Origin of the sequence: Xanthobacter sediminis, from assembly GCF_043195015.1 — a bacterium.
GTDB lineage: Bacteria > Pseudomonadota > Alphaproteobacteria > Rhizobiales > Xanthobacteraceae > Xanthobacter.
Genome location: NZ_JBAFWH010000008.1, coordinates 1 through 110,958, shown reverse-complemented (window position 1 = coordinate 110,958; position 110,958 = coordinate 1). Strand labels below are relative to the sequence as shown.

The window sequence follows — 110,958 nt, the reverse complement described above, 5'->3', positions numbered from 1 at the left end:
CTCGGGCGGGGCGGCGGCGGAGGCCACCAGCTTCACGTTGGCGTCATAGAGGGTGTCGATCAGCGAGATGAAGCGCTTGGCCTCGTTGCGCTGGTCCGGCCCCATCACCGGAATGTGCTCCACCACCAGCGTGTGGAACATGCGCGCGAGGCTCAGGTAATCCGGGTTCGGGCCCAGCGGCGCCTCGCACAGATTGGCGAAGGAGAAGCGCGCCGCCCCGTGCGCCATGGCCGGCACCACGAGATGGCGCCCCTTCAGCTCGATCGCCCCCGGCACCCCGCCCGAAGGCCCCGCCAGACGCGCCCATGCGGCGTCGATGGCGGCGTCCGCCTCCCGCCCGAGCGGCGTGTACCAGGTGGAGAGGCCCTCCAGCTTCTCCATGCGGTAATCGGTGCGCGATTCGAGGGAGAGCACGGTCATGCGCGCCTCGATCATGTCGATGAACGGCAGGAACAGCGCGCGGTTGAGCCCGTTGGAATAGAGGTTTCGCGGCGCCACGTTGGAGGTGGCCACCACCACCACGCCGTCCGCAAACAGCTTCTCGAACAGGCGGCCGAGGATCATGGCGTCGGCGATGTCGGTGACGTGGAACTCGTCGAAGCACAGCACCTTGGCCTCGGCGGCGAGGGCCGCCGCCACGGGGGCGATGGGGTCGGCGGTCTTGCGCTCGCCGTTCTTCTGGGCCTGGCGCTCCCTGAAGATGCGCTCGTGCACGTCTCCCATGAAGGCATGGAAATGGGCGCGGCGCTTGTCCCTGGGCGGCAGGGCCTCGAAGAAGAGGTCCATCAGCATGCTCTTGCCGCGGCCCACCTCGCCGTAGATGTAGAGCCCCTTGGGCGCGGAGACCGGCGCGCGGCGCTGGAACAGCCAGCCAAGGGAGGAGGACTTCTGCGCCAGCGCCTTCTGGCGCAGCTCCAGCTCCAGGCTGGCGAACGCCTTCACCACCTCGGCCTGGGCGGGGTCCGCCTCGATGTCGCCGGCGGCGAGCCGTGCCGCATAAAGCTCCGCCACCCGCGCCGTCGTCTCAGTCGCCATGGAACGTCCCCTGCGCGCGGGCGAGCCGGCGCCGCTTCACCATTGTCGTTGGGGGAAGGTGGCCCGGTGCCCCCTCCGTTGGGGCCTGCTTTAAAGCATTTGCCCGCCGCCTGGATACCGGTGCGCACGAAGAAAATGAGCCGGCCGGGGGCCGGCTCATCCCACGCGCGGCGGCAGGGGGTGGCCGGGCATCAGCTCATAGGGGTGCACCCAGCCGGGCAGCGCGGCGATGCGCTCGGCCCAGCGCGCGATATTGGGGAACTGGTCGAGTTCCACCCCCGCCCGCTCGGGATAATAGACGTAGCCGGCCAGCGAGACGTCGGCATAGGTGGGCAGCGCGCCCACCATGAAGTCGCTCCGGGCAAGGTGGGCGTCCACGATGCCGTAGGCCGCGAGCGCGCGCAGCCGCAGGAAGGCGGTCACCTCCCCCTCCATGTGGCCGGACAGGCCCACCATGAAGCGCAGGGTGGCGAAATAGCTGGTGAACTTGTGGTTGTCGAACAGGAGCCAGCGCAGCGCCTCGCGCCGCTCCGTCTCGCCCTCGGGCAGGAAGCGGCCGGTCTTGTAGGCGAGGTAGTCGAGAATCACGCCCGACTGGGAGAGCTTCAGGTCGCCGTCCACCAGCACGGGCACCTCGCCCATCTCGTTCACGGTGGTGCGAAACAGGTCGGTGCGGGTCTCGCCGCCGAAATAATCGACGAACACCGGCTCCCACGGCAGGTCGCACAATTGCAGCATGAGCGCGGCGCGATAGGCGTTGCCGGACTGGGCGAAACAATAAAGCTTCAGGGGATGCACGGCGGGCCTCCTTCGCGAACCCGGCGAGCTTACCCCCTCGGGCGACCCGCCGCACTGGACAGCGCGCCCCGACCCGTGAAATTTGACCCCCGCCGCACGCCGGCCCCCGCGCGGGCCCGGACCAACGCGAAGGAGCCCGAGTGAACGCGAAGGACCCCGTGAGCGCGCCGCCCCCCGCCCGCGAGCCCAGGCCGCTCCTCGGCCGCATCGGCATCTGGCTGGCCGATCATGACCCCGGCGGCGTGGACAGCACACGGGCGCTGCACCTCGGCGTCGCGCTGGTGATCGTGATCCTGCTCGCGGTCGCCACCGTGCATGCGTTCGCGCTCGGCATGGGCATCACCTTCCCGCTGATGGCCGGCACCGGCGCGCTCATCATGATCTCCTTCACCCCGGCCGCCAGCCGCCGCACCGAGGCGCGGACCATGGCGCGGCTGTTCCTGGTGGCGGCCGCCTTCCTGGCGCTGCTCACGGCGGTGGGGCCCGGCGAGGGGCCCGGGAACGCCACCCTGCAGAAGCTGCTGCTGATCCCCCTCTCGTTCTGCGCGCTGATCCCGCGGCGCTACGGCATGGACGGCCAGCGCCTCGGCCTCGCGCTGATCGTGGTGGCGACGGTGGGCACCATCCTTTCCCCCACGCGGGTGGAGGCGGCGCTGCTGCTGGCCGCCTTCTGCCAGGGCGCGGCGGTGGCGGCGCTGCTGCGGCTCTCGCCGTGGCGGCCCTCGGCGGTGGCGGCCTATGTGCAGTCCACCCACGACGTGCAGGCCGCTGTGGCCGCCTATCTGCGCGAGATGTCGGAGGCGGTGCGCGCCGGCGTCCCCTTCACCGACGACGGCGCGCAGAGCATCGAGCGGCTGCGCGCCCGCGTGTGGAACGCCCTCGGCAACGCGCTGGCGGAAGACCCCGGCGCCCGCGCCGATTTCGAGGCCCTGCGCGCCAAGTTCTACCGGCTGCGGGTGGCGGTGCAGCTGCTGGCCGGCTGCATCCCCCAGGACGCGCCCGACACGCCCGACTGGCGCAGCCCCTTCGCCGCCGCCGCCGACCACATCGCCCGGCGGCTGGAGAGCATCGGCGTGCGCGACGTGCACGCGCAGGAGCGCTTCGAGCGCGCCATCGCGCAATTGCGCGAGCGGGCCTTCTCCCGCGATCTGCCGCCGGAGGCGCGCTTCGCGCTGATGCGCGCGCTCACCGCCTTCGACCGGCTCGGCCTCGTCGCCGACGGCATCGAACGCGTGGAGACGGAGCCCTTCCCCCCGCCCCACCCTGCCGAAGACGATACTCCGCCCGCGCCGAAGCCCACGCCCTTCCTGGAGCGGGCGGCCGACGGCACCCGCCACCTCTCGGCGCCGCTCAAGGTGGCCTGCCAGGGGGTGGTGGCCACCTCCATCACCACCGCGCTCGACGCGGGGTTCCACCTCAGCCACGCCTATTGGGCGACCATGACGGTGATGTTCGTCATCGGCAACAGCGTGGGCGAGACCTATGTGCGGGTGCGCTACCGGGTGGTGGGCACGCTGATCGGCGTGCTCATCGGCATCCTCGTGTTCTTCCTGCTGGGCGACACGGTGTGGCTGCTCGCCATCCTCTGCATGCTGGCGCAGCTCGTCTCCATCGTCACCCAGAAGGACCGCTACGATGTGGCCTCGGCGGCGGTGGGCTTCTCAGTGGTGCTGGGCCTGCACATCCTCGACGGCCTCGGCACCTCCGGCATGCTGGCGCGTATCTACGAGACCGCCATCGGCGCGCTGGTGGCGCTCGCGGTGTCCTACGTGGTGCTGCCGGTCTACGTCACCGAGCAGTTCCGGCCGGAAGTGCTGGGCGTGCTGCGCCGCTGCCGCGAGGCGCTGGCCTCCTGGTGGCCGCACGCGGAGGCGCGCGCCTCGGTGGCGCCGCAGGCGCTGGCGGTGCGCCAGCTCGGCACCCGCCTGCCGCAGCTCGGCGCCGAGCAGGCGTTCGGCCACTCCGCCGGCGACACCGCCAACGTGGTCTCCACCCTCGACGTGCTGGTGACCTACCTCGCCCTCATCGAGGACATCTCCGCCCACCTCGAAGGCGTGGAGGCCCCGGCCGAGATGGTGGCGGTGGTGGAGGCGGCGCGCTCGCGCAGCCTCACCGCCTTCGCCGTTGTGCTGGGCGAAGGCGGGGCCGAGAGCCTCGCTGCCGCCGCGCCCGCGGTGGAGGCCGCGGTGTCGAGCGCCCTTCAGCTCGCCGACGAGCCGTCGGCCAAGGACGTGTTGCCGCTCGCCGCCGACTACATCGCCTATTCGGATGCCCTGCTGCGCCCGCTGCGCGAGATCCGCGCCGCCTTGCAGGACACCACCCCCTGGCAGAAGGAACGCACCCTCGCCGCCAGCCAGCGCCCCATGCGCGCCAGTTAGGGCGCGCCGCGCAGGCTAATCCCCCGTGAACGGGCGGAAGTGCTTGGAGAGCTTCAGCCCCTGGCCCTGGTAGTGAGAACGCATGTCGGCGCCGTAGAGGGTGCCGGGGCGGGCGGCCATGCGCTCGTAGACGAGCCGGCCCACGGTCTGCCCATGCTCCAGGATGAAGGGCACCTCGCGCGAGCGCACCTCCAGCACCGCGCGGGCGCCGCGCCCACCGGCGGCGGCGCTGCCGAAGCCGGGATCGAAGAAGCCGGCGTAGTGCACCCGGAACTCGCCCACCAGCGGATCGAACGGCACCATCTCGGCCGCATAGTCCGGCGGCACGTGCACCGCCTCGCGGGAGGCGAGGATGTAGAAGGCATCCGGATCCAGCACCAGGGCGCGCCCGTCACCGCGCACGCGGATGGGCTCCCAGAAGTCCTCCACGTCGAGCGCGCCGGACTGGTCCACGTCGATGACGCCGGTGTGCTTCTTGGCACGGAAGCCCTGGAGCCCGGCGAGGGCATCGCCCGCGAGGTCCACGCCGAGGGCGATGCCGCCGGCCGCCACATCCGGATGGGGCGCGTCCACCAGGCATTCCGCCGCCTGCAGGTTCAAGAGCTCCAGGTCGGACAGGCGCGCCACGCCGCGCCGGAACCGCACCTGCGACAGGCGCGAGCCGGTGCGCACCAGGATGGGGAAGGTGCGCGGCGAAATTTCCAGGTAGAGCGGCCCCTTGTAGCCCGCGGGGATGGTGTCGAACGCCCGCGCCCCGTCGGTGATGACGCGCACGAACACGTCGAGCCGGCCGGTAGAGCTCTTAGGGTTGGCGGCGGCGGCGAGGTCCGCCGGCAGCTTCATGCGCTCGAACAGCTCCACCAGATAGACGCAGCCCGTCTCCAGCACCGCGCCGTGGGAGAGGTCGAGCTTGTGCAGCGCCAGCGCGTCGAGCCGCTCCTGGACGCTGACGCCGGCGCCGGGCAGGAAGCTCGCCCGCACCCGCCAGGCGCTGCGGCCGAGCCTCAGGTCCAGGCTCGCCGGCTGGATCTGGTCGACATCGAGCGCATGGCGGCAGGCGATGGCGCCCTTGGCCTTGAGCTCCGAAATGGCTTCTGCGGGCAGGATTCCCGGCTTCAGTACATCGGCCACGCGCATCCCCACATCCGCTTCGCCATCCGTGCCGTTCGATTTAACGAACGAAATCCTTGACGCCAAGGGGACGGCGGCATTAGTGATCCGTTCGTGGGCAATTTGAGCCGGCCGGCTTGCAGCCACGTTAAACGCACTTGCTAAAAGGCCGGGGATGAGCGGATCGACGCCGGGCATGTGCCGCGAACGCGCGCACAATGCAAGCGCGCATTCCGCAAAAGCTCCTCGGCCTTGGAGACAGCCATGTCCTCGGCCTCCCGTCCCGCCCTCGATACGCGCGCCCTGCACCCCGAAACGCGCCTCGTGCACGCCGGCACCACCCGCTCGCCGTTCGGCGAGACCTCGGAGGCGCTGTTCCTCACCCAGGGCTTCGTCTACGACAACGCCGCCGCCTGCGAAGCGCGCTTCAAGGGCGAGGATCCCGGCTTCGTCTATTCGCGCTACGCCAACCCCACCACCGCCATGTTCGAGGAGCGCATGGCGCTCATCGAGGGCGCCGAGGTGGCGCGCGCCACCGCCTCCGGCATGGCGGCGGTGCACGCGGCGCTGCTGTGCCAGGTGAAGGCCGGCGACCATGTGCTGGCCGCTCGCGCCCTGTTCGGCTCCAGCCGCTGGATCCTGGAGGAGCTGCTGCCGCGCTTCGGCGTGGAGGTGACGCTGGTGGACGGCACCGACCTTTCCGCATGGCGTGCCGGCATCCGCCCCAACACCCGCGTGTGCCTGCTGGAAAGCCCCACCAACCCGACGCTGGACATCATCGACATCGCGGCGGTGGCCGAGATCGCCCATGCGGTGGGCGCGCGGCTGGTGGTGGACAATGTGTTCGCCACCCCGCTGCTCCAGCATCCGCTGGAGCTGGGCGCCGACGTGGTGGTCTATTCCACCACCAAGCACGTGGATGGCCAGGGCCGCTGCCTGGGCGGGATGGTGCTGTGCTCGCGCCAGTTCCTGGACGAGGAGCTGCAGGTGTTCCTGCGCCAGACCGGCCCCTCCATCTCCCCCTTCAACGCCTGGGTGATGCTGAAGGGCCTGGAGACCCTGGCCCTGCGCGTGGACCGCATGCAGGCGAGCGCGGCGCGGATCGCCGATTTCCTCGCCGGGGCCAAGGGCATCGAGAAGGCCGTCTATCCCTTCCGTCCCGACCATCCGCAGGCCGAACTCGCGCGCCGGCAGATGAGCGGCGGCGGCACCCTCGTCACCTTCGTGGTGGACGGCGGCAAGGACGGCGCGTTCCGCTTCATGGACGCACTGCGGGTCATCCGCATTTCCAACAATCTGGGCGACGCCAAGAGCCTCATTACCCACCCGGCCACCACCACCCACCAGCGCTTCACGCCCGAGGCGCGGGCCGAGATGGGCATCAGCGATGGCCTGCTCCGCCTCTCCGTGGGCCTGGAGCATCCCGACGACCTCGAGGCAGACATCGCCGAGGCCCTGAAGGCGGTCTGAAAGGCGGCCTGGCCGGCAACCGCCGCGCCCCTTGGGGGGGCGCGGCTCGGGGGCGCGGCACGCCTCAGGCCGCGCGCGGCCTCACACCACGCCCATCTTGGCGAGATAGCCCTCGATCAGCGGCACGTCTGAGGGGTTGTTCAGCTCCCAGAAGGCGGCGCCGCGGCTTTCCACCTCCACCGCGGCGATGGGCACGCCGTGTTCCAGGAAGCGCAGCTGCTCCAGCCCCTCCAGCGCCTCCAGCACGCCCGGCTCCATGCCGGCATAGGCATCGAGCGCGCCGCGCCGGTAGGCATAGAGCCCCACGTGGTGGAACACCGGCACCACCCCCTCCACCCTGGCCTTGCCATTGGTGAAGGGAATGACCTCCTTCGAGAAATAGAGCGCGTTGCCGGCCCGGTCGAACACCACCGTGGTGGCGCCCACGCGGCCGGCGCGGCGGTCGGCCAGGAAATGCTCCAGGCTTTCCTCGTCACAGCGCAGCACCGGCGTCGCCACCTGGCGCGCGGGCACATCGCGCATGGCCTTCACCAGGGCGGTGACGAAATGGGGCGGGGTGAGCGGCGCATCGCCCTGCAGGTTCACGATGATCTCGGCGTCGATGCCGGCCCGCGCCACTGCCTGCGCCACCCGCTCCGTGCCGTTGCGGCAGGCGGGATCGGTCATGATGACCGGGGTGGAGAGGCGCTCCGCCTCGGCCGCGATTCGCGCATCATCCGTCGCCACATAGACCGGCGCACCCGCCGCCCCCGCGCGGGCAGCCAGGATGGAGCGCTCCACCAGGGTGCGGGCGATGCCGGTCGCGCCCTTCAAGGTCGCCAGCGGCTTGCCGGGATAACGGCTCGACGCGTAGCGCGCCGGGATGATGATCGCCACGTCACTCATGCTGCACCTGTCGGGAAAGGAAGCGCGCGCCCGGGGGCTGGCCCGGCGGGGCGCGACAGCTTCAGAAGGCGGCGGAAAGCGCCCGGTTCTTGGCGATGGCGTCGAGCGCCGTCAGGTCGCGCAGCAGCGGGCCGATCCATTCGAGCGGCAGCATGTTGGGGCCGTCGGAGGGCGCGTGGTCGGGGTCGTCGTGGGCTTCGGCGAACACCGCGCCCACACCCACCGCCAGCGCGGCGCGGGCCAAAGCCGGCGCGAAGGCGCGCTTGCCGCCGGAAGAGCCACCCCGCCCGCCCGGCTCCTGCACCGAGTGGGTGGCGTCGAACACCACCGGATAGCCGGTCTCGGCCATGATGGGCAGGCCGCGGAAATCGCTGACGAGGGCATTGTAGCCGAACGACGTGCCGCGATCGCACAGCAGGATGCGCCCGTTGCCGGTGGAGGCGATCTTCTCGGCCACGTTCGCCATGTCCCACGGCGCCAGGAACTGGCCTTTCTTCACGTTCACCACAGCGCCGGTCTCGCCCGCCGCCAGCAGCAGGTCGGTCTGACGGCAGAGGAAGGCCGGGATCTGGATGATGTCCACCACCTTGCCGGCGGTGCGCGCCTGCTCGATGTCGTGGATGTCGGTGAGCACCGGGCAGCCGAACTCGGCGCGCACCTCGGCGAGGATTTTGAGCCCCTCGTCGATGCCGATGCCGCGCCGGCCCGTCAGGGAGGTGCGATTCGCCTTGTCGTAGGAGGACTTGAAGATGAAGGGCACGCCCGCCTTCTCCGCCTCCGCCTTCAGGAAGGCGGCCATGCGGAAGGTGTGGTCCCGGCTCTCGATCTGGCACGGACCCGAGATGAACACGAACGGCAGGTCATTGCCGAACGTCACGTCGCCCACGGTCACATGCTTTGCCGGTTCGCTCATCCTGCCCTCGTCGATGGGCGCCGTCGCGGCGCCGCGCTGTCGGTGGGTGTCCCCTGGCGGCGCCGAGGCCGCGCGCGGACCATGCGCCACCGCCGCCGACCGCTCAAGGGCTTTCGGCGGGACGCGAAAAGCGCTCGCCACCGGGCTGAAGGCCCGACCGGCAATCGCATCATGTGATGGAAACATTCCCCTTCCGGAGGACTGGTGGAGCCAGGCGGAATCGAACCGCCGACCTCTTGAATGCCATTCAAGCGCTCTCCCAACTGAGCTATGGCCCCCAGGGGAGGCGGCTAATTGCCATAACCCCCGGCCGATGGCAAGGGCCCCACGGGCACCCCATCGCCAAAGCAGGGGATAACTTTCCGCCGGCAACAGACCCGTCGACAGATCCAGCGGGAACCGGCGCCTTCTTCCGCCCAGTTTCCCCGGAACCAAGAGCCGGATCTGAAGGCCTGCCTCCCCTCAGGCCGGATCGCTGTGCAAGAAGCGGAATTCGCCATGTCGCCCGCAAAGGCGCCACCCCTTCTACGGCAAGCGCGGGAACGCCGCGCACGCCAGCAGGCCGCGCTTCCCCTCGATTCGGAAACCGGGACGGCGGCATGTCGACGAAGGAAGGACGCCAGCCTCACCGCATGACATTGCCGCGCGCCCGGTGCGAAGGGCCGCCCGATGCCACAGGCAGGACCGCCCTGCGGCGCAGGCCAGCGACAGCGCTCTCCGCTCGATTCGGAAACCACCACTGCGGAATTTCGACGAAGGAAGGACGCCAGACGGCGAGGCCTCGCCGCATGCCACTGCCGCGCGCCCGCGCGAAGGGCCGCCCGATGCCACAGGCAGAACCGCCCTGCGGCGCAGGCCGGCGACAGCGCTCTCCGCTCGATTCGGAAACCACCACTGCGGAATTTCGACGAAGGAAGGAGTTCAGCGGCAAAGCCATGCCGCATGCCATGCGCACGTCCTGGCGGTCCGCATGGCCTGCAGCAGTCGCGGCCTGGTGTCGCCAGAAGGTGGGATTATGAATTTGGTGGAGCCAGGCGGAATCGAACCGCCGACCTCTTGAATGCCATTCAAGCGCTCTCCCAACTGAGCTATGGCCCCACCGGGCCGCGGGTGCATGCGATATGAGTACCACCCTAAGGTCCAGTACCCTACCACCTGCCGGGAAGCCCCGCGGCGGGAGCCCGGCGAGTCATGTCCGCCGGGCGAGAGCGGCCTTTAAGCACAGGCCGCGTTCGACTTCAAGTCCCTTTTTAGGGCTCTTCGTCGTCCTCGCGACCTTCGCCGATGAGGCCGGTCACGTCGTTGCCGTCATCCTCGTCCTCCTCGAGGAACGCATCCTCGTCGGTGGCCTCGATGTCGTCGTCCTCGTCCACATCCGGAGAGGCAGCACCCGCCTTGCTGGGCGTGCCGGCGGCCTCCTCGTCGGCCTCCTCCAGGCTGATGACCTCGGCGGCGGTATCCTCGCCGTCATGGTCCTCACCCGGATCCTCGACGCGGGCGGGGCCGCGGGCGGCGGGCTCGAAATAGGAACGCGGATAAGATTCGCCCGTGAAGGGAGAAACCACCGGGTCCTTGTTCAGGTCGTAGAATTTGCGCCCCGTAACAGGACAGATGCGCTTGGTGCCGAGTTCTGGCTTCGCCACGGCAAAGTTCCTCGGTAGGGCTGTAACAGAGCGTGCTCCATTGGCGCCTCGCACGATTGGTGTCAAGGCACAATCTCACCGGCAACGCACCGCCATCCCCTTCCGCGCCGCGTGGCACAGCCGGAAGGCCTGTGTTAAACGACCGGCGCACCCGATGAGACCGAACGTGGCGCGGCGCCCCACGCGGGCCGCGCACCCCGCCCGAGGCCCGATCGACCATGTCCAGCGCCCCCGCCAGCCCTTCCGCGCCCGAGGCCCGCCCCCACGGCAGCGGCGCGGCCGAGCCCGCCACCGCGCGCCGCTCGCCCGCGCTCCACGGCACCGTGCGCGTCCCCGGCGACAAGTCCGTCTCCCACCGGGCGCTCATCTTCGGCCTGTTCGCAGAAGGCCGCACCCGCATCACCGGCCTGCTGGAAGGCGAGGACGTGCTGAACACCGCCGCCGCCTGCCGCGCCCTGGGCGCGAAGGTGGAGCGGCTCGGCCCCGGCGAATGGCAGGTGGACGGCGTGGGCGCGCGCGGCCTCACGCCCCCCGCGGCCCCGCTCGATTTCGGCAATTCCGGCACCGGCGTGCGGCTGATGATGGGCGCGGTGGCCGGCCAGGACATCTCCGCCACCTTCGACGGCGACGCCAGCCTGCGCCGCCGGCCCATGAAGCGCGTGCTCGATCCCCTGGTTGCCATGGGCGCGCAGGTGACGGCCTCCGCGGAGGGCGGGCGCCTGCCGCTCACGCTCAAGGGCTCGGACCGCCTCGCCGCCGTCACCTACGAGACCCCCGTGCCCTCGGCCCAGGTGAAGTCCGCCGTGCTGCTCGCCGGCCTCGGCGCTGATGGCGAGACGGTGGTGGTGGAGCGCGAGGCGACGCGCGACCACACCGAGCGCATGCTCGCCCATTTCGGCGCCGAAGTGCGGGTGGAGCCCTTCGGCGCCGCCGGCCGCCGCATCACCCTGAAGGGCCACCCCCACCTCAAGGCCGCGCCCGTGGACGTACCGGCCGACCCCTCCTCGGCCGCCTTCCCGCTGGTGGCGGCGCTGCTGGTGCCCGGCTCCGAGGTGGTGCTGACGGATCTCATGCTGAACCCGCTGCGCACCGGCCTCATCACCACGCTGAAGGAGATGGGCGCCGACATCGCCGTGCTCGATGCCCGCGAGGAAGGCGGGGAAACGGTGGCGAACCTCAGGGTCCGCCACTCCCGCCTCATGGGCGTGGAGGTGCCGCCCGAGCGGGCGCCGGCCATGATCGACGAATACCCCATCCTCGCCGTCGCCGCCGCCTTCGCCGAGGGCGAGACGGTGATGCGCGGGCTCGCGGAGCTGCGCGTGAAGGAGAGCGACCGCCTGGCGGCGGTGGCGGACGGCCTTGCCGCCTGCGGCATCGCGCACCGGGTGGAGGGGGATGATCTCATCGTCTCCGGGCGCGCCGCAGTCATGGGCGGCGGGCCGGTGAAGACGCACATGGACCACCGCATCGCCATGTCGTTCCTGGTGCTGGGACTTGCCAGCGATGCCGGCGTCAGCGTCGATGACGTGTCCTTCATCGCCACCTCCTTCCCCGCCTTCCTGCCCATGATGCGCGCGCTCGGCGCGCAGATCGACTGAGCCTGCGCATGATCGTCGCCATCGACGGGCCGGCGGCCTCGGGCAAGGGCACCCTCGCCCGGCGCCTCGCGGCCCATTACGGCCTGCCTCATCTCGATACCGGCCTTCTCTATCGCGCCGTGGGCGCCGCCTGCCGCGCGGCGGGGGGGCTGGGCGACGACGGGGCGGCCGCGGCCATCGCCCGCGAGCTCGACACCGCCGCCCTCGACGCCGAGGCCCTGCGCTCGGCCGAAATTGGCGAGGCGGCCTCGGTGGTGGCGGCGGTGCCGGAGGTGCGCGCCGCCCTGCTGGAGCTGCAGCGCCGCTTTGCCGCGCGGCCCGGCGGCGCCGTGCTCGACGGGCGGGACATCGGCACCGTGATCTGTCCGGATGCGCAGGCCAAGCTGTTCGTTACGGCGAGCCCCGAGGTGCGCGCCGAACGCCGCCACCGGGAGCTGACGGGACGCGGCGAGGCGATCAGCTACGAGGACGTGCTCGCCGACATCCGCAAGCGCGACGCCCGCGATTCGGGCCGCGCCGCCGCGCCGCTGGCGCAGGCGCGGGACGCCATGCTGCTCGACACCACCGCTCTCGGGATCGAAGCGGCCTATGCGGCCGCGCTGGCCTTGGTGGAGAGCCGGCACCGCTGAGGCGACGTTTCGAAGCATCCGCCCCCCGGAACGGGGACACTGAAAGCTGCGCGCCGCCGAAAGCCCCCTGCGTGAGGCGCATGCGATCCCCTGCAGACTGTTCCGGCTCTGAAGCCCGCGCTCGAATCGGCAGGCGAATCAGGCGCCCACAGCCCGGCCGTCGTTCCGCGCGGGAGAAACCGGGCGAGCCCAAAGCACTGGGTATCCAGGGCGCAGCCACGGCCGGATTGAGCGCTTTTGCCGTGCGCCTGAATGCGCGAGGGGGCGAGCATCGCCCATCGAGCACCCCAACCGCCGCAAACCACCTTTGGACATGGGCACACAATGGCGGCGCGCGCGCTCGATAGGGTATTCACGGAGCATGGGAAACCCCTCGCTCCGCCCGCACACACCGGAAAGCCTGCGGAGGGGACGGCCGGGTCATGGGATCGAGGGCGGCATCGCGTACCCGTCGCCCCCTCCCCGCCCCTGGCGCAAAGCGCTCCGCTGCCGACGCATGATCCCGCCGCGCTCAGTGCGCAGCGGGCGCCTGCGCTTCGTCATCGGCCGCATCGCGCCCCGGCGCGCCTCTCCGGGGCGGCGCATTGCGCCGCCGGGTGCGCCACGGCAGCACGATGAAAGCGAGATCGTCCAGCATATCGAGGAGCTTGCCGGCCTGGGTCAGCTCGTGGTCGAGCTTCGCCATGGTGCGCGAAAGGCCGGGGTCCTCATCGTCGAGCCAGACCTCGACGACGCGCGCGAACAGCAGTGCCAGCCCCTTCGCGCGCACCGCGCCCTGAAGCCCGGTGCAGCCGACGCCCGCCGCAGCCAGCATCCAGCGCTGGGAGCGCGCGGAGAGGCGCAGCAAGGCCAGGGCGAGCAGCGGGTCGCGCCGTGCGCCCTTCACCAGGGCGCGCACGGCCGCGCGGTGGGGCTCCAGCGCATCGAGGCGGCGCATGAGCACCTCGAACAGGCGCTCGCGCGGACCCTCCCCCGCGAAATCCTCCGCATCGGGCCCGCCTTCCGCGAGCACATGGCGGTCGGTGGCGCGGAAGAAGGCCGCGAGGAGGTCGTCCACTGACCCGTAGGCCGTCCGCATCTCCGAGAGGGCGACCCCGCTCGCGGCGGCCACCTCCGCCAAATCGATGCGCATGGGCGAGCACCCCTCGGGGTGCCCCGACAGAAGATCGAGGAAAGCGCGCAGGCACGCCTCGCGCGCGGTCTCCGACGTCATGGCTCGCTCCCTTCCACCCGCCCCCTCAAACCCGATTCTCGCGCCCGCGCGGGCGGCGGCGCGAGAGGGCCGACACCTCGCCCGGCATGTCAGCCGGCAAGCTCGCGGCCGCGACGGGTGGCGGCGGCCACCGCCTCCTCCATCAGCGGGCGGAAGCCCCGCGTCTCGTGCATGAGCACCGCCAGGGCGGCGGCGGTGGTGCCGCCCGGCGAAGTGACATTCTGGCGCAGGGTCGCGGCCGGCAGGTCGGACGCCTCCAGCAGCGCGCCGGAGCCGGAGACGGTGGCGCGGGCGATTCGGGCGGAGAGGTCCGCCGGCAGGCCCGCCGCGCGCCCGGCCTCGGCCAGCACCTCGGCCAGCAGGAACACATAGGCCGGGCCGGAACCGGAGACGGCGGTGGCCGCGTCCATCAGATCCTCTTCGTCCACCCATTCCACGATGCCGATGGCGCCGAGCAGGGCGCTCGCCAGCGCGCGCTCGGCGGCGGTGACGCTCGCGCTCGGCACGGCAACGCTGACCCCGCGGCCGATGGCAGCCGGCGTGTTGGGAATGGCCCGCACCAGCGGCGTGCCCTCCGGGAAATGGGACGACAGAAAGGAAAGGGTGCGCCCGGCCATGATGGAGACCACCAGCGTGCCGGAACGCACCAGGGGCGCCACCTGGGGCACGGCCTCGGGCGCCACCTGGGGCTTCACCGCCAGCAGCAGCACCGCGGGCGCCGCCACCTGATCGAGCGGCGGATTAACGCTGACGCCCTGCGCCGCAAGCGCGGCGGCGGCGGCTTCAGGCAAATGGGGATCGATGACCACGGCGAGGTGGGACGGCAGGCCCAGCTTCAGCCAGCCTTCCAGCATGGCCCCGCCCATCTTGCCCGCGCCCAGCAGCACCACCGGACCGGACAGGCTCCTCAACACCACGTCGCTCATGATCGCCTCGCATCGCGGCCGGCGGCTCGTGGCGCCGCGCCGCCTTTTCGAGGCCCAGGTTTAAGCCAGCCCGGCGCGCGGGAAAACCCCGCGCCGGGCTACCAGAGCGCGGCTCAGGCCTCGCCCACGGTGTCGAACAGGGCGGTGTCCATGGCCTCGCGGGCGGTCTTGCCGGCCCATACCACGAACTGGAAGGCCGGATAGTACCGCTCCACCGCATCGATCGCGGCGTCGACGATGGCCTCGCACTGGCGGTCGGAGGCGGTGGCGCCGCCCGCCAGCACCAGCGCATGGCGGAACATGACGACCCCTTCCTGGGACCACATGTCGAAATGGCCGAGCCACATCTGCTCGTTGACCATGGCGAGCAGCTTCAGCACTTCCCCGCGGCGGCCGTCCGGCACCTTGAAATCGAAGGCGCAGGCGACATGCAGCGCCTCCAGCTCGTCCATCCACTGGAACGACACGTGGCAATCGGTCCAGCGGCTGGCCAGCGAGAGGGTGATCTCGTCTTCGTCGGAGCGCTCGAAAGACCAGTCGTGAACAGCGGCGAGCTGCTCCACCAGATCCACGGGATTGGCCGGCGCTTCGGCTTCAATGTCGATGAGAGACATGCCTCGACCTCGCGGTGGGAAGGACGCGGAGACGGCCGGTGACGGCAGGGGCACGACGACGCTCGGGCAACGAGGCCAAAGGCATGCGTAGGAACCCGCGTGCCATGCAACGACCTCCTTAAAGACGAACCACTTCAGACATGGCGCGTGAGGGTGCAGCACCGCGACGGCGAGCCGAAAGCCATGCGGCGGCGGCCCTGCACCGGACATGCGCGTGTCAGGCGAGCCTACGCCCCGTCGTATACCCGCGATACGACGAACCGGCTCCGAATCGCCACGAAAATCAGTATATCGCGGGTAAAGATGGCGTCGCTACGACAGATTGTGTACATCCCATGGGCGTGCACACAAATGCGCCGACTCAGGATCGGCTGCCGCCGAAACTCTCGTCATAGGGCTGCGCCGGAGTTTCGCCGGATGCGACGCCCAGCTTCGCCTCCAGGGCGGCGATGCGGGCTTCCAGGCGCTCGTTCTCCTCGCGGGCGGCAGCGGCCATGTCCTTCACCGCCTCGAACTCCTCGCGCTTCACGAGGTCCATGTCCCGCAGGAGGCGCTCCACCTGGGTGCGCATCACCGTCTCGGCCTCGCGCCGCACCCCCTGGGCCACGCCCGCGGCGTCGTTCACGAGGCGGGCCATCTCGTCGAAAAAGCGGCCGGTGGTCTGGGTCATGGTCGTCTCCTGGCGGCGGCCCGTATGCCGACGGCATCCCGCCGCATCAATCGGCGTGAACATGGCGACACCGCGCGCGGCGCGCAAGGGTCGCGCGGCTGCGGCACACCGGCGCCCGCCGCCGCCGCGCTTCCGGCCCGGCATCCTTGACGGCGGCACCCGCCCCGCGCCAGATGCGCCCGGCCTTCCGGCCCCGGCGCGCCCGTTTCCAGGAATCCTCGCAGAATGCTCGCCCTGCCCTTTCCCGCCATCGATCCGGTCCTCGTGAGCGTGGGCCCGCTCTCCATCCGCTGGTACGCCCTCGCCTACATCGCCGGGCTGGTGCTCGGCTGGCTCCTGGGGCGCAGGCTGGTGGCCATGCCGCGCCTGTGGGGCGGCACCTCGCCCATGCGGCCGCAGGACCTCGACGACGCCCTGTTCTGGGCGACGCTGGGCGTCATCCTGGGCGGGCGCCTGGGCTATGTCCTCTTCTATAATTTACCCCATTTCGCCGCCCACCCGGCGGACATCGTCGCCGTGTGGAAGGGGGGCATGTCGTTCCACGGCGGGCTCACGGGCACCATCGTGGCGCTGGTGCTGTTCGCCCGCGCGCGCGGCATCCGCATCCTCTCCCTGCTGGACGTGGCGGGCGTGGTGGCGCCGCTCGGCCTGCTGTTCGGCCGCATCGCCAACTTCATCAATTCCGAGCTGTGGGGCCGCCCCGCCGACGTGCCCTGGGCGGTCATCTTCCCCAACGGCGGCGGCGTGCCGCGCCATCCGAGCCAGCTCTATGAGGCGGGGCTGGAAGGGGTGCTGCTGTTCATCATCATGCTGGTGGTCGTGCGCGCCGGGGCGCTCAGGCGGCCGGGGCTCGCGGCCGGCATCTTCGGCATGGGCTACGGCTGCGGGCGCATCGTCGGTGAGTTCTTCCGCGAGCCGGACGTGCAGCTCGGCTACCTCGCCTTCGGCACCACCATGGGCATGTGGCTCTCGGTGCCGGTCGTGCTGGCCGGGGCCGGCCTCGTCGCGTTCGCGCTGAAGCGCAGGGCGGTGGCGTGACGAACCCGCTCGCGCAGGAGATCCGCGCCCTCATCGCCGCCGAGGGGCCCCTGCCGGTGAGCCGCTACATGGCGCTCTGCCTCAGCCATCCCCGCTACGGCTACTATATCACGCGCGATCCCCTCGGCGCGGCCGGTGACTTCACCACCGCGCCCGAGATCAGCCAGATGTTCGGCGAGCTTTTGGGGCTATGGGCGGTGGCCGCGTGGCGGCAGATGGGCGCCCCCGCCCCGTTTCTGCTGGTGGAGCTCGGCCCCGGCCGCGGCACGCTGATGGCCGATGCCCTGCGGGCGGCCCGCATCGCCCCCGATTTCATCGCCGCGGCGCGGGTGCATCTGGTGGAAACGAGCCCGGTGCTGCGGCAGGCCCAGCACCGCACCCTCGCCGGCATCGAGGTCTTCTGGCACGACCGGGTCGAGGCGCTTCCCCCCGGCCCGGCGCTCGTGCTCGCCAACGAATTTTTCGACGCCCTGCCGATCGACCAATATGTGCGCGCCGGCGGCGGCTGGCACGAGCGGCGCGTGGGGCTCGATGCCGAGGGCGGGCTCGCCTTCGGGCTCGATCCCGCGCCTTCCGCCATCGCCGCGGCCTTCGCGCCGCGCGGCCCGGCGCCCGAGGGGGCGGTGCTGGAGCGCATGGAGAGCGGACCGGCGCTCGCCCTCGCCCGCCGCCTCGCAAGCGATGGCGGCGCCGCTCTGGTGGTGGACTACGGCCACGCCGGCGGCTTCGGCGACACGCTGCAGGCCCTCGCCCGCCACGCCTTCGCCGATCCGCTGGCGGAGCCGGGGGAAGCGGACCTCACCGCGCACGTGGATTTCACCGCCCTCGCCCGCATGGCGCAAAGCCAGGGCGCGCGCGCCTTCGGGCCGCTGCCCCAGGGCGAGTTCCTGCTGCGGCTGGGCCTCGCCCAGCGGGCGGAACGGCTGATGGCCGAGGCCGGCCCCGACGGCGAGGACGCCATTGCCACCGCCGCCCTGCGCCTCGCGGGAACCGAGGAGGGCCAGATGGGCGCCCTCTTCAAGGTGCTCGCCCTCGCGGCACCCGGACTCGGCACCCCGCCCGCCTTCGCGCCGGACGAGGCGTTCCGGGGCTGACCCCGAAAGCCTGTCAGCAAGACCAGTGGGCAAGACCATGGGCTTGAGGTCGAGCCCGCGCAGCGCCTGAGCGAACCCACCTGGCACACCCGCCCGGCACGCCTGCTTGGTACCGGTCGAACATCGAGGCCGATGGCATGAGCCGGCGGCTCAGCCCTCTAGTTCCTCCTTGAGGATCTCGAGCCGCAACCATTCCTCTTCCGCCGCGTCAAGCGCGCCCTGCGCCTTGGCGAGGGCCGCGGAGGTCTTCTCGAAGGCGGAGGGGTCACGGACGTAGAGGCTGGGGTCGGCGATGGCGGCGGCGTGCTTCTCGATTTCGGCGCGCAGCTTGTCCATGGTCGCCGGCAGCGTCTTCAGGGCGTGCTGCTCATGGAAGGAAAGGCGCTTCTTCTCCTTGCTCTCCCTGGGCGCAACCTCCGCCTTGGGGGCGGCCGAAACGGCGGCCTGGCCCTTTGGTGCCGCCTTCTCCTTCGCCTCCACCCCGCGCCCGCGCTGGGCCAGCATGTCGGCATAACCGCCCGCATATTCGTGGAACACGCCGTGGCCCTCGGCCATGATGACGCTGGTCACGGTCCGGTCGAGGAAGTCACGGTCATGGCTCACCAGGATGACGGTGCCCGTATAGTCGGCCACCATCTCCTGCAGCAGGTCGAGGGTTTCGAGGTCGAGATCGTTGGTGGGCTCGTCGAGCACCAGCAGGTTCGAAGGCAGGGCCAGCGCCCGCGCCAGCATGAGGCGCCCGCGCTCGCCGCCGGAGAGCACGGAAAGCGGGGTGTTGGCCTGCTCGGGCGTGAACAGGAAGTCCTTCAGGTAGCCCATCACGTGCTTCGGCTGCCCGCCCACCATCACGCTGTCGGAGCCGCCGCCCGTGAGGGCGTCGCGCAGGGTGGTGGTGGGCGCGAGGGCCGCGCGCTTCTGGTCGAGGGAGGCGACCTCCAGATTGGTGCCCAGCTTCACCTTGCCCGAATCAGGCGCGATCTCGCCGGTGAGCAGCTTGATGAGGGTGGTCTTGCCCGCCCCGTTTGGCCCGACGATGCCGATGCGGTCGCCGCGCTGGATGCGGGTGGAGAAATCCTTCACCACCTCCTGGTCGCCATAGGCCTTGCAGATGGACTTGGCCTCAATGACCAGCTTGCCGGAGGTCTCGCCCTCGGTCACCTGCAGCTTCACATTGCCCTGGGCGCGGCGCTCCTCGCGGCGATCCTTGCGCATGGAATGCAGCAGGCCCAGGCGCCGCACATTGCGCTTGCGCCGGGCCGTGACGCCGTAGCGCAGCCAGTCCAGCTCGGCGACGATCTTGCGGTCCAGCTTGTGGCGCTCGGTCTCCTCCTGCTCCAGAACGCCGTCGCGCCACGCCTCGAAGGCGGAGAAGCCCTGCTCCAGCCGGCGCGTCTGGCCGCGGTCGAGCCACACGGTGGCGCGGGAGAGGGTTTCGAGGAAGCGCCGGTCATGGCTGATGAGCACGATGGCGGATCGCAGCGATCTCAGCTCGCTTTCCAGCCATTCGATGGCGGGCAGGTCGAGATGGTTGGTGGGCTCGTCCAGCAGCAGCACGTCGGGCTCAGGCGCGATGACGCGCGCCAGCGCCGCCCGCCGCGCCTCCCCGCCGGAGAGATGGGCGGGGTCCTCCTGGCCCGTGAGGCCAAGCTGCTCCAGGAGATATTGGGCGCGGTAGGCATCGTCGCCGGGTCCGAGGCCAGCCTCGACATAGGCGAGCGTGCTCGCGAAGCCGCCGAAGTCGGGCTCCTGCGGTAGATAGCGCACGGTGGCGCCGGGCTGGAAGAATCGCGTCCCGTCATCGGGCGCGATCAGGCCCGCCGCCACCTTGAGCAGCGTCGACTTGCCCGAGCCGTTGCGCCCGACCAAGCACACGCGATCGCCGGCGGAGACGGAAAGTTCCGCCCCGTCGAGCAGGGGAGTGGCGCCGAAGCGCAGGTGGATGTCTTGAAGCAGGATCAGCGGTGGGGCCATGATGCCCGATTAAAGCCACCGGCGCCGGAACGCAAAGGGTCTGCGCTCCGCCTGGGCACGAATGCCCCGCCGTTGGCCCGGCCGCGATCCGTCTCCCGCCGCCGGGCAGGCCCGACGTCGGCGACATCCTCGATCAGATTGTCAATGGAGGGTGGATGGCCCGCCGAGGCGGTTCATTTCGTCCTTGAGAACGAGCTTCCTGCGCTTGAGTTCCGCCACGCGGACCGAGTCCTTGGCGGGGGAGGCGAGTTCGCGGGCGAGCTCCGTATCGAGAGCCGCGTGGCGACGCTTCAACTCCATAAGGTGCGACTGGATGGACATACTGAGCCACTCCCTGTCTGCATCACGCTTTGGAGTGTGTCATGGGTTTGATACTGAGTCGACCACCTTTCTGATAGGCATCGCCGGAAGATGTCTTGCAGTGCAAAAAGCCCGTGCCATAGTCGGTTGGCGCGCCCTGCGCGCGCGGACGCTCCGGGTGTGCGGGCGCCCGCTGCCGGAAACGTGATCGAAGGCCCGGAGGCGCCGCCGAAGGGATGGGCCGCTCGGGCCCAGGTGGGGGAAAGCCCGGTCGCCGCGCGCGGCGGGGCGCGGGTTGCGACGGATGGGTGCATGACCAGTGACGAGGAACGGGATCTGAAGATCCTCTTGGAGCGCCTGCGGCAGGAACATCGCGACCTCGACGTCGCCATCGAGGCCCTCACCGAGGTGACGGGCTCCGACGTGCTCCAGGTGCAGCGGCTGAAAAAGCGCAAGCTTCAGCTCAAGGACCGCATCACCCACCTTGAGGACCAGCTTTTCCCCGATATCATCGCCTGAGGCGGGCGGCGGAGCGGGCGCGGCCTCGGCGCCGGCGTCCGTCCGCCGCGTCCAAGCCCTCAGAGCAGCGCGAGAATGGTCTCGGCGGTGGAAAGCTCGGCCTTACCGGGGCTGTCCTCCACCTGCAGCGTCTTCACCACGCCGTCCTCCACCACCATGGCGTAGCGACGGGACCGCACGCCGAGGCCGGCGCCGGAGGCATCGAAGCTGAGGCCCAGCGCCGTGGCGAAGCTCGCGTCCGCATCGGACAGGAACAGCACCTTGCCGGCGGCGCCGGAGGCGTTCTCCCACGCGCCCATCACGAACGGGTCGTTCACGGCCACCACGGCGATGGTGTCCACGCCCTTCGCCTTGATGGCATCGGCATGGGCCACGTAGCCCGGCAGGTGGTTGCGATGGCAGGTGGGGGTGAAGGCGCCGGGCACCGCGAACAGCACCACGCGCTTGCCCTTGAAGACCTCATCCGTGCTCTTCTGCACCGGGCCGTCGGCGGTCATCACGCGAAAGGTGGCGGGGGGCAGGCGGTCGCCGACCGAGATGGACATGGCTCTCTCCACGGAAAGCGGCCGGGAACGGCCGCCCGGCGACAATACGTAGTTTTCCGGAGGAGGAAAGGCCGGCGCCCGCCCCGCGCTCAGGGCTGAGGCACCGCCTCTGCGGTCACCGATCGCGCCGTATCGGAGAGGGTAAAGGTGAGGCGCGCGCTGTGCGCGTCGGCATCGGCCGGCACCCCTTCCAGCGGCAGCGTGAAGCGGGCAAGCCCGCCAGGCAACGCGGTCTTCTGCGGCAGCGGCAGCGCCCAGCGGGCATCCGGCCCCTCCACGAACAGGTCGGCCATGGGGGTCGCGGTCCGCGCCTCCACCACGAGGCGCGGCGGGGTCGCGGCGGCATCGATGCGGGCCGAGAGAATGGCCGGCGTGCCCTCGGCGCCGAGAGGCTGTGTCTGCGGCACCCTGGCGGACGCCTCGGCGATGCGCCGGGCCACGGCCGAATCCGCGGCCCCTCCGAGTTCCAGCGCGAGGCGGGCTGTGGCCGGCATGCACAGGGCCTCGCACACCGCGAAGTCCATCACGAGATCGAGCCGCGCGGGGCGCGCCGGGTCCTTCAGCGTCACCTTGAGCGGAAACAGCACGCTCGACTTGTACCCGATGGCATAGCCCCCCCCGCCATCCGCGAAGCGCCGCGGCGCCGGCCAGCCCACCTCCACGCCTGCCACGTTCTGCGAGCTCTCGAAGGAGATGGCTGGCGGCACGCCGCTGTCGCCGGGGTAGCGCCAGTAGGTCTTGAACCCCGGCTGCAGGCGGATGTCGATGCCCGCCTCACGCACGGCGCCGGAGCCGCCGGCCTCCACCAGCCGCACCTCGGCGCCGGGCACGCTCACGGCATCGGTCTCCGCCCCGCGGGCGGCCGCGCCGACGCCAACGGCCAGGGCACAGGCAAAGCCGCTCGCGAGGAGGCTGCGGGGGCGGCGGGCGGGCCGGCGAAATGCGATCTGTGTCATGCCTCCCGCGGTAGCCGCTCCCGCCCGCGCCGCAAAGACGCCCGATCGCACAAGGCTGTGAGCGAAGGCAGCCGCCCCGCCCGCGGACGCGCATTCCCAAAACGCCGCGAGCGCGGTACGCTTCTCCCATGACCGCGACCGACACCCCGAACACCCCGGCTGGGGATCCGCGCTTCCTGGACGGGCAGATGCTGATCGCCATGCCCACAATGCGCGACGAGCAGTTCGCGCGGACGCTGGTCTATGTGTGCGCCCACTCCTCGGAGGGGGCGATGGGCATTGTGGTGAACCAGCCCGCCAGCCACATCGATTTCGGCGATCTCCTGGTGCAGCTCGACGTGGTGCCCGCCTCCGGCCGCATCCTGCTGCCCGAGAGCACCGGGGCCATCAAGGTGCTGAAGGGCGGGCCGGTGGAGACGGGGCGCGGCTTCGTGCTGCATTCGGCCGACTATTTCATCGAGAACTCCACCCTGCCCATCGACGACGGCATCTGCCTCACCGCCACGCTGGACATTCTGAAGGCGATCGCCGGCGGCACCGGGCCGCGCAGCGCAGTGCTGGCGCTCGGCTATGCCGGCTGGGCGCCGGGGCAGCTCGAGGCGGAGATCCAGGCCAACGGCTGGCTCAACTGCCCCGCCGACCCCGACCTCATCTTCCGCCGGAGCATCGAGACCCGGTACGACGCGGCCCTGCGCAAGCTCGGCATCGACCCCGGCATGCTCTCCAGCGAAGCCGGGCACGCCTGAGACCTGCGGCCCGCTGGCGTGACTCAGCCGCCTTCGGCCAAGCCCGCGCGGCGTTCGAGCAAAACCCGCGCGGCACCGGTCAAAGGCCGGGAGCGATAGCGGCGCCCGCCCCTCATGGCAGGGACGCGAGCAGTGCCTCCATGTCCGCACGCGAGGGGAGGACAATCCGCGGCCCGTTGAAAGCCTCGAACAAGGTGGCGTGGCCGGCGCGGGAGCTGGTGTCGGTCCTCAGGTCATAGTCGCCGGCCCAGCCGATGAGCGCATCGAGCGCCGCCGTGTCGGCGCCGCGCCGGAGGCCACGGCAGCGCAGGTTGCCTGTGCATTCCTCCACCGGAGGGCGCACCCAGATCATCGCCGTCGCGCGCGGAATGGCCACGGCGGCAAGCCAGCCGTAGACCCCTTCGATGATCCAGCCGTCCCCTGCCGCCGCCGCGCGGACCTCCGCGCGCGCGGCGTCGCGCTCGCGCGCCCGGCCGTAGGCGCCGGGCTCCCAGTGGATGAGGTCGAGGTCGAGCGCCGGCAGGTCCAGCCGCGCGGCGAGGTGCGCGGCCAACCAGCTCTTGCCCGCCCCGCTGTTGCCCAGGATCAGGATGCGGGAAAGCGCCCGCGGTTCGAGGCGCGGCGCGTCCCCGGCGGGCGCGGGCGGGTGGCCGGGGGGTGCGGTGGGGGAAGGATCGCCCATGGGAGAGCCTCCGGGGAGCCGTCCGCGCCGCTCACTCGGCTGCGGCGCGCTTCTTCTTGGCCTCGACGGGCGCGGGCTCGATGAGGGCGCGGCAGTCCTCCGCCGTCAGCGGCTCGCCGAACACGACGCCCTGCGCATATTCGCAGCCGTAGCGGGCCATCTGCACCGCCTCGCTCTCGCGCTCAAGCCCCTCGGCGATCACGTCCATGCCCAGCTCGTGCGCCAGCTCCACCAGGGAGTTGACGATGATAGGCCGCGCCGCGCGCGCCGGTCCCTTGGCGGTGTCGCGCACGAAGTGCTGGTCGATCTTGATGGCGTCGAAGGGGAAGCGCTGGAGATAGGAGAGCGAGGAATAGCCCGTGCCGAAGTCGTCCAGCACCAGCCCCGAGCCCAGCTCCTTCAGGCGGTTCAGCAGCACGGCGGCGTATTCGGGGTTCTCCATCACCAGCGTCTCGGTGATCTCCAGCTTCAGCGAGCCGGGCGCCACGTGGTTGCGGGCGAGGACCGACTTCAGGTCCTGCACCAGATCGTGCCGCAGGAGCTGGCGGGAGGACACGTTGACGTGGACGAACAGCGGCGGGTCCACCCGCAGCATGCTCTGCCAGATGGCGAGCTGCCCGGCTGCCTTCTCCAGCACGAACAGGCCGAGATCAAGGATGAGCCCGCTCTCCTCCGCCAGCGACAGGAACTCTGAGGCCGCCAGCTCCCCGAGGCGCGGGTGGTTCCAGCGCATGTAGGCCTCGAACCCGCCGATGGCCCGGTCACCCAGGCGCACGATGGGCTGGTAGCGCACGAAGATCTCACCATTCTCCAGCGCCTCGGCCAGCTCCGCCTCCAGCGCCACGCGGTCGATCTTCTGCTGGCGCATGGCGGGGCGGAACACCTCGATGCGATCACCACCGATGCGCTTGCCGTAGTACATGGCCAGCTCCGCGTCCTTCAGCACCTCGTCGCGCTTGCCCACCTCGGGCCCGGACAGCACGAGGCCGATGGAAGCGGTGACGAACACCTCCTTCTCCGCGAAGGTGATGGGCGCGCGCAGGGAGCGGCGCAGGGTATCGGCGAAGGTGGTGATGCGCTCGGGGTCGCGCTCCGACATCAGGATGAGGCCGAACTGGTCGCCGGAGATGCGGGCCAGGGTGTCCTGCGGGCGCAGCAGGCGCATAAGGCGGCGGGAAACCGTGAGCAGGATGGAATCGGCCACCGCCATGCCCACCTGCACGTTCACCTGCTTGAAGCGATCGAGGTCGATCACCATCACCGTCGGCTTCACCTTGTGGTCGAGCCGCGCGAGGGTGAGGGCCTGCTCCAGCCGGTCGAGGAACAATTCGCGGTTGGGAAGGCCGGTAAGGTTGTCGCGCACCGCGTCATGGAGCAGGCGCTCGGCGGCGATGCGCTCGCCGGTGACGTCGAACAGGGTGCCCACGCAGCGCACCACCTCGCCGTCGGCGCCCACCACGGGGCGGGCCTTCAGGTTGAAGGTGAGGTAGTGGCCGTCGATGGCCTTGAGGCGGAAGTCCTGGTCGATGCGGCCGCGCCGCTGGTCGATGATGCCGTCGAGGGTGGCGCGGAAGCGGTCGCGGTCGGCGGGGTGCAGCACCTCCAGCCAGCCGGCGGCCTCGGTCTCCAGAGAATGGCGCTTGAGGCCCAGGGCCTCCTCCGCCTCGGGAGAGGTGTAGATCCGGTCCGTGTCCACGTCCCAGTCCCACACGATGAGGCCGGAGCCCGCGAGCGCCAGCGCCCGCCGCTCCAGCTCCGAGGTGGAGCCCTGGATGCCGCCGATGCCGGCGAAGGCGTGCTGCATGACGGTGAAGCCGATGAGCATCACGATCAGCACCAGGCCGCCGGAAAGCGCGGGGGCCGCGAGATCGTTGCTGATGATCCCCGCCACGGTGAGCCCGGCCATGATGACCCACACCAGCAGCAGCGACCAGGTGGGAATGATGAGCACCGCACGGTCGTAGCCGTGCTGGGAGAGCCACAGCACGATGCCGAAGCCGGCCACCGCCACCGCCAGCAGCGACAGGCGCGCCACGCCGGCCGCCACCGGCGCGTCGAGCAGCGCCACCACCACCAGCGCCGCCAGGAAGGTGAGCCAGCCGGCGGCCACGTGCACATAGCGCACATGCCAGCGGTTGAGGTTGAGATAGGCGAACAGGAACACCAGGAGGGTGGCGGTGAGGAACGCCTCGCCCGCCGCCCGCCAGAATTGCTCGGCCACGGGCGAGAGGCCGAACACCTTGGACCAGAACGCGAAATCGAGACCGATATAGCCCAGCACCGCCCACGCGAGGGCCGCCGCCGCCGGGAACATCACCGAGCCCTTCACCACGAACAGGATGGTGAGGAACAGCGCCAGCAGGCCGGCGATGCCGATGACGATGCCGTGGTAGAGCGTGAAGGCGTTGACCCGCTCCTTATAGGCATCCGGCTCCCACATGTAGAGCTGCGGCACGGTGGAGGAGCCGAGCTCGGCCACGAAGGTGACCGTGGAGCCGGGATCAAGCGTGACCAGGAACACGTCCGCGTCGGGAGAATTCTGGCGCTCGGGCTTGAAGCCCTGGCTGGGGGTGAGGGAGACGATGCGCCGGTTGCCGAGATCCGGCCAGAACAGGCCCGAGCCCACCATGCGGTAGTGAGGGGCGACGATGAGCCGGTCCACCTGCTCGTCGGTGTTGTTGGCAAGCGCGAAAGCGATCCAGTCCACGTGCTGGCGCCCGTCGGCGCTCTGCACTTCGATGCGGCGTACGACGCCTTCCGAATCCGGCGCGGTGGAGATCTGGAAGCGGCCGTTGTCGGTGGCCTCGCGCTCCACGGCGGGGGCGAGGTCCGTCACCTTGGCGTCAAGCCTGATGGCGACCGGCTCCAGCGCCCGCGCGGGCGCGCTCCCCACGGCGGCGAGGGCGACAGCCAGGACAAAGGCGATGGTCGCGGCGATGAATGAACGCAACGGCAGGTCTCCGCGGGCAGGTCTCCGCGCCCCGGCATGATCGGGCGGCGATTCGTCACTAACGAAGGCATACGGCCGGAGCAAGGCGGCTCCCGCCGTAGCATGATACTGCTACGCACGGTGTCACACCTACCCGGGCCAGGAGCCACACAGGGCCGCGCCGTCCGGGCAGGCGATCAGTCTAGGGCATTTCCGCGTTCAGGAAATCGCGAAATGCCTCCGCTTTCATGCGGGGCGCGGGCAGCGCACCCCGAAACAGCTTCGTCCCTTCCCCTATAGCGAGGCAAAGGACGAATGGGAATCCCCTGCCCCAGAGGCACCCGCCTGCGGCCGGCAGGCCCTAAGACGAATTTGAGCCAGATCAAAAACGGCGCGCTTCTTGCTGCGCCGCACGTTCGCATGCCGCGGATGCCGGAACCCGTCGCTTTTGTCGGAGGCCGGACATCACGCCCGACATCGAGCCCGACATCGCTTGGGACTATGAGGTGATCGATGAAGCTCATCGTCGAACGTCCGGTCGTCGTTGCCCTGGTGGACGCCTTTCCAGACCACGCCCACCTGCTCGCCCAGCCGCGCTTCTCCAACCGGGTGGAGGTGGGCCTCGACACGCTGAGGCCGGAGGAACTCACCCACCTGCACGACCTCGTGCAGAAGAACGGCGGCACCCCCATCCGCGGCCAGGACGAGCAGCTCGCCAACCTGGTGCGGGTGTTCCAGTACGAGGGGCAGGCGTTCGGGCCCGACGACCTTGAGGACCTCGCGGGCGCGCTGGCCCTGTTCCTGGTGGACACCTGCATCCGCGGCTGGCTGTTCCGCATGAGTCCCGGCGGCAAGCCCGAGCCCTATCTCATCACCCGGCTCGACTACACCCCCGCCGGCGAGGAAGAGGCCGGCCGCGTCATCATCGAGCTGAAGGCCAACAGCCGCGGCCGCACCCAGATGGAAAACCTGCTGATCCGCTCCAAGGATCTGCGCGGCCTCACCATTCCCGGCACCCTGGCGGCCAAGGGCTGGCTGCTGGAGGACCCCGGCCTGCTCCAGTCGTTCGACGACGAGACGGCACGCTATTTCGACTGGCGCGGGCGTTACGGCCAGCAATTCTCCGCCACCGGCACCGGCATCTTCGCCGAGGACCCCACCTCCAACCGCCGCGACACCGACTGGGCGCGCAAATCCACCATCGTGCTCTCCTCCTCCGGCTCGCCCACGCGCCTCGTCAATGACGAGGAACTGCTGGGCGAGCGCACCCTGGGAGCGGAGACCTCCGGCTTCTTCCTCGACAAGCTGGTGAAGAAAGCGGAGAAGCAGAACTGCTTCGACATGGCGGTGGACGAGGCGCTGCGGAAGGCAAAGGACAGCATTCCGAAGGGGGCTTTCACCGATATGCCGGTGCACCCCCTGATCCTGATGTTCCATCTCGAGCTTCACCACCACGTGTGGGTGCACGTGGATAATCTGAAGCCCTACGAATACCATCCGGAGCTCAAGCAGAAGCTGGTCCTGCCCCCTGAGCAGACCGACCTCATCGACATTCTGACCGCCGAGATGAATACGCTGATGGCGGACATCGTCGAAGGCAAGTCAGGCGGCACCACGGTGCTGTGCGCCGGCCCGCCCGGTGTCGGCAAGACGCTCACCGCCGAGGTCTATTCGGAGATCATCCAGCGCCCGCTCTACCGTGTGCACTCCGGCCAGCTCGGGCTCGACGTCGCCACCATGGAGAGCCAGCTGAAGGACGCGCTCACCCGCGCCCAGCGCTGGGGCGCGGTAATGCTGATCGACGAGGCCGACGTCTACATCAAGCGCCGGCAGGACAACCTCACCATGAACGCGGTGGTGGGCGTGTTCCTGCGTGTGCTCGAATATTTCAACGGCCTGCTCTTCCTCACCACCAACCGCGTGGACGACATCGACGAGGCCATCGTCTCGCGCTGCATCGCCCTTATCAAGTATCACGCGCCAGGGCCGGACGACCGGCGCAAGATCTGGCGGGTGATGGCGGACCAGTTCGCCCTGCCCCTCTCGGACGAGCTCATCGACCTGCTGGTGCGGCAGTTCCCGGAAACCTCGGGCCGCGACATCAAGGGCCTCGCCAAGCTGGTGGCCAAGTTCTGCACGCAGAAGCAGACGACGCCATCCATCGAGATCTTCCGGCGCTGCGCCATCTTCCGCGCCCTCGACGTGCCGCCCATGTGACGAAGGATATGTGAGGCGGCACGCCTCTTCCGGCCCATGAAGGCGCCGCCGCTCGCAGCGACGCCTTCATGCTATATTCCATGCGACATAGCTTCGCAGATCCGCCTCGCGCGGCGCCTGCGCTCCGTGCATTTTTCGCGCATAACGGGAAAACAAGCATGTTTTTCGCATATTGTTTCCCCATTTCCAGCCGTCTAACTAAGTGCCTGGAGACGCCATTTTCTCGTCTTCGCCAAGCTCATTCATGGCGTAACTTGATATCGCCTGGCAGATACCAAGGAGAACGAAGATGAAGGTCTCCGCGCGAAACGCTCTTTCCGGCACGATCGTCGCCTTAAAGAAAGGCACGACCACCTCTCATGTGGTGATCGACGTGAACGGCCTGAAGGTCACCGCCTCCATTACCAATGAATCGGCAGAAGACCTCGGCCTCAAGGTGGGCGGCACCGCGACCGCCATCATCAAGTCCTCGGACGTCATCATCGCCGTGGCGTGAGCCGGCGCGCCGCCTTGACTTCGCCGCAAGTGCCGTAAGCTTGCGGGGCGTCTGCTCCATTGAGCAACGGGAGAAAAGGCAATGAAGGTTTCCGCGCGCAACGCCCTTCCCGGCAAGATCGTCGACATCAAGAAGGGCGCCACCACCGCCCATGTGGTGATCGACGTGAACGGCCTGAAGGTCACCGCCTCCATCACCAACGAGTCGGTGGACGAGCTTGGCCTCAAGGTGGGCGGCGAGGCCACCGCCATCGTGAAGTCCTCCGACGTCATCATCGCCGTGGCGTGACGCATCCGGCCGCAAGGTCATCCCACCCCGAACGAACGGGAGAAGACCATGAAGGTTTCCGCACGCAACGCTTTCCCCGGCAAGATCGTCGAGATCAAGAAGGGCGCCACCACCGCCCATGTGGTGCTCGACGTGAACGGCCTGACGGTCACCGCCTCCATCACCAACGAGGCGGTCGATGACCTTGGCCTCAAGGTGGGCGGCGACGCCACCGCCATTGTGAAGTCCTCCGAGGTGATCATCGCCGTGGATTGACCGGGAAGGCCGGAGCCGCCCCCCGGCCTCTGCCCTGACCCCGGGCAGGGTGGCTCCGGTCCGGGCCGCTTCCGTTGCGCAAGCTGCGGAAGCGGCCTTTCGCCGAAGAGGCGTGGCCTCAGCGGCCGTTGAAATGCACCGTTCCGAAACCGGAAAGATCATAGCCGCCGAGCGCCTCCGCCCGCGCCGCCAGCGCCGGGCCGCGGCAGAAGGCCACCAACTTCTGGAACGGCGGATCGAAATAGGCTTTGCGCCAGACCAGCAGATCGAAGCGCTCCTCCACCATCGGCAGGAAATCCAGGTTGAACTGGCGCGCTGCCGCCTCGATCCCGAGGCCCACATCCGCCCGCCCGCCGGCGATGGCCATGGCGAGATCGGTTTCCGAACGCTCGATGGTGTCCACCGGCATCAGGTCCGCCCGCCCCATCTTCTCGGCCTTCAGCAGGCGGTCCAGCACCAGTTCGCTGCCCGCCTCGGGCTGGCGGCGCTGAAAGCGCAGACCGCGCGCATCCCGCAGGCAGGAGGGCGTGCGCGGCAGGTCGGGCCGGGACATCAGCCCGCGCGTGCGCCGCGCCCACTCCAGCAGCACCCAGGGCTCCTGGCCGAAGCGCTCCGCCGCCAGGGACACATTCCACCCCTCGCCATCGGGTATGTGGAGCCCTGCCGCGATGCAGTCACCCGCCGCGGCCCGCTCCACTCCGTCGAGGGTACCGTCGAAGAAAGCGGCGATACCCGAGCGCGATTCGCGCAGCGCCCATTCGAGCAACGGATCGTGGCCGCCGGCAAACACCAGGGGACGCGGGGCATCCGCCGCCGGCACCGCCGCCTCGCCCTCCGCCACAGCGGTCTCGGCGCCCAGCCAGACTTCGATTTCCTTGCGGGGAAACAGCAGCTTGCCCGTCACCTTCCGAAACGGAAGTGTACCCGCTGCCACCAGATCGTAGACCTTCCGCTCCTTCACCCTCAGCAGGCTGGCCAGCTCGCGCGTGGTGAGAAAGTCCGACATGGGCAAATCCCGAAAAAACGCAGGCGGTCCGGAAGGAACGACACGAAAAAGCTATATCTGCATAGATACGCCGTCACCGAAGCGACGCAAGAAAAACCCGCGGCCGGCCTTCGGCCCCGCCCCGCTCGCCCAGCGGAGGACCAGGGCACCGCGCCGCCTTGCCCGCGGCCGCCCGGCGGCCTACAGCGTGCGGGAAGGCGCGGGCGCCGCCCGCCCACCTCCGGCAGCAGGAGCACCCATGGCCCGCATCGGCATCGTGACCATTTCCGACCGCGCCAGCCAAGGCACCTACGAGGACAAGAGCGGGCCGGCCATCGAGGCCTGGCTGCGGCGCGCCGTCACCAGCCCCCTCGCCTTCGATTATCGCATCATCCCCGATGGTTTCGAGAGCGTGCGCGACACGCTGATCGACATGTGCGACCGCGAGGCGCTCGACCTCGTGTGCACCACCGGCGGCACCGGTCCCGCCCCGCGCGACCTGACGCCCGAGGCCATGGCGGCGGTGATCGAAAAGCCCCTGCCCGGCTTCGGCGAGCAGATGCGCCGCATCTCCCTCAACGAGGTGCCGACCGCCATCCTCTCGCGGCAGGAAGCGGGCGTCCGCGGCAAGACGCTGATCGTGAACCTGCCGGGCAAGCCGGCGTCCATCGGCGTGTGCCTTGGCGCGGTATTCCCGGCCATTCCCTATTGCCTGGACCTGATCGGCGCCGCGCGCATCGAGACCGACCCGGAGGTTGTGGTGGCCTTCCGGCCCAAGGGCGCCTGAACACAGCGGCGCCCCAGCCGGCGGGCGCCTTCAGATCACGACGACACCGTGGTGCTGGGCCTCGGCCTCCGGCTCCACATGGATGGTGAGGCTGGCGTCCTTCATCTCGTCGGCAAAGGCGGTCTCGATACGGTCGCAGATGGCGTGGGCGGCGGCCACCGTCATGTCGTCGGGAACCACCATGTGGAACTGGATGAAGGTCATGCGCCCGGCGTGCCGGGTGCGCAGGTCGTGCACCTCAAGTGCGCCTTCCGCATGGGCGGAGACCAGCGCGCGGATGTGCGCCACCACCTCGGGCCCCGGCGCCTCATCCATGAGCCCGGCCACGGATTCACGCATCAGACCCCAGCCCATCCACAGCACGTTGAGCGCCACCAGGCCGGCGATGAGCGGGTCGAGCTGCGGCCAGCCGGTGATGGGCACCAGCACAAAGCCCACCAGCACCCCCACCGAGGTGACGACATCCGAAAGCAGGTGCTTGGCGTCGGCGACGAGGGCCGGCGAGCGGTGCGCCTTGCCCACGCGCATCAGCACCCAGCACCACGCGCCGTTCAGCACCGTGGCGGCCCCGTTGAACAGCATGCCCAGCAGGGGCTGCTCCGGCAGCCGCGGGTCCATGAACCCGTTGTAGGCCTCGCGCAGGATGGTGATGGCCGCGAGCGTCACCAGCACGCCCTCCACCACCGCCGAGAGATACTCGGCCTTGTAGTGGCCGAACTGGTGGTTGGCATCGGCCGGGCGCGAGGAGATGTGGAGCGCGATCAGGGCACCAAGGGAGGCGGCCACGTTTATGATGCTTTCCAGCGCATCGGAGAGCAGCGCCACCGAGCCGGTCACCCACCACGCCACGGTCTTCAGGCCGAGCACGATGATGCCGACGAGCACGCTCGCCGCCGCGACCCAGAGCGCGTTGCGGGTCATCCGGGATCTCCTGTCCTCGCCTCGGCCTCAGGCCGGCGCCCGATGGCGGCGCGCCCTGTTCATACCCACCATATGCGACGGCGGGCTTTCATCGCGCCGAGAGCCCCTTCGCGGCCCGTCGGCGCGGCCAGTTTTTAGCGATTCTAATCTGGTGCCGCAACATGAAGACGGCATCATGAGGCCACACCTTAGCGCAGCATCTGCGCCAGCGCGCCCTTCATTGCCGTATCGGGCACGCGGATGATGCCATCGAACGGGCTGCTCATTTCCAGGATCAGGAACAGCGCGCCGGCGAGGGAGACGGCGCACAGCAGAAACACCACCAGCGACACGACGTTCACCGGCGAGAACAGCCCGAAGCTCACGAAGATGAGGCAGAGCCACACGATCAGCACCGCCGTGAAGACCGGTGGCACCGCCGTCACGCTTTCGGCCACCACCGTCCAGCGCAGGGTTGCGGCCGCCTTGTAGCGGTCGAGCGCCTCGGCGCGCAGCTCGGCCTCCACCGGGGTTGCCGACGCGAGCATGCGAATGGCATAGCCGACCGCCTCCAGCCTGGTCTTCGACGTGACGCCATCCACCCTCACCCGCCCTTCCGGGCGTTCGGGCCAGGTCTCTGCCAGGGCGTGGCGGGTATAGGCGGTGAGCAGCCTGCGGGCGTCGTCCGCTCCCGGCCCATAGGCCCGCAGCGAAGTGTCGAGCGTGATGAGATCGGTGGTGAACTGCTGCACGTCCCGCCCGGTGGTATCGAAATTGCCCTTCACCGAGGCGGTCATCAAGCCGAGAATAAGGGACGACATGGCCGCCACCATGCCCACGCCCAGCTTCACCGCATCCTCGGTGCTTTTGGAGAGATGCTCCTCCTTCAGCCGGCGCGCGCCCCACATGCCCGCGCACACGCCGCCAAAAAGGCCGACGAACGCGATGGCCGCCACCGCCAGTGCCTGCATGGCCCCTCTCCCGCGCGCCGGCCGCGCCGATGTCGTTGTCGCGTCACCCGCCCCGTAAAGCAGCGCCCGCGCATTGAGCACGGGCGCCTCAGGGATCATGAATCCTGCGGGATTTCAACAGTGGCCCGGCGCCCCGTGGCCACGCAGGCCCGGCCGCGTGCCAGCGGGGCCCACCGGCTGGAGAGACGACATCTCGCAAAGCCGAAGGGGGTGCCCCGGCCTACTCCGCGGCTGCGGACGGAGTCTCGGCGGCCAGCTTGGCCTCCGCGTCCTCCTGGGTCTTCAGCACGTCCGGGTGCGGCATGGAGATGATGTTATAGCCCGAATCCACGAAATGAACCTCGCCGGTGACGCCGGTGGACAGGTCCGACAGGAGATAGAGCGCGGAACCGCCCACCTCCTCGATGGTCACCGTGCGGCGCAGGGGCGCGTGGCGCTTCTGGTAGTTGAACATCAGGCGCGCATCGGCGATGCCCGCCCCCGCAAGCGTGCGTACCGGGCCGGCGGAGATGGCGTTCACCCGGATGCCCTGCGCGCCGTAGTCGGCCGCGAGATAACGCACGGAGGCCTCCAGCGCCGCCTTGGCCACGCCCATCACGTTATAGTTGGGCATCACCCGCGTGGAACCGCCATAGGTGAGGGTAATGAGCGCGCCGCCCTTGGGCATCAGCGCAGCGGCACGCTTGGCGATCTCCGTGAAGGAGAAGCAGGAGATGACCATGGTGCGCGAGAAATTCTCGCGGCTGGTGTCGGCATAGCGCCCCTTCAGCTCCGACTTGTCGGAAAAGGCCACCGCGTGCACCAGGAAATCGATGCCGCCCCACTTTTCCTTGAGGGTCTCGAACACCGCGTCGACGCTCTTCAGGTCCTCCACGTCGCACGGCATCAGGAAGCTGGAGCCCAGGCTTTCCGCCAGCGGGCGCACGCGCTTTGCCATGCCCTCGCCCTGGTAGGTAAAGGCGACCTCCGCCCCTTGCCCCGCGAGCGCCTTGGCGATGCCCCAGGCGATGGAGTGGTCATTGGCGACGCCCATCACGAGGCCGCGCTTGCCTTTCATCAGGTCCTGCATCACCCACCCTTTGAACGCCGTCGCGCGACGTGGAAGCCCGGCCGCGCGAGGAAAACACTTCAATTCGAGAAACCCGGGCCCTGCCCCGCGAGACGGCGCGCCTCTTTGCGAAGCCGGCACGCAAGGCCCGCGCCCGGCGCCGCCGTGACGCGGCGACAAACCCGCACATCATTCGCCGATAGCAGACCCGGACGACCCGCGCCACGCCCTCGGCGTCACCTCTTCCGACCGATCTTTACAATGCGTGTACGCAGCCGCGCCTCAGGCATCGAGATGCTTGAGGACGAGGCTCGCGTTGGTGCCGCCGAAGCCGAAGCCGTTGGAGAGCACATGCCCGAGCTTCGCGTTGTCCACCCGCTGGCGCACGATGGGCATGTCAGCGAAGGCCGGATCCAGCTCCTCGATGTTCGCGCTCTCGCAGATGAAGCCGTTCTGCATCATCAGGATGGAATAGATGGCCTCGTGCACGCCGGTGGCGCCCTGGGAATGGCCCGTGAGCGACTTGGTGGCCGAGATGGGCGGGCACTTGGCGCCGAACACCGCGCGGATGGCCTCGATCTCCTTCAGGTCGCCGATGGGGGTCGAGGTGGCGTGCGGGTTGATATAGTCGATCGGCGCCTTGATGGCGCTCATGGCGAGCTTCATGGCACGCTCGGCGCCCTCGCCCGAGGGGGCCACCATGTCCACGCCGTCGGAGGTGGCGCCGTAGCCGGCGATCTCGGCATAGATGCGGGCGCCGCGCGCCTTGGCGTGCTCCAGCTCCTCCAGCACCAGCACGCCGGCGCCGCCGGAGATGACGAAGCCGTCGCGGTTCGCGTCATAGGCGCGGGAGGCCACCTGCGGGCGGCCGTTATAGGCGGAGGACATGGCGCCCATGCCGTCGAACAGCACGGACAGCGTCCAGTGCAGGTCCTCGCAGCCGCCGGCGAAGATGATGTCCTGCTTGCCGTACTGGATCAGCTCGTAGGCGTTGCCGATGCAGATGTTGGTGGTGGCGCAGGCGGCCGAGATGGAATAGCTCAGCCCCTTGATCTTGAACCAGGTGGAGAGCGTGGCCGAGGCGGTGGAGGCCATGGCCTTGGGCACCGCGAACGGCCCCACGCGCTTCGGCCCCTTCTCACGGGTGATGTCGGCGGCATCCACGATGGTCTTGGTGGACGAGCCGCCCGAACCCATGACCAAGCCGGTGCGGATGTTGGAGATCTCGTTCGGCTCCAGCCCCGAGTCGCGGATGGCCTGGTCCATGGCCACGTGATTCCAGGCGGTGCCGCCGCCGTGGAAGCGCATGGCGCGGCGGTCCACCACCTCTTCCGCGTTCAGGGTCGGGGCGCCGTGCACCTGGGAGCGGAAGCCGAGCTTGGCATAGTCCTCGGCGAAGGTGATGCCGCTCTTGGCCTCGCGCAGGCTGGCGAGAACCTCCTGCGTGGTGTTGCCGATGGACGAGACGATGCCCATCCCGGTGACGACGACGCGGCGCATGTCAAATCCCCATTGGAACGCACGGTACGGGCGCTCGGCTCCGTTCAGGAGCGGCGCCGAGAAGGTCTAGGCTCGATCGCCGCGCGGGTTTGCCGAAGGTCCGGCTCTGCCCGACCCCGCAAGGCCCGTCGAGACGGCCCCTCGGCTGCGGGCATGATGGCTGCGGATCGTGGCAGCGCCTTGTCAGGCGCTGGCCGCTGCCGCAGGCTCGGCCTGGAACAGGCCGACCTTGAGATCGTGGGCGCGATAGATGACGGTGCCGTCGGCCTCGAGCCAGCCGTCGGCGATCCCGAGCACCAGCTTGGAGCGCATCACGCGCTTGAAGTCCACGCCATACACCACCTTCTTCACGGAAGGCAGCACCTGTCCCGAGAACTTCAGTTCCCCAAGGCCCAGCGCCCGCCCGCGGCCGGGCGAGCCCAGCCAGCCGAGGAAGAAGCCCACCAGCTGCCACATGGCGTCGAGCCCGAGGCAGCCGGGCATCACGGGATCACCCTTGAAGTGGCAGCCGAAGAACCAAAGGTCCGGGTTCACGTCGAGCTCGGCCCGCACCATGCCCTTGCCGAATTCGCCGCCGGTCTCCGAAATCTCGGAGATGCGGTCGAACATGAGCATGGGCGGCAGCGGCAACTGCGCGTTGCCCGGCCCGAACAGCTCGCCACGTCCACATGCGAGGAGATCCTCATACCCGAAGCTGGTCTGCCGTTCCGCCATTTGTGAGCTAAATCGCCTTGCTGCCCAAGAGCGTGTTTCCCCGAAACAGGGTCATTCGCCCAAGAGGGTCGTTTCCACCGGGCCCCTCGGCCCGCCCCCGTGGATCGTGCTCCAACCCCGGCGGCGGGCACTCCCTAACATAGGGACGGGCGCGCTCAAAGTCATGAAAGCGTCACGGCCTCGAAAGAACCGCCGCCACCGCGCCCGAAGGCGCCGATGGTGGCGGGGTATACCCGAGCCGGCTTGCCGCAGCGGACACGATCAGGTGAGATGGGACATGAACCACGCGGCGCGGCGCCGCACACGGAACAGGGAGAGGCAGCATGGCGATATTGAAGGAATTCCAGGAATTTGCCATGAAGGGCAACGTGATGGATCTCGCCATCGGCGTGATCATCGGCGCGGCCTTCGGCAACATCGTGACCTCGCTGGTGGGCGACATCTTCATGCCCGTCATCGGCGCCATCACCGGCGGCCTCGACTTCTCGAACTATTTCGTCCCGCTGGCGAAATCGGTGACGGCCGAGAACCTGGCCGACGCCAAGAAGCAGGGCGCGGTGCTCGCCTACGGCTCCTTCATCACCATCGCCATCAATTTTCTCATCGTCGCCGCGGTGCTGTTCCTGCTGGTGCGCGGGATCAACATCCTGCGCCGCAAGCAGGCCGCGGTACCTGCCGCCCCCACCCGCACCGAGGTGCTGCTGGAAGAGATTCGCGACCTCGTCGCCAAGGACGCGGCGGCGCGCAAGGCGACGGGCGCCTGATCGCCCCGCAGATCCGCCCGCGCCGGCCGGCGCGGGCGTCAATGCACGTCTGCGCCCACCGCATCGCTGATGGAGCGAAAGCCGTCGGCCTTGAGTCGGGCCGCGAGATCCGCCTTGATCCGGCCCACGAGGCCGGGTCCGTGGAACACCAGCGCGGAATAGAGCTGCACCAAGCTCGCGCCGGCGCGGATCTTGGCATAGGCGTCCGCCCCCGAGGCGACGCCGCCGGCGCCGATCAGCGGCAGCCTGCCCTCCACCAGCCGGGAGAGCGCCTTGAGCCGCTCCGTGGAGAGCGCCATCAGCGGCTTGCCGGAAAGGCCTCCCGTCTCGCCCTTGTGGCCACTGCGCAGCGAGGCGGGCCGCGAGAGGGTGGTGTTGCCCATGATGAGGCCGTCCACCCCCGTGGAGAGCGCCACCTCGGCCACGTCCGCCAGGGCGGCGTCGTCGAGGTCCGGCGCCACCTTCACCAGCAACGGGGGACGGCCGACGGGATCGGGGATAGAGCCATTGCGTACCGCCAGCACCTGGGTCAGCAGCGCGGAGAGTTCCGAGCGCGCCTGCAGCGAGCGCAGGCCCGGCGTATTGGGCGAGGAGATGTTGCAGACGATATAGTCCGCCAGCCGGCAGGTGGCCGAGACGCCGAGCACATAATCCTCGACCGCGTCCTCGCTCTCCTTGTTCTTCCCTACGTTGGCGCCGACGACGCCCTTCGCCCCCGCCGCCCGGCGCTGGCCCAGCTGCGAGACGAACGGCGCCAGCCCCTGGCTGTTGAAGCCGAAGCGGTTGATGACGCCCTCGTCCTCATCCAGGCGGAACAGCCGGGGCTTGGGGTTGCCGGGCTGCGGGCGGGGCGTGACCGTGCCCGCCTCCACGAAGCCGAAGCCCAGCTTCAGCACCGCATCCACCACCTCGGCGTCCTTGTCGAAGCCGGCGGCGAGGCCGATGGGATTGGGAAAGTCGATGCCCCACACCCGACTCGCGAGCACGGGGTCGTCCGGCGCCGCGAAGCTCGGCGCGAGCCCACGGCGCAGCGCCTTGATGGCAAGCCCGTGCGCCCGCTCCGGCGAGATGAAGCGCAGCAGCGGCCGCGCGAGGACATAAAGATCCATGGCGGTCACTCGCCGGTGACGGCGGTGCCTCCGTGTGCCTTCGACCAGCTGTGGGGATCGTGCAGGAAGGACTCAATCTGCGTGATCTGCGCGCTCTCGAAGCGGTTGGACTTCTTCACTTCCGCCAGCACGTCCCACCAGGTGGCGAGGCGGTGCAGGGTGAGGCCGGCGTCCTTCAGGATGCCATCGGCCTCGGGGAAGATGTCATAGTAAAAGAAGACGAAGCAGTGGCCGCACTCGGCGCCGGCGGTGCGCAGGGCGTTCACGAAGTTCACCTTGCTGCGGCCGTCGGAGGTGAGGTCCTCCACCAGCAGCACCCGCTGGCCGGGGGCGAGGTGGCCCTCGATCTGCGCGTTGCGGCCGAAGCCCTTGGGCTTCTTGCGCACATACTGCATGGGCAGCATCATCCGGTCCGCCACCCAGGCGGCGAAGGGAATGCCCGCGGTCTCGCCGCCGGCCACCGAATCCACCTGCTCGTAGCCGACCTCGCGGTAGATGGTGGAAATGCCGAAATCCACCAGGGTCTGGCGCACGCGGGGGAAGGAGATCAGCCGCCGGCAGTCGATATAGACCGGGCTCGCCCAGCCGGAGGTGAAGATGAAGGGCTCGCCCGACGAGAAGCGCACCGCCTCCACCTCCAGGAGCATCCGCGCGGTCTGCTCGGCGATGGTCGCCTGATCGGCAAAAGCTGTGACATTGGCCATGTTCGGCGCGCCTTTCGGTCCGGGTCAAGGAAGCGGGGCGGGCAAGGCCGGCCCAAAGGCGGGCATATATCAGAGCGCGAGCGCGGCGCCACCCCGGCTGCGACAAAACGGAGCCGGGGAAGTCACAGGAACCCTCCAGGGCCCCCTCCCCGGCCCGTCTCTTTCAGGCCGCGCGGGCGAGGCGCGCCGCATGCTCCAAGGCCATCTCCAGCCGGTCGTTGCCCCAGAACAGCTCGCCGTCGGCGGTGACGAAGCTCGGCGCGCCGAACACGCCGCGCGCCTTGGCCTCCTCGGTCTGGGCGCGCAGGCGGTCCTTGTTGGCGGGCCGCTCGGCCTCGGCGACGATGTCGCCACAGAAATGGCCGAGCCCCGCCAGCACCTGGCGCACGGTCTCCCGGTCGCCGATGTCGCGGCCGCCGGCGAACTCCGCCTGGAACAGCGCGCGGCTGAAGGAGGGCCGGCTGGCGTCGTCCAGGAACATCGCGACGCGGGCGGCGAGCAGGCTGTGGGCGGGGAACTCCTTCGGCCGCGTCACCGGCGGGAGGCCGTCATGCGCGGCAAGGCGCGCCATGTCCACCCACATGTGCTCGCCCTTCATGGGAAAGGCGTTGAAGGGCGAGGTGGCGAGCCCCTGGTCGGCGAAGATGGGCCCGAGCAGGAACGGCTTCCAATGCACCCGCACCCCCGCCTTCTCGGCCAGGGCCGTGATGCGCATGGCGGAAAGATAGGAATACGGAGAGGCCAACTCATAATAGAAATCGAGCGTGGCGCTGGTCATCGGGCCCTCCTCCCTGTAGATGCCCTGGCGAACTGCTCGTGAATGTGCGTCGGCGTGGGGCGCTTCGGCAAGGCCGGGGAGTCCCGTATTGTGGAACCGGCCCATTGGTGCGCAATCGCGGGAAGCGGCCGGGTGGCCGCGCCCGCCCAGGGGGTGAAGGTGACGCCTTGAAGTGGGTGCTGTTCTTCGCGCTGGTGATCGGCGCCGCGGTGGCCATCCTGTTCACCGTGTTCCCGCAATGGGACCTCGCCATCACCAGCCTGTTCTGGGATGCCTCGCACCGCCATTTCACCCTGGCCGGGGCGCGCTGGGCGCAGGCGGCGCGCGCGCTCGGAAACTACATTCCCTGGGCCATCGCCGCGCCGGCCTTCGCGGCCATCGTGCTGAAGCTCCTGTTCCCCCGCCGACCCATGTTCATGCCCGCGCGCGCGGCGGTGCTGCTCGCGCTCACCATGGCGCTGGGGCCGGGGCTCGTGGTCAACGGCATCCTCAAGCAGGAATGGGGCCGGCCTCGCCCCGTGCACGTGGACGACTTCGGCGGCGGGGCCGCGTTCAAGTCCTGGTACGAGACCGATGGCACCTGCCCCGGCAACTGCTCCTTCGTTTCGGGCGAGGGGGCGCTCGGCTTCTGGCTGGTGGCGCCGGCGAGCCTGCTGCCCCCCGGCCCGGCGCGGGCGGCGGGCCTGGTGGCGGCGGTGGCCTTCGGCGCGGCGGCGGGCGGCCTGCGCATCGCCTTCGGCGGCCACTTCTTCACCGATGTGGTGTTCGCCGGCGTGCTGGTGGTGCTGATCGTGATGCTCACCCGTCTGTGGCTCTACGACCGGGCCCGCGCCCCCTCCGACGCGGTGGTGGAGCTCGCCATCGGCCGGACCGGGCTCAAGCTCCAGAAGGGCGCGCGGGCGCTGTGGCGGCGTGGCGCGGCGGCCGCGCGGCGGGCGACCGCCCGTCTGCGACTATAGGCGCGGCACCGGCCGGCGCCTGACACCCGGAAATATGCGCTGCGCCCATGCGGTGACTTGCCAGCGCGGCGCGCGGGCCTATAGTCCGCGCCGGCTTTCCTTAAATCCTCACATGCTTCGAGAGACCTGATGGCGCGTGACGTGAAGAAGGTGGTGCTGGCCTATTCCGGCGGGCTCGACACCTCCGTGATCCTGAAATGGCTCCAGACCACCTACAATTGCGAGGTGATCACCTTCACCGCCGACCTCGGCCAGGGCGAGGAGCTGGAGCCCGCGCGCAAGAAGGCGGAGCTGCTGGGCATCAAGCCGCAGAACATCTTCATCGAGGACGTGCGCGAGGAATTCGTGCGCGAGTACGTGTTCCCCATGTTCCGCGCCAATGCGGTCTATGAGGGGCTGTACCTGCTCGGCACTTCCATCGCCCGCCCGCTGATCGCGAAGAAGCAGATCGAGATCGCCCGCAAGATGGGCGCGGACGCCGTTTCCCACGGCGCCACCGGCAAGGGCAACGATCAGGTGCGCTTCGAGCTGGCCTATTACGCGCTCGAGCCGGAAATCACCGTCATCGCCCCCTGGCGCGAATGGGACCTCGCCTCCCGCACCCGGCTGCTGGAGTTCGCAGAGCAGCACCAGATCCCGATCGCCAAGGACAAGCGCGGCGAGGCGCCCTTCTCGGTGGACGCGAACCTGCTGCACTCCTCCTCCGAGGGCAAGGTGCTGGAAGACCCGGCCGAGGACCCGCCGGAATATGTCTACCAGCGCACCATCTCGCCCGAGGCCGCCCCCGACGAGGCCACCGTCATCACCATCGCCTTCGAGAAGGGCGACGCGGTGGCCATCGACGGCGAGGCGCTCTCGCCCGCCACCCTGCTCACCCGCCTCAACGCGCTGGGCAAGGCCAACGGCATCGGCCGCCTCGACCTGGTCGAGAACCGCTTCGTGGGCATGAAGTCGCGCGGCGTCTACGAGACCCCCGGCGGCACCATCCTGCTCGCCGCCCACCGCGGCATCGAGAGCATCACCCTGGACCGCGGCGCCGCCCACCTGAAGGATGAGCTGATGCCGCGCTATGCGGAGCTCATCTACAACGGCTTCTGGTTCTCCCCCGAGCGGGAGATGCTGCAGGCCGCCATCGACCACTCGCAGGCCTATGTGACCGGCGAGGTGACGGTGAAGCTCTACAAGGGCAATGCCACCGTCATCGGCCGCAAGAGCCCCTATTCGCTCTACAATCAGGAGCTGGTGACCTTCGAGGAAGGCGCGGTGGCCTACGACCATCGCGATGCCGCGGGCTTCATCAAGCTCAACGCCCTGCGCCTGCGCACCCTCGGCAGCCGGGCGCGCAAGATCTCCGAGTGAGGCTCCGCGCTTCAGGGAACAGGCCGGTGCGCACCCGCGCACCGGCCTTTTTGTGCCCGGCGGAGTGGCCGCGTTGCCCGCGCACCGCTGCGGCAGTTCAGACACTGGCGGTCAGCGCAGCTTATCCTAGACTGCGACATTGCAAGCCGTTTGCAGCTTGCTCCGGCCGACCTATCTTATATTTTAGAATTATTCTAATATCGGAGATCCCGCCGATGATGTCGTTCTTCCCCGGCCGCCGCCGCTTCTCCGACCTTTCGGAACAGGAAGTTCTCGCCCTCGCCATCTCCTCCGAGGAGGACGACGCGCGGGTCTATGCCGATTATGCCGACTATCTGCGCAAGGACTATCCGGACACCGCCAGGGTGTTCGAGGCCATGTCGAAGCAGGAGAGCGGCCACCAGCGCAATCTCACCCGCGAGTTCGAGCGCCGCTTCGGCCCCCATGTGCCGCTGATCCGCCGCGAGACCATCGCCGGCTACTATGCGCGCCGGCCGGTCTGGTACGTGTGCAACCTGGGTATTGCGCGCATCCGTCAGGAAGTGGGCCTGATGGAGGACGAATCGGCCAACTTCTACCGCCACGCCCAGGAGCGGGCCACCGACCCCGGCACCCGCGACCTGCTGGAGCGCCTCTACGCCGAGGAGCTCCAGCACGAGGAAATCGCCGGCGAGCTGGCGGAGCGCTACCTGCCGGTGGACAAGAAGGAGGAGGAGAACGAGAAGGCCCGCCGCCAGTTCGTTCTCACCTGGGTGCAGCCGGGCCTCGCCGGGCTGATGGACGGCTCGGTCTCCACCCTCGCGCCCATCTTCGCCACCGCCTTCGCCACCCAGAACTCCCACACCACGCTGCTGGTGGGCCTCGCCGCCGCCGTGGGCGCGGGCATCTCCATGGGCTTCACCGAGGCGGTGCACGACGACGGCGTCATCTCCGGCCGCGGCTCACCCATCAAGCGCGGCATCGCCTCCGGCTCCATGACCGCCCTGGGGGGCCTGGGCCATGCCCTGCCCTATCTCATCCCGGATTTCTGGACCGCGACGGCGATCGCCATCGCTGTCGTGTTCGTGGAATTGTGGGCCATCGCCTTCATCCAGAACCGCTACATGGAAACGCCGTTCTGGCGCTCGGTGATGCAGGTGGTGCTGGGCGGCGCGCTGGTGCTGGCGGCCGGCATCTTCATCGGCGGAAGCTGAGCGGCGGCGCCGGGGCCGCCCTGCGCGAGATCATGGCCCCGCGCGCGCCCATCCGCGCTACCATCGCCGCCGACACGCACGCCACCAAGTGGCGCGACACGAAGGAGGCCGCCATGTTCGCCATGGTTCTCAACCGCACCGGGGAAAGGCTTGTGGGCGAGACGCGGCCCGATCCCGTCCCCGGCGCCGGAGAGGTGCTCATCACCGTCACCGCCTGCGGCGTGTGCCGCACCGACCTGCACGTGGTGGACGGCGAACTGCCGCAGACCCGCCTGCCCATCGTGCCAGGCCACGAGATCGTCGGGCGCGTGGCGGCGCTCGGCGCCGGGGTGTCCCACCTCCGGCTCGGGGAGCGGGTGGGGGTGGGCTGGCTCGGCCATGCCTGCGGCACCTGCCCCTATTGCGCCGCGCAGGAGGAGAACCTGTGCGACACGCCTGAATTCACCGGCTGCACCCGCAACGGCGGCTTCGCCACCCACGCCCTCGCCGACACCTCCTTCACCTATCCGCTGGGCGAGGCGGGGGAAGACGTCGCCCTCGCCCCCCTGCTGTGCGCGGGGCTGATCGGCTGGCGCACGCTGAAGATGGCGGGCGATGGCCGGCGCATCGGCATCTACGGCTTCGGCGCGGCGGCCCATATCATCACCCAGGTGGCGCGCTGGCAGGGGCGGGAGATCTACGCCTTCACCCGCCCCGGAGATGCCAAAGCCCAGGACTTCGCGCGGAGCCTCGGCGCCGTCTACGCCGGCCCCTCAGACGCGCCGGCCCCCGAACCGCTGGATGCCGCCCTCATCTTCGCCCCGGCGGGCGAGCTGGTGCCCCAGGCCCTGAAGGCGGTGCGCAAGGGCGGGCGCGTGGTGTGCGGCGGCATCCACATGAGCGACATCCCCGCCTTCCCCTACCGCTGGCTGTGGGAGGAGCGAAAGATCATGTCGGTCGCGAACCTCACCCGCGCCGATGCCCACGAGTTCCTTGCCCTGGCGCCGAAGGCGGGCGTGACCACCCATGTCACGCCCTACCCGCTGACCCAGGCGAACGAGGCCCTCGACGACCTGCGCTCAGGCCACCTCACCGGCGCCGCCGTGCTGGTGCCGGGGCACTGAGGAGCGCCCTCAGCGCTCCATCACATAAGTGCCGGGCGCCGGACAGACGGGCGCATAGCCCGGCCCGCCGAGGGTGGGCAGGCCGAAGGTGCCGGGAGACGAATGGCCGGTGAGCCACTCCTCCCACGCGGGCCACCAGGAACCGTCCTGCGCCGGGTTGGCCTCCACCCACTGGTCGGGCCCCAGGTGCAGCTCGCCGAGCTTGGTCTCGTGGATGCGATAGTGCCGGCGTTTGTGCCCCGGCTCGCTGACAATGCCCGCATTGTGCCCGCCGGAGGCGAGCACGAAGGTCACGTCGGTGTCGGTGAGCTGGTGGATCTTGTAGACCGACTTCCAGGGCGCCACGTGGTCCCGCTCCGTCCCCACCACGAACAGCGGCACCCGCAGGTTCAGGAGCGACACCGGCCGCCCCTCGACCTCATAGCGCCCGGCGGCGAGGTCGTTGTCCAGGAACAGCTTGCGCAGATACTCCGAGTGCATGCGATAGGGCATGCGGGTGGCATCGGCGTTCCAGGCCATGAGGTCGTTCATGGGCGCGCGCTCGCCCATCATGTACTCATGCACCATGCGCGACCACACGAGATCGTTGGAGCGCAGCATCTGGAACGCGCCGGCCATCTGCCCGGCGGACAGGTAGCCCTGGTTCCACATCATGCTTTCGAGCACGTAGAGCTCGCTGGGGTCCACGAACAGCTGTAGCTCGCCCGGCTCGGAGAAATCGGTCTGCGCGGCGAACAGGGTCACCGAGGCGAGCCGGTCGTCCTTGGCGTGCGCCATGGCGGCGGCGGTGATGGCCAGGATGGTGCCGCCCAGGCAATAGCCCACCGCATGTACCTTGCGGTCCGGCACGATGGCACTGACCGCGTCGAGCGCGGCCATCACGCCGAGCCGGCGGTAGTCCTCGAAGCCGAGGTCGCGGTCCTCCTCCCACACGTTGCGCCAGGAGATGCAGAACACCGTGTGGCCCTTCTCCACCAGGTAGCGCACCAGCGAATTGTGGGGCGAGAGGTCGAGAATGTAATATTTCATGATCCAGGCCGGTACGATCAGCACCGGCTCGGCCTTCACGCCAGGCGTGGTGGCGCGGTATTGGATCACCTCGACGAGATGATTTCGGAAGATCACCTCGCCCGGGGTGGCAGCCACGTTCTGGCCGGGCACGAAGGCCTCGGCGCCGGCCGGCGGCTGGTTGCTGGCCTTGCGCATCATGTCGTCCAGGGCGTTGCGCCAGCCCTGCACGAGGTTCATGCCCCCAGTTTCCAGCGTACGACGCACCACCTCCGGGTTGGTGAAGGGGTTGTTGGAGGGGGAGAAGGTGTCGAGCACCTGGCGCGCCACGAAGGCGACCACGGCCTCGTTGTGGGGGTCCACGCCGGGCACGCCGTGGGTGGCGTTGTGCCACCACTGCTGCTGCAGCAGGAACGCCTGCGACCAGATGCGATAGGGCCACGCCTGCCATTCCGGCGCGCGGAAGCGGTCGTCGCCCTCCAGCGGCGCGATGGCGGGGGAGACCGAGCGGTCCAGCCCCGCGGCGAGCATGCTGGCGGCAAAGCGCGCCGTCTTGCGCCCGGCCTTCACCGCCAGCTCGCTGCGCTTGCCGGGGGCCGCGGAGAGGTGCATCCACCAGTCCATGAAGGCGAGGGTGAGCGCGGTGGGCGAGAAGCCCGAGGTAACATGCGCCACGCAGGCGGCCACCGCCCGGTCCACGGCGCGCAGCGCCTCAAGGCCGCTGCCGCGGTCGAAATCGCTGTCATCGAGCCGACTCAGGGTGGCGAGGGCCTGCGCCACAAGCTTGTGCGGCTGCGCGAGCTCGGGCCCCACCCTCGGCGCGGCCTCGGGCTGCGGGACGACGGCGGGCAACCGGGGCGCCGGTGCCGGCTGCAGCGGCGCGGAAAGGGCGCCGGGCGCAGCCTCCTTCACGCTCTCCTTCACGCCTTCACGGGCCCGATCGATGGAGGCGACAGGGGGTTCCGAAGACATCGACCGCTCATCCTCACGTCTCGGCACGGGCGAACCCGGCCTGTTCTGGAAGCACGGTCCGGAGCGGCGCATCGGTAGCCGCGCACGGCACTCCGGAGGTGCGGCTCAACCATGTGGCGATACGCGCGCCGCCGCAAGGGCACGCGGCCGACACGCGGCATCACGCCGCCGCAGGTGCCTCGATGCGGCGGCGGAACCGGCGGGCGAACTTGGCAGGCGAGCGTCGGAACAAATCCCGATGCAGGCGAACGGCCTGGCGCCTCAGGCGCTTCTGCAGGCGCGCCATGGCGATGTCCAGCCGCTCCAGCGCTCCCTCCCCCAGGCTGCCGGCGGCCGCATGCAGCATCGGGCGCAACACCTCGATGTCATGGTGGGCGCCGAGCATGTCGCGCAGGCGCTGCGCCCGGCCAGCGCGGGTGGCGCCACGGCCCGAGAAGGCGCTGGCGAGAAACCCCATCTGATAGCGATGCGCGACCACGCTCTTGCGGGTCTCATGCATGGCGGTGGCGCTGCCGAAGACGCCGCGCCGCGCCGCGCGGTAGCCCTTTCGCAGGCCCTCCACCAGATCCACCGCCGCCGCCTCGTCCTCCAGCCCGCCGGAGAGGCGGGCGCGGCCATCGGCCACGAACGCGGCAAGGTGGGCGCGCAGGGGGTCGGCATCATCCGCGGCAGGAACCGCGCCGATGACGGCGCGCGCCGCGGCGATATCGCAGGAAAGCGCAAGACCCGCCTCGTCCAGCAGATCGAGCGCCTCACAGGCCGTCGCGCAGTCGCGCGCCTGGGCCAGGCCGCGCGCCACTTCCGCCGCATGGCGGCGGGCGGCGCGGGCGGCGTCGGTGGCGAGAAGACGCAGAAGCGAGCGATATTCCTTCAGGGCCTTGCGCGCATCGTGCACCATCTCCACCGCATCGGGCTCGGCGACCGCCGCCTCCACCTTGCCAAGCGCCGCGCGCAGCGCAACCACCAGCGGCGCAGGCTCGGGCCGGGCCACGGGGGCCTGGTCGGAGAAGGGAGCATCGAGGGTCTCGGTCATCGCGCGCCTTCCGGGCGGGAGGAAAATGCTGGGGATGCGGCAACTCGTGTGCCCGCCCGGCGGAAGCCGCCACCCGCGCGGCCCGAGGGACACAACGCCGGAGCAACCCGTCGCGTTCCGCACCCCTACACCATGCCGATGGCACGGCAGTGACGCGCCTCCCAGGCATCGTCATGCAAAGCGGAGCCGGTGTGCATGAAGAAAACGCGGAACTCCACGTACTCAATCGACTTCCGCGCGCCGGGGCGAGCGCGAGACGCCTTCAGCCGCGCGGGCTCACGCGCCACGCCTTCAGCACCGTGGAGGCGAGGAGCGCCGCCGCCATCGATTTCAGCACGTCGCCCGGCAGGAACACCATGGAGCCGAGGGCGGCCCGCTGCAGGCCGATGCCCGCCACGCCCGCCAGCACGGGGATGCCGCACAGATAGACCACCAGCACCCCGCCCGCGAAAGCCGCCGCCAGCGCCGAGAGGAAGGGCCGCATGCGCAACCGCTCGGCCAGCCAGCCGGTGACGAAGGCGCCGGGAATGAAGCCCAGGAAGAAGCCCACCGTAGGTCCCGCGAGCACCCCGAGCCCGCCGCGCCCACCGGTGAGCAGCGGCGCCCCCAGCAGCACCACCAGCGCGAACAATGCGGTGGCGGCAGCGCCCCCGCGCGCGCCCAGCAGCAGCCCCGCCAGCATCACGCCCAGGTTCTGCGCGGTGATGGGCACGCCGGCCAGCACCGGCACGAAGATGGGCGGCACCAGGCCCAGCGCGCCGATGAGCGCGGCCATGAGGGCGATGCGCACCAGCATCCGTGTTTCCACCTCACTCTCCCCCCTTGCGGGCGGAGGAGGGCCCCTCCGCCGAAAAGCCGCGCGCCTCCAGCGCCTCGGCCACCTGGTCGGCGCCCTTCAGGGCGCCGGTGAAGAAGGCGCCCACCAGGGCCAGCCCGGGCCGGCGGCCGCTGCGGGCGCGCCATGCCTCGGCGCGGCCGTGCCAGCCCGCCACCAGCACCGGGACGAAGCGCAGCACCAGCGCCACCGCCAGCGACAGCCGCCGCGCGTCGAGCCCCAGCCGCTCGAACGGGCGCAGCACCGCCATCAGCGCGTCCATCATATCCTGCAGGCGGGTGGAGAGGGTGACGAGATCGGCCAGCAGCACCATCAGCAGGATGCGCAGGACGCTCGCCGCCGCCACCTCGGCCGAGACCGCCCAGAGCTGCAGCAGCCCGATCAGCGCCAGCACCGGCAGCAGCGGCCGCCATTGCAGCAGCCGCGCCGTGCCGGCCCGCCCGAAGCCGGCATAGACCAGCAGCACCACCGCGAACGCCGCCGCCAGCAGGAAGGGATCGTCAAGCGGCACCAGCAGCATGGAGAGCAGCGCGAGGCCGGCGAGCTTCACCCCAGCCGGCAGGCGATGCAGCACGCTGCGACCCGCGAGATAGCCGCCGATCATGAAAGGCCGCCCGCGCGCGCCGCCCGGGCCCGCACGCGGGCGTGGGCGTGGGCCTCATAGAGGGGAATCACCTCCTCCGGCGCGCCATCGGCGGCCACCTCCCCGCCGTGCAGCCACACCACGCGGTCGAAGTCCGCGAACAGGCTCAGGTCATGGCTCGCCATGACGACTTGCTGGTTCAGGCCGGCGAGATGACCGGACAGGAGCAGCCGGGTCGGCAGGTCGAGCGCGGAGAAGGGTTCGTCGAGCAGCAGCATCCGTGGCCCGGCGGCGAGGGCCGAGAGGATGCACACGAGCTGCTTCTGCCCCTCGGAAAGCTCATCCACTGCCCGGTCGCCCCAGCCCGCGCAGCCATGCTCGGCCAGCAGGCGCTCGGCGGCGGCGGTGGCGGCGGCCTTGTCGAGCCCCTGTTCCAGGGGGCCGAAGGCGATCTCCTCGCGCACCGTGGGAAAGATGATCTGATGGTCCACGTTCTGGAACACGAAGCCCACCAGCGCCGGCAGCCGGCGGCGATGGCGCCGGCTATCGAGCCCCGCCACCTCCACCGTACCGGCGTCGGGCAGGATCAGCCCGTTGAGCAGGCGCAGCAGCGTGCTCTTGCCCGAGCCGTTATCGCCCACCAGGCCGATGCGGCGCTCGCGGAGCGTGAGGCTGAAGCCGGAAAACACCACGCGCGCACCCCGCGTCACCTCCACCGCATCAAGGCGCGCGCCGGCCTCGGCGGCGGGCGGCGGAGCGGGGCGACGGGCGGAAAAGGGCGGAAACGGCATGGGGCACCTGCGCCCTTCTCGATATACCGATCCCTGCTGCGCGCAAGCCCCGCCGCGCGGCGCGCAGGAGCATGCGGGGCCGGGGCGCCACGCGGACCTTGCCACGGTGGCAGAGCCCGGCGCACAAGATGCAGGCGCGCAGTCCCGGCGCCCTCGGCCGCGCCCGTTCCCCACGTTATCCCTCCCGCAGACCCGCGCCCGGCCGGGCCGGCCAGACCAGAGAGCCGCCATGACCGAAAATGCCGCCCCGCCCGGACTGCCCCTCGGAGCGCCGGTGGAAGGACCGCCCGCCCGCGCCCCCGCTCCCGTCACCCTGGAAGGACACTTCGTGCGGGTCGTTCCGTTCGACGTGGCGCGCCACGGGCCCGACCTCTACGCCCTCTCCCACGGGCCGGAGAAGGAGACCCTCTGGGCCTATCTGAGCGCGGCTCCCTTCCCCGATCTCCACGCCTTTACGCGCCACTATGCGGCGGCGGCCACGAAGGCCGATCCGCTGCTGCTGGCGGTGGAGGATGCGGCGAGCGGGCGCGCGCTGGGGCACGCCACCTATATGCGCGTGGAGACCGGACACCGCGTGGTGGAGGTGGGCAACATCCTCTTCACCCCGCCGCTGCAGCGCCGGCCAGGGGGCACCGAGGCCATGTATCTCATGGCCCGCCACGCCTTCGAGGAGCTGGGCTTCCGCCGTTACGAATGGAAGTGCAACGCCCTCAACCTGCCCTCGCGCCGGGCGGCGGAGCGGCTCGGCTTCACCTTCGAGGGGGTGTTCCGCCAGCACATGATCGTCAAGGGCCGCAACCGCGACACCGCATGGTTCGCGCTGCTGGACCACGAATGGCCCCGCGCGAAGGCCGCGTTCGAGGCCTGGCTCGTGCCGGACAATTTCGACACCGAGGGCCGCCAGCGCCGGCGCCTGGAGGATATCCGCGCGGACCTGCCGGCGCAGGGCTGAGCCTCAGGCCGAAGGTCCGCGCGCTTTTCCCATGGGCCCCTCGGCCAAGCCGGCGCGGCGCCTGAGCGAACCTCACCGGAACCGGTGACGACCGGAGCCTGTCGCCTCAGGCGGCAGCGGGCGCGAAGTCCTGCTCCACCAAAGCGGTGATGGCCTCCCGCAGCTCCGGCAGGAGGCGCCGATAGGCGCGGCGGCGCTCCTGCGGCTGAGGCAGGCGGGAGACATCCTCGAACCCCCAGCCGCGCAGGCGCAGCAGGTGCATCCAGGGCAGGCGGCGCGCGGCGCGGTGCGCGCCCGCCTCCAGCGCCACCACCGCATCCACCCGCGGCGCGCCGGAAAGGGCGAACACCTCCACCGGCTTGGAGGAGAGGCCGTTGGTGGCCACCCCCTCCCGCTCCAGGCAGTCGAGCGCGGCGGGGTCCACCGGCGCGGCGAACGCGGTCGCCGCGCTGAAGGCGCGCACGCGTGCGTAAAGATGCATGGTGAGGGCCTCCGCCATCAGGCTCAGCCCCGCATTGTCGCGGCACACGAAGAGAATGGACGGACGCGTGATCATGAGGCCTCTCCGGTCACGGGATCACCCCGCAGCACCCAGCGGCGATTCGGTTCGGCGGGAACCTAGTCGCGTCCCTCGACGCGGGCATGACAGCCCGCCGTGGCGCAGCCGCAACGGCAAAGACTTTTCCTTCCACGGAGGAGATGCCGCATCTCGCCGCCCAATATCTTGATCGCAAAAGACTATCAGCGGGATTCGACTGAGTTTCGCCGGCGCGGGCGGCGCATTCCACGTCACATTGAACTTGCGTTAACCATTCTGAAGTTGTTCCACGAGATCAATGACATGCTGGCGGGAAAACCGATTCGCGAACTCTTCGCCGGCTGGCAGATGTGGAGGCGAAAATGGCGAAGACGGAAGTCACCAGCGCCGCGGTGAGCAAGATCGCAGCGAAGGCGCTCAAGGATCCCGGCAGCATTACCCATGATGAAATCAAGAAGCTGGCGGCTTCCTGCCTGACCCAGGCGGCGGACAAGCCCAAGGCCGAGAGCAAGGCCGCCGCGCCCAAGCCCGCCGCGCCTGCGAAGGCACCGGTTGCCAAGGCGCCCGTGAAGGCCGCCGCCGCGAACGCCCTCGCGCCCAAGGCCGCTACGCCCAAGAAGACCGCTACGCCCAAGACCGCCGCCCCCGCGAAGGCCGCCGTCGTGAAGAGCACCGCTCCGGCTGAGGAGAAGGCGCCGGCCAAGGCTCCCGCCGTGAAGGCGCCTGCCACGAAGACCGTCGCGGCCAAGCCCGCCAAGGCCCCCGCCAAGGCGGCGCCCGCGCAGGCCGAGGCTCCGGTGGCCGAGAAGCCGACCGCCAAGGCGCCCGCGCCCAAGAAGGCCCCTGCCGCCCGCAAGCCCGCCGCCAAGGCGCCGGCCGCCGCCCCGGCGGTGACGGAAGCTTCGGCCGCCGTCGTCGCCCCCGAGGCTACCAAGCCGGCAGCGCCGGCCAAGGTGGCACCGGCCAAGAGTGCTCCGACGAAGGCTCCGGCCAAAGCACCCGTGAAGGCTGCGGCCAAGCCCGCCGCCGCAAAGGCTCCGGCCAAGGCGCCGAAGAAGAGCTGAAGACAGCGGCGCCGCGCGGCCTCCCGCGGTGCCTGCTTCGAGAAATAGGATCCGGCCGGCGCCACGCGCCGGCCGGATTTTTCATGTCACTGCTGGGGCAGCGGGCCGGCGCGGCCGATGTTGAAGATCTGCACCCGGCGATTGATGGCGGCGTCGGGGTTCTTCGTATCCTGCAGCGCCTCCTCGCCGAGGCCCACGGCCGCGATCCGGCGCGGGTCCACCCGGAAGGTGGTGGTGAGCGCCTGGGCGATGGCGTCTGCGCGCTCCTGGCTGAGCTTCATGTTGTATTCGCGGGTGCCGGTGGCATCCGTGTTGCCCACCACCAGGAACTTGTAGCCCAGCAGCACGGGATTATGCATGGCGTCGGCGATGGAGCCGAGGGTGCGGTAGGACGAGGGCTTCACCATCGCCGAGTTGAGATCGAACTCGATCTCGACGTTGATCTGCGCGAGCTGGTCGAGCTGCAGGGCCAGCGGCGGCCGGCTCTCGGGCGGGCCTTGATACTGCATGTGGGCCTGGGCAAGGCCCCGCAGCGCCTCCGCAGAGACCGTGGGCACGTCGTTCACGGAGCTGGTGAGCCCCTGCACGATCTCGGAATTGGGCGTGAACGCCTGGGCCGCGGCGGGCGTGGCGGCGCCGAGGATGAGCGCCGCGCCCGTGCACAGGGCGGCGAGGGCGGGAGTGATGCTCGAGCGGATCATGGTGCCGGTCTCCTGCTTCTTTGCGGCGCGCATCAGCGGTAGCCGGCGTTGGTGAGGGCGGCGGTGCAGGTCTGGCTCACCACCTTGGACGCCTCCAGCAGGCAGGAGACGAGGTTGCCGTCGCCGGGCACGACACCGGAGCAGAACTCGGCGCGGTCGCGATCGCAGGCCTTGTACACGTCGTGCTGCGCGGCGGCGCGCGCCTCGGTCATCTGGCGGATGGATTCATGGTTGGCGGCGCAGGCGGGAGACAGCTCCGCCTGATGCGCGGCTAGGCACTGGCCGATGGCGCCGTTGCCGAGGTTCACGCCCCGGCAATGGCGCATGATGTCCTGGCCGCAATGCTGGGCCAGGAGGCCGGCCGCCTCGGCGTAGCTCACCGTCTGCGCATGCGCAGACGCCGCCGGCAGCGCCAGCAGCGCCGCCAGGACAAGTCCCGCGAACTTCATTCGAATCTCCCCACACCCCGGACCGCCACGCGGCCCCCGGGGATTGACCATGAGCGGGCGAGAACGGTCAACCGGGAACATCTGCCGGAGGGAGAAAGGGCCTAATCGCGGCGGGCGCGAGCCTCCAGCTCGATCTCCTCGCCGGAGGCGCCGACCACGCCGAGCGGGTCGGCGGCCAGCTCCAGCTCTGGAGCATCATCAAGCGGCGGCGCGGCGGGGTGGTCGACTGGGGCGTGAGCGGCCCCGTGCGGGTGCGCCAGCCGCGGGCCCAGCAGCACATGGCCGGCGGCAGCCACCATCGCCATCAGCGGCAGCAGCGTGGTGAGCGCCGTCAGCGGCGAGGGGAACAGCACCGCCACCGCAGTGCCGAGGAAGCCGCCGCCGATCTGCATGAAGCCCATGAGCGCGGAGGCTGCCCCGGCGATGGTGGGGAAGCCCGCGAGCGCCGCCGTGGTGCAGCCCGGTAGCAGCATGGCGATGCCGCAGGCCCACAGGCCGATGGGCCCCATCACCGTGAGCGTGGTCGCCGGCCACAGCCGCAGCCCGATGCCGAGCCCTGCTGCCCCGGCAAGCACCAGCACCAGCCCGATGGGCACCATCTCCGCCGCGCCCATGCGCTTCAGCAGCCGGCCGGCGATCAGGGTGCCGCACATGAAGGAGCCGGTCTGCGCGAGCATGGCGAGGCCGAACTGGGTGGGCGTGAGCCCCACCTGCTGGATCAGCACGAACGGCAGCAGGGCAGTGAGGGTGTAGATGGCGCCGAGGCCGCCGCCCAGCGCCACGCTGGCACGCATGAAGGTGCGGTCGGAGAGCAGGCGTGCGTAGCTCTTGGCAATGCCCACCGGCGAGGCCAGGGAGGAATCCCGCGCGGCGTTGGTCTCGGGCACGAAGAAGGCGAGCAGCACCAGCAGCGCGGCGCCGTAGACGGCCATGGCCACGAAGATCATGTGCCAGCCGGCCGCGCCCAGGATGATGCCGCCCAGGGTGGGCGACACCGCCGGGCCGATGGCCAGCATGGTGCCGATGAGGTTCATGATGTGGGCGGAGGCCTGCCCCGTGTACTGGTCGCGCACGATGGCGCGGGAGATGGCGATGCCGGCCGCGCAGCCCACCCCCTGCAGGGCGCGCCCGAGGATGAGCCACCCCATGGTGGGCGCCCACGTAGCGACCAGGGCCCCCACCATGTAGATGCCGAAGAAGGCGAGCGCCACCGGGCGGCGCCCGAAGGCATCGGACAGCGGGCCGCAGGCGAGCTGGGAGAAGGCGAAGCCGAGGAAGAACACCGTCAGCGTCAGCTTGACGGTGGCGGGGGTGGTATCGAACGCGCTCACCAGGGTGGGCATCGCCGGCGTGTACATGGCCAGGCTGATGGGGCCGAGCATGACCATCAGCGCCCCGATCAGGGCGACGCGCAGCTCCGACATGATCGGGGCCGGCGCGGGCGGCGGCGATGCGGTGAACGCGGCAGGCTTCATTTTCCGTCTTTGTCCCCGTCGTCGCGGTCTTCCTCCTCGCGGCAGCGCGCGAGGTTGTCGCGAATGAGAATCAGGAAATCGCGCAGCCGGGCCTGGTCGGCATCGGAGAAGCCGGCCAGCGCCTCGCCGCGCGCCACCGCCGCCGCCGACTGCACGCCGGAGAGGAACGGCTCGGACGCCGCCGTGAGGCGCACGATCTTGGCCCGGCGGTCCTTCGGATCGGTTGCGCGCGCCACGAGGCCCCGGCTTTCGAGAGCATCCAGGAAGCCCACGAGGGTCATGGGCTCCACGTTCATCTTCACCGCGAGCGCGCTCTGCCGGAGGCCGGGGTGGAGGTTCACGTAGGCGAGCGTGCGTGCCTCCCCGGCCGTGAGGCCTAGGCCCGCGTGGGTGAACGCGCGGTCGATACGGGCGCGGTAGAGCCGCGCGGCATCGACGAGAAGGAAACCGAGAGGAGTGTCCGCCATTTCATCTTCCACCTTATAATAAGGTAACCTTAGTTTCAACAGGTACGTGCCGCGCCCCGGAGCAATCCGTATTGCGCGCCGATCTGCACGGCCTATGTGTGAAGGGGTCCCCCTGGAGATCCCCCGGAGATCACCCCATGCCCTGGTCCCTGACCATCGGACGCCTCGGCGAGACCGCCATCCGCATCCACGTGACCTTCCTTCTGTTCCTGGTATGGATCTGGGCCGCCTACTACCGGACCGGCGGCGCCGATGCCGCCTGGCAGGGGGTGTTGTTCGTCGCGCTCCTGTTCGCCTGCGTCCTGCTGCACGAACTGGGGCACGTGTTCGCCGCGCGTCACTTCGGCGTGAAGACCCCTGACATCACCCTATGGCCGTTCGGCGGCATCGCAAGCCTGGAACGCATTCCCGAGAAGCCTTTGGAAGAGCTGGTGGTAGCCATTGCCGGACCACTGGTGAACGTGGTTATCGCGGCGGTGCTGCTGCTCATCCTCGGCGCCGGCTTCAACACCGACGACCTCTCCCGGATCGAGGACCCCGGCACCTCCATGCTGGTGAAGCTGGCGGGCGCGAACATCTTCCTGGTGGTGTTCAACCTCATTCCCGCCTTTCCCATGGACGGCGGACGGGTGCTGCGCGCCCTGCTCGCCATGCGGATGGGCTTCGGCCGGGCCACCGCCACGGCCGCCTCCATCGGCCAGGGGATCGCCATCGCGCTGGGGCTGGCGGGCATCTTCTTCAATCCCATGCTGATGATCATCGGCGTGTTCGTGTTCCTGGCCGCCTCCGGCGAGGCCGGGCAGGTGCAGCTCAAGGAAGCCTCACGCGGGCTTTCGGTGGGCGACGCGATGATCACCCACTTCGAGACGCTCGCCCCCAACGCCACCGTGGACGATGCCGCCGACGCGCTCATCCGCACCACCCAGCGCGAGTTCCCGGTGGTGGACGGCGGCGGGCGCCTGCGCGGCGTGCTCACCCGCGACGCCATGATCCGCGCCCTGAAGGACGAAGGCCCGCAGACCCCCGTGATCGACGTGATGCAGCAGGATATCCCCACAGTGGAGGCGCGGGCGCGGCTCGACGCGGCGCTGAAGCTCATCACCTCCGCCCAGGCGCCCGCCGTGGGCGTGCTCGACGGCGAGGGCCGCCTCGTGGGCCTGCTGACGCCGGAAAACGTGGGCGAGCTGATGATGATCCATGCCGCCCGGCCGGACCACGGCGCCCATCTCTTCCGCCGCGCCGGCTGAGGCGCCGGGCATCGAGCCTGGCACCAAAAAGAAAAGGGGAGCAAGGCGCTCCGCCTGCTCCCCTGCACGGGTCCTGTCCCTGCGCGCGGTTCAGTTGTCCTCGGCGTGCGCGGCGTCGTCCAGCGCCACGTTCCCGCAGCTGTAGGCGCCGTCCGGCTCGTCGAAGCCGGCGCTGGTGAGGAAGCCGCAGCGCGAGCCTTCCGCCGCCGCCAGCCAGGACACCACGCGATGGCCGATGGCGATGGCCGCCGCCTCGTCGTCCAGCGGCTTGAAGGCCGTGTCGGCGGGCATCTGGGCGCCGGCCCTCTTCGCCGTCTTTATGTCGCTCACAGTGGGAATGAGCGAGATGGTGGCGCCGGTATCGGTGGCGGTGACCACCGGGCGGATCGTCAGCGTGAACTGGTCCCAGCTACCCTTCGCCAGACGCGTCGCCTCCGATTCGCCCGTCACCTGGGCGGTGAACACGGGCGCCCCGGCTGGGCCCTTGGCGACGCTCGCGCCGGAAAGCTTGAACTTGCGCGGGCCGGGCGTGGTGCTTTCCGCCGGTGCGCCGGACAGCAGGCGGCCGAGCGCGGTCTCCAGGTAGCCCTTCAGCTTGGCCTCGGAAACCATGCCGCCCTCGCCCACCTTGGCGCGCGGCACCACCACCAGGGCCATCTCGGTACAGGCGTTGGGCAGCGTCACCGCCGCCACCGCCGGCTCGGCCCGCAATGCCCTGGCGGCCGCCGCCTCCGCGCCCACCGGCGCGGCCACGTCGATGGCGATGTCGTCGCCGCCATGGGCCGCGAGCCGCAGGCGGCTCCACACGTCCTTCAGCTTCGCCTTCACCATGCCGTGGGTGAGGCTGTTGGCGGAAACGTCCAGGTCGGCGAGGGCCGCCGGCGGCTCGGCCATGGACTTCAGCGCCGAGGCGCGCAGCACCACGGAGACCCCGCCATAGACCTGGCCGCACCAGTCGTCGCTCAGATGCTGGAGCGCTAGCGCGGTCTCGGAGAAATCATCCGCCGGGCGGAACAGGGTGATGCGGTCAAGATCGCCCAGGGCCAGGGTCTCGTCCCACACCTGGTGCAGGCCACGCTCGCCCTCGCTGAAGCTCAGGCTATAGGCATCGGTGCCGGTGCCGATGGTCAGCTTCAGGATACCGTCGCTCAGGGTGCCCGTGACCGGCACAGCGGGACGCGGATCTCCGGCGGGTGGAGCCAGGGTCCCGGAAACCTTGCCGGCGTTGATGTCCAGCGTGGCGATGCCCACCCGGTAGGGCTCGAAGAAGGGCAGGCCGAGGCTCATGTAGTGCTCGGCCGCACCCGCGGGCAAGCTCGCGCCCGCCAGTCCCGCGGCGAGCGCCAGCGCCCCGAGCCGCGTGGCGCGGACACGCGGCAACCAGCCCTGCGGCTTGAAGCGTCCGGACATGATGAGACCCCTTCCCTTGCGAAAACCCGGCCGGCGGCCGCGGCACGCCCGGATCTTCCCGCCGGGCGCGAATGCCCTCCTTCCTGCGGGAAATGGGTTGCGGATGCTTTAATGCGCGCGCCTGGGCAGAGACCGCCGCGCCGCCGGGAAATCCACGCTAGGATGCGCTCTCGCCCCGCGGAGCCGCCATGATCTCTCTCCCTGATACCGCCTCCCCCGCCTCGGACTTCCTGCCCCCGCCCACGCGGGCCTTCGCGTTGACGACCCCCGACGGCCTGTCCATCCAAGTACAGGAATGGGGCGCCGCGGAGGGGCCGGAGCTGCTGTTCATCCACGGCTTCTCCCATTGCGGCCTGGTCTGGATGCGGCAGATGACGGCGCCGCAGCTCGCCGCCTTTCGCATGGTGGCCTACGATTTCCGCGGCCATGGCGGCTCCGACAAGCCGCTCGATGCCCGCTTCTACAAGGAGCCCCGGCGCTGGGCCGACGAGCTCGCCACGGTGATCGCGGGCAGCGGCCTGAAGCGGCCCATCCTGGTCGGGTGGTCCTATGCCGGGCGCATCATCGGCGACTACCTCCTCCAGCACGGCGACGCCGGCCTCGGCGGCATCGTCTTCGTGGATGCGGCCACCGCCAACGCGCGGGAATTCTACGGCACCTGCAACCGGCTGATGCGCAGCATGTGCGTGGACGACCTGGCGCAGAACATCTCCTCCACCCGCGCCTTCGTGCGCCGCTGCTTCGCCGGCACGCCGCCAGCCGCGCTGGTGGAGACCCTCATCGGCTTCAACATGGTGGTGCCCCCTCAGGTGCGCGCCGCCCTGTTCGACCGCCCGGCCGAATATGCGGAGGCCCTCGCCCGCCTGCGGGTGCCGGTGCTGGTGGCGCAGGGGGAGGACGACCAGGTGGTGGCGCCCGCAATGGCCCGCCACATCGCCGGCCTCGTGCCCGGCGCGCGCCTCGCGCTATTCCCGGAAACCGGCCACGCCCCCTTCCTGGAAGCGGCGGGCGACTTCAACACCGCCCTCGCCGGCTTTGTCCGCGCCGCAGCCAGCTGAGCGCCCTTGCCGCAGCGCGAGCGTGGCTTTTGCGGCGCACCGGCGCGAAAAGCGCCTCAGCCGCGCGCGGGGGTGGAACCGAACCGCCACAAAGCGGTTGCGGTCATGCTTGTTTGTGGCGAAAAATAGACCTTGGGCATGCGGGAGGTGTTGCGTATCGAGGGGTTGTTCCGCCCGCCCGGGTCCAAGCACGCGAGACCGAGCGCCATGATGCACCTGAAAGCCCTCTCCGCCGCCGCAATCGCGGTCGCGCTGGTAGCGGCGGCCCCTGCCCGGGCCGATGATCGCTATGACCTGTTCCCCTTCGCGAAGCTGTTCCTCGCCTCCCCCTCCGACGTCGGGGTGGTGAGCAGCTCCTCGCCCATTCCGCGCCAGACGGTGGCGTTCGACGGCAAGTACCGGCCCGGCACCGTCGTCATCCGCACGTCCGAGCGCCGGCTCTACTACGTGACCGCACCGGGCCAGGCCATCCGCTACGGCGTGGGCGTGGGCCGCGACGGCTTCCAGTGGGCTGGCGTGAAGACCGTGAGCGCCAAGCGCGAATGGCCGGGCTGGACGCCGCCGGCGCAGATGCTGAAGCGCCGTCCCGACCTGCCGCGCTACATGCCCGGCGGCATCGACAACCCGCTCGGCGCGCGGGCCATGTATCTCGGCTCCAGCCTCTACCGCATCCACGGCTCCAACGAGCCGGAAACCATCGGGCAGGCGGTGTCCTCCGGCTGCATCCGCATGACCAACGACGACGTGACGGACCTCTACAACCGCGTGAAGGTCGGCACCACCGTCTACGTGCAGCGCTGAGCGCCTGTCCACGCAAGGAAAAGGCCCGGGCGGGATGCCTGGGCCTTTACGTTTTGCAGGAAGGCGGGGGTGCCGCTGCCCGCATGAAGCATGATTGACGCACCCGCACGGCCAAGCAACGCAGCCGTTCACGGTTGCGAACGCCTCGGCAGTGGCCTCGGGAAAGCGGCGCTCCCGCGGCAGTGGGCACCAGCAGGGAAGATGCCTAGCCCAGGGCCGGCGCCGTCCCTTCCCTCTCCCGCACCCGGCCGAAGGAAGTCTGCGCCAGCACCATCATGGCCGCCGAGCTCGCCACCAGCCACACGAGGCGGCCCTGGTAACGGTGGTTGGGGTTGGAGAGCGCGCCACAGATGAAGGCGTTGCCCACCAGGGCCGCGAGGATCGCGGCCGCGAACATGGCCTGCCGCGGCGCACGCCGCCACGCCAGCGCGAAGATGAGCAGCGCCGCCAGCGACACGCCCATGATGGCCCGCGTGGGCCAATAGAGCGGCTTGAAGTCGATGCCATGCTGCTGGCGCGAGCCCTGGAACGCCTTGGCGCTGCCCGGATACCACTTGCCGATGGTCTGGACGTAATAGTTCCAGCGCGGGCCCAGGCCGTCGCCGGGGTCCAGCATCAGGAACTGGATGGCGGTGAGGTCGAGGGTCTGCCGCACCACCTGGTCGGGCATGGTCTCCAGCGAGCCGTCCACGATCGCCGCCGCCTCCCCGCGCAGGGCATCCCAGCCACCGAGCTTGTAGAGGGGGGAAGCACCCCGCGCCCACAGGAAGTCGTTCGCTGTCGGCGGCAGGTGGTCGCGATAGGCGCACAGCTTGTAGGGCGCCGGCTTGTGGGAACCGGCCGGCGGGCAGTTCTCGTCAAGATAGGACTTGGTGACGCCGCCCTCGATGAACAGCGCGAGCGCCTGGACGGTCGCGGTCTGAGCGAGGAAGGGGCGGCCCGTCACATAGGCGTTGGCAGTCACCGCGAGGCTGATGCCGCCGATGGCGGCGAACGCCGCCTCACGCAGCCGCACCTGCGGCACGCCCGGCCAGCGCCGCCGGGCAAGGCGCGCCATGCCACCGAGCATGAGCAAACCCAGGGCAAGCCCCACATGGCTGGTGTGCACCGCCACCCCCACCGCGCACAAGGCGGCGAGCAGCATCCGGCGCGGCATCGAAAGCCCGTCGAAGAACAGCATCAGGCTGACGAGGCCGAGCACCATGGCGCCGGCGAACACATCCGCCATCACCTGGCTCGCGAACAGCGAGATGCCGCCCGCGAGGGCCGCGATCATCGCCACCGTGAACGCCATCAGGAAGCGCGGCGGCGCGAACTGCGCGCGCACGCAGAGGGCGATGGTGAGCACCACCAGCGCCGATTGCGCCAGCACGATGGCCGTGGGGCTGCCCGCAAGCCGGCCGATGCCCGCGAACAGCCCGTAGGCCGCTGTGCGGAACTCCGGCATCTGCCAGGTGAAGGTGAGCCCGAGATAGTCGATGCTGTCGTGATAGACGAGGACGAAGCCATTCCACGCCACCGGCAGCGCCAGCGCGATCACGGCGATCACCATCACGCCCGCTATCGCGAGCGCGTCTCCCGGTGCGGCCATGCGCGCGGTCAGGTGCGGCCGCGGCAGCCTTATGGAACGAAAGTAGCCCATCCGTCTGCCGCCTCGCCCAGTCCTCAGCGACGACGAAAATTCTGCTGGCGGCGCGCGCCGGGAGGCGGTGCCGAACCTTCCGCCTTGTGACGGAAATTGATGCGGCCCCGATCGAGATCATAGGGCGACATTTCCACCACCACGCGGTCACCCTCGATGGTGCGGATGCGGTTCTTCTTCATCTTGCCGGCCGCATAGGCCAGGATCTGATGGTCGTTGTCGAGCCGCACGCGGAAATTCCCGTCCGGGAGCACTTCCGTCACCGTTCCCTCGAACTCCAGCAGTTCTTCCTTCGCCATATAGTCGTCTCCACGGCCCCATCCCGGGGCGGCACTGGCGGGCCTTATCTCACGTTTCCGCGTTCGGGCCCATAGCTAACGCGCAAGCGAGGCCGTTTCGCGGCCTCGCCGTGGCATTTCTGATTAACGGACCGGGCGCTTGGCGCCGTTGCCGCGGGTCTCCTGACGGGATTCCGAACGGGCCGGCACCGCCTTCATGAAGCCGATGCCCCCCATCTCGCCACCGGCCGCGCGGCTGCCGCGGGCCTCGTCATGGCGCGGCTTGGCCGGGCGGGGCTGCTGCGCGCGCGGCGCATGAGCCTGTCCCGGAGCCTGGGCGGCACGCGCCTCCCGCGGCTGGCCATCCCGCGCCTCGCCGCGCGGAGCGGCAGGGCGCTTCTCGCGGCGCGCGGCCTCGTCGCGCCCGCCCTCGGAGCGGCGATCCTCGGAGCGACGCTCGTCGTTCCGGCGATCCTGGCGCCCACCCTGGCGGGGCGCGCCGTTACGGCCGCCCTCGGGGCGGCGCTGGCGGCCGCCGGGGCGGCCCGAGCGGCCCTCCTCCCGCGTCTCCACGGGAGAGACTGCGAGCGGCTCGCCTTCCGGCACATCGAAGGCCGCCCCCGCGCCACGGCGGTCGGTGGAGGGGATCTGAATCTTGATCAGCCGCTCGATGGACTTGAGGTAGGCGCGCTCCTCATGATCACAGAAGGAGATGGCGATGCCTTCCCGGCCCGCGCGGGCGGTGCGGCCGATGCGGTGCACGTAGCTCTCGGGCACGTTCGGCAGGTCGAAGTTGATGACGTGGCTCACGCCGGTCACGTCGATGCCGCGGGCGGCGATGTCGGTGGCCACCAGGGTACGCACGGTGCCCTCGCGGAACGCCGCGAGCACGCGGTCGCGCTGGTTCTGCGACTTGTTGCCGTGGATCGCCTCGGCAGCGATGCCGGCCTTGGCCAGCACGCGCACCACCTTGTCGGCGCCGTGCTTGGTGCGGGTGAACACCAGGGCGCGGTCGATCTCCTCCTTGGAGAGGACCTCGGCCAGGAGCGGGCCCTTGTTGGGCTTGTCCACCAACACCACGCGCTGGTCCACGCGATCGGCGGTCTTCGCGACGGGAGTCACCGCCACTTCCACCGGCTCGTGCAGCATGGAGCCGGCGAGTTCCGCGATGGCCGACGGCATGGTGGCGGAGAAGAACAGCGAGTGGCGCTTGCGCGGCAGGCGCCGCACCACGGCGCGGATGGCATGGACGAAGCCCATGTCCAGCATCTGGTCCGCCTCGTCGAGGACAAACACTTCCACCTGGTCGAGCCGCACCGCATTGTTGTCGGCGAGGTCGATGAGGCGGCCGGGGGTCGCCACCAGCACGTCCACCCCGCGCGAGAGGGCGCGGATCTGTCGGCCCATGGGCACGCCGCCGATGGCGAGCGACACTGAAACGCGGGAATGGCGGCCGAACTTCAGGAAATTGTCCACGATCTGGCCGGACAGCTCGCGGGTGGGCGAAAGCACGAGGGCGCGGACGGCCTTGGGCTCCGGCCGGCGCGGATGGCGCACCAGGCGATCGAGGATGGGAAGGGCGAAGGCGGCGGTCTTGCCGGTGCCGGTCTGGGCGATGCCGATGAGGTCATGGCCGGCGAGGATTTCAGGAATGGCCTGGGCTTGAATGGGGGTCGGCGTCACGTGCCGTTCTTCGGTGAGGGCGCGGACGATGGGCTCGGCGAGGCCGAGGGAAGCAAAAGAGGTCAAGCTCTGTCTTTCATGGGCGAACAGCACCGCGGCGCGCATGCGTAAAGCTGCGCGGCGACACGGATCGCGAGGATCTGCGACATCCCGCGTGGCCTGGGGTGTCTGAGAAGAAAATAGAATTCGGGCTAAGCCGCCTGAGACGCTTCCAGGAAAATGAAGCTCCGAGCGGTCTCCGCTACGCGGCCCGATAGTGCCGTCACCCGCCTGCGTCGCTCGTGGCCTTTCCGGCCCTTCAAAAACGACCGCCTGCCGACGGATCACCATGACAGTGCATATGACCCATCCGCGTGACGATTTCAAGGCAGCGACCGCGGAAGCTGCGCTTTTCGCCGCCTTCCGGTGCCCACCTGCGCCGCCGGCAACCGCCGTACGCTTTTCCGCCGCACTGCATCGCCATATAGGGCGCAGACATCCCAGGCCCCCGCGCGGCGCCCGCCCGCAGCGGAGGGACCGGAAAAGATGCCGGGCGGAGGACCCATGCTCGACCCACAGGCTCTGATCGACGCCACCACGACCTTCGTGCAGCAGCACCAGGCGCTGGCGCCGGCCATCGTCTTCGCGCTCGCGTTCGGCGAGTCGCTGGCCCTGGTTTCCTTTCTCGTGCCCGCCACCGTGCTGCTGCTGGCCATCGGCGCGCTCATCGAGGCATCCGGCCTCCACTTCTTCCCCATCTGGCTGGCGGCGGTGGTCGGCGCGTCCCTCGGCGACGCCATCTCCTATTGGTTCGGCTTCTACTACAAGGACCGCGCCAAGACCTTCTGGCCCCTCAGCCGGCGGCCGGACCTGGTGGCGCGGGCGGAAGACTTCTTCACCCGCTTCGGCGTGTGGGGCGTGGCGGTGGGCCGCTTCTTCGGCCCGGTGCGGGCGGTGGTGCCGCTCATCGCCGGCATCCTGGCCATGCGGCAGAGCCATTTCCAGCTCGCCAACGTGGCGAGCGCGGCCATCTGGGCCTTCGCCATGCTGGCGCCGGGCGCGCTCGCCCTGCGCCTCGTCGGCGGCTGAGAGCCCGCGCGCCATTGACCGTGCGGCAACGCCGCGCCTTGTGCCTCCCGGACATGCTATATATCAACGGACATACCAACCGGGGACATATTGCCATGATCGATTTTTCCATCCGGCGGCGCAGCCTCGTTCTGGGCCTCGTCGTCGCCACCGCATTCTTCGGGGCCGCCCGCGCGGAGCAGCCGGCGAGCGCCACCGCAGCGGCCGCCGACAGCACCGTCACCACCTTCGCCGCCGCCAGCCTCACCAATGCCTTCGAGGACATCGGCAAGGCCTATGAGGCCAAGGGCGGCAAGGGCAAGGTGAAGTTCTCCTTCGCCGCGTCCTCGGCCCTCGCCAAGCAGATGGAAGCCGGCGCCCCCGCCAACATCTTCGCCTCCGCCGACCTGAAGTGGATGGAGTATGTGGAGAAGAAGGACCTGATCATCCCGTCTTCGCGCGTGGTGCCCATCGGCAACGCGCTGGTGCTGGTGGCCCCGGCCGACAAGGCCAAGCCCGTCACCCTCGCCAAGGACATGGACATCGAAGCCCTGCTCGGCGCCAACGGCCGCATCGCCACCGGCCTTACCGACAGCGTGCCGGTCGGCATCTACGCCAAGACCGCCTTCACCAATCTCGGCGTGTGGGACAAGGTGGCCCCGCGCATCGTCGGCGCCGAGAGCGTGCGCGCCGCCCTGGCGCTGGTGGAGCGCGGCGAAGTGCCCTATGGCGTGGTCTATGCCACCGACGCCGCCATCGCGAAGAACGTGAAGGTGGTGGCCACCTTCCCGGCCGACAGCCACCCGCCGGTGGAATATCCCTTCGCCCTCACGAAGGGCCACGACACGGCCGAGGCCAAGGATTTCTTCGCCTTCCTGGTGGGTCCCGAGGCCAAGGAGATCTACAAAAAGTACGGCTTCGTGGTGAAGTGAGCGGCCGCGGCCCTACCGGCCGCGGGCCCCATTCTTGAACAGCCGGAGGGTAGCGCGCGAGGAATACCTTCGCAGGCGCCGCCCTCCGGTTTAGTATTTTTGTGACATTGCCGTCCGGAATTTTCACATGCTGCTGACACCGGAAGAATGGACAGCGGTGGTGCTGAGCCTGAGGGTCGCCTTCTGGGCCACCCTCTGGAGCATGCCGCCCGCCATCCTCGTGGGCTGGATCCTGTCCCGCCTGGAGTTTCCCGGAAAGGGCCTGTTCGACGGCATCGTCCACCTGCCGCTGGTGCTGCCCAAGGTGGTGGTGGGCTACATCCTGCTCATCACGCTGGGCACCCGCGGCTATCTCGGCCAATACCTTTACGAGTGGTTCGGCATCAGCCTCATGTTCACCACCGCCGGCGCCACGGTCGCCGCGGCGGTGGTGAGCTTCCCGCTCAGCGTCAATGCCATCCGCCTCGCCATCGACGGGGTGGACAAGGGCATCGAGACCGCCGCCCGCACCCTGGGCGCCACCCGGATCGACGCCTTCTTCACGGTGACGCTGCCGCTGATGCTGCCGGGCATCCTTTCCGGCGCGCTCATCTCGCTGGCCTCCGCGCTCGGCGAGTTCGGCGCCACCATCACCTTCGTCTCCAACGTGGAGGGGCAGACGCGGACCATTCCGCTCGCCATCTACAGCGCCACCCACATGCCCGACGGCGACGCCATGGCGCTGCGGCTCACCGTGGTGTCCGTCATCCTCGCCCTCAGTGCCCTGGTGCTGGCCGAGATGGCCGACCGGCGCATCAAGATCGCACTGGGGCGCGTATGATCGAGATCGACGTCCGCCTCGCGCGCAGCACCGGCTTCACGCTCACGGCCCGCTTCACCGCGCCGCCGAGCGGCGTCACCGCCCTGTTCGGCCGCTCCGGCTCGGGCAAGACCACCATCATCCAGATGGTCGCCGGCTCGGTGCGGCCGGACACGGGCCGCATCCAGGTGGGGGACGAGGTCTTCCTCGACGTGGAGAGGGGCATCGACCTGCCCATCGAGAAGCGACGGGTGGGCTATGTGTTCCAGGATGCGCGCCTGTTCCCCCACCTCTCCGTGGACGGCAACCTGCGCTATGGGCAGCGCCGCGCCCGGCACGACCATTCCATCGGCTTCGAGGCGGTGGTGGACATGCTCGGCATCGGCCACCTCCTGAAGCGGCGGCCGCACACCCTTTCCGGCGGCGAGCGCCAGCGCGTCGCCATCGGCCGCGCCCTGCTCGCCCAGCCGCGCCTGCTGCTCATGGACGAGCCCCTCGCGTCCCTCGACGAGCAGCGCAAGCTGGAGATCCTGCCCTATCTGGAGCGCCTGCGGGACGACCTGAAGCTGCCCATCCTCTACGTGAGCCATTCCATCGACGAAGTGCTGCGCCTCGCCGATACCGTAGCCGCGCTGCAGGACGGCGCGCTGATCGCCAGCGGCCCCCTTTCGGACGTGCTCTCTCGCCCTGAGCTGATGCCGGTGCTCGGGCGGTTCGACCTCGGCACCATCTACGACTGCGTGGTGAAGAGCCACGACGCGGAGCTTTCCCTCTCCACCCTCACCTTCGCCGACGGGGAGCTGCGGGTGCCGCTGGTGGACCGGCCGGTGGGCGCGCCGGTGCGCGCGCGTATCCGCTCGCGCGATGTCTCGCTTTCCCTGTCGCGGCCCATCGACGTCTCCGTGACGAACCGGCTCTGCGGCACCATCGGCGCCATCCGGCGCGAGGGCGGGCCCTATGCGACGGTGGAGGTGAGCCTGCCCCACGGCCGGCTGCAGTCCCTCGTCACGCTGGAGAGTGTCGAACGGCTGGCGCTGGAGGAGGGCATGCCCGTATGGGCCATGATCAAGGCGGTGGCGGTGGACAGCCGCTCCCCCGCCTTCCCGGCGCAGAGCGAGCCGTTCAGCCCGCCTTCGCGCTCAGCGGGGCCGTCTCTTCGGCTGGTTGCCGGGCGCTCTCTTCCGCCAGAGCCTGAGTGAGCTCGTCCAGGGTGGAGCGGGTGGCCTTGGCGGCCTGCCGCTCCATGGCCCGATAGAGCGCGATGAGCCGCTCGCCGAACGCCGTGACCTCCGTTCCCGCGCCGCGCCGGCCCGGATAGGTGAGAATCACCTTCTGCTCGAACATGCGGTCCAGCTCGTCCACCAGCAGCCAGGCGCGGCGATAGCTCATGCCGATGGCCTTGGCGGCGGAGAGGATCGAACGATGCTCGCGAATAGCCTCGAGCAGCATGATCTTGCCCGGCCCCAGGCGCCGCCCGTCGGGGAAATCGACACGCAGGAACAGGCGGGATGAGGCATCCTGGCTCACGGCATCTCCTTTGCGGCTCGCGGCCGGCGCCCCGCGCCGTCACGCGGCGGGAGCAGCCGGACTGCCGTCCGTTACGCAAAGATGCGTCGGCGCGCCACGCGCGGCAAGTGCAGCCGCGCGCAAATTCGCGTGGCCCGCCCTCAGGCCCGCGCGGGGCGGGAAAGCTGCCTGGCCTTTGCGATGCGGTTGTTGACGAGGCTGGAGAGGATCACGATCACCGCCGCCGTCACCACATAGGCGATGACCTGCATGCCGGTGGGCTGGGCGCGATAGCCCACGAGCGTGCGCAGCACCCGGCCGAGGGCGCCCTCATCCGACAGCAGCCAGCTCGAATCCCACACCGGATCCGCCAGGGACTGGATGAAGCCGGCATCCTGCAGGATGCCCACCACCTGCGCCGCGAGCCCCGCCGCCAGCAGGGTGATGACGATGGCCGTGACCTTGAAGAGGTACTTCAGCGGCACCGCCACCAGGCCCCGGTAGAGCACGAACGCCACCACCGCACCGGCAAGCAGGCCGCCGAAGCCTCCCATCACCACGTCGGGCACGCTCTCCATGCCGGTGGACATGATGCCGTAGACGAACAGCACGATCTCCACGCCTTCGCGCAGCACCGCCATGCCAACCACGACGGCGAGGGCCGTGAGGGGCTTGCGGCCCTCCTTCACGTCGTTGCCCACCGCCTGCATCTGAATGACCATCTCGCGGCCGTGGCTCGCCATCCAGACCACGGTCCAGGCCAGCATGACCACCGCGACCGCGAGGATGGAAGCGTTCAGCAGCTCCTGGCCGGAGCCGTCGAACAGGTTGGAGATCCGCTCGGCGAACAGCGCCAGCACCGCCGAGCCGACGATGCCGCCGAGCACGCCGGCGCTGATCCACAGGCCGCGCCCGCGAATGCCTTCCGACGCCGCGAGCACGACGCCGATGACGATGCCCGCCTCCAGCACCTCACGAAACACCACGAGGAGTGCAGCCAGCATGTCTGGTCTCCTTATTCACGCCGGGCCGAAGCCCGCTCAGCGGCGGCGACGCAATGCCCGCACGGCTTTCAGGGCGCGGGATCAGGTCGCGAAACCGCGCACCGGGAAGATCTCGCGATCAGTTTGGAACAACTCAAAAATACATCTCGCGCCCATGCCGCGATGCCGGCAGCAGGCATGACATCTTTCCTAACACCGTATGGCGCGGTTTGTCAGCCGGCGAAGCTCAGTTTAGAACGACTTCAATATCGTGATTTCGAGCCTACGTTGCATCCCACGCAATCTCCCGCGCAGTACCGGGACCCCCGGCCTGTGAAGACATTAAATCCAGCCCGCCTGCTCCAGCGCTCGACGCGGAACTACGCAGCGCTGCATACCTCTTTGTCTTGACACGCGGAAATGAAGCCTGCCATGACCTATCGGAAGCAATTAATAGAACAATTCCATTATTATCCCGCACGCTTGCGAGGGGGGCGAGCCCTGCCTAATCTGCCCGCGCTGGGGAGGCGGACCCTTTGCGACCGCCCCGTCATTTGAATGAGCCTTACCCGAACCAGGAGACCAGGTTGATGCGCGCGCATTTCATTGCCGGCGCGATCGCCGCCGCGGTGAGCTTCGTGTCGCCGGCATTCGCCGACGCGCCGAAGCCCCGCGATGTGATCACCCATTACGCGGATCTGGCGGAGGCGATGTACGGCGCCTCGCACGACACGGCCAAGCAGATGCAGCAGGCCATCGACGCCTTCGTGGCGGCGCCGGGCGCCGAGACGCAGCAGAAGGCCAAGGACGCCTGGAAGCACGCCCGCACCTTCTACCAGCAGACCGAGGCTTTCCGCTTCGGCAACAAGATCGTCGACGAGTGGGAAGGCAACGTCAACGCCTGGCCCCTCGACGAGGGCCTCATCGACTATGTCGACAAATCGAAGTATGGCGAGACCTCCGACGAGAACCCGCTCTACACCGCCAATGTAATCGCCTCCAAGACAATCCGCATCGGCAAGAAGACCATCGACGTCACTAAGATCACCCCCGAGCTGCTGCACAACCTCAACAGCGCCGGCGGGGTGGAGGCGAACGTGGGCTCCGGCTGGCACGCCATCGAGTTCCTGCTGTGGGGCCAGGACCTGAACGGCACCGGCCCCGGCGCCGGCGCCCGCTCGTGGACCGACTATGACCTCAAGGCCTGTACCAACGGCAATTGCGACCGCCGCGGCCAGTATCTGAAGGTGGCCACCCAGACTCTGGTGGACGACCTGAAGGAAATGACCGACGCCTGGAGCGCCAAGGGCGCCGCCCGCAAGACCCTTCTGAAGAAGAAGGACAACGCCGGCCTCGCAGTCATCTTCACCGGTCTCGGTTCTCTGTCCTATGGCGAGCTGGCCGGCGAGCGCATGAAGCTCGGCCTCATCCTGCACGACCCGGAAGAGGAGCACGACTGCTTCTCGGACAACACCCACAACTCGCATTATTATGACGAAGTGGGCATCCGCGACGTGTATTACGGCCGCTTCACCAAGCCGGACGGCACCACCATCACCGGCGCTTCCGTGGCCGACCTCATCCGCGCCAGGGACCCCAAGATCGCCGACGAGATCGACCAGAAGTCGGATGCCGCGCTGGCCGCCCTGAAGGCGATCAAGGACACCGCCGATTCCGGCGAGATGGCCTACGACCAGATGCTGGGCGAGGGCAACGAGAAGGGCGCCAAGCTCATCCAGGCCGGCGTCGACGCCCTGGTGGCCCAGGCCCACGCCATCGAGCGCGGCGTCTCCGCCCTCAAGCTCCAGATCAAGGTGGAAGGCTCCGCGAGCCTCGACGACCCCTCGGCCGTCGGCAAGAAGTGAGGCGCCGGCGGTGATATCGCGTCGCGCATTGATGCTGGGGGGGGCCGCGGCGGGAGCCGCGGCCTTCGCGCCTTCCGCCCTCGGCGAGGTGCTGCCCAAGGCCATCGACACCCTGCCTCCCGATGCCCCTCAGCGGCGCCTGTCGCTGGTGGCGGAGGAGACCACGGTGCCCCTGCTCGGCGCGGACAAGCCGCCCACGCCCCGCTTCTGTGCCTATAACGGCACGCCCTTCCTCACCCTGCGCGCGCCACAGGGCACGCGCCTGATGGTGGAGTTCGAGAACAGGCTTCCCGACCCCACCACCGTGCACTGGCACGGCATCCGCGGGCCCTACATCTTCGACGGTGTCGCGCCCATCACCCAGCCAGTGGTGCCGGCGGGGGGACGCTTCTTCTACAACGTGCCGCTGCCCGATCCCGGCTTCTACTTCTTCCATCCCCATTGCGACGAGACCGGCCAGGTGGGCCGCGGCCTGGTGGGGATGCTGTTCGTGGAAGACCCGCGCGAGAGCCAGGTGCATTTCGACGCCGAGCACATCATCGCGGTGAAGGACTGGCGGCTGGACGAGAACGGCCGCTGGCTGCAGATGTTCACCGACGAGGGCGCCTCCACCGCCGGAACCTTCGGCACGGTGCGGGCGGTCAACGGCTCGGTGGTGCCGCCGCGGGTGGAAGCTCCCGCTTATGGCGACGTGCGAGTGCGCGCCATCGTCGCCGATTCCACGCGGGTGATCGACTTCGGCTGCGATACCGACGCCGCCGCCGCCATCGCCACCGACGGGCAGGCCACCACGCCCTTCCTGCTGAGCGCGGCCCCCGATGGCGTCTGGCGCATGGGCCCCGCCATGCGGCTCGACGTGCACGTGCGCATGCCCGGCCCCGGCGAGGAAGTGAAGATCTACGATTACCGTACCGCCGAGCCCTATCTCCTCACCACGCTGGTGGCGGTGGACAAGGGCCGGAAGAAGACCCCCTTCAAGCCCAAGGCCCTGCCCTTCCCCGCCGAGCTGCCGCAGCCGGACGTGGCCAAGGCCACCCATCTCGATTTCCTGGTGCAGACCGCCGCCGGCGCCACCGTCATCGCGCCGCCGCTGCCGCCGGACGACCCGCTCGCCAAGGCGCTCGTCGATTCCCTGTGCGTGGGCGACAAGACCTTCTGGGCCATCAACCGCAACTCCTGGGGCGCGGGGGCGGACCTGCGCCTGCCGCCGCCGCTCAACGTGCTGAAGAACGGGCAGAGCTACGTGCTCACCATCACCAACGTGACCAAGCACGCGCACCCGATGCATCTGCACGGCCATATCTTCAAGGTGCTCTCCTCCTCCAAGAAGAAGGCGCTGCCGCAGTTCCTGGCCGATACCGTCATCGTCGAGCCCAACGAGAGCGTGGACATCGCCTTCAAGGCGGCGAGCGGCAACTGGGTGTTCCATTGCCACATTCTCGAACACATGGATTCCGGCCTCATGGGCTGGTTCCGGGTGGCGTGATGGCGCGGCACCTGGGATATCGGACGCGCGCCGCGCTTCTGGGACACCGGACGCGCGGCGCGATTCTCGCCGCGATTCTCGCCGCCTGGGCGCCCTGCGCTGCGACGCCCGCCCGCGCGCTCGACGATCTCGACGTGCAGATCGGCAAGGCGCTGTTCAAGCGGCCGTGGACCCCGGCCCCCACCACCACCCAGGCGGATGACGGCCTCGGCCCCCTGTTCGATGCCCGCTCCTGCGCCTCCTGCCACCCCGGCGGCGGCCGCGCCTCGGCCGCCTTCGACGTTTCCGGCCAGGTGGCCGGGCGCGGCATGGTGCTGATGATCGGCCAGGCAGACGGCGCGGCCGACCCGGTCTATGGCCGGCGGCTGCAGATCGACGCCGTTCCCGGCCTCGTGGCAGAAGGCATCATTGCAGCGGACGATACCGCCCTCCCGGACGGGCGGCATGCGCGCAAGCCCCGCCTCGACGCCCTCGCCTACGGCCCGCTCGATCCGAAGAGCGGGCTCTCCCTGCGTGTCGCGCCGGACCTGCACGGGCGCGGCGCCATGGCCGCCGTGCCCGATACCGCCATCCTGGCGGTGGAGAAGGAGCAGGCCGAGGGGCATGACGGCATCTCCGGCCGTGCCCGGCGTCTTCCGCAGAAGGACGGCTCGTTCCGGGTCGGCCGCTTCGGCTGGAAGGCGAGCCATCCCTCCATCGAGAGCCAGAGCGCGGAGGCCTTCTTCCTCGATCTCGGCCTGTCGAACCCGCTGCACCCGGAGCCGTGGGGCGACTGCACCGCCGCCCAGACAGCCTGCCGCGCGGCGCCCCACGGCGCCCACCCGGCGGCGGACGGCACCCCCGGCTTCGAGATCGGCGCGCCGGTGCTCGACCGGGTGGTGGCCTATGTCGCCGCCCTGCCCACGCCCCAGGGCGAGGCCCCCGCCGACGCCGCCGGCGCGCGGCTGTTCGCCGCCACGGGCTGCGCCGCCTGCCACCGGCCGCAGATGCCCACCGCCGACGGCGGCAAGGCGCGCCTCTATTCCGACCTGCTGCTGCACGACATGGGCCCCGACCTCGGCGACACCATGCCCGAGCCCGGCGCCGGCGCCTCCGACTGGCGCACCCCGCCGCTGGCGGGCATCTCCCAGGCCCTCGCCCGGGAGACCGGCCTGCTGCATGATGGGCGCGCGCGCTCGGTTGCGGAAGCAGTCTCGTGGCACGGCGGAGAGGCCGCCCCGGCGGCGGCCCGCTTCCGCGCCCTTTCGGAGCGCGAGCGCGCGGCGCTCATCGCCTTTGTTTCGTCCCTCTAGTTTTTGGAAGTGGTTCCGGATGCTTGAGAACATTGCCCGCCTAGCCCTCGCCACGGCGCGCAAGGCGCTCGCCACTCTCGGCTGCGTTGTCGCTTTTTCGGTTTCGCCGGCGCTGGCGGCGAACCCGCCCTTCGATTCCGTCGCCGTCATCGAGAGCTGGCTGCTGCCGCGCTACGATGCGCTTGCCGGCGCAGCCGATGCCCAGAAGGCGGCCTGGACCGGCTTCTGCGCCAAGCCCGAGGAGGCCGGCGTACCGGCCCTGAAGGACGCCTACGGCAAGACCGCCGATGCCTGGAACGCGGTGGAGTTCATCACCTTCGGCCCCATCAGCCAGAACCTGAGGGCCGACCGCCTCAGCTTCTTCCCGGACCGGCGCAACGCCATCGCCCGCGGCATGGCCGAGGTCATCTCCGATCCCGACGCCGGCCGCCTCTCGCCCGAGCGGTTCCCCCAGGCGAGCGCCTCGGTGCAGGGCCTGCCGGCGCTGGAACGGCTGCTGTATGAGGAGGGCGCGGCGAAGGCGCTCGCCTCCGGGCCGGAAGCGGCACGGCGCTGCGCCTTCGGCCTCGCCATCGCCACCAACCTCGCCGCCATCGCCCATGATGTGCGCAGCCAATGGGGAGACCGCGCCAGCGGGCTGCTCGGCGCCCTGGCCGCCGGCAAGGGCGACCCGGACCTCTTCCCCGACGCCGCCGCCCTTCCGGGCATGATCCTCACCGACCTTTCCGGCGCCTTCCAGCGGGTGACGGACACCAAGATCCTGCCCGTGCTCGGCTCCGGCCCCACCGAGGCCAAGCCCCTCTCGGCGGACAACTGGCGCTCCGGCCGCTCGGGCCGGGTGGCGGCGAACATGGTGAAGAGCGCGGACGCGCTCCTGCGCACCATCGCCACCCAGATGCCGAGCCGCCCGCAATGGGTGGTGAACAAGGCCGCCACCGAGGCCGATGCCGTCGCCGACAAGCTGCCCGCCGACCTCGGCGCGGCCGCCCAGACGGCGAGCGGGGCGGCCGCGCTCCACGCCGCCATCAAGACCTTCAAGGCGGCCCAGCTCGCGGTCTACCGGCCGATGGCCTCCTATTTCGTCATCTCCCTGGGCTTCAACGCCCTCGACGGCGATTGAGGCTACCATGGCCTTCCTGTCCCGACGCGCCTTCATTGCCGGTGCGCTGCTCGCGGTCCCCGCGGCCTCGCGCCTGCATGCGGCAGCGGACGCCGCCCCTGCCACCGGCTGGCTCTCCACCGCGGGCATGGCCGAGGGCTTCGCCGCCGTCTCCGTGGATGCCGCCGGCGCGGCCGATGTGGACGCCCCTTCCGCCGCCCGCCTCCATGGCATCGAGGCGAGCCCCACGGGGCCGCTCGCGGTGGCCGTGGGCCGGCGACCGGGCAAGGTCGCGGTGGTCTTCCGCCGGGACCGGGCAGGCGTCGTCTCCACTTTCGCCCCGGGCGAGGGGCGCGTGTTCTCGGGCCACGGCCGCTTCACGCCCGATGGACGCTTCTTCCTCACCGCCGAAATCGAGCCCCCGCGTGCAGAGGAGGGCCGGCCCACCATGGGCCGCGGCGTGCTGGCGCGGCGCGAGGTGGCGGCCGGATTCACCATCGCCGAGGAATGGCCCACCGCCGGCGACGGCCCGCACGACCTGATGCGCTCGGGCGCCGCGCTGGTGGTCGCCAACGGCGGCATCGAGCCCAACACGCCGGAGGCCCGCGACGCGGAGCTGACCGGCTCCACCATCACCCTTCTCGACCCCGCCACCGGCGCGCTACGCGGCGAGGGGCGGCTCTCGGCCGACCTCTCCAGCCTGTCGCTGCGCCATCTCTCGCGGGACGGCGCGGGCGGCACGGTGGTGGCGGCGCAGGACCTGATGAACGACGGCATTGCCCGCCCGCTCCTGTTCCGCATCGCCGCCGATGGCGCGGTCTCGCCCTTCGAGGCGCCGGACAATGCCTGGCGCGAGCTGCGCGGCTATGTGGGCTCGGTGGCCTACGACGCCTCCGGCCGGTTCGTAGCGTGCGCCTCGCCGCGCGGCGGGCGGGTGGCGGTGTGGCGGGCGGACGGGCGCTATCTCGGCGCGGTGCCGCTGGTGGACGGCTGCTCCCTCGCCATGGCCTACGAGGCCGGCACCTTCGTCGCCGCCAGCGGCTATGGCGAAGTGGTCCGCATCGCGGCCGGTGACGACGGCGTCGCGGTGGTGGCGCGCCGCACCGGCGGGCCGCGCTTCGACAACCACATGGTCCGCATCGGCTGAGACCGGAGGCTGAGCGGCGCCTGGAGAAGGCGTCGCCGACGCCGGACGGGGCGCCGGGCCCTAGGGTCGCGGCCGCGCCCCTGGGCCGCAGCCGGCCGGTATGACTTGGCTCTGCGTTTGTGCTCAAGTTCCAGCCGCCGGCGTCCGGCCGGCGGATGAAACGAGAGGTCGCGCCATGAAATGGGTCGTTCTGGTGGGCAGCGTGCGCAAGGGGTCCTACAACGCCGCCATCGCGCGCGCGCTTCAGGGCCTCGCCCCGGAGGGCGTGGAGATCGAGATCCTGCCCTCGATCGCCCTCCTGCCCATCTATGACGGAGACATCGAGGCCGCCGGCTTCCCAGCCCCGGTCACCGCGCTCGCGGCCGCCGTCACGGCCGCCGACGCCCTGGTGATCGTGACGCCGGAATACAATTACTCCATCCCCGGCGGGCTCAAGAACGCCATCGACTGGCTCTCGCGCATGAAGGAGAAGCCGCCGCTGAAGGGCAAGCCGACCCTCATCCAGTCCGCCTCCATGGGCGGCTTCGGCGGGGCGCGGGCGCAGTATCACCTGCGGCAGGTTCTGGTCTGCCTCGACATGCCCGTGATGAACGTGCCCGAGGTGATGGTGGGCCAGGTCCACACCAAGGTCACGGACGGCGCCCTGACCGACCAGGGCACGCTGAGCTTCATCGAGGGCCAGCTCGCCGCCTTTCACGATTTCGTGCGGCGCCAGAAGGCCGGCGCCGCCTGAGGCGCAGCGACCAGACCGCCCGCCACGCATCAGGGGCGGCGGGCGGTCCCGGCGTCGTGCCCATGGGCGCCAGGGCCTCGCCGATGGCGGACGGGCTTCGCTCAGGGCCCGCGCGCAGGCCCTCGGCATCAGGCGGCGATGAGCCCGCCCTCGGCCGCCACCCGCCGCTGGTGGAAAGGCGTGTCGCCGAACATCAGCTCGATCATGGCGAGGCGCCGGAAATGGTGGGCGCCGATATATTCCATGGTCATGCCAATGCCGCCATGAAGCTGCACCGCGGTCTGTCCCACCAGGCGGGCCGAGCGGTTAACCTGCGCCTTGGCGGCGGAGAGCGCCACGCGGCGTTCCTGCGCATCCTCGGCCTCCACCATCATGGCGGCATAGAGCGCCATGGAGCGGGCCTGCTCCAGCGCCACGAACATGTCCACCGCCTTGTGCTGGAGCGCCTGGAACGAGCCGATGGCGACCCCGAACTGCTTGCGGGTCTTGAGGTATTCCACCGTCAGCTCATGCAGCGCCTCCATCAGGCCCACCGCCTCGGCGCACAGGGCCGCGATGGCGCCTTCGACCACCCGCTCGACCACGGAGAGACCCTCGCCCACCGCGCCGAGCACGGCATCCGCCGGCACGACGACATCGGCGAGCAGCACATCGGCCGCGCGGCCTCCGTCCTGCGTCGCGTAAGCCGTGAGGGTGACGCCCGGCGCATCCGCCGGCACCAGGAACAGGGTGATGCCGGCCGCGTTCCGCCGGTCGCCGGAGGTGCGGGCGCTCACCACCAGCGTTTTCGCCGCATCGGCGTTCAGCACCACGCTCTTCCGGCCGTCGAGGCGGAAGCCCCCCTCCACGGCGCGGGCGGTGGTGGCGACATCATTGAGGTCGTAGCGCGCCTGGAGCTCAGAATGGGCGAAGGCGAGGCGGGCGGACCCGTCGATGACGCCCGGCAGCAGCGCCGCGCGCTGTGTATCGGAACCGGCGAGGCGCACCGCGCCCCCGCCCAGGATGACGCTCGCGAGGTAGGGCTCCGGCGCCAGCGCGCGGCCCAGCGCCTCCATCACCACCTGCGTCTCCACCGGCCCGCCGCCGAAGCCGCCGTCGCTTTCAGCAAACGGCAGGCCCAGAAGGCCCAGCTCCGCCAGCTCGGCCCATTTGGCCTCGGGAAACCCCAGGGGCTCGGCGCGGGCGGCGGCGAGCTGCTCGATGGTGGAATAATTGTCCGCGGCCCAGCGCCGGGCGGTGTCCTTGAGCAGGGACTGTTCGTCGGTCAGGTCGAAATCCATGGTGTCCTCCTCACAGGCCCGGTTTCAAAGACCAAGGATCGCCTTGGCGATCACATTGTGCTGGATCTCGTTGGACCCGCCGTAGATGGACACCTTGCGGTGGTTGAAATAGACGGGCGCCGCCGCATCCGCCCAGGCGAACAGGGCCTCGGCATCATTGTGGCCGGCCTCGGGCCGCGCCGCCGGCAGGGCCTGCGGACCGGCCAGCTCCAGGAGCAGCTCGGTGGTCGCCTGCTGCAGCTCCGAGCCCTTGATCTTGAGGATCGAGGAGGCCGGATCGGGCTTGGTGGGATCGCGCGTGGCCTGCGCCGCCACCACCCGCATCTGGGTGATCTCCAGCGCCTTCAGCTCAATCTCGACAGAGGCAAGGCGCGAGCGGAAGTCCATGTCGTCCCACATGGTGCCGGCCCCCGCCGGCGTCACGCGCGCGAGGCGCTTGATGCGGGCGATGCGCTCCTTCGACATGCCGATGCGGGCGATGCCGGTGCGCTCGTTGGCGAGCAGGAACTTGGCATAGTCCCAGCCCTTGTTCTCCTCGCCCACCAGGTTCTCCACCGGCACCTTGACGGCATCGAGGAACACCTCGTTCACCTCGTGCCGGCCATCGATGGTGATGATGGGCCGCACGGTGACGCCGGGGCTCCTCATGTCGATGAGGATGAAGGAGATGCCCTGCTGCTTCTTGGCGGCGGGATCGGTGCGGGCGAGGCAGAACATCCAGTCGGCATACTGGCCGAGCGTGGTCCAGGTCTTCTGGCCGTCGATGATGTAATGGTCGCCGTCACGCACCGCGCGGGTCTTGAGCGAGGCGAGGTCGGAGCCGGCGCCGGGCTCGGAGAAGCCCTGGCACCACCAGTCCTCGAGGCTCTTGATGCGCGGCAGGAAGCGCTGCTTCTGCGCGTCGCTGCCGAAGGTGGCGATCACCGGGCCCACCATGTGGCAATTGAACTGGAGCGGCAGCGGCACCGCCGCCTGCATCAGCTCCTCCATGAAGATGTAGCGCTGGACGGGGCTCCAGGGCTGGCCGCCGTATTCCACCGGCCAGCCCGGCACGGCCCAGCCCTTGTCGTTCAGGATGCGCTGGGAGGTCACGTAATCCTCCCGCGTCATCTTGCGGCCTTCCGAAACCTTGGCCCGGATCTCGGCGGGGATCTCGGTGCGGAAGAAGGCGCGCACCTCCTCGCGGAAGGCGACCTCTTCGGGTGTGAAGCGCAGGTCCATGGCTCAGGCCTCCGGATTGATTTCAATGAGGCCCGCCGCGCCCATACCGCCGGCGATGCACATGGTGACGACCGCATAGCGCACGCCGCGCCGGCGCCCTTCCAGCACCGCGTGGCCCACCAGCCGCGCCCCGCTCATGCCGAACGGATGGCCCACCGAGATGGCGCCGCCGTTGACGTTGCAGATGTCCGGGTCGATCCCCAGCGTGTCGCGGCAGTAGACGGACTGGGAGGCGAACGCCTCGTTCAGCTCCCACAGGCCGATGTCGGATACCTTGAGCCCGTTGCGTTCCAGCAGGCGCGGCACGGCGAACACCGGGCCGATGCCCATCTCGTCGGGCTCACAGCCGGCGGTGGCATAGCCGCGGAAGATGCCGAGCACCTGCGCGCCCCGCTTCGCCGCCTCGGCGGACGACATCAGCACGGTGGCGGAGGCGCCGTCGGAAAGCTGGCTGGCGTTGCCGGCGGTGACGAACTGGTCGTCGCCCCGCACCGGCTTCAGCTTGGAAAGCCCTTCCAGCGTGGTGTCCGCCCGGTTGCCCTCGTCCCTGGCGAGGGTCACGCTCTCGCGCCGGGTCTCGCCGGTCTCCTTGTCGGTCACCGCCTTTTCGACGGTGATGGGCACGATCTCGTTGTCGAACAGGCCCGCCGCCTGGGCCGCCGCGGTGCGCTGCTGGCTGGCGAAGGAGAACGCATCCTGTGCCGCGCGCGTGACGCCATAGCGCCGGGCGACATTGTCGCCGGTCTCGATCATGGTCACGTAGATGTCCGGCTTGTGGGCCATCAGCCAGTCGTTGCGGAAGGCCTCGCGATTCACCGGCTGCACCAGGGAGATGGACTCCACCCCGCCGGCCACCGCCACCGGCACGCCATCCATCACGATGCGCTTCGCCGCATGGGCGATGGCCTCCAGGCCGGACGCGCAGAAGCGGCTCACCGTGACGCCGGTGGCGGTCACCGGAATGCCGGCCACCAGGGCGCCATGGCGGGCGACGTTGCCGCCGGTGGCGCCTTCCGGATAGCCGCAGCCCAGGACCACTTCCTCGACCTCGACCGGGTCCACCTTGCCGCGGGCCAGCGCGTGGCGGATGGCGTGGGCGGCCATGTCGGCGCCCTTGGTGATGTTGAGCGCACCGCGCTGCGCCTTGCCGATGGGCGTGCGCGCGGTGGAAACGATGACGGCTTCGACCATGAACGCTTCCTCGTCTTGATTTCAGTGTGTTTCGTTGGCGGCGCCGGCCCGGATGGCCGCCTGCGCGGCGGCCTCCACCTCGGCGGCCGCTTCGGCCATCAGCACCTTCGGCAGCAGTTTGCCGACCGGGCTGCGGGGCAGCTGCTCGCGGAACTCCAGGGCGCGCGGCATCTCGTGGCGGCCCAGGCGGTCGGCCAGGAAGAGGGTCAGCTCATCGAGTGTGAAAGGCGCGGCGCCGGCCTTGAGCTTCACATAGGCCTTGGCGGACTGGCCGCGATACGCATCGCTCACGCCGATGACGATGACCTCTTCCACCGCCGGGTGCTCGTAGATCGCGTTCTCGACGGCGGCTGGATAAACGTTGAAGCCCGACGAGATGATCATGTTCTTGCGCCGGTCGACGATCTCGAACAGGCCGCGCGCATCCATGCGCCCCATGTCGCCGGTGAGGAACCAGCCGTCGTGGAATGCACCCCTCGTGCCGGCCTCGTCATTGAGATAGCCCTTGAAGACGTTGGGCCCGGAAATGGCGATCTCGCCCACCTCGCCCGGCGGCAGGGCACGGCCCGGCTCGTCCATGGCGACGATGCGCATGGACAGGCCCGGCAGCGGAATGCCGATGAGCCCCGGCCGCCGCTCCACCTCAAACGGCACGCGCGAGCCGGCGGGGCCGGTCTCCGTCATGCCCCAGCCGTTGTTGAGCTGGGTGCCGATGATGGCCTCGATGCGCGCCTGCACCTCGAACGGCAGCGGTGCGCCGCCGGACACGCACGACTTGAGCGCCGAGAAATCGACCGCCTCCACCCCCGGCCGGTTCAACAGCGCCACCCACATGGTGGGCACGCCGGAAAACTGGCTGGCCTTCAGCTCGCTGACGTCGCGGATCAGCGTCTCCACGTCGAAGCGCTGGCGCAGCAGCACCGTGTTTCCATCGCGCAGGTGGCGCAGCAGCACGGTGGTGAGGGCGTAGATGTGGAACAGCGGCAGCACCGCCACCGCCTTCTCGGCCCCCGCCACCAGCGGGCGGCCCCCATCGCGCCACGCCCGATACATGCTCACCGCCGAGGTGAGGTTGCCGTGGCTCAGCATGGCCGCCTTGGGCAGGCCCGTGGTGCCGCCCGTGAACTGCAGCACCGCGATGTCGTCCACCGAGGGCAGCGGCGCGGCGAGCGGGGCATCGCTGGCCAGGGCGCCGAGGTCGCGCACGCACGCACGCTCCGGCGTGGGTAGCGGCGCGATCTCGCCCGCGCCCCAGCGGGCGTCCTCCCCCACCAGCACCTCGTCCACGACGCCTTCGTCGAGCATGTCGAGCGCGCTCGGCAGGAAGCCGGGCAGGTTGGTGGTCACGAGCCGGCGGGCAGAGGTGGCCTTCAGCTTGTGGACGATCTCGCGTCGGGCATCGAGCGCGGAAATGTGCACCACCCGCGCCCCGAGCCGCGTGAGCGCGAAGAAGGCCAGCGGATGCCAGGGCGTGTTGGGCAGCAGCAGCGCGACATTCTCGCCGCGCCGCACCCCGGCGCGGGCAAGGCCGCTCGCGAAGCGCTCCACCTCCCGCCCGAGTTCGCGATAGCTGATCGCGATGCCCCGGAAATCGAGCGCCGTCCCCTCCCCCCGCGCCGCCACGGCGGTGGCGAGCAGATCCGGCAGGGTGGAGATCTCCAGCGGCGCGGCCCAGTCGCACACTTCCGGGAAGGCCGCCTGCCAGGGCGGAAGCGGCACGGCGGCGTGCTCCGCGGCCATCACGCCGCCTCCTGCGCGGCGAACGAGCCCGCGCCTTCCGCGAGGCGCTTCAGCAGCGGGGCGGGCCGCAGGCTGTCGTCTCCGGTCTCGGCGGCGAACGCCTCCAGCGCGGCGGCGATCCTGGGCAGACCCACCTGCTCGGCCCAATGCATGGGGCCGCCGGTGAAGGCGGGCCAGTTGTAACCGTTAACCCAGATGATATCGATGTCGCCGGCGCGGGCGGCGATGCCCTCCTCCAGGATCTTCGCGCCCTCGTTCACCATCGGGTAGAACAGGCGCGCCTCGATTTCATCGTGCGTGAAGCTGCGGCGAGCGATGCCGCGCGCCTGCGAAAGCGAGGCGATGAGCGCCTCCGTTTCCGGGTCGCGCACGCCGGCGCGGGCGCCCTGCGGATAGAGATAGAAGCCGCGCCCGGTCTTCTGGCCGAAGCGGCCCTGCTCCGCCAGCGCGTCCGCCACCGGGGCCTTCACCGCCTTGTCGCCGGCCGCCTTGCGGGCGCGCCAGCCGATGTCGACGCCGGCGAGGTCCGCCATGGCGAACGGGCCCATGCGGAAGCCGAAATCGGTCACCGCCGCATCCACCTCGTGGGGCAGCGCGCCCGCGAGCAGCAGGCGCTCGGCCGCCTCGGTGCGCTTCGCCAGCATGCGGTTGCCCACGAAGCCGTAGCACACGCCCACCACCACCGGCAGCTTGCCGAGCTTGCGGCCCAGCTCCACCGCGGTCACCAGGACATCCGGCGCCGTGTGGGCGCCGCGCACCACTTCCAGCAGCCGCATCACGTTGGCGGGGCTGAAGAAATGCAGGCCCACCACATCCTGAGGGCGGTTCGTGGTGGCGGCGATGGCGTCCACGTCGAGGTAGGAGGTGTTGGTGGCGAGGATGGTGCCCGGCCGCGTCACCTTGTCGAGGGTGCCGAAGATCTCCGCCTTCACCCCCATGTCCTCGAAGGCGGCCTCCACCACCATGTCGGCGTCGGCAGCGGCGTCGAGCCCCACCGCCGGGGTGATGAAGGCAAGGCGCTGCGCCATCGCCTCCTTGGAGAGGGAACCGCGCTTCACCGAGGTCTCGTAATTGGCGCGGATGCGGGCGACGCCGGCCTCCAGCGCTTCCGCCTTCACCTCGATGAGCGTGACGGGAATGCCCGCCTGGGCGAAGCACATGGCGATGCCGCCGCCCATGGTGCCGGCGCCAATCACCGCCGCCCTGGCGATGGGCCGCGCCTTCACCTCGCGGCCGATGCCGGGAATGCGCGCCGCCTCGCGCTCGGCGAAGAAGACGTGGCGCAGGGCCTTGGAGCTGGGGTCGGCCACCAGGGCGGCGAAGTGGGCCCGCTCGGTCGCGAGGGCAGCCGCGAACGGCTGGTCGAGGCAGGCGCGGACCGAATCAATCAGCGCGGGCACGTTGGGCGTGCGCGCGTTGCGCTTCAGCGCCTCTGCGGCGGCCGTCTCGAACGCGGCGCGGTCCTCGTGCGTGAGCCTGTCGGCGCGCGCGCTCGACCTGCTCCAGCTTCCCGCCGCGGCGAGGCGCAAGGCGGCGGCGGACGCGGCGGCGATCAGATCGCCCTCCGCGATCTCGTCGACGAGGCCGATGTCGCGCGCCTCCGGCGCGCCCAGCGGATCGCCCGAGAGCATGAGGGCAAAGGCCTGCGCGGCCCCGATGAGGCGTGGCAGGCGCTGGGTTCCGCCCGCGCCGGGAATGAGGCCCAGCTTGATCTCGGGCAGGCCGAGCTTGGCGGCCGGCGCCGCCACCCGCGCGTGGCAGGCAAGCGCCAGCTCCAGGCCGCCGCCCAGCGCCATGCCATTGATGGCCGCCACCACGGGCTTGGGGCAATCCTCGATGGCCGCCACCACATCCGGCAAAGAAGGAGGGAGCGGCGGCTTGCCGAACTCGGAGATGTCGGCTCCGGCCACGAACACCTTGCCTTCCGCCGCGAGCACGATGGCCTTCACGGCGGGATCGGCAGCCGTGGCGGCTATGCCCTCGGCAAGGGCCGCGCGCACGGCGGCGCCGAGCGCATTGACCGGCGGATTGACGATGGTGAGCACGGCGACGCCGTTGGTCGCGGCGATGCGGAGCGGAGCCATTGAGCCTCCCTTAAGTTCTGCATTGCAGAATATAAATCTGCATTATTGGAAGAGGTGACCCGGAAAATGCAGATTGTCAAGCTGTCCACCGGCGCCATTCGCCACCTCCAGATACCTCATGGCTATGGCACGTTCTGATATGCAGAATTATTTTCTGCATAAATTGACAGGCCGGGCGAACGCGTGGCATTCATCCATCGTCTCCGGGGGCTTACCTCGCCCCACGGAGCCAGAACGCGGAACAACCGCGCAGGGGGAGGAGCAAGACGGCGCGGGCCCAGGGCCCGAGCCGGCGGGAACGCCACGACCGCGCCCCTCCCATGCCGATCGAACCGCAGGAGCCGGAATCGCATCCGCCGGTCTGTCCGGCTGCGCCTCCGTCTCCGCCTGAATAGGACGTATTATCCGAACGAGCGCTCGTTCGTATTTGCGTTCAGGCGTCGGACACGCTCTGGGAGGAACACATGGTCCGCAAGACACCGGCGAACACGATCGCCGCGGCGACGCTCGCCCTCGGCCTCATGGCCACCATCACCGGCGCGGACGCGCAGGATGCTGCGAAGGCCGCGCCGAAGACCTTCACCATCGGCGCCCACATGCCGCTCACCGGCACCCTCGCCCGCTCCGGCCAGGCCTTCAACGAGGGCATGCAGGTGGCGATGAAGATGTGCAACGCCATCACGCCCCGCTACCAGGTAAAGATCGACCTCATCGACGACGAGAGCACGCCCGCCAAGGCGGTCTCGGCCGTGGAGAAACTCTCCGCCGACGGCGCGGTCGCCATCATCGGCGGCTACGGCTCCAACATCATCGGCCCGGCGTCGGACGCCTCCGACAAGCTGGGCAAAGTCTACATCACCGCCGGCGCGGTCTCGGACGAGCTGACCAAGCGCGGCCTCAAGACCTTCTTCCGCATCAACAACAATGCGGGCTACGAGCGCGGCATCGCCACCCTCATCGGCGACCTGAAGCCCGAGAAGGTCTCCATCATCGCCTCCACCAAGGAGGCCCCCGCGCTGCTCGCGGAAGGACTGGAAAAGGACCTCGCCGCCCTGGGCATCAAGGTGACCGTGCACAAGTTCGACCCCGCCATCACCGATTTCAAGCCCATCATCAACAAGATCAAGCTGCAGGATAAGCCCGACATCATCATGATGTCGGGCTACGAGAACGACTACGTGGGCATCATCCGCGCCGCCAAGGTGCTGAAGCCCAATGTGAAGCTGCTCGTGGGCACGTGGTCGCTCGCCACCCCGAAGATGTACACCGAGTTTCCCGACCTCATGAACAACGTGGCCGGAACCTCCTTCCTCCCGTTCCCGGTGGAAGTGAAGAGCGAGGAAGGCCGGCAGTTCGCGGACATCTACAAGCAGACCTACAACAAGGACATCGAATACCTCTCCACCCTGAGCTTCGTGGAAACCATGGTGCTGTGCGACGCCATCTTCCGCGCGGCCGACAACGGCACGCTGGAGAAGGGCGGCCTCGCCGACGAGATGCGCAAGACCGACCGCGAGAGCCTGCTTGGCCGCATCCAGTTCGACGCCACCGGCGACAACCCGAACTTCTCGCTCTCCATGGGCCAGCACCGCGACGGCAAGATCATCCTGGTCTCCCCGAAGTCCGCCGCCAACGGCGAGGTCGTCTACCCCGGCGTGCCCTGGTGAGCCCGCGCTGACGCAACCGCCCGCGGGCACCGTTCCGCCCGCGGGTCCACCCTTTCCGCCCCCCATGTTCCCCCTTGAGGCGACATGACCGAACTCATCCTGCAGGCGCTGTTCTCCGGCGTGCTCATCGGCGGCGTCTACGCCCTGGTGGCGCTGGGCCTCGCCCTCGCCTTCGGCGCCATGCGCATCATCAACCTCGCCCACGGCGAGCTGGTGCTGCTCGCCGCCTACATGGCCTATCTCGTGGAATCGCGCACCGGGCTCGATCCCTACTTCGCCATACCCCTCGCTTTGGTGGTGGTCGGCGCGGCGAGCTGGGCGCTGTTCCTGCTCGTGGACCGCATCAAGGACCACCGCGAGCTCAACTCGCTGATCCTCACCTTCGCCATCGGCATCATCCTCACCAACGCCATCCTGCTCATCTTCGCGAGCGACGTGCGCACCACCACCTCGCCTTTCCTGCAGGATGCCGTCTCGCTCGGCGACGTGTTCGCCATGCGCGGCGAGATCATCGCCTTCGCGCTCTCCGTGACGCTCATGGGCGCGCTGTGGTGGTGGCTGAAGTCGAGCTGGTACGGCCGCGCGGTGCGCGCCGTCTCATCCAATCGCAATGCCGCGCGGCTCATGGGCATCAATCCGGCCCGCATCGAGACGGTGTCGTTCCTGGTGGCGGGGGCGCTCGCCTCCTTCGCCGGCGTCGCCCTCTACACCATGAGCGTGGTGCAGCCGGCCACCGGCCACGCGCTCACGGTGAAGGCCTTCATCATCACCGTGCTGGCGGGCGTCGGCTCCATTCCCGGCGTGTTCCTGGGCGCCGTGCTGCTGGGCGTCACCGAGGCGCTCACCGTCACGCTCGCCTCGTCCGCCCTGCAGGAGCTCGCCGGCATGGTGCTGTTCCTCCTCGTCCTGTTCCTGCTGCCGAACGGCCTGTTCGGCGCGCGCGCCCGGCGCGGCTGAAAGGCAAGGCCATGAGCACGACCACCTCCACCGCGGCCCCGCCCGCGCGCGCCTCCCTCGGCCGGGGCGCCGCTCTCGGCGCCGGCCTCGTCATCCTCGCGCTGCTGCCGCTGGCGGCGGGCGCCAGCCCCTATATCCTGGGGTTGCTCATCTCCGCGCTCATCCTCTCGGGCCTCGCGCTCTCCTGGGCGCTGCTCGGCAACCTCGGGGGCATGGTCTCCTTCGGCCATGCGGCCTTCTTCGGGGTCGGCTCCTACGCCTCGGCCCTGCTGGCGGCGAAGGCGGGGGTGCCGGTGCTCATCGCCATCCCGCTCGGTGGGGTGGTCGCCACCCTCTCCTCCCTCGCCATGCTGCCGGCGCTGCGCCTTTCGGGGCCCTATTTCGCGCTGGCGATCCTCGCCTATGCGCAGATCTTCCGCATCCTCGCCACCGAGCTGGACTGGCTCACCGGCGGCGCGGCGGGCCTGCAGCGCTATCCCGGCCTGCCCACCGTGTTCGGCATCGATCTCGCGAACCGGGCCGGCTCCTACGTGCTGGTGCTGATCTGCGTGGTGCTGTTCGCGGTGGTCTACGTGCTGCTGCGCCGCAGCCACGTGGGCACCGCGCTGCGCGCCATCGCCGAGAGCGAGGACGCCACCCGCGTGGTGGGCGTGAACGCGACACTGCTGAAGTCCTGGATGCTGTTCCTCTCGGCCTTCATCGCCGGCGTGTTCGGGGCGCTCAACGCGCACATCATCGGCTTCCTGGAGCCGGACTACGCCTTTTCCGGCATCTGGAGCGTCATGCCCATCATCGCGGCCGTGTTCGGCGGCTACCGCACGGTGCTCGGCCCGGTCTGCGGCGCGGTGGTGATCTACCTGTTCGACCAGGTGATCGCGAAAAGCCTGATCCCAGTGGGCCACCAGATCCTGCTCGGCATCCTGCTGGCGGTGATGGTGCTGCTGGCGCCGAACGGCCTTTCCGGGCTCGCCGCCCGCCTGTTCCCGAAGCACGCGGAGAAGCGCCATGCTGGAGCTTGATGCCGTCACCGTCCGCTTCGGCGGGCTCACCGCCCTGTCGGGCATCTCGTTCCGCATCGCGGCGGGGGAGATCCTGGGGCTGGTGGGTCCCAACGGGGCGGGCAAGACCACCCTGTTCAACTCCATCTCCGGCCTGGTGAAGGCGCGCGGGCGCATCGTGTTCGACGGGAAGGACGTGACCGGCCTGCCGCTCCACAGGCGGGCGCGGTCCGGCATCGGCCGCACCTTCCAGATCCCCCAGCCCATGCACCACCTCTCGGTGCGGGAGAACCTGATCGTGGCGCAGGTGTTCGGCGCCGGGCGTCACGACGAGAAGCGCATCGACGAGATCCTCGCGGTGATGGAACTCTCCCACAAGGCCGATGCCGATGCGGCGACCGCGCTGGCGCTTCAGGAGCTGAAGCGCCTGGAGATCGCGAAGGCGCTCGCCACCGAGCCGAAGCTGCTGCTGCTGGACGAGGTGCTGGCGGGCCTGGAAAGCAACGCCAAGAAATCCTTCATGCTGAAGCTGAAGGAGCTGCACAAATTGTTCGGCCTCACCATTGTGATCGTCGAGCACGACATCGAGACCATCTCAGGGCTCTGCACCCGCGCGGTGGTGCTCAACTTCGGCCAGCTCATCGCCGACGGCACCCCCACGGAAGTGTTCAACAATCCGGCCGTGGTGGAAAGCTATACGGGGACCGCCCATGCTTGAGACACGCAACCTCTCCTCCGGCTACGGCGCCATCACCGTGCTGTGGGACGTGAACCTCACCTTCCGCGAGGGCGCGCTCACCGCCATCGTGGGGCCGAACGGCGCCGGCAAGACGACGCTGCTGCGCACCCTCACCGGCCTTCTGCCCTACACGGGCGAGATCCTCCTGGGCGATGCGCCGCTGAAGGGAAGGACCTGGGACCTCGCCGCCCAGGGGCTGGTGATGGTGCCCGAGGGCCGGCTGGTGTTCCGCGACATGAGTGTCGAGGAAAACCTCTGCCTCGGCGCCTATCCCGAGCGCTGCCGCGCCGACCTCTCCGCCAACCTGGAGCGCATGTACGCCTTCTTCCCGCGCCTCAGGGAGCGCCGGCACCAGCTCGCCGGCTCGCTCTCCGGCGGGGAGGCCCAGATGGTGGCCATGGGGCGCGGGCTGATGGCCAAGCCCCGCATCCTGCTCATCGACGAGCCCTCCCTCGGCCTTGCCCCGGTGATCGTGAACGAGGTGTTCGACATCATCCGCAAGCTGAAGGCGGAGGGCACCACCATCGTGCTCATCGAGCAGAACACCCGCATCGCACTCTCGGTGGCGGATGACCTGCACCTGATGCGCGCGGGCAAGGTGATCCTCTCGGAGAAGGCCGCGGCCATCGACCTCGACCGCCTGCACGACCTCTATTTCGCCCGCGAGGGCACCACCGAAGGCGCAGCCCGATGACCCCTTCCGAAAGCCGCCTGCCGCGGGCGTTCCGGGGCCGGCTCGCCCTGCCGGTCATCGCCTCGCCCATGTTCATCGTCTCCGGGCCGGAGCTGGTGATCGCGGAGTGCCTTGCCGGCATCGTCGGCGCCTTCCCCGCGCTGAATGCCCGCGCGCCCGAGACGCTGGACGGCTGGCTCACCCGCATCAAGGCCGAGCTCGCCGCGGCTCAGGCCGCCGACCCGGCCCGCCCCATCGCCCCGTTCGCGGTGAACCAGATCGTCCACGCCTCCAACGACCGGCTGGCGCGGGACATGGAAACCTGCGTCGCCCACGAGGTGCCGCTCATCATCACCTCCCTGCGCGCGCCCGGCGAGGTGGTGCGGCAGGCCCATGCCTACGGCGGCCTCGTGTTCCATGACGTGACCACCGTGCGCCATGCCGAGAAGGCGCTGGAGGCGGGGGTGGACGGCCTCATCCTGGTGTGCGCCGGGGCGGGCGGCCACGCCGGCACGCTGAGCCCCTTCGCTTTGCTCGGCGAGGTGCGCCGCTTCTACGACGGGCCGGTCGCCCTCGCCGGCGCCATCACCACCGGCGAGGCCGTCCTCGCCGCCCAGGCGCTCGGCGCCGACTTCGCCTACATGGGCACGCGCTTCATCGCCACGGCGGAATCGCGGGCGGCCGCGCCCTACAAGGAGATGATCTCCACCGCCTCGGCCGCGGACATCCTCTACTCACCCTTTTTCACGGGCGTGCCGGGCAATTACCTGAAGCCCTCCATCGTCGCCTCCGGGCTCGACCCGGACGCCCTGCCCCATGCCGACAAGAGCGCCATGAGCTTCGGCTCCGGCGCGGTGAAGGCGTGGCGCGACGTGTGGGGCGCCGGCCAGGGGGTGGGCACCATCACCGATGCACCGCCGGTGGCCGACGTGGTGGCGCGCCTGGAGCAGGAATACCGCGAGGCCCGCGCGCGCCTCGCCGCCAGTGCGGCGGCCTTCGCCGCCTGAGCATAAAGGGAGGGACACCCCATGACCGACAGCCTCGTCATCACCGATCCGCACCCCGGCGTGCGCCTTCTCACCCTCTCGCGCCCGGAGCGACGCAACGCCCTCGACCGCGCCACCTACCGCGCCCTGGGCGCGGCGCTGAAGGCCGCCGACGGCGACGACGCCGTGCGCGCCGTGGTGATCACGGGCGCGGGCGGCTGCTTCACCGCCGGCAACGACCTCGCCGACTTCCAGGATACGACCAATGCGGACGAGCCCAGCGCGGGGCTCACCTTCCTCGGCATCCTCTCCGCTTTCGGCAAGCCGGTGGCAGCGGCGGTGGAAGGCTTCGCGGTGGGCATCGGCACCACCATGCTGCTCCATTGCGATCTGGCCTATGCCGGGGCCGGCGCCCGCTTCCGCCTGCCGTTCGTGAACCTCGGCCTGTGCCCCGAGGGGGCATCGAGCTACCTGCTGCCGCGTATCGCCGGCACCAAGCGCGCGGCGGAGCTGCTGCTGCTCGGCGAAGTGTTCGGGCCGGAAGAGGCGGCCGCGGCCGGCATCGTGAACGCGGTGACCGCGGAGGGCGGCGCCCTTTCCCGCGCGCTGGAGAAGGCGCAGGCGCTGGCGGCCCTGCCGCCGGAATCCCTCGCCACCACCAAGCGCCTGCTGCGCCATGCCACCACCGAGCCGGTCGCCCGCGCCCTGGCGCTGGAGGCGGAGCACTTCCACGCTTTGCGGCTCAGGCCAGCGGCTCAGGCGGCGTTCGCGGCATTCTTCAAGAGGCAGGGATGAGCGATGCAACCCGCTCCGAATCCTCGATAATAGGGGTCCCTGCGGCTCCCCGCCGGCGCGCCCGCGCGCGCGGCGAGGCCCAGGACGGAACCGGAAGCCCCACCATGAGCCCGAACGACACGCCCCCGCCCGACATCGACGCCGACGGCGAGGGCAAGGACGACCGCCACTTCGTCACCGCCTTGGCGCGGGGGCTGGAAGTGCTCGCCTGCTTCAAGCGGGGCGAGACCTTCCTGGCCAACCACGAGATCGCGGAGCGCTGCAAGCTGCCGCGCTCCACCGTCTCCCGCCTCACTTACACATTGACGAAGCTCGGTTATCTCCATTTCGTGGAGGAGGTTGGCAAGTATCGCCTCGGCACCCAGCTCATGGCGCTGAGCACGGTGGCGCTGGGCGGGCTCGACGTGCGGCAGATCGCGCGGCCCGCCATGCGCGAGCTCGCGAACTTCTCCAACGCCACGGTGGGCCTGGCGGTGCGCGACCGGCTTTCCATGCGCTACGTGGAGTGCCTGCGCGGCCCGGCCGCCATCTCCCTGAACATCGATGTGGGCGTGCGCATGTCCATGGTGCGCTCCTCCATCGGCCGCGCCTACATCTCCGCGCTCACGGAGGCGGAGCGTGCGGCGCTGTTCGAGGAGATCAAGATGCTCGATCCCCTCGCCTGGCCGCAGGTGCGCGCGGAGCTGGAAAAGGCGATGGCAGACCACGCCACCCTCGGCTGCTGCTGCTCCTTCGGCGACTGGCAGGCGAGCGTGAGCGCCATCGCGGTGGGCTTCCGCCCCGGCGGCGGGCTGCCGCCCATGGCCATCAACTGCGGCGCCCCCACCGTCATTTCCGAACCCAGATTCCTGCTCGACGAGGTGCGCCCGCGCCTCATCGAGATGGTGCGCCGCCTCGACGGCGTGATGGGCGCCTGACACCCCGCTTTCCCCGGAGTCCCCTTTCATGAGCGAAGCCGTACCCGAACGTGATGCCCTGGACCTGCCCCTCGCCGGCGTGCGCGTGCTCGACCTGTCGCGCATCCTCGCCGGGCCTTGGTGCGCCATGGTGCTGGGCGACCTGGGGGCGGAGGTGGTGAAGGTGGAGCATCCCGCGCGCGGCGACGACACCCGCGACTGGGGCCTTCGGACGGGGGAGACCAACACCTCCTATTTCGACAGCGTGAACCGCAATAAGCGCTCCATCGGCGTCGATCTCGCGACCGCCGAGGGCCTCGCCCTGGTGAAGGCCCTGGCGCGGGAGGCGGACGTGGTGGTGCAGAACTTCAAGACCGGCGGCGCCGAGAGGCTGGGCCTCGGCTATGCCGACCTTTCCGCCGAGAACCCCCGTCTCATCTATTGCTCCATCGCCGGCTACGCGCCCGACGGCGCGGAGGCGACCCGCCCCGGCTACGATCTCGTGGTGCAGGGCGAGGCGGGCCTGATGGCGCTCAACGGGGAGGCGAGCCAGCCGCCGCTGAAGTTCGGGGTCGCGGCGGTGGACCTCTTCACCGGCCAGTATGCGGCCCAGGCGGTGCTCGCCGCCCTCTACCAGCGCGAGCGCACCGGACGCGGTCGCAAGGTGGAGCTGGCGCTGTTCGACTGCGGCCTCACCCTCACCAGCTATTACGGCCTGGAGGCCCTGGCCCAGCGGCAGGACCCGCCGCGCTACGGCAACGCCCATCCCTCCATCGTGCCCTACGGCGTGTTTCGCGCCGCCGACGGGCCGCTGGTGCTGACCGTGGGCAACAATGCCCAGTTCAAGCGCTTCTGCGAGGTCATCATCGCCCGTCCGGACCTGCCGGCCGATCCGCGCTTCGCCACCAACCTGGAGCGCTCGCGCAACCGCGCCGCGCTCCTGCCCATTCTTGAGGCCGAGCTTCTGAAGCACAGCCGCGCCGACCTGCTGGCGGCGCTCAAGGCGGCGGACATTCCCGCCGGCGAGGTGCTGGGCCTGCTCGAAGCCCTTTCCTCGCCCCGCGCCGCCGAAACCGGCATGGTGGTGCGCCGCCCCGCCGCGGACGGCGCCGCGCGCCACGTGCTTGCCCCGCCCTATCGCCTCGACGGGCGCCGCGTGCCGGTCCGCCGCATGCCGCCGGCCCTGGCCGAGAGCACGGCCGATGTGCTGACCCACATGCTGCACCGCCAGCCGGAGGAAATCGCTACCCTCACGCGCAGCGCCGTGGTGCGCTGAGCCCGCCGGGCGCCTGCCACCTTCACGCATGCCGTGACAAGGAAAAGACCGGGCGGTGCCGGCGCATTTCCCGAAACCGCGCCGCCTGAGCGAGCGCGGCGGGCATGCCCTCGCCCCGTGCTGGAGCCAGCATCCGCGCAGCATCGCACGGGGTCTTCGGCAGGCGGTGAGAAGAAGACCATCCACGGCATCGATGCCGGAACCCCGCACACGCGCGCCACGGCCAGCGCACTCTGGTGAAGCCCGTCGCGCCGGAGCCACACGGCCCTCGACGGCCGGAACCATCCCTTCCCCCTAAGACCTATCGCCGCGCCCCGGCCGAGCGCCATGGCCGCGCCATTCAGGGGTGGTAGTGAGGAACAAGCCTCGAATCGCGCCCTCGGCCGCCGGCCCCTCCGCCCCGGCCAGGGTGTGTCCCGCGCGAGAGCCGGACGAGATCCGCCCTGGAGCTGCCTTTCGGCACTCTGGCGGCTGTCGTGCGGCAATCGCCGGCATGGTCCTCCACGCGGAGCCTTCACCGGCCTTCGCTCCCGATCCCGCCGCCCAAAGCCACATGCCATGAGCACCATCACCGCGACCCTGCTGCTTCTCCTCGGCGTCGTCCTCAGCGGCTCCATCACCCGCGCGCTGCCGGTCCCGGTGCCGCTGCCCCTGGTCCAGATCGCCCTCGGCTTCGCCATCGCGGCGGTGGCGGATCTCGGCGTGGAGCTGAAGCCGGACATCTTCTTCCTCCTGTTCCTGCCGCCGCTCCTGTTCCTCGATGGCTGGCGCATCCCCAAAGAGGGGCTGCTGAAGGACAGGGGCACCATCCTGGAGCTGGCATTCGGGCTGGTGGTGTTCACGGTGCTGGGGCTCGGCCTGTTCATCAACTGGATGATCCCGGCCATCCCGCTCGCCGTGGCCTTCGCGATCGCCGCCATCCTCTCGCCCACCGACCCCATCGCCGTGTCCGCCATCGCCGCGCGCGTGCCCATCCCCAGGCGGCTGATGCACATCCTGGAAGGCGAGTCCCTGCTCAACGACGCATCGGGCCTCGTGTGCATGCGCTTCGCGGTGGCGGCGGCGCTCACCGGCAGCTTCTCGCTGGTGGAGGCGGCGGGCACCTTCGCGTGGCTGGCCATCGGCGGCATCGCCATCGGCACGGCGGTCACGCTCGGGGTGACCTGGGCGAAGAACTGGCTGACCCACCGCCTGGGCGAGGAAACTGGATCGCAGATCCTCATCAGCCTGCTGATTCCGTTCGCGGCCTACCTGCTGGCCGAGCACCTGCATTGCTCGGGCATCCTGGCGGCGGTGGCGGCGGGCGTCACCATGAGCTACGCCGAGCAGACCGGCCAGGCGCTCGCCATCACCCGCATGCAGCGCGGCGCGGTGTGGGACACCGTGCAGTTCGCCGCCAACGGCATCATCTTCGTGCTGCTGGGCGAGCAACTGCCCTCCATCATCTCCGGCGCGGCGCGGGTGGTGCGCGAGGCCGGGCACCACGAGCCCGTGTGGCTGCTCGTCTACGTGCTCGCCATCAACCTGGCGCTGGCGGCGCTGCGCTTCGTGTGGGCGTGGGTGTCCCTCAACTTCACCCTCTATCGCGCGGCGCGGCGCGGCCACAGCGTGGAGCGGCCGAGCTGGCGCCTCGTCGCGGTCACCGCGCTCGCCGGGGTGCGCGGCGCCATCACCCTCGCCGGCGTGCTCAGCCTGCCCATCTTCATGAACGACGGCTCCTTCTTTCCAGGACGTGACCTCGCCATCTTCCTGGCATCGGGGGTCATCATCGTCTCGCTGGTGGCGGCGAGCATCGGCCTGCCGGTGCTGCTGAAGGGTCTCGAGCTGCCGCCGGAGCCCACCCACCGCAAGGAGGAGGAGCGCGCCCGCGCCGCCGCCGCCCATGCCGCCATCAAGGCCATCGAGCAGGCGCAGCACGAGCTGGGTGAGGGCCGGCGGGACGCCGACCTCTACACCGACACCAGCGCCCGGCTCATGGAGGTCTACCGCCAGCGCATCGACGGGCGGGCCCGCACCGGCGCGGATGGCGAGCTCTACCGCAAGGCCGAAAGCGTGGAGCAGGAGCTGCGCCTCGCCGGCCTGCGCGCCGAGCGGCGGGAATTCTACCGCCGTGGGCGCGCCAACGAGCTCTCCGACGAAATGGTGCGCAAGCTGGTGCGGGAGATCGACCTGCAGGAGACGCGCATTCTCGCCGAATAGGAGCGCGCGGGGCGGCGTCAGCCGCCTTCCTGCGTCCGGCCGCCACGCGCAACCTGCGCCAGATGCTCCGCCATCCAGCGGCCGGCGGGGCCGAGGGCGTCGCGGGTGCGGTGCACCACGCACATGGGCAGGCGGATGCTCCCCGCCCGCCCGTCCCAGTCCTCCGGCACGATGCGCACCAGCGCGCCCGAGGCGAGGTCCGCCTCCACCATGTGCAGCGGCATGGAGCCGAAGCCCAGGCCCGCCCGCAGCATGGCGAGCTTGGCCCCGAGGTCACCGATGCGCCAGGTCTGCGTGGCGTGCACGCCCCGGTCGGGCTCGCCGGCACCGGCGCGCTCGGTGAGCACGAGCTGCACGTGCTCGCGCAGGTCCTCCGCCGGCACCGGCCCTGGGCGCCCGGCCAGCGGATGGGAGGGCGCGGCCACCAGCACCAGTTCCACCTCCAGGAGCGGCGTGCGGTTCAGCACCGAGGTGTCGGTGGCCGAAGCCACCACCACGCCAAGTGCGCAGCCGCCCGTGCTCACCCGCCGCACGGCGCCGGAGAGGCTCTCCACATAGAGGCGCGTCTGCACCGTGGGGAAATGGGCGCGGAAGCCCTTCAGCGCCTCCACCAGCACCGGCACGGGAAACATGGCGTCCACCACCAGAGACAGCTCGGGCTCCAGCCCGCCGGCGATGCCGCGCGCCTCCGTGCGCAGGGCGCCCACCGCCTCGGCGATGCGCCGTGCCCGCGGCAGCAGGGCGCGGCCGGCCTCGCTGAGCGCGGGACGGTAGGCGGCACGGTCGAACAGCTCCACGCCGCACTGCTCCTCCAGCCGCTGCACCGCGTAGGTGACTGCCGACTGGGTGCGGTTCATGGCCCGCGCCGCGGCGGAGAAGCTGCCCGTCTCCACCACCGTGAGAAACACCTGAACCTGATCCAGGGTCAGCCCATCCATGACACTATCGATTTTTCTGATGAAAACTGCCGAAACTTTCCCAGTTTTTTTCGATTAGGGAAAGCCCCAAGTTCCCTTCACGAAAACGGCGCCCGGCGCCGGCACACGAGAAAGGGACAACGCCATGTCCACCACCGAAAAGACCGCTGCGAAAAGGTGGCCCACCCTGTTCATCGCCCACGGCGGCGGCCCCTGGCCCTTCATGGAGCCATCGCCCGACCCGTCGGCGCGCTGGGACGGCCTTGCCCACTACCTGAGCGGGCTCGATGCCGCCCTCGGCGAGCGGCCCAAGGCGGTGCTGGTCATCTCCGGGCATTGGGAGGAGGGCCGGCCCACGGTGAACACCGCGCCCCATCCCGGCATGCTGTTCGACTATTACGGCTTTCCCGCCGACACCTACCGGCTGAGCTATCCGGCGCCCGGCTCGCCCGAGCTTGCGGCCCGCGTGCGCGGCCTGCTGGAAGACGCGGGCATCGCCACCGGGGAGGATGCCGCGCGCGGCTACGACCACGGCGTGTTCATCCCGTTCATGCTGATCTATCCGCAGGGCGACGTGCCGATGGTGCAGCTCTCGCTCCAGCGCGATCTCGATCCGAAGGCCCACATCGCCCTCGGCCATGCCCTGGCCCCGCTGCGGGACGAGGGGGTGCTCATCGTCGGCAGCGGCATGAGCTTCCACAACCTGCGGGCCTTCTTCACGCCCGATCCGCGGGTCGCGGCCGCCGCCGAGGCGTTCGACGGCTGGCTGACGCAGGCGGTGGAGGAAAAGGACCCCGCCACCCGCGAAGCGCGGCTCGCAGCCTGGGCCTCGGCCCCCGCCGCCCTCGCGGCCCACCCGCGCAGCGAGCACCTGGTGCCGCTGTTCGTGGCGGCCGGCGCGGCCGGCACCGATCCCGGCCGCCGTACCTTCCACGACCACATCTTCGGCAAGGCGTATTCCGGCTTCCAGTTCGGCTGAGCCTCACCGTCGGTCTTCCGCGTCCTGTCGGCGAGCAGGGCGCGTTCTGCCCCTGCCCTCGCCGACCTCAACATCACCAACTGGGTATCATCATGCTTTCCAACGATTTCTTCGACGCCTGGCGCCCGCGCATCCTGTCCGTGCTGCGCATCATCGCCGCGCTCATGTTCATGGCCCACGGCACAGCCAAGCTGTTCGCCTTCCCGCAGGTGCCCATGTTCGCCAACCTGCAGCTGTTCTCGCTGTTCGGCGTCGCCGGCGTGATCGAGCTGGTGGGCGGCATCCTGCTGGCGCTCGGCCTGTTCACCCGCCCGGTGGCGTTCATCCTCTCCGGCCAGATGGCGGTGGCCTACTTCCTGGTCCACGCCCCGCAGAGCTTCTTCCCGATCCTGAACGGCGGCGAGCTGGCGGCGCTCTACTCCTTCGTGTTCCTTTACTTCGCCGTGGCCGGCGGCGGCGCCTGGAGCCTCGACGCCCTGCGCCAGAAGGACTGACCCCCGACCAAGACACGCTCCCCGCCGCCCCGGCCCCGCCGGGGCGGCGCTTTCATGCGCCCTCTCCTCCGGCCAGCAGGTTCAGACGCATGGCGCACCGGCGCGCGACCGGCAGTCCAGACGCGGCCTCCTCGGCCAGAACCGCACGCAGCGGTGCCGACACCGCCTCCGGCGGCAGCTCCACGAAGCCGAGGCGCCGATAGAACGGCCCGTTCCAGGGCACATCCCGAAATGTGGTGAGGGTCACCGCGCACAACCCAAGCCGTTCCGCATGGGCGCGAACCGCGACCACGAGGGCCCGGCCAATGCCCCTGCGCTGCCAATCGGCATGGACCGACATTTCCCGGACATGGAAGGCATCGCCCAGCACGGCGCCATTCACGAAGCCGACGGGCATATCGGCGGCATCCACCGCTACGAAGGCGTCGCCGGCGGCAATCATCGCCCTGTGGGCCTGCTCATCCTGCACGGGACCGTCCGCGATCCAGCCAAGGCCGGCGACGGCGCGAAACGCCCCGGCCGCGGAGCGTTCGATGTCCGGCAGCGCCGGTGCATCCCCGGCGCGGGCTTGCCGCACGGTGTGCACGACGCCGCGGCCCGGCACCATCAGGCCGTGCGGAACATCATGTCGATGCGCGTCTCGCTCGCCCGGCGGATGTGGATGCGGGCGGCATTCTCCGCCTCTTCGGCTGCGTGGGCGGTGATGGCGTCGAGGATGGCGCGGTGTTCCTCCAGCGCCGCCGGCGAGCGGCCGTTGGCCTCGAAGGTGGTGCCGGGCAGAAGCGTCAGCGCATCGGCGAGCTGCGCCAGCGCCTGCGAGAGGTAGCGGTTGCGCGCCGCCTCGTAGATGGCCTGATGGAACAGGCGGTTGAAGCGGGCGGTCTCGCCGGGGTCGTCGAGCACCTCGGCGCTCTGGTCCAGCAGGTCGGCCATGGCCTTGACCTCCGAGGGCGAGGCATATTGCGCGGCGAGGGCGGCCGCCGCCCCCTCCAGCACCGCACGCAGGAAGTAGATCTCCCGCACCTGTTGCATGCTGAACTGAGCCACCGCGAGACCGCGGCCGGGCACCAGCTCCAAGAGGCCGTCCGCGGTGATCCGCCGTATGGCTTCCCGGATGGGCGTGCGGCTAACCTTGAAGTGCTCCGCGAGGTCCGCTTCCCGCAGACGCTGGCCCGGCTGGAACTCTCCCGACCGGATCGCATCGCGAATGCGCTGATATGCGTATTCCGCACGGGAAAGATTGGTGTCCGAAGGCTCGTCCATGGTCCTCTGCGTCGTCTGCGGAGCTGCCGGCGTCACCCCCGTGGTCCGCCGGCATCAGCCGTATCCTGCCGTATACTTCGACTTTTCTTCGGCCGCACCCCTCGCGAGAGCGCCAGCGCGCTCATGTCGCGGCACGGGACAGCCGCGCGGACGCCCTTGCGGTAGCCCGTAACGGCAGCACCGGCGCGGGCCTACAGGGCGAGCCCGCGCACGTTCACCACCGTGCGCCCGCGCACATGGCCCGCGAGAATCTCGCCGGCAAGAGCGGGTAGATCCTCCAGCCCCACCTCGCGGGTCACCAGGGCGAAGTCCGCCTCAGTGAGCAGCGCGGCAAGGCGCGTCCATGCCGCCAGCCGCCGCCCGGTGGGACAATTCACCGAATCGACCCCGAGCAGCGCCACGTTGCGCAGGATGAACGGAAACACCGTCGTGGCAAGCTCGGAACTTGCCGCGAGCCCGCAGGCGGCCACCGCGCCGCCATAGGCGGTGGCAGCCAGCACGTTGGCGAGCACCGCTCCGCCCGCCGTATCCACCGCGCCGGCCCAGCGCTCGCCCGCCAGCGGCTTGCCGGGGCTCGCATATTCAGCCCGGTCCACGATCGCCGTGGCGCCGAGGCTCCGCAGGAACTCCTCCTCACTGCGCCGGCCGGTGAGCGCGCTCACCTTGTAGCCGAGGCGCGAGAGCACGCGCACCGCCACCGAGCCGACGCCGCCGGCCGCGCCCGTCACCAGCACCTCGCCGCCGGGGGCGATGCCGTGGCGCTCCAGCGCGTCCACGCACAGCATGGCGGTGAGGCCGGCGGTGCCGAGCGCCATGGCGTGACGGGCGGAAAGGCCCTGCGGCAGCTTCACCAGCCAGTCGCCCTTCACCTTCGCCCGCGCGGCGAAGCCGCCCGACCAGCTCTCGCCCACGCCCCAGCCGGTGAGCACCACCGCATCCCCCACCGCGAAGCCGGGATGGGCGCTGGCACGCACCGTGCCCGCGAAATCGATGCCCGGCACCATGGGGAAGGTACGCAGGATGCGCCCGAGCCCCTTCAGCGCCAGCCCGTCCTTGTAGTTGAAGGAGGAATATTCCACGTCCACCGTCACGTCGCCGTCGGGCAGGTCCGCCTCGGTGATGTGCTCGAGGGCGATCGCCTGCCCGCCTTCGGTCTTGCGCGCCACCAGGGCACGGAACGTCTCGTCCGCCATGGAATTCTCCTCCCGCTGCGGCCGGGAGGGCCGTGTCCAGCCGGCCCTTCCCTGCGCGTGGTGAAATTGCCTATTGCGCCCGCGCGCCGCGCACAAGCCCCGACGGCACGGGGAAGAGGGCGCTTCATGCCGGTCGGCGCGAGGGCTATAGGTGGCGCACGCGGCCAAGGTCCTTCACGAGGAACGCCCATGCTTGCCCATGTCGCCTATCCCCATGTCCAGCTCCACATCGACGGCATATGGCGTGATGCCGAGGGGGGACGCCGCATCGCGGTCGTGAACCCCGCCACGGAGGAGGAGATCGGCACCGTCGCCCATGCCTCCATCGCCGACCTCGACGCCGCGCTGGAGGCCGCCGGGCGCGGCTTCGCGCTCTGGCGGAACGTCTCCGCCTTCGATCGTTCCAAGCTCATGCGGCGGGCGGCGGAGCTGCTGCGCGAGCGCGCCGGCGACATCGCCCGATTGATGACGGCGGAGCAGGGCAAGCCCCTGAACGAGGCGCGCGGCGAGACCCTGGCCGCCGCCGACGTGATCGAATGGTTCGCGGAGGAAGGGCGGCGGGCCTATGGCCGCGTCATCCCCGCCCGCGCGCCGGGGGTGTACCAGCTCGTGATCAAGGAGCCGGTGGGGCCGGTGGCGGCCTTCACCCCCTGGAACTTCCCCATCAACCAGGTGGTGCGCAAGCTGTGCGGCGCGCTGGCCGCCGGCTGCTCCATCATCGTGAAGGCGCCGGAGGAGACCCCAGCCTCGCCCGCCGAGCTGATCCGCGCGTTCGTGGATGCCGGCGTGCCGGCGGGCGTCATCGGCCTCGTCTATGGCGTGCCGGCGGAGATCAGCGAACATCTCATCCCGCACCCCGTCATCCGCAAGGTCACCTTCACCGGCTCCACGCCGGTGGGCAAGCAGCTCGCCGCCCTCGCCGGCGCGCACATGAAGCGCGTGACCATGGAGCTCGGCGGGCACTCGCCGGTCATCGTGTTCGAGGATGCAGATGTCGAGGCGGCGGCGCGGCAGATTGCGGCCGCGAAGTTCCGCAACGCGGGCCAAGTCTGCGTCTCCCCCACCCGTTACCTGGTGCAGGAGAAGGTCTACGACGCGTTCGTGGACGCCTTCGCGGCGGTCGCGGAGAAGGTGAAGGTCGGCGACGGCTTCGATCCCGAAACCACCATGGGGCCGCTCGCCAACGCGCGGCGCATCCCGGCCCTGGAAGCGCTCATCGCCGATGCCCGGCAGAAGGGCGCCGAGGTGGTGACCGGCGGCGCGCGCATGGGCAACAAGGGCTATTTCTTCGAGCCCACCGTCGTCACCGGCGTCACCCGCGACATGCGCATGATGAACGAGGAGCCCTTCGGCCCGCTCGCCATGATGCTGCCCTTCCACGATTTCGACGAGGCCGTCGCGGAGGCGAACCGCCTGCCCTATGGCCTCGCCTCCTACGCCTACACGCGCTCCGCCAGGACCGCCAACGCGGTGGCGGGCGCGGTGGAGGCGGGCATGATGACCATCAACCACCTGGGCCTCGCCCTGCCGGAGGTGCCGTTCGGCGGCATCAAGGATTCCGGCTACGGATCGGAGGGCGGATCGGAGGCCATCGAGGCCTATCTCAACCCCAAGTTCGTCTCCCAGGCGGGCATCTGAGAGCGGGAGCGCAAACGAAAGCGGCGGCCCGAAGGCCGCCGCTTGAAGGATGGCCCATGCCCTTCCCCGCGCGGGGAAGGGCCGCGCCGCGCCGGATCAGGCGCGCTCGTCCAGCGGATGGGTGCGCAGGCGCATGGGATCGTAGAAGGGCGTGCGCACCACGTTGGCCTCGAAGGTCTCGTCCCCGTCCTTCACGGTGAGCGCCGTGCCGAGCGCGGTGAAGCCGGGCTTCAGCGAGACCAGCGCCAGCGACTTCATGAGATGCTGGCTGTAGGTGACCGAGTTCACCACGCCCACCTCGGCGCCGTCCTTGAAAATCTTGGAACCGGGGGTCGCCGCCTTGGCGGAGAGCACCTCGATGCCAGCCTGGTGGGTGCGCTCGGTGCCCTTGCGCTTGATGAGCGCCTCCTTGCCCCGGAACGAAGGCTTGGACAGGTCCACCGACCAGTCCATGAGCACTTCCCACGGGGTGGTGTCCTTGTGCGGCATGTCGAAGGGGAAGAACAGGAGGGCGCCTTCCACGCGCACGATGTCGAGGCAGTCCCAGGACACCGGCATGACGCCGAGCGGCTTGCCCGCTTCCAGGATCTTGTCCCACAGCGCGACCGCGTCCTTGGCGGCGCAGAACACCTCGTAGCCGCGCTCGGCCGAGTAGCCGCCGCGGGCGATGGAGACCGGCACGCCGAACAGGGTGGTCTTGCCATGCCCGAAATAGGGCAACGCCTTCAGGTCCATGGGGGTGTGGGGCGCGAGGATGTCGAGCGCCTTGGGGCCCTGGAGCGAGAGGATGTGGACATCGTCGTCGCGCTGGAAGGAGACGTCGAAGCCCTTCGCCACCACCGGCAGCGCCTCCTCCAGCGCGCCGCCGCCGTGGGAGAGGCGGAAGGTCTCGGGGCCGTCCACATACACCAGCACGTCGTCGATGAGGCCGCCGGTCTCGTCCACCAGGGAGGCGATCATGGAGCGGCCGGCCGGCACCTTGGAAAGGTCGGCGGTGACCAGCTCGTTGAGGAAGGCGAGGGCATCCTTGCCGCTCACGTTGACCATCTTGAGGGCGGAGACGTCGATGAGGCCGGCCTTGTAGCGCACCGCCCCGGTCTCCTCGTAGGGGCAGGTGGCGTAGTGCTGGGGAATCGCCATGTTGTTCCACGATTCCTCAAGCTTCGAGCCGAGCTCGCGGTGACGCCCGTTGAGAACAGATTGGCGCCAAACGGTTTCAGTCATCCTCTTCCCCTCTTTGCACGTTCTCGGCGGCCGTCGGCCCGCTGCGTGGACACGGACGGAGGAAGGCAGCGGAACTGTGCGCGCAGGCCCCCGCCTGTGGCGCGCATCCTGAAAGGGCACCAATTTTCTGTCAATTACTTTTCTTGAGAAGAAATATATTGCGGCTTTTGCCTTAAATCTGGCGTCGGCATTTCCAGGCGCCGCGTCATTCGGCAGGAATGCTGCCCAAAAAATAATCGAAATATGCATAATCAATGGGCTTGCGCCATCTGCAATCGATGGCAGTGTGTTTCCGAAGTATCAAAAAAGTTCACTGAGGGGAACATAAGAAACAGAGGCTTCCGCCGCACCGCCCGTCCGGGCGGGTGGAGGAGTTTCGCATCACGTCCGGCCCGCGCCATGGGCGGCGCCGGATGTTTGAGCCTGGCCTCGGCCCCCCGCGGCGCCAGCCTTCCGTGGCGCCGCGGGGGTAGGCCCTTCCCGCACTCGTTGCCGGGAAGGGCCCACGCCCGCCCCCGCCGGGGCGGGCGCCTCACACGCCCGCGTCGCGCGCCGCCTCGAGGGGGAGCCGCGAGCGGGCTTTCGCCGCCTGTGGCGGCATCCTGCCCGGCATCGCTGCCGCAGGGTATCGATGCGCGGGCTTCACTGCGCCCGCCGGACGCGGCCAAAAGCCGGTGAGCGTGGTTCGCGGGCCCCTGGCAAAGCCCGCATCGTGTTTGAGTAAAACTCGCCTGGAGCCGGTCGAAGACCTGGGCCGGTGGTCTGAAAAGGGGGTGTGATGGACGCGTCTCTTCTGCCTGCGGCTGGTATCGGCGTGCCCCCTGGGCCGCGTATGGGCGGGCGTTCCCTGGGCGAGCGTTTCGTGGTGCGTGGCGGTGGCTGCGGCGTGGTCCAGCTCCATGCCGGCGACGCCATCACCATCGCCGATCCGGAAGGGCTGCAGGCGGCGCTGGTGTTCGCCATCGACGGCTCCGGCCGCCCGGCCCCCGGCGCCCTGGGCCTTGAGGCCGGCGCGGGCGAAAGCCTCGCGGCGGTGATCGCGGCGGGCGGCGAGGGCGCGACCGACGTGGCCCGCCTGCTCGCGGCGCGCGGCGTGGATGCCGCCGCGCAGAAGGCAGTAACGGTGCTTGCCGCCCACGAGATGCCCGGCGCCAGCGTCACCCTCACCAGCGCCACCGACCTCACGGTGGTGGTGGCCGCCCCCGGCGGCGCCATGGCGCCCGACGAGCAGGCGCCGCCCACCGAGATCGAGGTGGGCATCACCCGCATGCCCGGCGCCGAGCCGCCCCTTCCCCCGCCCCTCGCCCCGGTGAAGCTGGACCTGCGCGTGCCGGCGGCCGAGGCGCGGGCCTACCACGTGAAGGCGGGCGACTATATCCAGATCATCGACGTCTCCGGCCGCCAGTGCTCGGATTTCCTGGCGTTCGACGCCGCCGCGCTGGCCCGCGGCGAGGAATTCGGCCTCGACGGCACCACCACCCGCACGCTGATGGGCGCCGCCTATCCGGGGCCGGGCCTTCACTCCAAGTATTTCGACGAGCGGCAGGTCGCCCTGGTGGAGACCATCCGCGACACGGTGGGCCGCCACGACACCTTCGCCCTCGCCTGCTCGGCCAAATATTACGACGACATGGGCTATCCGGGCCACGCCAACTGCTCGGACAACTTCAACGCCGTGCTGGCGCCCCACGGCATCCGCCCCAAGCGCGGCTGGCCGGCCATCAATTTCTTCTTCAACACCGGCGTCGACCACACCAACTCCATCACCATGGACGAGCCGTGGTCTCGGCCGGGGGACTATGTGCTGCTGCGCGCGCTCACCGACCTCGTGTGTGCCTCCTCCTCCTGCGCCGACGACATCGATTCCGCCAACGGCTGGGAGCCCACCGACATCCACGTGCGCGTCTATGACGGCGCCGAGAACTTCTCCAAGGGAATTGCCTTCCGCATGAACGCCGAAGCCGAGCCGCGCCTGACGCGCGAAAGCGCCTTCCATCCGCGCATCGCCGAGAAGACCCGCAACTTCGTGGAATACCGCGGCTTCTGGCTGCCCACCTGCTTCACCGGCGAAGGGCCCATCGCCGAATACTGGGCCTGCCGCGAGAAGGCGGCCATCATGGACCTCTCGCCCCTGCGCAAGTTCGAGGTGACGGGGCCGGACGCGGAAGTGCTGCTCCAGCGCACGACGACGCGCGACATCCGCAAGCTCACGGTGGGCCAGGTGGTCTACACCGCCCTGTGCTACGAGCACGGCGGCATGATCGACGACGCCACGGTGTTCCGCCTCGGCCCGGCCAACTTCCGCGTGGTGTGCGGTGAGGAGTTCACCGGCAAGTGGCTGCGCGACAAGGCCGCCGAATGGGGCCTGAAGGCGTGGGTGAAGTCCTCCACCGACCAGCTCCACAACATCGCCGTGCAGGGCCCGCTCTCGCGCGAGATCCTGTCGGAGGTGATGTGGACCGCGCCCACCCAGGCCTCCATGGCGGAGCTGAAGTGGTTCCGCTTCGCGGTGGCCCGCCTCGGCGGCCCCATGGGCGCGCCGGTGGTGGTCTCGCGCACCGGCTACACCGGCGAGCTCGGCTATGAGATCTGGTGCCACCCCAAGGATGCCGCCGCCCTGTGGGACGCGGTGTGGGCGGCGGGCGCGCCGAAAGGCATGAAGCCGCTCGGCCTTTCCGCCCTCGACATGCTGCGCATCGAGGCCGGCCTCGTGTTCGCCGGCTACGACTTCTGCGACCAGACAGACCCGTTCGAGGCCGGCATCGGCTTCTCGGTGGCGAACAAGGACGAGGACTTCGTGGGCCGCGAGGCGCTGGCGCGCCGCAAGGCCAACCCGGCGCGCAAGATGGTGGGCCTCATCGTCGAGTCGAACGAGGACGTGGGCCACGGCGACCCGCTCTACGTGGGCCGCGCCCAGGTGGGCGTCGTCACCAGCGCCACCAAGTCGCCGATCCTGAAGGCGAACATCGCGCTGGCGCGGGTGGACGTGGCCGAGGCCGAGATCGGCAAGGCGCTGGAGATCGGCAAGCTGGACGGACAGCAGAAGCGCATTCCGGCGCGCATCGTGCCCTTCCCCCATTTCGACCCGCAGAAGACCCGCGTGCGCGCCTGAAGCACCAGCACAAGACCAGCGCTGCTTAGCCGGCGCTTTGGAATGTCGAATGAAACCCGCGCGACCCCGCGTCGCGCGGGTTTTTTGCATTCATGCAACCGTGTAAAATATTGATGCATGAAACATCTTGGTCAGAATCGCTGACCGAGATTCAGCACTCGAATCGCACCTTTTGCCTGGGAAATAGGCTCCGCCTGAGCAAAAAATCACCTCGACCTTACTTTGGGTCAGACGTATATCTTCATTGACAATAATTTTTCGTATGGAGAAACTCCCCTCCACAAAGAGGGGACAAACCATGAGCATTGCAGCGCTTAAGGACGCAGCAGCCGCCCCGGAAGCGGGCGAGCTCCAGCGCAAGATCAATTGGACAGGTGCATTCTGGATCGCCAGCGGCGTTCCGGCCCTGGTCCTGTTCTCCATCGGCGCCATCGGCGCCACGGTCGGCGCGCCCGCCTGGGTGGTGTGGATCGTCTCCATCCTGTTCGGCTTCATCCAGGCCTTCACCTATGCCGAGATCGCCGGCCTGTTCCCGCACAAGTCGGGCGGCGCCTCGGTCTACGGCGCCATCGCCTGGGTGCGCTACGGCAAGCTGCTGGCGCCGTTCTCGGTGTGGTGCAACTGGCTCGCCTGGTCGCCGGTGCTGTCCATCGGCTCGGGCCTTGCGGCGGGCTACGTGCTCTCCATCCTGTTCCCGGCGGATTCCGCCATCAACACCTGGTCGCTCACCCTCGTGAACCTCGAGTGGCTGAAGACCGGCCTTTCCCTGCGCATCAACGCCACCTTCGTCATCGGCGCCGCGCTGCTGCTCGTGGCCTTCGCCATCCAGCACCGGGGCATCAGCCAGACCGCCCGCGTGCAGGTGATCCTGGGGGTCGCGGCGCTGCTGCCGCTCATCCTCATCGGCCTCGTGCCGCTCGTGACCGGCGACGTGCTCGCCGCCAACCTCGGGCCGTTCGCGCCGCTGGCCAAGGACGAGGCCGGCCACGTGATCGCCGGCTCGTGGAACATGGCCGGCGTGACGCTGATGGCCGGCGGCCTCTTCATCGCCGCATGGTCCACCTACGGCTTCGAGACCGCCGTGTGCTACACGCGCGAGTTCAGGAACCCGGCCACCGACACCTTCAAGGCCATCCTCTATTCCGGCCTGCTGTGCATCTTCGTGTTCACGCTGGTGCCCATCGCCTTCCAGGGCGTGCTGGGCCTCGGCCAGATGGTGACGCCGGCGGTGCTGGACCCCCAGGGCAACGTGGTGACGCCGGCCGTCTATGACGGCATCCTCTCCGCCGACATCTACTCGGGCATGGGCGTGGCGAGCGCCATGGCCGGCATGCTCAAGGGCGGCCCGATCGTGCACAACGTGATCGTGGTGATGCTGATCTTCGCCCTCATGCTGGCGATCATCACCTCCATGGCAGGCTCCTCGCGCACGCTCTACCAGGCCTCCGTGGACGGCTGGCTGCCCAAGTACCTCTCCCACGTGAACGAGAACGGCGCACCCACCCGCGCCATGTGGACGGACCTCGGCTTCAACCTCATCCTGCTGATGATGTCCGACTACGTCTTCGTGCTCGCTATCTCGAACTGCTGCTACATCCTGTTCAACTTCCTCAACCTCAACGCGGCCTGGATCCACCGCATCGACCGGCCGGGCTGGGAGCGTCCGTTCAAGGCGCCCACTTGGCTGCTCGGCGGCGGCGCCGTCCTGTCCTTCGTGAACATGGCCCTGCTCGGCATGGGCGCCGACATCTGGGGCGCCGGCACGCTGGTGACGGGCCTCGTGTGCGCCGCCCTCATCCTGCCGGTGTTCATCTATCGCCACTACGTGACCGACAAGGGCCAGTTCCCGGCGGCCATGCTCGAAGACATGCACCTGAAGGCCGAGGAAGGTGCCGGAACCCGCGCCGGGCTGCTGCCCTACCTGGCGCTCCTCCTGGGCGCGGTGGTCGTCATCGCCGCCCATTCCATCGCGGTGTACTGAACGGAAACCAGATGAGCGACCAAGGGATCAAGAGCAAACCGGCCTACGGCAGGATCGCGGGCGACAAGGCTGCCCGCTATCAGCTCCTGCTGGTCGAGGGGGCGGACATTCCGGCCGAGGCGCTGGCGGAGGGGGTCGACCCCTCTGCCTTCGAGACCTGGACGGTGGCGCGCGCGAGCGCGCTGCCAGCCGCGCCCATCATGGACGAGGCGCCCGGCGCGGTGCGCCCGTTCCGCTCCGCCCAGCACCTCATGTCGGCGCTGGAGGAGCGGCTCGACCGCGAGACGATGGGACTGCGCGTCTACGCCATCGGCACCGAGCCGTTCCTGTGGGACGCCTTCAACATCGCCTCGGCCGCCGGCCTGTCCGGGCAGGAGACGCAGTTCGCCCACGTGGGGCCGAAGGCACGGCGCGTCTACTGCGTCCATTGCCGGACCATGTCGGAGGGCGTCACCACCTCCATCTTCGCCTGCGCGGGCTGCGGCGCCCCGCTGTTCGTGCGCGACCATTTCTCCAAGCGCCTCGCCGCCTACATGGGCGTGCAGGTGGACGCCGAGGCCCCCGGCGAGGTGCCCGCAGCCGAGGAGCTCTACAAATGACCGGCCCCGCAACCCTCGCCGTGCGCGTGCGCGAGATCACCGAGCTCGCCCCCACCCTCAAGCGCTTCGCCTTCGAGCTCGCCCATGGCGGCGAGTTCCCCACCGCCCCGGCGGGCGGGCACGTGATGCTCACCCTGCGCGACGGCGCCAAGGTGATGAAGAACGCCTATTCGCTGGTGTCCGCCCCCGGCCAGCGGGCGCGCTACGAGATCATCGTGCGCAAGGTGGCCCAGTCGCGGGGCGGCTCCGCCTTCCTGCACGCCAAGGTCGCGCCCGGCGACGTGCTGGACATGGCCCTGCCCGCGAACCTGTTCTCGCTGGCCGCCACGGCGAAGAAGCACCTGCTCATCGGCGGCGGCATCGGCATCACGCCCATGCTCTCCTTACTGGCCGAGCTGAAGGCGCGCGGCGCCCGCTGCGAGATGCACCAGCTCTCCTCCGTGGACGAGGCCCCCGTGTTCGAGCGCCTGCTGGCGCCGTTCAAGGATGATGCCGCCGTGCACCTGCACACCGGCGGGCGCGCGACCTTCGATCTCGCGGGCCTGCTCTCGCGCCAGCCGCTCGGCACCCACGTCTATGTGTGCGGGCCGCACAGCCTGATGGATGCGGTGACCGCCACCGCGGCGGCTCTGGGCTGGCCCAAGGGCAAGGTGCACAAGGAGAGCTTCGGCGCCGCCAGCGGCGGCCTGCCGTTCAAGGCGCTGCTGAAGCGCTCCGGCATCGAGGTGGAGGTCAAGGAGAACGAGACCCTGCTCGAGGCCATCGAGGCGGCCGGCGTGGCCGCGCCCTGCCTGTGCCGGGGCGGCGCCTGTGGCGAGTGCGCCACCGCCGTGGAAGAGGGCGAGGTGGACCACCGCGACGACTTCCTCTCCACTGAAGAAAAGGCCGCCGGCAAGCTCATCATGCCGTGCGTGTCCCGCGCCCGAGGCCCGCGCCTCGTCCTTGATCTTTGAGCCGTGGAGGGGAAACGATGACCGTGCAGTTCAAGCCCGCCGAGACCTTCCGCGACACTTTCACCTACAAGAAGTCGCCGGAAGACATCCTGCGCTTTCCGTTCCCGTTCCCCGAGGACGAGTACATGTACTCGGTGAACATCGAGCCGCACGTGAAGGGCGGCCCCACCGCCGCCTTCCAGGCGGTGTTCGACATCGACGAGCACTACATCGCCGAGTGCCGCGAGCGCGAGCGGGTGCTGAAGGAGGACCCCAAGCGCTGCCAGGTGCTGCCCCACATGGCGACCGCCGAGTGGGACGCGCTGGAGCTCATCATGGAGAGCCTGGCGTCCGACTATCCCGAGCATTTCTCGCTCTCGAAGGCCGGAGACGTCTGGACCTGGGTGAACCGGCCGCTCGGCCTCCACCAGACCTTCACCTTCGGCAAGGCCGAGACGCTGCCCTACGGGCCGTTCGAGTACATCACCCGCCAGGTGCAGGGGGATTTCACCCTCCAGGACCAGCGCGACGACATGCTCTATGTGGACGGCGGCATGGTCACTACCCAGGCCGACTGGTCGTTCGAGTTCGACATCGGCATGAGCTTCATGGAGTGGCACGGCCCGGTGCCGCTGGCGCACGAGAAGGGCGTGTTCGAGCGCGCGCTCAAGTATCTGCTGCGCCTGCAGTGCGGCCAGCCGGTGCGCCGCCTCAACTGGACCATGACCATCAACCCGCGGCTCGACACCTCGCCGGAGAACTACCCGGTGTGGGGGCCCGACCGCACCACCGTCACGCCCGAGAACGTGGACGGCAAGGTGCACCTGCGCGTGGAACTGCAGACGCTCTACCGGCTGCCGCGCTCCAATGCCATCCTGTTCGGCATCCGCTGCTACCTCACCTCGGTGCAGGATATCGCACGGATTCCCAAGTGGCGGCGCCGCCTGCACCGGGTGCTGCGCGACCTGCACCCCGCGCTCGCCGAGTACAAGGGCATGACCCGCTACCGCCAGATGGTTGTTGACTACCTCGCCCCCATGGACGACGGCGCCCCCACCACCAAGGGCATCGCCCCGGACACCGACCGGCTCGAGGGCTGACCCGTCCACCGCCGGAAACGCTCCGCGGCGCGGCTGGCGCGCCGCGGACCCCTCCGGAGGGGTCTGCAAGCTTGGGTTTCGCGGGCCCTTCATGGGCTTCGCTCACGGGCACCGGCTCAAAGGCCCGTGCTGTTTGTGTGAAACCCGCTCCGCACC

102 protein-coding genes, 2 tRNA genes and 1 riboswitch (1 of these 105 only partly in view) are annotated in these 110,958 nt (G+C 69.9%); of the genes, 51 read left to right on the top strand and 53 right to left on the bottom strand.

All coding sequences use genetic code 11. The annotated features are described in order from the left end of the window. Both zapE and V5F61_RS12460 read right to left on the bottom strand, forming a co-directional pair. Window positions 1-1,035, bottom strand: partial view of a cell division protein ZapE gene (gene zapE / locus V5F61_RS12465; protein ID WP_393989311.1) — the 5' portion only. The gene continues 156 nt to the left of window position 1, outside the view; the window shows 1,035 of its 1,191 coding nt (coding positions 1-1,035); the start codon lies at window positions 1,033-1,035; its stop codon lies beyond the left edge, outside the window. A 156-nt stretch (window positions 1,036-1,191) separates the two neighbouring features. Further along, the gene (locus V5F61_RS12460; protein ID WP_393989310.1) at window positions 1,192-1,833 is read right to left on the bottom strand and encodes a glutathione S-transferase family protein; all 642 of its coding nucleotides are present in this window, start codon (window positions 1,831-1,833) and stop codon (window positions 1,192-1,194) included. 140 nt (window positions 1,834-1,973) lie between these two features. Here V5F61_RS12460 and V5F61_RS12455 point away from each other — a divergent pair, with 140 nt between their 5' ends. After that, complete coding sequence (locus tag V5F61_RS12455) at window positions 1,974-4,211, top strand: FUSC family protein (protein WP_393989309.1); 2,238 nt, start codon at window positions 1,974-1,976, stop codon at window positions 4,209-4,211. 15 nt (window positions 4,212-4,226) lie between these two features. Here V5F61_RS12455 and V5F61_RS12450 read toward each other — a convergent pair whose 3' ends face one another. After that, window positions 4,227-5,348 (bottom strand): 2'-deoxycytidine 5'-triphosphate deaminase, encoded by a 1,122-nt coding sequence (locus V5F61_RS12450; RefSeq protein ID WP_393989308.1) that lies wholly within the window; start codon window positions 5,346-5,348, stop codon window positions 4,227-4,229. 77 nt (window positions 5,349-5,425) lie between these two features. After that, window positions 5,426-5,506: riboswitch (SAM riboswitch) on the top strand. Between the two features lie 79 nt (window positions 5,507-5,585). Between V5F61_RS12450 and V5F61_RS12445 the strand changes: the two genes are divergently transcribed. Further along, a complete protein-coding gene (locus tag V5F61_RS12445) occupies window positions 5,586-6,791 on the top strand; it encodes an O-succinylhomoserine sulfhydrylase (protein ID WP_393989307.1) in 1,206 nt (401 codons plus the stop codon). An 81-nt stretch (window positions 6,792-6,872) separates the two neighbouring features. On the opposite strand, the gene V5F61_RS12440 is transcribed toward V5F61_RS12445, so the two are convergent. The 5 genes from V5F61_RS12440 to V5F61_RS12420 form a co-directional block, all read right to left on the bottom strand. After that, on the bottom strand, window positions 6,873-7,676 hold the full coding sequence (locus tag V5F61_RS12440; protein ID WP_393989306.1) for a 3-deoxy-manno-octulosonate cytidylyltransferase: 804 nt from the start codon (window positions 7,674-7,676) through the stop codon (window positions 6,873-6,875). Between the two features lie 61 nt (window positions 7,677-7,737). Then, window positions 7,738-8,589: a 3-deoxy-8-phosphooctulonate synthase gene (gene kdsA / locus V5F61_RS12435; protein WP_393989305.1), complete on the bottom strand. Its 852-nt coding sequence runs from the start codon at window positions 8,587-8,589 to the stop codon at window positions 7,738-7,740. A 202-nt stretch (window positions 8,590-8,791) separates the two neighbouring features. Continuing rightward, window positions 8,792-8,867, bottom strand: a tRNA-Ala gene (locus V5F61_RS12430). A gap of 744 nt (window positions 8,868-9,611) precedes the next feature. After that, window positions 9,612-9,687, bottom strand: a tRNA-Ala gene (locus V5F61_RS12425). Window positions 9,688-9,839: 152 nt separating this feature from the next. After that, window positions 9,840-10,232: a TIGR02300 family protein gene (locus V5F61_RS12420; RefSeq protein WP_393989782.1), complete on the bottom strand. Its 393-nt coding sequence runs from the start codon at window positions 10,230-10,232 to the stop codon at window positions 9,840-9,842. 218 nt (window positions 10,233-10,450) lie between these two features. Between V5F61_RS12420 and aroA the strand changes: the two genes are divergently transcribed. Both aroA and cmk read left to right on the top strand, forming a co-directional pair. Next, a complete protein-coding gene (gene aroA, locus V5F61_RS12415; protein WP_393989781.1) occupies window positions 10,451-11,830 on the top strand; it encodes a 3-phosphoshikimate 1-carboxyvinyltransferase in 1,380 nt (459 codons plus the stop codon). 8 nt (window positions 11,831-11,838) lie between these two features. Next, window positions 11,839-12,459 (top strand): (d)CMP kinase, encoded by a 621-nt coding sequence (gene cmk / locus V5F61_RS12410; protein WP_393989780.1) that lies wholly within the window; start codon window positions 11,839-11,841, stop codon window positions 12,457-12,459. Window positions 12,460-12,970: 511 nt separating this feature from the next. On the opposite strand, the gene V5F61_RS12405 is transcribed toward cmk, so the two are convergent. The 4 genes from V5F61_RS12405 to V5F61_RS12390 form a co-directional block, all read right to left on the bottom strand. Further along, window positions 12,971-13,672 carry a TetR/AcrR family transcriptional regulator gene (locus V5F61_RS12405; protein WP_393989779.1) on the bottom strand — a complete coding sequence of 234 codons (702 nt, stop codon included), beginning with the start codon at window positions 13,670-13,672 and terminating at the stop codon, window positions 12,971-12,973. Window positions 13,673-13,761: 89 nt separating this feature from the next. Beyond that, the gene (gene proC / locus V5F61_RS12400; protein ID WP_393989778.1) at window positions 13,762-14,598 is read right to left on the bottom strand and encodes a pyrroline-5-carboxylate reductase; all 837 of its coding nucleotides are present in this window, start codon (window positions 14,596-14,598) and stop codon (window positions 13,762-13,764) included. A 113-nt stretch (window positions 14,599-14,711) separates the two neighbouring features. After that, on the bottom strand, window positions 14,712-15,212 hold the full coding sequence (locus V5F61_RS12395; RefSeq protein WP_393989777.1) for a type III secretion system chaperone family protein: 501 nt from the start codon (window positions 15,210-15,212) through the stop codon (window positions 14,712-14,714). Window positions 15,213-15,573: 361 nt separating this feature from the next. Beyond that, entirely contained in the window at window positions 15,574-15,882 is a 309-nt protein-coding gene (locus tag V5F61_RS12390; RefSeq protein WP_393989776.1) for an accessory factor UbiK family protein, read from the bottom strand. 225 nt (window positions 15,883-16,107) lie between these two features. Between V5F61_RS12390 and lgt the strand changes: the two genes are divergently transcribed. Further along, a complete protein-coding gene (gene lgt / locus V5F61_RS12385; RefSeq protein ID WP_393989775.1) occupies window positions 16,108-16,920 on the top strand; it encodes a prolipoprotein diacylglyceryl transferase in 813 nt (270 codons plus the stop codon). Further along, window positions 16,917-18,014 (top strand): class I SAM-dependent methyltransferase, encoded by a 1,098-nt coding sequence (locus V5F61_RS12380; RefSeq protein WP_393989774.1) that lies wholly within the window; start codon window positions 16,917-16,919, stop codon window positions 18,012-18,014. The genes lgt and V5F61_RS12380 overlap by 4 nt, the downstream gene beginning before the upstream one ends. Before the next feature lie 150 nt (window positions 18,015-18,164). Here V5F61_RS12380 and V5F61_RS12375 read toward each other — a convergent pair whose 3' ends face one another. Together V5F61_RS12375 and V5F61_RS12370 are read right to left on the bottom strand one after the other, a co-directional pair. Continuing rightward, on the bottom strand, window positions 18,165-19,985 hold the full coding sequence (locus V5F61_RS12375; RefSeq protein WP_393989773.1) for an ATP-binding cassette domain-containing protein: 1,821 nt from the start codon (window positions 19,983-19,985) through the stop codon (window positions 18,165-18,167). Window positions 19,986-20,126: 141 nt separating this feature from the next. Further along, entirely contained in the window at window positions 20,127-20,306 is a 180-nt protein-coding gene (locus tag V5F61_RS12370; protein ID WP_393989772.1) for a YdcH family protein, read from the bottom strand. A 291-nt stretch (window positions 20,307-20,597) separates the two neighbouring features. Here V5F61_RS12370 and V5F61_RS12365 point away from each other — a divergent pair, with 291 nt between their 5' ends. Beyond that, window positions 20,598-20,804 carry a YdcH family protein gene (locus V5F61_RS12365; RefSeq protein WP_393989771.1) on the top strand — a complete coding sequence of 69 codons (207 nt, stop codon included), beginning with the start codon at window positions 20,598-20,600 and terminating at the stop codon, window positions 20,802-20,804. Window positions 20,805-20,863: 59 nt separating this feature from the next. On the opposite strand, the gene V5F61_RS12360 is transcribed toward V5F61_RS12365, so the two are convergent. Then, window positions 20,864-21,349, bottom strand: a complete 486-nt coding sequence (locus V5F61_RS12360) for a peroxiredoxin (RefSeq protein WP_393989770.1) — start codon at window positions 21,347-21,349, stop codon at window positions 20,864-20,866. 89 nt (window positions 21,350-21,438) lie between these two features. Continuing rightward, window positions 21,439-22,305 (bottom strand): protein-disulfide reductase DsbD domain-containing protein, encoded by an 867-nt coding sequence (locus tag V5F61_RS12355; protein ID WP_393989769.1) that lies wholly within the window; start codon window positions 22,303-22,305, stop codon window positions 21,439-21,441. 128 nt (window positions 22,306-22,433) lie between these two features. On the opposite strand from V5F61_RS12355, the gene V5F61_RS12350 reads away from it, so the two are divergent. Further along, on the top strand, window positions 22,434-23,051 hold the full coding sequence (locus V5F61_RS12350; RefSeq protein ID WP_393989768.1) for a YqgE/AlgH family protein: 618 nt from the start codon (window positions 22,434-22,436) through the stop codon (window positions 23,049-23,051). Window positions 23,052-23,163: 112 nt separating this feature from the next. Here the strand turns inward: V5F61_RS12350 and V5F61_RS12345 are convergent, their stop codons facing one another. Continuing rightward, window positions 23,164-23,733, bottom strand: a complete 570-nt coding sequence (locus V5F61_RS12345; RefSeq protein WP_393989767.1) for an AAA family ATPase — start codon at window positions 23,731-23,733, stop codon at window positions 23,164-23,166. 31 nt (window positions 23,734-23,764) lie between these two features. Continuing rightward, complete coding sequence (locus V5F61_RS12340) at window positions 23,765-26,683, bottom strand: EAL domain-containing protein (protein ID WP_393989766.1); 2,919 nt, start codon at window positions 26,681-26,683, stop codon at window positions 23,765-23,767. Between the two features lie 492 nt (window positions 26,684-27,175). Here V5F61_RS12340 and V5F61_RS12335 point away from each other — a divergent pair, with 492 nt between their 5' ends. From V5F61_RS12335 to V5F61_RS12320, 4 genes are all read left to right on the top strand, one after another. Beyond that, window positions 27,176-28,879, top strand: coding sequence for an AAA family ATPase (locus tag V5F61_RS12335; protein WP_393989765.1), 1,704 nt, complete (start codon window positions 27,176-27,178; stop codon window positions 28,877-28,879). 289 nt (window positions 28,880-29,168) lie between these two features. Further along, window positions 29,169-29,375 (top strand): TOBE domain-containing protein, encoded by a 207-nt coding sequence (locus tag V5F61_RS12330; RefSeq protein WP_393989764.1) that lies wholly within the window; start codon window positions 29,169-29,171, stop codon window positions 29,373-29,375. 81 nt (window positions 29,376-29,456) lie between these two features. Further along, window positions 29,457-29,663 (top strand): TOBE domain-containing protein, encoded by a 207-nt coding sequence (locus V5F61_RS12325; protein ID WP_393989763.1) that lies wholly within the window; start codon window positions 29,457-29,459, stop codon window positions 29,661-29,663. A gap of 48 nt (window positions 29,664-29,711) precedes the next feature. Next, window positions 29,712-29,918, top strand: a complete 207-nt coding sequence (locus V5F61_RS12320) for a TOBE domain-containing protein (protein ID WP_393989762.1) — start codon at window positions 29,712-29,714, stop codon at window positions 29,916-29,918. Window positions 29,919-30,036: 118 nt separating this feature from the next. Here V5F61_RS12320 and V5F61_RS12315 read toward each other — a convergent pair whose 3' ends face one another. Then, a complete protein-coding gene (locus V5F61_RS12315; protein ID WP_393989761.1) occupies window positions 30,037-30,924 on the bottom strand; it encodes a substrate-binding domain-containing protein in 888 nt (295 codons plus the stop codon). Window positions 30,925-31,162: 238 nt separating this feature from the next. Here V5F61_RS12315 and mog point away from each other — a divergent pair, with 238 nt between their 5' ends. Then, complete coding sequence (gene mog / locus V5F61_RS12310; RefSeq protein WP_393989760.1) at window positions 31,163-31,690, top strand: molybdopterin adenylyltransferase; 528 nt, start codon at window positions 31,163-31,165, stop codon at window positions 31,688-31,690. A 30-nt stretch (window positions 31,691-31,720) separates the two neighbouring features. Here the strand turns inward: mog and V5F61_RS12305 are convergent, their stop codons facing one another. The 5 genes from V5F61_RS12305 to fabA form a co-directional block, all read right to left on the bottom strand. Next, entirely contained in the window at window positions 31,721-32,611 is an 891-nt protein-coding gene (locus tag V5F61_RS12305; RefSeq protein ID WP_393989759.1) for a cation diffusion facilitator family transporter, read from the bottom strand. A 188-nt stretch (window positions 32,612-32,799) separates the two neighbouring features. Beyond that, on the bottom strand, window positions 32,800-33,561 hold the full coding sequence (locus V5F61_RS12300; protein ID WP_393989758.1) for a bestrophin-like domain: 762 nt from the start codon (window positions 33,559-33,561) through the stop codon (window positions 32,800-32,802). A 220-nt stretch (window positions 33,562-33,781) separates the two neighbouring features. Then, window positions 33,782-34,630: an enoyl-ACP reductase FabI gene (gene fabI, locus V5F61_RS12295; RefSeq protein ID WP_393989757.1), complete on the bottom strand. Its 849-nt coding sequence runs from the start codon at window positions 34,628-34,630 to the stop codon at window positions 33,782-33,784. 261 nt (window positions 34,631-34,891) lie between these two features. Beyond that, on the bottom strand, window positions 34,892-36,109 hold the full coding sequence (fabB, locus tag V5F61_RS12290; protein WP_393989756.1) for a beta-ketoacyl-ACP synthase I: 1,218 nt from the start codon (window positions 36,107-36,109) through the stop codon (window positions 34,892-34,894). Window positions 36,110-36,292: 183 nt separating this feature from the next. Beyond that, window positions 36,293-36,823: a 3-hydroxyacyl-[acyl-carrier-protein] dehydratase FabA gene (gene fabA / locus V5F61_RS12285; protein ID WP_393989755.1), complete on the bottom strand. Its 531-nt coding sequence runs from the start codon at window positions 36,821-36,823 to the stop codon at window positions 36,293-36,295. Between the two features lie 329 nt (window positions 36,824-37,152). On the opposite strand from fabA, the gene mscL reads away from it, so the two are divergent. Beyond that, a complete protein-coding gene (gene mscL / locus V5F61_RS12280; RefSeq protein ID WP_393989785.1) occupies window positions 37,153-37,587 on the top strand; it encodes a large conductance mechanosensitive channel protein MscL in 435 nt (144 codons plus the stop codon). A 38-nt stretch (window positions 37,588-37,625) separates the two neighbouring features. On the opposite strand, the gene V5F61_RS12275 is transcribed toward mscL, so the two are convergent. The 3 genes from V5F61_RS12275 to V5F61_RS12265 form a co-directional block, all read right to left on the bottom strand. After that, window positions 37,626-38,696 (bottom strand): quinone-dependent dihydroorotate dehydrogenase, encoded by a 1,071-nt coding sequence (locus V5F61_RS12275; RefSeq protein ID WP_393989754.1) that lies wholly within the window; start codon window positions 38,694-38,696, stop codon window positions 37,626-37,628. A 5-nt stretch (window positions 38,697-38,701) separates the two neighbouring features. Beyond that, window positions 38,702-39,400 (bottom strand): orotate phosphoribosyltransferase, encoded by a 699-nt coding sequence (locus V5F61_RS12270; protein WP_393989753.1) that lies wholly within the window; start codon window positions 39,398-39,400, stop codon window positions 38,702-38,704. Between the two features lie 163 nt (window positions 39,401-39,563). After that, complete coding sequence (locus V5F61_RS12265) at window positions 39,564-40,178, bottom strand: 2-hydroxychromene-2-carboxylate isomerase (RefSeq protein WP_393989752.1); 615 nt, start codon at window positions 40,176-40,178, stop codon at window positions 39,564-39,566. A gap of 176 nt (window positions 40,179-40,354) precedes the next feature. On the opposite strand from V5F61_RS12265, the gene V5F61_RS12260 reads away from it, so the two are divergent. The 4 genes from V5F61_RS12260 (at window position 40,355) to V5F61_RS12245 (ending at window position 44,792) form a co-directional block, all read left to right on the top strand. Further along, entirely contained in the window at window positions 40,355-41,137 is a 783-nt protein-coding gene (locus V5F61_RS12260; RefSeq protein ID WP_393989784.1) for a phosphatase PAP2 family protein, read from the top strand. A gap of 129 nt (window positions 41,138-41,266) precedes the next feature. Beyond that, a complete protein-coding gene (locus V5F61_RS12255; RefSeq protein ID WP_393989751.1) occupies window positions 41,267-42,496 on the top strand; it encodes an argininosuccinate synthase in 1,230 nt (409 codons plus the stop codon). A gap of 215 nt (window positions 42,497-42,711) precedes the next feature. Continuing rightward, window positions 42,712-43,689 carry an iron exporter MbfA gene (gene mbfA, locus V5F61_RS12250; protein WP_393989750.1) on the top strand — a complete coding sequence of 326 codons (978 nt, stop codon included), beginning with the start codon at window positions 42,712-42,714 and terminating at the stop codon, window positions 43,687-43,689. A gap of 113 nt (window positions 43,690-43,802) precedes the next feature. Then, complete coding sequence (locus V5F61_RS12245; RefSeq protein WP_393989783.1) at window positions 43,803-44,792, top strand: zinc-dependent alcohol dehydrogenase family protein; 990 nt, start codon at window positions 43,803-43,805, stop codon at window positions 44,790-44,792. A 9-nt stretch (window positions 44,793-44,801) separates the two neighbouring features. Here the strand turns inward: V5F61_RS12245 and V5F61_RS12240 are convergent, their stop codons facing one another. From V5F61_RS12240 to V5F61_RS12220, 5 genes are all read right to left on the bottom strand, one after another. After that, entirely contained in the window at window positions 44,802-46,772 is a 1,971-nt protein-coding gene (locus V5F61_RS12240; protein WP_393989749.1) for an alpha/beta fold hydrolase, read from the bottom strand. A gap of 160 nt (window positions 46,773-46,932) precedes the next feature. Then, window positions 46,933-47,805, bottom strand: a complete 873-nt coding sequence (locus V5F61_RS12235; protein ID WP_393989748.1) for a CHAD domain-containing protein — start codon at window positions 47,803-47,805, stop codon at window positions 46,933-46,935. Between the two features lie 262 nt (window positions 47,806-48,067). Further along, window positions 48,068-48,613: a biotin transporter BioY gene (locus V5F61_RS12230; RefSeq protein ID WP_393989747.1), complete on the bottom strand. Its 546-nt coding sequence runs from the start codon at window positions 48,611-48,613 to the stop codon at window positions 48,068-48,070. 1 nt (window position 48,614) lies between these two features. Then, complete coding sequence (locus tag V5F61_RS12225) at window positions 48,615-49,244, bottom strand: energy-coupling factor transporter transmembrane component T family protein (protein ID WP_393989746.1); 630 nt, start codon at window positions 49,242-49,244, stop codon at window positions 48,615-48,617. After that, window positions 49,241-50,014 (bottom strand): energy-coupling factor ABC transporter ATP-binding protein, encoded by a 774-nt coding sequence (locus tag V5F61_RS12220; RefSeq protein WP_393989745.1) that lies wholly within the window; start codon window positions 50,012-50,014, stop codon window positions 49,241-49,243. The genes V5F61_RS12225 and V5F61_RS12220 overlap by 4 nt, the downstream gene beginning before the upstream one ends. A 229-nt stretch (window positions 50,015-50,243) precedes the next feature. Here V5F61_RS12220 and V5F61_RS12215 point away from each other — a divergent pair, with 229 nt between their 5' ends. Then, the gene (locus tag V5F61_RS12215; protein ID WP_393989744.1) at window positions 50,244-50,966 is read left to right on the top strand and encodes a GNAT family N-acetyltransferase; all 723 of its coding nucleotides are present in this window, start codon (window positions 50,244-50,246) and stop codon (window positions 50,964-50,966) included. A 106-nt stretch (window positions 50,967-51,072) separates the two neighbouring features. Here the strand turns inward: V5F61_RS12215 and V5F61_RS12210 are convergent, their stop codons facing one another. Beyond that, window positions 51,073-51,522 (bottom strand): arsenate-mycothiol transferase ArsC, encoded by a 450-nt coding sequence (locus V5F61_RS12210; RefSeq protein WP_393989743.1) that lies wholly within the window; start codon window positions 51,520-51,522, stop codon window positions 51,073-51,075. A 344-nt stretch (window positions 51,523-51,866) separates the two neighbouring features. On the opposite strand from V5F61_RS12210, the gene V5F61_RS12205 reads away from it, so the two are divergent. Then, entirely contained in the window at window positions 51,867-52,568 is a 702-nt protein-coding gene (locus V5F61_RS12205) for a hypothetical protein (RefSeq protein WP_393989742.1), read from the top strand. An 86-nt stretch (window positions 52,569-52,654) separates the two neighbouring features. Here the strand turns inward: V5F61_RS12205 and V5F61_RS12200 are convergent, their stop codons facing one another. The 4 genes from V5F61_RS12200 to V5F61_RS12185 form a co-directional block, all read right to left on the bottom strand. Next, entirely contained in the window at window positions 52,655-53,269 is a 615-nt protein-coding gene (locus tag V5F61_RS12200) for an OmpA family protein (protein ID WP_393989741.1), read from the bottom strand. A 32-nt stretch (window positions 53,270-53,301) separates the two neighbouring features. Then, a complete protein-coding gene (locus V5F61_RS12195; protein ID WP_393989740.1) occupies window positions 53,302-53,718 on the bottom strand; it encodes a cysteine rich repeat-containing protein in 417 nt (138 codons plus the stop codon). A gap of 101 nt (window positions 53,719-53,819) precedes the next feature. Beyond that, window positions 53,820-55,193, bottom strand: coding sequence for a multidrug effflux MFS transporter (locus V5F61_RS12190; protein WP_393989739.1), 1,374 nt, complete (start codon window positions 55,191-55,193; stop codon window positions 53,820-53,822). Continuing rightward, entirely contained in the window at window positions 55,190-55,660 is a 471-nt protein-coding gene (locus tag V5F61_RS12185; protein ID WP_393989738.1) for a MarR family winged helix-turn-helix transcriptional regulator, read from the bottom strand. Before V5F61_RS12185 ends, V5F61_RS12190 begins: the two co-directional genes overlap by 4 nt. Before the next feature lie 137 nt (window positions 55,661-55,797). Between V5F61_RS12185 and V5F61_RS12180 the strand changes: the two genes are divergently transcribed. Next, window positions 55,798-56,907, top strand: a complete 1,110-nt coding sequence (locus V5F61_RS12180) for a site-2 protease family protein (protein ID WP_393989737.1) — start codon at window positions 55,798-55,800, stop codon at window positions 56,905-56,907. 90 nt (window positions 56,908-56,997) lie between these two features. On the opposite strand, the gene V5F61_RS12175 is transcribed toward V5F61_RS12180, so the two are convergent. Then, window positions 56,998-58,317, bottom strand: a complete 1,320-nt coding sequence (locus V5F61_RS12175) for a hypothetical protein (protein ID WP_393989736.1) — start codon at window positions 58,315-58,317, stop codon at window positions 56,998-57,000. Window positions 58,318-58,505: 188 nt separating this feature from the next. On the opposite strand from V5F61_RS12175, the gene V5F61_RS12170 reads away from it, so the two are divergent. Both V5F61_RS12170 and V5F61_RS12165 read left to right on the top strand, forming a co-directional pair. Next, the gene (locus V5F61_RS12170) at window positions 58,506-59,375 is read left to right on the top strand and encodes an alpha/beta fold hydrolase (protein WP_393989735.1); all 870 of its coding nucleotides are present in this window, start codon (window positions 58,506-58,508) and stop codon (window positions 59,373-59,375) included. A 207-nt stretch (window positions 59,376-59,582) separates the two neighbouring features. After that, a complete protein-coding gene (locus tag V5F61_RS12165) occupies window positions 59,583-60,176 on the top strand; it encodes a L,D-transpeptidase (protein ID WP_393989734.1) in 594 nt (197 codons plus the stop codon). A gap of 205 nt (window positions 60,177-60,381) precedes the next feature. On the opposite strand, the gene V5F61_RS12160 is transcribed toward V5F61_RS12165, so the two are convergent. From V5F61_RS12160 to V5F61_RS12150, 3 genes are all read right to left on the bottom strand, one after another. Next, window positions 60,382-61,767 (bottom strand): hypothetical protein, encoded by a 1,386-nt coding sequence (locus V5F61_RS12160; RefSeq protein ID WP_393989733.1) that lies wholly within the window; start codon window positions 61,765-61,767, stop codon window positions 60,382-60,384. 74 nt (window positions 61,768-61,841) lie between these two features. Continuing rightward, complete coding sequence (infA, locus tag V5F61_RS12155; RefSeq protein ID WP_188578066.1) at window positions 61,842-62,117, bottom strand: translation initiation factor IF-1; 276 nt, start codon at window positions 62,115-62,117, stop codon at window positions 61,842-61,844. A 123-nt stretch (window positions 62,118-62,240) separates the two neighbouring features. Further along, complete coding sequence (locus V5F61_RS12150) at window positions 62,241-63,845, bottom strand: DEAD/DEAH box helicase (protein ID WP_393989732.1); 1,605 nt, start codon at window positions 63,843-63,845, stop codon at window positions 62,241-62,243. Between the two features lie 477 nt (window positions 63,846-64,322). On the opposite strand from V5F61_RS12150, the gene V5F61_RS12145 reads away from it, so the two are divergent. The 4 genes from V5F61_RS12145 (at window position 64,323) to modC (ending at window position 67,756) form a co-directional block, all read left to right on the top strand. Beyond that, window positions 64,323-64,847 (top strand): DedA family protein, encoded by a 525-nt coding sequence (locus V5F61_RS12145; protein ID WP_393989731.1) that lies wholly within the window; start codon window positions 64,323-64,325, stop codon window positions 64,845-64,847. A gap of 95 nt (window positions 64,848-64,942) precedes the next feature. Beyond that, window positions 64,943-65,758 (top strand): molybdate ABC transporter substrate-binding protein, encoded by an 816-nt coding sequence (gene modA / locus V5F61_RS12140; RefSeq protein WP_393989730.1) that lies wholly within the window; start codon window positions 64,943-64,945, stop codon window positions 65,756-65,758. A 127-nt stretch (window positions 65,759-65,885) separates the two neighbouring features. Next, window positions 65,886-66,578: a molybdate ABC transporter permease subunit gene (gene modB / locus V5F61_RS12135; protein WP_393989729.1), complete on the top strand. Its 693-nt coding sequence runs from the start codon at window positions 65,886-65,888 to the stop codon at window positions 66,576-66,578. Beyond that, window positions 66,575-67,756, top strand: a complete 1,182-nt coding sequence (gene modC / locus V5F61_RS12130) for a molybdenum ABC transporter ATP-binding protein (RefSeq protein ID WP_393989728.1) — start codon at window positions 66,575-66,577, stop codon at window positions 67,754-67,756. The genes modB and modC overlap by 4 nt, the downstream gene beginning before the upstream one ends. On the opposite strand, the gene V5F61_RS12125 is transcribed toward modC, so the two are convergent. Together V5F61_RS12125 and V5F61_RS12120 are read right to left on the bottom strand one after the other, a co-directional pair. Then, on the bottom strand, window positions 67,680-68,084 hold the full coding sequence (locus tag V5F61_RS12125) for a winged helix-turn-helix domain-containing protein (protein WP_393989727.1): 405 nt from the start codon (window positions 68,082-68,084) through the stop codon (window positions 67,680-67,682). The two genes, modC and V5F61_RS12125, sit on opposite strands and share 77 nt — an antisense overlap. Before the next feature lie 140 nt (window positions 68,085-68,224). Continuing rightward, a complete protein-coding gene (locus V5F61_RS12120; RefSeq protein WP_393989726.1) occupies window positions 68,225-69,067 on the bottom strand; it encodes an FTR1 family iron permease in 843 nt (280 codons plus the stop codon). 569 nt (window positions 69,068-69,636) lie between these two features. Here V5F61_RS12120 and V5F61_RS12115 point away from each other — a divergent pair. The 6 genes from V5F61_RS12115 to V5F61_RS12090 all read left to right on the top strand — a co-directional run bounded on the left by V5F61_RS12115 (window position 69,637) and on the right by V5F61_RS12090 (window position 76,668). Then, window positions 69,637-70,911 carry an imelysin family protein gene (locus V5F61_RS12115; protein ID WP_393989725.1) on the top strand — a complete coding sequence of 425 codons (1,275 nt, stop codon included), beginning with the start codon at window positions 69,637-69,639 and terminating at the stop codon, window positions 70,909-70,911. A 31-nt stretch (window positions 70,912-70,942) separates the two neighbouring features. Then, window positions 70,943-72,397 (top strand): multicopper oxidase family protein, encoded by a 1,455-nt coding sequence (locus tag V5F61_RS12110; RefSeq protein WP_393989724.1) that lies wholly within the window; start codon window positions 70,943-70,945, stop codon window positions 72,395-72,397. Further along, window positions 72,397-73,689, top strand: a complete 1,293-nt coding sequence (locus V5F61_RS12105) for a di-heme oxidoredictase family protein (RefSeq protein WP_393989723.1) — start codon at window positions 72,397-72,399, stop codon at window positions 73,687-73,689. The genes V5F61_RS12110 and V5F61_RS12105 overlap by 1 nt, the downstream gene beginning before the upstream one ends. A 19-nt stretch (window positions 73,690-73,708) precedes the next feature. After that, window positions 73,709-74,809: an imelysin family protein gene (locus tag V5F61_RS12100; protein ID WP_393989722.1), complete on the top strand. Its 1,101-nt coding sequence runs from the start codon at window positions 73,709-73,711 to the stop codon at window positions 74,807-74,809. A gap of 7 nt (window positions 74,810-74,816) precedes the next feature. Beyond that, window positions 74,817-75,935, top strand: a complete 1,119-nt coding sequence (locus V5F61_RS12095; protein ID WP_393989721.1) for a DUF1513 domain-containing protein — start codon at window positions 74,817-74,819, stop codon at window positions 75,933-75,935. A gap of 175 nt (window positions 75,936-76,110) precedes the next feature. Next, window positions 76,111-76,668 (top strand): NADPH-dependent FMN reductase, encoded by a 558-nt coding sequence (locus tag V5F61_RS12090; RefSeq protein WP_393989720.1) that lies wholly within the window; start codon window positions 76,111-76,113, stop codon window positions 76,666-76,668. Window positions 76,669-76,796: 128 nt separating this feature from the next. Here V5F61_RS12090 and V5F61_RS12085 read toward each other — a convergent pair whose 3' ends face one another. The 5 genes from V5F61_RS12085 to V5F61_RS12065 are packed head-to-tail and all read right to left on the bottom strand — an operon-like array spanning window position 76,797 to window position 84,184. Continuing rightward, a complete protein-coding gene (locus V5F61_RS12085; RefSeq protein ID WP_393989719.1) occupies window positions 76,797-77,948 on the bottom strand; it encodes an acyl-CoA dehydrogenase family protein in 1,152 nt (383 codons plus the stop codon). A 24-nt stretch (window positions 77,949-77,972) separates the two neighbouring features. Then, window positions 77,973-79,169 carry an acyl-CoA dehydrogenase family protein gene (locus V5F61_RS12080; protein WP_393989718.1) on the bottom strand — a complete coding sequence of 399 codons (1,197 nt, stop codon included), beginning with the start codon at window positions 79,167-79,169 and terminating at the stop codon, window positions 77,973-77,975. 3 nt (window positions 79,170-79,172) lie between these two features. Continuing rightward, on the bottom strand, window positions 79,173-80,360 hold the full coding sequence (locus V5F61_RS12075; protein ID WP_393989717.1) for an acetyl-CoA C-acyltransferase: 1,188 nt from the start codon (window positions 80,358-80,360) through the stop codon (window positions 79,173-79,175). A 21-nt stretch (window positions 80,361-80,381) separates the two neighbouring features. Next, window positions 80,382-82,100: an AMP-binding protein gene (locus V5F61_RS12070; protein WP_393989716.1), complete on the bottom strand. Its 1,719-nt coding sequence runs from the start codon at window positions 82,098-82,100 to the stop codon at window positions 80,382-80,384. Then, window positions 82,100-84,184 (bottom strand): 3-hydroxyacyl-CoA dehydrogenase NAD-binding domain-containing protein, encoded by a 2,085-nt coding sequence (locus tag V5F61_RS12065; RefSeq protein ID WP_393989715.1) that lies wholly within the window; start codon window positions 84,182-84,184, stop codon window positions 82,100-82,102. Before V5F61_RS12065 ends, V5F61_RS12070 begins: the two co-directional genes overlap by 1 nt. Before the next feature lie 464 nt (window positions 84,185-84,648). Between V5F61_RS12065 and V5F61_RS12060 the strand changes: the two genes are divergently transcribed. The 10 genes from V5F61_RS12060 (at window position 84,649) to V5F61_RS12015 (ending at window position 95,370) form a co-directional block, all read left to right on the top strand. Further along, entirely contained in the window at window positions 84,649-85,851 is a 1,203-nt protein-coding gene (locus tag V5F61_RS12060; RefSeq protein ID WP_393989714.1) for an ABC transporter substrate-binding protein, read from the top strand. An 84-nt stretch (window positions 85,852-85,935) separates the two neighbouring features. Beyond that, a complete protein-coding gene (locus tag V5F61_RS12055; protein ID WP_393989713.1) occupies window positions 85,936-86,808 on the top strand; it encodes a branched-chain amino acid ABC transporter permease in 873 nt (290 codons plus the stop codon). An 11-nt stretch (window positions 86,809-86,819) separates the two neighbouring features. Next, window positions 86,820-87,827, top strand: a complete 1,008-nt coding sequence (locus V5F61_RS12050; RefSeq protein WP_393989712.1) for a branched-chain amino acid ABC transporter permease — start codon at window positions 86,820-86,822, stop codon at window positions 87,825-87,827. Beyond that, window positions 87,814-88,524: an ABC transporter ATP-binding protein gene (locus tag V5F61_RS12045; RefSeq protein WP_393989711.1), complete on the top strand. Its 711-nt coding sequence runs from the start codon at window positions 87,814-87,816 to the stop codon at window positions 88,522-88,524. Before V5F61_RS12050 ends, V5F61_RS12045 begins: the two co-directional genes overlap by 14 nt. Continuing rightward, on the top strand, window positions 88,517-89,239 hold the full coding sequence (locus tag V5F61_RS12040; RefSeq protein ID WP_393989710.1) for an ABC transporter ATP-binding protein: 723 nt from the start codon (window positions 88,517-88,519) through the stop codon (window positions 89,237-89,239). Before V5F61_RS12045 ends, V5F61_RS12040 begins: the two co-directional genes overlap by 8 nt. Further along, the gene (locus V5F61_RS12035; RefSeq protein WP_393989709.1) at window positions 89,236-90,225 is read left to right on the top strand and encodes an NAD(P)H-dependent flavin oxidoreductase; all 990 of its coding nucleotides are present in this window, start codon (window positions 89,236-89,238) and stop codon (window positions 90,223-90,225) included. Before V5F61_RS12040 ends, V5F61_RS12035 begins: the two co-directional genes overlap by 4 nt. A 21-nt stretch (window positions 90,226-90,246) precedes the next feature. Then, a complete protein-coding gene (locus V5F61_RS12030) occupies window positions 90,247-90,999 on the top strand; it encodes an enoyl-CoA hydratase-related protein (protein ID WP_393989708.1) in 753 nt (250 codons plus the stop codon). A 104-nt stretch (window positions 91,000-91,103) separates the two neighbouring features. Beyond that, entirely contained in the window at window positions 91,104-91,916 is an 813-nt protein-coding gene (locus V5F61_RS12025) for an IclR family transcriptional regulator (protein ID WP_393989707.1), read from the top strand. 28 nt (window positions 91,917-91,944) lie between these two features. Continuing rightward, complete coding sequence (locus V5F61_RS12020; protein ID WP_393989706.1) at window positions 91,945-93,171, top strand: CaiB/BaiF CoA transferase family protein; 1,227 nt, start codon at window positions 91,945-91,947, stop codon at window positions 93,169-93,171. 558 nt (window positions 93,172-93,729) lie between these two features. After that, the gene (locus V5F61_RS12015) at window positions 93,730-95,370 is read left to right on the top strand and encodes a Na+/H+ antiporter (protein ID WP_393989705.1); all 1,641 of its coding nucleotides are present in this window, start codon (window positions 93,730-93,732) and stop codon (window positions 95,368-95,370) included. A gap of 17 nt (window positions 95,371-95,387) precedes the next feature. Here V5F61_RS12015 and V5F61_RS12010 read toward each other — a convergent pair whose 3' ends face one another. Beyond that, the gene (locus tag V5F61_RS12010; protein WP_393989704.1) at window positions 95,388-96,308 is read right to left on the bottom strand and encodes a LysR family transcriptional regulator; all 921 of its coding nucleotides are present in this window, start codon (window positions 96,306-96,308) and stop codon (window positions 95,388-95,390) included. A 124-nt stretch (window positions 96,309-96,432) separates the two neighbouring features. Between V5F61_RS12010 and V5F61_RS12005 the strand changes: the two genes are divergently transcribed. Together V5F61_RS12005 and V5F61_RS12000 are read left to right on the top strand one after the other, a co-directional pair. After that, complete coding sequence (locus V5F61_RS12005; protein WP_393989703.1) at window positions 96,433-97,266, top strand: DODA-type extradiol aromatic ring-opening family dioxygenase; 834 nt, start codon at window positions 96,433-96,435, stop codon at window positions 97,264-97,266. 92 nt (window positions 97,267-97,358) lie between these two features. After that, window positions 97,359-97,760: a DoxX family protein gene (locus V5F61_RS12000; RefSeq protein ID WP_393989702.1), complete on the top strand. Its 402-nt coding sequence runs from the start codon at window positions 97,359-97,361 to the stop codon at window positions 97,758-97,760. Window positions 97,761-97,812: 52 nt separating this feature from the next. On the opposite strand, the gene V5F61_RS11995 is transcribed toward V5F61_RS12000, so the two are convergent. From V5F61_RS11995 to V5F61_RS11985, 3 genes are all read right to left on the bottom strand, one after another. Beyond that, window positions 97,813-98,367, bottom strand: coding sequence for a GNAT family N-acetyltransferase (locus V5F61_RS11995; RefSeq protein WP_393989701.1), 555 nt, complete (start codon window positions 98,365-98,367; stop codon window positions 97,813-97,815). Beyond that, window positions 98,367-99,023 (bottom strand): GntR family transcriptional regulator, encoded by a 657-nt coding sequence (locus tag V5F61_RS11990; protein ID WP_393989700.1) that lies wholly within the window; start codon window positions 99,021-99,023, stop codon window positions 98,367-98,369. The genes V5F61_RS11995 and V5F61_RS11990 overlap by 1 nt, the downstream gene beginning before the upstream one ends. 191 nt (window positions 99,024-99,214) lie before the next feature. Further along, on the bottom strand, window positions 99,215-100,216 hold the full coding sequence (locus V5F61_RS11985; RefSeq protein ID WP_393989699.1) for an MDR family oxidoreductase: 1,002 nt from the start codon (window positions 100,214-100,216) through the stop codon (window positions 99,215-99,217). A 189-nt stretch (window positions 100,217-100,405) separates the two neighbouring features. Between V5F61_RS11985 and V5F61_RS11980 the strand changes: the two genes are divergently transcribed. After that, window positions 100,406-101,854: an NAD-dependent succinate-semialdehyde dehydrogenase gene (locus V5F61_RS11980; RefSeq protein WP_393989698.1), complete on the top strand. Its 1,449-nt coding sequence runs from the start codon at window positions 100,406-100,408 to the stop codon at window positions 101,852-101,854. A gap of 96 nt (window positions 101,855-101,950) precedes the next feature. Here V5F61_RS11980 and V5F61_RS11975 read toward each other — a convergent pair whose 3' ends face one another. Next, window positions 101,951-103,078, bottom strand: a complete 1,128-nt coding sequence (locus V5F61_RS11975; RefSeq protein ID WP_393989697.1) for an aminomethyltransferase family protein — start codon at window positions 103,076-103,078, stop codon at window positions 101,951-101,953. Window positions 103,079-103,856: 778 nt separating this feature from the next. On the opposite strand from V5F61_RS11975, the gene V5F61_RS11970 reads away from it, so the two are divergent. The 5 genes from V5F61_RS11970 (at window position 103,857) to V5F61_RS11950 (ending at window position 110,802) form a co-directional block, all read left to right on the top strand. Further along, entirely contained in the window at window positions 103,857-106,190 is a 2,334-nt protein-coding gene (locus tag V5F61_RS11970; protein WP_393989696.1) for a DUF1989 domain-containing protein, read from the top strand. A gap of 298 nt (window positions 106,191-106,488) precedes the next feature. Next, window positions 106,489-108,171: an APC family permease gene (locus tag V5F61_RS11965; RefSeq protein ID WP_393989695.1), complete on the top strand. Its 1,683-nt coding sequence runs from the start codon at window positions 106,489-106,491 to the stop codon at window positions 108,169-108,171. 11 nt (window positions 108,172-108,182) lie between these two features. Then, entirely contained in the window at window positions 108,183-108,770 is a 588-nt protein-coding gene (locus V5F61_RS11960; RefSeq protein ID WP_393989694.1) for a dimethylamine monooxygenase subunit DmmA family protein, read from the top strand. Beyond that, the gene (locus V5F61_RS11955) at window positions 108,767-109,723 is read left to right on the top strand and encodes a PDR/VanB family oxidoreductase (RefSeq protein ID WP_393989693.1); all 957 of its coding nucleotides are present in this window, start codon (window positions 108,767-108,769) and stop codon (window positions 109,721-109,723) included. The genes V5F61_RS11960 and V5F61_RS11955 overlap by 4 nt, the downstream gene beginning before the upstream one ends. A gap of 17 nt (window positions 109,724-109,740) precedes the next feature. Beyond that, window positions 109,741-110,802 carry a heme-dependent oxidative N-demethylase family protein gene (locus V5F61_RS11950; protein WP_393989692.1) on the top strand — a complete coding sequence of 354 codons (1,062 nt, stop codon included), beginning with the start codon at window positions 109,741-109,743 and terminating at the stop codon, window positions 110,800-110,802. The last annotated feature ends 156 nt before the right edge of the window (window positions 110,803-110,958 follow it).

What these genes read in the sequence shown, in the direction of transcription:
- V5F61_RS12450 (WP_393989308.1), bottom strand. Translation starts at nt 5,348, where the DNA reads ATGCGCGTGGCCGATGTACTGAAGCCGGGAATCCTGCCCGCAGAAGCC.
- V5F61_RS12445 (WP_393989307.1), top strand. Translation starts at nt 5,586, where the DNA reads ATGTCCTCGGCCTCCCGTCCCGCCCTCGATACGCGCGCCCTGCACCCC.
- V5F61_RS12440 (WP_393989306.1), bottom strand. Translation starts at nt 7,676, where the DNA reads ATGAGTGACGTGGCGATCATCATCCCGGCGCGCTACGCGTCGAGCCGT.
- kdsA (WP_393989305.1), bottom strand. Translation starts at nt 8,589, where the DNA reads ATGAGCGAACCGGCAAAGCATGTGACCGTGGGCGACGTGACGTTCGGC.
- aroA (WP_393989781.1), top strand. Translation starts at nt 10,451, where the DNA reads ATGTCCAGCGCCCCCGCCAGCCCTTCCGCGCCCGAGGCCCGCCCCCAC.
- cmk (WP_393989780.1), top strand. Translation starts at nt 11,839, where the DNA reads ATGATCGTCGCCATCGACGGGCCGGCGGCCTCGGGCAAGGGCACCCTC.
- V5F61_RS12405 (WP_393989779.1), bottom strand. Translation starts at nt 13,672, where the DNA reads ATGACGTCGGAGACCGCGCGCGAGGCGTGCCTGCGCGCTTTCCTCGAT.
- proC (WP_393989778.1), bottom strand. Translation starts at nt 14,598, where the DNA reads ATGAGCGACGTGGTGTTGAGGAGCCTGTCCGGTCCGGTGGTGCTGCTG.
- V5F61_RS12395 (WP_393989777.1), bottom strand. Translation starts at nt 15,212, where the DNA reads ATGTCTCTCATCGACATTGAAGCCGAAGCGCCGGCCAATCCCGTGGAT.
- V5F61_RS12390 (WP_393989776.1), bottom strand. Translation starts at nt 15,882, where the DNA reads ATGACCCAGACCACCGGCCGCTTTTTCGACGAGATGGCCCGCCTCGTG.
- lgt (WP_393989775.1), top strand. Translation starts at nt 16,108, where the DNA reads ATGCTCGCCCTGCCCTTTCCCGCCATCGATCCGGTCCTCGTGAGCGTG.
- V5F61_RS12375 (WP_393989773.1), bottom strand. Translation starts at nt 19,985, where the DNA reads ATGGCCCCACCGCTGATCCTGCTTCAAGACATCCACCTGCGCTTCGGC.
- V5F61_RS12370 (WP_393989772.1), bottom strand. Translation starts at nt 20,306, where the DNA reads ATGTCCATCCAGTCGCACCTTATGGAGTTGAAGCGTCGCCACGCGGCT.
- V5F61_RS12365 (WP_393989771.1), top strand. Translation starts at nt 20,598, where the DNA reads ATGACCAGTGACGAGGAACGGGATCTGAAGATCCTCTTGGAGCGCCTG.
- V5F61_RS12360 (WP_393989770.1), bottom strand. Translation starts at nt 21,349, where the DNA reads ATGTCCATCTCGGTCGGCGACCGCCTGCCCCCCGCCACCTTTCGCGTG.
- V5F61_RS12355 (WP_393989769.1), bottom strand. Translation starts at nt 22,305, where the DNA reads ATGACACAGATCGCATTTCGCCGGCCCGCCCGCCGCCCCCGCAGCCTC.
- V5F61_RS12350 (WP_393989768.1), top strand. Translation starts at nt 22,434, where the DNA reads ATGACCGCGACCGACACCCCGAACACCCCGGCTGGGGATCCGCGCTTC.
- V5F61_RS12345 (WP_393989767.1), bottom strand. Translation starts at nt 23,733, where the DNA reads ATGGGCGATCCTTCCCCCACCGCACCCCCCGGCCACCCGCCCGCGCCC.
- V5F61_RS12335 (WP_393989765.1), top strand. Translation starts at nt 27,176, where the DNA reads ATGAAGCTCATCGTCGAACGTCCGGTCGTCGTTGCCCTGGTGGACGCC.
- V5F61_RS12330 (WP_393989764.1), top strand. Translation starts at nt 29,169, where the DNA reads ATGAAGGTCTCCGCGCGAAACGCTCTTTCCGGCACGATCGTCGCCTTA.
- V5F61_RS12325 (WP_393989763.1), top strand. Translation starts at nt 29,457, where the DNA reads ATGAAGGTTTCCGCGCGCAACGCCCTTCCCGGCAAGATCGTCGACATC.
- V5F61_RS12320 (WP_393989762.1), top strand. Translation starts at nt 29,712, where the DNA reads ATGAAGGTTTCCGCACGCAACGCTTTCCCCGGCAAGATCGTCGAGATC.
- V5F61_RS12315 (WP_393989761.1), bottom strand. Translation starts at nt 30,924, where the DNA reads ATGTCGGACTTTCTCACCACGCGCGAGCTGGCCAGCCTGCTGAGGGTG.
- mog (WP_393989760.1), top strand. Translation starts at nt 31,163, where the DNA reads ATGGCCCGCATCGGCATCGTGACCATTTCCGACCGCGCCAGCCAAGGC.
- V5F61_RS12305 (WP_393989759.1), bottom strand. Translation starts at nt 32,611, where the DNA reads ATGACCCGCAACGCGCTCTGGGTCGCGGCGGCGAGCGTGCTCGTCGGC.
- V5F61_RS12300 (WP_393989758.1), bottom strand. Translation starts at nt 33,561, where the DNA reads ATGCAGGCACTGGCGGTGGCGGCCATCGCGTTCGTCGGCCTTTTTGGC.
- fabI (WP_393989757.1), bottom strand. Translation starts at nt 34,630, where the DNA reads ATGCAGGACCTGATGAAAGGCAAGCGCGGCCTCGTGATGGGCGTCGCC.
- fabB (WP_393989756.1), bottom strand. Translation starts at nt 36,109, where the DNA reads ATGCGCCGCGTCGTCGTCACCGGGATGGGCATCGTCTCGTCCATCGGC.
- fabA (WP_393989755.1), bottom strand. Translation starts at nt 36,823, where the DNA reads ATGGCGGAACGGCAGACCAGCTTCGGGTATGAGGATCTCCTCGCATGT.
- V5F61_RS12275 (WP_393989754.1), bottom strand. Translation starts at nt 38,696, where the DNA reads ATGGATCTTTATGTCCTCGCGCGGCCGCTGCTGCGCTTCATCTCGCCG.
- V5F61_RS12270 (WP_393989753.1), bottom strand. Translation starts at nt 39,400, where the DNA reads ATGGCCAATGTCACAGCTTTTGCCGATCAGGCGACCATCGCCGAGCAG.
- V5F61_RS12265 (WP_393989752.1), bottom strand. Translation starts at nt 40,178, where the DNA reads ATGACCAGCGCCACGCTCGATTTCTATTATGAGTTGGCCTCTCCGTAT.
- V5F61_RS12255 (WP_393989751.1), top strand. Translation starts at nt 41,267, where the DNA reads ATGGCGCGTGACGTGAAGAAGGTGGTGCTGGCCTATTCCGGCGGGCTC.
- mbfA (WP_393989750.1), top strand. Translation starts at nt 42,712, where the DNA reads ATGATGTCGTTCTTCCCCGGCCGCCGCCGCTTCTCCGACCTTTCGGAA.
- V5F61_RS12245 (WP_393989783.1), top strand. Translation starts at nt 43,803, where the DNA reads ATGTTCGCCATGGTTCTCAACCGCACCGGGGAAAGGCTTGTGGGCGAG.
- V5F61_RS12240 (WP_393989749.1), bottom strand. Translation starts at nt 46,772, where the DNA reads ATGTCTTCGGAACCCCCTGTCGCCTCCATCGATCGGGCCCGTGAAGGC.
- V5F61_RS12235 (WP_393989748.1), bottom strand. Translation starts at nt 47,805, where the DNA reads ATGACCGAGACCCTCGATGCTCCCTTCTCCGACCAGGCCCCCGTGGCC.
- V5F61_RS12225 (WP_393989746.1), bottom strand. Translation starts at nt 49,244, where the DNA reads ATGATCGGCGGCTATCTCGCGGGTCGCAGCGTGCTGCATCGCCTGCCG.
- V5F61_RS12220 (WP_393989745.1), bottom strand. Translation starts at nt 50,014, where the DNA reads ATGCCGTTTCCGCCCTTTTCCGCCCGTCGCCCCGCTCCGCCGCCCGCC.
- V5F61_RS12215 (WP_393989744.1), top strand. Translation starts at nt 50,244, where the DNA reads ATGACCGAAAATGCCGCCCCGCCCGGACTGCCCCTCGGAGCGCCGGTG.
- V5F61_RS12210 (WP_393989743.1), bottom strand. Translation starts at nt 51,522, where the DNA reads ATGATCACGCGTCCGTCCATTCTCTTCGTGTGCCGCGACAATGCGGGG.
- V5F61_RS12205 (WP_393989742.1), top strand. Translation starts at nt 51,867, where the DNA reads ATGGCGAAGACGGAAGTCACCAGCGCCGCGGTGAGCAAGATCGCAGCG.
- V5F61_RS12200 (WP_393989741.1), bottom strand. Translation starts at nt 53,269, where the DNA reads ATGATCCGCTCGAGCATCACTCCCGCCCTCGCCGCCCTGTGCACGGGC.
- V5F61_RS12195 (WP_393989740.1), bottom strand. Translation starts at nt 53,718, where the DNA reads ATGAAGTTCGCGGGACTTGTCCTGGCGGCGCTGCTGGCGCTGCCGGCG.
- V5F61_RS12190 (WP_393989739.1), bottom strand. Translation starts at nt 55,193, where the DNA reads ATGAAGCCTGCCGCGTTCACCGCATCGCCGCCGCCCGCGCCGGCCCCG.
- V5F61_RS12185 (WP_393989738.1), bottom strand. Translation starts at nt 55,660, where the DNA reads ATGGCGGACACTCCTCTCGGTTTCCTTCTCGTCGATGCCGCGCGGCTC.
- V5F61_RS12180 (WP_393989737.1), top strand. Translation starts at nt 55,798, where the DNA reads ATGCCCTGGTCCCTGACCATCGGACGCCTCGGCGAGACCGCCATCCGC.
- V5F61_RS12175 (WP_393989736.1), bottom strand. Translation starts at nt 58,317, where the DNA reads ATGTCCGGACGCTTCAAGCCGCAGGGCTGGTTGCCGCGTGTCCGCGCC.
- V5F61_RS12170 (WP_393989735.1), top strand. Translation starts at nt 58,506, where the DNA reads ATGATCTCTCTCCCTGATACCGCCTCCCCCGCCTCGGACTTCCTGCCC.
- V5F61_RS12165 (WP_393989734.1), top strand. Translation starts at nt 59,583, where the DNA reads ATGATGCACCTGAAAGCCCTCTCCGCCGCCGCAATCGCGGTCGCGCTG.
- V5F61_RS12160 (WP_393989733.1), bottom strand. Translation starts at nt 61,767, where the DNA reads ATGGCCGCACCGGGAGACGCGCTCGCGATAGCGGGCGTGATGGTGATC.
- infA (WP_188578066.1), bottom strand. Translation starts at nt 62,117, where the DNA reads ATGGCGAAGGAAGAACTGCTGGAGTTCGAGGGAACGGTGACGGAAGTG.
- V5F61_RS12145 (WP_393989731.1), top strand. Translation starts at nt 64,323, where the DNA reads ATGCTCGACCCACAGGCTCTGATCGACGCCACCACGACCTTCGTGCAG.
- modA (WP_393989730.1), top strand. Translation starts at nt 64,943, where the DNA reads ATGATCGATTTTTCCATCCGGCGGCGCAGCCTCGTTCTGGGCCTCGTC.
- modB (WP_393989729.1), top strand. Translation starts at nt 65,886, where the DNA reads ATGCTGCTGACACCGGAAGAATGGACAGCGGTGGTGCTGAGCCTGAGG.
- modC (WP_393989728.1), top strand. Translation starts at nt 66,575, where the DNA reads ATGATCGAGATCGACGTCCGCCTCGCGCGCAGCACCGGCTTCACGCTC.
- V5F61_RS12120 (WP_393989726.1), bottom strand. Translation starts at nt 69,067, where the DNA reads ATGCTGGCTGCACTCCTCGTGGTGTTTCGTGAGGTGCTGGAGGCGGGC.
- V5F61_RS12115 (WP_393989725.1), top strand. Translation starts at nt 69,637, where the DNA reads ATGCGCGCGCATTTCATTGCCGGCGCGATCGCCGCCGCGGTGAGCTTC.
- V5F61_RS12110 (WP_393989724.1), top strand. Translation starts at nt 70,943, where the DNA reads ATGCTGGGGGGGGCCGCGGCGGGAGCCGCGGCCTTCGCGCCTTCCGCC.
- V5F61_RS12105 (WP_393989723.1), top strand. Translation starts at nt 72,397, where the DNA reads ATGGCGCGGCACCTGGGATATCGGACGCGCGCCGCGCTTCTGGGACAC.
- V5F61_RS12100 (WP_393989722.1), top strand. Translation starts at nt 73,709, where the DNA reads ATGCTTGAGAACATTGCCCGCCTAGCCCTCGCCACGGCGCGCAAGGCG.
- V5F61_RS12095 (WP_393989721.1), top strand. Translation starts at nt 74,817, where the DNA reads ATGGCCTTCCTGTCCCGACGCGCCTTCATTGCCGGTGCGCTGCTCGCG.
- V5F61_RS12090 (WP_393989720.1), top strand. Translation starts at nt 76,111, where the DNA reads ATGAAATGGGTCGTTCTGGTGGGCAGCGTGCGCAAGGGGTCCTACAAC.
- V5F61_RS12085 (WP_393989719.1), bottom strand. Translation starts at nt 77,948, where the DNA reads ATGGATTTCGACCTGACCGACGAACAGTCCCTGCTCAAGGACACCGCC.
- V5F61_RS12080 (WP_393989718.1), bottom strand. Translation starts at nt 79,169, where the DNA reads ATGGACCTGCGCTTCACACCCGAAGAGGTCGCCTTCCGCGAGGAGGTG.
- V5F61_RS12075 (WP_393989717.1), bottom strand. Translation starts at nt 80,360, where the DNA reads ATGGTCGAAGCCGTCATCGTTTCCACCGCGCGCACGCCCATCGGCAAG.
- V5F61_RS12070 (WP_393989716.1), bottom strand. Translation starts at nt 82,100, where the DNA reads ATGGCCGCGGAGCACGCCGCCGTGCCGCTTCCGCCCTGGCAGGCGGCC.
- V5F61_RS12065 (WP_393989715.1), bottom strand. Translation starts at nt 84,184, where the DNA reads ATGGCTCCGCTCCGCATCGCCGCGACCAACGGCGTCGCCGTGCTCACC.
- V5F61_RS12060 (WP_393989714.1), top strand. Translation starts at nt 84,649, where the DNA reads ATGGTCCGCAAGACACCGGCGAACACGATCGCCGCGGCGACGCTCGCC.
- V5F61_RS12055 (WP_393989713.1), top strand. Translation starts at nt 85,936, where the DNA reads ATGACCGAACTCATCCTGCAGGCGCTGTTCTCCGGCGTGCTCATCGGC.
- V5F61_RS12050 (WP_393989712.1), top strand. Translation starts at nt 86,820, where the DNA reads ATGAGCACGACCACCTCCACCGCGGCCCCGCCCGCGCGCGCCTCCCTC.
- V5F61_RS12045 (WP_393989711.1), top strand. Translation starts at nt 87,814, where the DNA reads ATGCTGGAGCTTGATGCCGTCACCGTCCGCTTCGGCGGGCTCACCGCC.
- V5F61_RS12040 (WP_393989710.1), top strand. Translation starts at nt 88,517, where the DNA reads ATGCTTGAGACACGCAACCTCTCCTCCGGCTACGGCGCCATCACCGTG.
- V5F61_RS12035 (WP_393989709.1), top strand. Translation starts at nt 89,236, where the DNA reads ATGACCCCTTCCGAAAGCCGCCTGCCGCGGGCGTTCCGGGGCCGGCTC.
- V5F61_RS12030 (WP_393989708.1), top strand. Translation starts at nt 90,247, where the DNA reads ATGACCGACAGCCTCGTCATCACCGATCCGCACCCCGGCGTGCGCCTT.
- V5F61_RS12025 (WP_393989707.1), top strand. Translation starts at nt 91,104, where the DNA reads ATGAGCCCGAACGACACGCCCCCGCCCGACATCGACGCCGACGGCGAG.
- V5F61_RS12020 (WP_393989706.1), top strand. Translation starts at nt 91,945, where the DNA reads ATGAGCGAAGCCGTACCCGAACGTGATGCCCTGGACCTGCCCCTCGCC.
- V5F61_RS12015 (WP_393989705.1), top strand. Translation starts at nt 93,730, where the DNA reads ATGAGCACCATCACCGCGACCCTGCTGCTTCTCCTCGGCGTCGTCCTC.
- V5F61_RS12010 (WP_393989704.1), bottom strand. Translation starts at nt 96,308, where the DNA reads ATGGATGGGCTGACCCTGGATCAGGTTCAGGTGTTTCTCACGGTGGTG.
- V5F61_RS12005 (WP_393989703.1), top strand. Translation starts at nt 96,433, where the DNA reads ATGTCCACCACCGAAAAGACCGCTGCGAAAAGGTGGCCCACCCTGTTC.
- V5F61_RS12000 (WP_393989702.1), top strand. Translation starts at nt 97,359, where the DNA reads ATGCTTTCCAACGATTTCTTCGACGCCTGGCGCCCGCGCATCCTGTCC.
- V5F61_RS11995 (WP_393989701.1), bottom strand. Translation starts at nt 98,367, where the DNA reads ATGGTGCCGGGCCGCGGCGTCGTGCACACCGTGCGGCAAGCCCGCGCC.
- V5F61_RS11990 (WP_393989700.1), bottom strand. Translation starts at nt 99,023, where the DNA reads ATGGACGAGCCTTCGGACACCAATCTTTCCCGTGCGGAATACGCATAT.
- V5F61_RS11985 (WP_393989699.1), bottom strand. Translation starts at nt 100,216, where the DNA reads ATGGCGGACGAGACGTTCCGTGCCCTGGTGGCGCGCAAGACCGAAGGC.
- V5F61_RS11980 (WP_393989698.1), top strand. Translation starts at nt 100,406, where the DNA reads ATGCTTGCCCATGTCGCCTATCCCCATGTCCAGCTCCACATCGACGGC.
- V5F61_RS11975 (WP_393989697.1), bottom strand. Translation starts at nt 103,078, where the DNA reads ATGACTGAAACCGTTTGGCGCCAATCTGTTCTCAACGGGCGTCACCGC.
- V5F61_RS11970 (WP_393989696.1), top strand. Translation starts at nt 103,857, where the DNA reads ATGGACGCGTCTCTTCTGCCTGCGGCTGGTATCGGCGTGCCCCCTGGG.
- V5F61_RS11965 (WP_393989695.1), top strand. Translation starts at nt 106,489, where the DNA reads ATGAGCATTGCAGCGCTTAAGGACGCAGCAGCCGCCCCGGAAGCGGGC.
- V5F61_RS11960 (WP_393989694.1), top strand. Translation starts at nt 108,183, where the DNA reads ATGAGCGACCAAGGGATCAAGAGCAAACCGGCCTACGGCAGGATCGCG.
- V5F61_RS11955 (WP_393989693.1), top strand. Translation starts at nt 108,767, where the DNA reads ATGACCGGCCCCGCAACCCTCGCCGTGCGCGTGCGCGAGATCACCGAG.
- V5F61_RS11950 (WP_393989692.1), top strand. Translation starts at nt 109,741, where the DNA reads ATGACCGTGCAGTTCAAGCCCGCCGAGACCTTCCGCGACACTTTCACC.